Origin of the sequence: Amycolatopsis sp. cmx-11-51 (assembly GCF_047608665.1) — a bacterium.
GTDB lineage: Bacteria > Actinomycetota > Actinomycetes > Mycobacteriales > Pseudonocardiaceae > Amycolatopsis.
In genome coordinates, this window is the sequence record NZ_JADNQO010000005.1 from 57,672 (window position 1) to 169,151 (window position 111,480).

At 68.1% G+C, this 111,480-nt stretch carries 112 protein-coding genes, 1 tRNA gene and 4 pseudogenes (1 of these 117 cut by a window edge); 52 read left to right on the plus strand and 65 right to left on the minus strand.

Annotation, left to right across the window (positions count from 1 at the left end):
• The first annotated feature begins 319 nt into the window (after window positions 1–319).
• The 3 genes from ACM6LU_RS19780 (at window position 320) to ACM6LU_RS19790 (ending at window position 2,784) form a co-directional block, all read left to right on the plus strand.
• The gene (locus ACM6LU_RS19780; protein ID WP_414939197.1) at window positions 320–1,267 is read left to right on the plus strand and encodes an esterase/lipase family protein; all 948 of its coding nucleotides are present in this window, start codon (window positions 320–322) and stop codon (window positions 1,265–1,267) included.
• Window positions 1,268–1,330: 63 nt separating this feature from the next.
• Complete coding sequence (locus tag ACM6LU_RS19785; RefSeq protein WP_414939198.1) at window positions 1,331–2,098, plus strand: CoA transferase subunit A; 768 nt, start codon at window positions 1,331–1,333, stop codon at window positions 2,096–2,098.
• On the plus strand, window positions 2,098–2,784 hold the full coding sequence (locus ACM6LU_RS19790; RefSeq protein ID WP_414939199.1) for a 3-oxoacid CoA-transferase subunit B: 687 nt from the start codon (window positions 2,098–2,100) through the stop codon (window positions 2,782–2,784). Before ACM6LU_RS19785 ends, ACM6LU_RS19790 begins: the two co-directional genes overlap by 1 nt.
• A 481-nt stretch (window positions 2,785–3,265) precedes the next feature.
• Here ACM6LU_RS19790 and ACM6LU_RS19795 read toward each other — a convergent pair.
• From ACM6LU_RS19795 to ACM6LU_RS19820, 6 genes and pseudogenes are all read right to left on the minus strand, one after another.
• Window positions 3,266–3,661: pseudogene (locus ACM6LU_RS19795) on the minus strand (DUF5994 family protein); the annotation flags it as partial.
• A gap of 508 nt (window positions 3,662–4,169) precedes the next feature.
• The gene (locus ACM6LU_RS19800; RefSeq protein ID WP_414939200.1) at window positions 4,170–5,225 is read right to left on the minus strand and encodes a fatty acid desaturase family protein; all 1,056 of its coding nucleotides are present in this window, start codon (window positions 5,223–5,225) and stop codon (window positions 4,170–4,172) included.
• A 697-nt stretch (window positions 5,226–5,922) separates the two neighbouring features.
• A complete protein-coding gene (locus ACM6LU_RS19805; RefSeq protein ID WP_414939201.1) occupies window positions 5,923–6,180 on the minus strand; it encodes a hypothetical protein in 258 nt (85 codons plus the stop codon).
• A 19-nt stretch (window positions 6,181–6,199) separates the two neighbouring features.
• A complete protein-coding gene (locus ACM6LU_RS19810; RefSeq protein WP_414939202.1) occupies window positions 6,200–7,090 on the minus strand; it encodes an AurF N-oxygenase family protein in 891 nt (296 codons plus the stop codon).
• Complete coding sequence (locus tag ACM6LU_RS19815) at window positions 7,087–7,968, minus strand: crotonase/enoyl-CoA hydratase family protein (RefSeq protein ID WP_414939203.1); 882 nt, start codon at window positions 7,966–7,968, stop codon at window positions 7,087–7,089. The genes ACM6LU_RS19810 and ACM6LU_RS19815 overlap by 4 nt, the downstream gene beginning before the upstream one ends.
• A complete protein-coding gene (locus tag ACM6LU_RS19820) occupies window positions 7,958–8,557 on the minus strand; it encodes a TetR/AcrR family transcriptional regulator (protein ID WP_414939204.1) in 600 nt (199 codons plus the stop codon). The genes ACM6LU_RS19815 and ACM6LU_RS19820 overlap by 11 nt, the downstream gene beginning before the upstream one ends.
• A gap of 222 nt (window positions 8,558–8,779) precedes the next feature.
• Between ACM6LU_RS19820 and ACM6LU_RS19825 the strand changes: the two genes are divergently transcribed.
• Window positions 8,780–9,520, plus strand: a complete 741-nt coding sequence (locus ACM6LU_RS19825) for a GAF and ANTAR domain-containing protein (RefSeq protein WP_414939205.1) — start codon at window positions 8,780–8,782, stop codon at window positions 9,518–9,520.
• 166 nt (window positions 9,521–9,686) lie between these two features.
• Here the strand turns inward: ACM6LU_RS19825 and ACM6LU_RS19830 are convergent, their stop codons facing one another.
• Window positions 9,687–10,826 carry a Gfo/Idh/MocA family protein gene (locus ACM6LU_RS19830; protein ID WP_414939206.1) on the minus strand — a complete coding sequence of 380 codons (1,140 nt, stop codon included), beginning with the start codon at window positions 10,824–10,826 and terminating at the stop codon, window positions 9,687–9,689.
• Window positions 10,827–10,977: 151 nt separating this feature from the next.
• The gene (locus ACM6LU_RS19835) at window positions 10,978–11,340 is read right to left on the minus strand and encodes a MerR family transcriptional regulator (protein WP_414939207.1); all 363 of its coding nucleotides are present in this window, start codon (window positions 11,338–11,340) and stop codon (window positions 10,978–10,980) included.
• A 64-nt stretch (window positions 11,341–11,404) separates the two neighbouring features.
• Here ACM6LU_RS19835 and ACM6LU_RS19840 point away from each other — a divergent pair, with 64 nt between their 5' ends.
• Entirely contained in the window at window positions 11,405–12,631 is a 1,227-nt protein-coding gene (locus ACM6LU_RS19840) for an MFS transporter (protein ID WP_414939208.1), read from the plus strand.
• Here the strand turns inward: ACM6LU_RS19840 and ACM6LU_RS19845 are convergent.
• Complete coding sequence (locus ACM6LU_RS19845) at window positions 12,552–13,448, minus strand: LysR family transcriptional regulator (protein ID WP_414939209.1); 897 nt, start codon at window positions 13,446–13,448, stop codon at window positions 12,552–12,554. The genes ACM6LU_RS19840 and ACM6LU_RS19845 overlap by 80 nt on opposite strands.
• 86 nt (window positions 13,449–13,534) lie before the next feature.
• Between ACM6LU_RS19845 and ACM6LU_RS19850 the strand changes: the two genes are divergently transcribed.
• The 3 genes from ACM6LU_RS19850 to ACM6LU_RS19860 all read left to right on the plus strand — a co-directional run bounded on the left by ACM6LU_RS19850 (window position 13,535) and on the right by ACM6LU_RS19860 (window position 18,567).
• A complete protein-coding gene (locus ACM6LU_RS19850) occupies window positions 13,535–14,875 on the plus strand; it encodes an aspartate aminotransferase family protein (RefSeq protein ID WP_414939210.1) in 1,341 nt (446 codons plus the stop codon).
• Between the two features lie 222 nt (window positions 14,876–15,097).
• Window positions 15,098–17,089 carry a hypothetical protein gene (locus tag ACM6LU_RS19855; RefSeq protein ID WP_414939211.1) on the plus strand — a complete coding sequence of 664 codons (1,992 nt, stop codon included), beginning with the start codon at window positions 15,098–15,100 and terminating at the stop codon, window positions 17,087–17,089.
• The gene (locus ACM6LU_RS19860) at window positions 17,086–18,567 is read left to right on the plus strand and encodes a hypothetical protein (RefSeq protein WP_414939212.1); all 1,482 of its coding nucleotides are present in this window, start codon (window positions 17,086–17,088) and stop codon (window positions 18,565–18,567) included. The genes ACM6LU_RS19855 and ACM6LU_RS19860 overlap by 4 nt, the downstream gene beginning before the upstream one ends.
• 236 nt (window positions 18,568–18,803) lie before the next feature.
• Here the strand turns inward: ACM6LU_RS19860 and ACM6LU_RS19865 are convergent, their stop codons facing one another.
• Window positions 18,804–19,670 carry a bile acid:sodium symporter family protein gene (locus ACM6LU_RS19865; protein ID WP_414939213.1) on the minus strand — a complete coding sequence of 289 codons (867 nt, stop codon included), beginning with the start codon at window positions 19,668–19,670 and terminating at the stop codon, window positions 18,804–18,806.
• Window positions 19,671–19,839: 169 nt separating this feature from the next.
• Between ACM6LU_RS19865 and ACM6LU_RS19870 the strand changes: the two genes are divergently transcribed.
• A complete protein-coding gene (locus ACM6LU_RS19870; protein WP_414939214.1) occupies window positions 19,840–20,865 on the plus strand; it encodes a medium chain dehydrogenase/reductase family protein in 1,026 nt (341 codons plus the stop codon).
• 46 nt (window positions 20,866–20,911) lie between these two features.
• Window positions 20,912–21,430, plus strand: coding sequence for a DM13 domain-containing protein (locus ACM6LU_RS19875; RefSeq protein ID WP_414939215.1), 519 nt, complete (start codon window positions 20,912–20,914; stop codon window positions 21,428–21,430).
• Here ACM6LU_RS19875 and ACM6LU_RS19880 read toward each other — a convergent pair.
• Window positions 21,427–22,056, minus strand: coding sequence for a TetR/AcrR family transcriptional regulator (locus tag ACM6LU_RS19880; RefSeq protein ID WP_414939216.1), 630 nt, complete (start codon window positions 22,054–22,056; stop codon window positions 21,427–21,429). The two genes, ACM6LU_RS19875 and ACM6LU_RS19880, sit on opposite strands and share 4 nt — an antisense overlap.
• Window positions 22,057–22,115: 59 nt before the next feature.
• On the opposite strand from ACM6LU_RS19880, the gene ACM6LU_RS19885 reads away from it, so the two are divergent.
• The 3 genes from ACM6LU_RS19885 to ACM6LU_RS19895 all read left to right on the plus strand — a co-directional run bounded on the left by ACM6LU_RS19885 (window position 22,116) and on the right by ACM6LU_RS19895 (window position 25,855).
• Entirely contained in the window at window positions 22,116–22,547 is a 432-nt protein-coding gene (locus ACM6LU_RS19885; protein WP_414939217.1) for an RpiB/LacA/LacB family sugar-phosphate isomerase, read from the plus strand.
• A 261-nt stretch (window positions 22,548–22,808) separates the two neighbouring features.
• Complete coding sequence (locus tag ACM6LU_RS19890) at window positions 22,809–24,461, plus strand: glycosyl hydrolase family 18 protein (RefSeq protein ID WP_414939218.1); 1,653 nt, start codon at window positions 22,809–22,811, stop codon at window positions 24,459–24,461.
• Between the two features lie 38 nt (window positions 24,462–24,499).
• Complete coding sequence (locus ACM6LU_RS19895) at window positions 24,500–25,855, plus strand: cellulose binding domain-containing protein (protein WP_414939546.1); 1,356 nt, start codon at window positions 24,500–24,502, stop codon at window positions 25,853–25,855.
• Window positions 25,856–26,289: 434 nt separating this feature from the next.
• Here ACM6LU_RS19895 and ACM6LU_RS19900 read toward each other — a convergent pair whose 3' ends face one another.
• Window positions 26,290–28,059, minus strand: a complete 1,770-nt coding sequence (locus ACM6LU_RS19900; protein ID WP_414939219.1) for a chitinase — start codon at window positions 28,057–28,059, stop codon at window positions 26,290–26,292.
• A gap of 244 nt (window positions 28,060–28,303) precedes the next feature.
• Between ACM6LU_RS19900 and ACM6LU_RS19905 the strand changes: the two genes are divergently transcribed.
• Entirely contained in the window at window positions 28,304–28,936 is a 633-nt protein-coding gene (locus tag ACM6LU_RS19905) for a sigma-70 family RNA polymerase sigma factor (protein ID WP_414939220.1), read from the plus strand.
• Here the strand turns inward: ACM6LU_RS19905 and ACM6LU_RS19910 are convergent.
• The 5 genes from ACM6LU_RS19910 to ACM6LU_RS19930 form a co-directional block, all read right to left on the minus strand.
• Window positions 28,933–29,583 (minus strand): response regulator, encoded by a 651-nt coding sequence (locus ACM6LU_RS19910; RefSeq protein ID WP_414939221.1) that lies wholly within the window; start codon window positions 29,581–29,583, stop codon window positions 28,933–28,935. The genes ACM6LU_RS19905 and ACM6LU_RS19910 overlap by 4 nt on opposite strands.
• Entirely contained in the window at window positions 29,580–31,127 is a 1,548-nt protein-coding gene (locus ACM6LU_RS19915; RefSeq protein WP_414939222.1) for a GAF domain-containing protein, read from the minus strand. The genes ACM6LU_RS19910 and ACM6LU_RS19915 overlap by 4 nt, the downstream gene beginning before the upstream one ends.
• 30 nt (window positions 31,128–31,157) lie before the next feature.
• Window positions 31,158–31,637: a pyridoxamine 5'-phosphate oxidase family protein gene (locus tag ACM6LU_RS19920; RefSeq protein WP_414939223.1), complete on the minus strand. Its 480-nt coding sequence runs from the start codon at window positions 31,635–31,637 to the stop codon at window positions 31,158–31,160.
• 130 nt (window positions 31,638–31,767) lie between these two features.
• Window positions 31,768–32,199 carry a nitroreductase family deazaflavin-dependent oxidoreductase gene (locus tag ACM6LU_RS19925; RefSeq protein ID WP_414939224.1) on the minus strand — a complete coding sequence of 144 codons (432 nt, stop codon included), beginning with the start codon at window positions 32,197–32,199 and terminating at the stop codon, window positions 31,768–31,770.
• Window positions 32,200–32,209: 10 nt separating this feature from the next.
• Complete coding sequence (locus ACM6LU_RS19930) at window positions 32,210–32,992, minus strand: TetR/AcrR family transcriptional regulator (RefSeq protein ID WP_414939225.1); 783 nt, start codon at window positions 32,990–32,992, stop codon at window positions 32,210–32,212.
• A 78-nt stretch (window positions 32,993–33,070) separates the two neighbouring features.
• On the opposite strand from ACM6LU_RS19930, the gene ACM6LU_RS19935 reads away from it, so the two are divergent.
• The 5 genes from ACM6LU_RS19935 to ACM6LU_RS19955 all read left to right on the plus strand — a co-directional run bounded on the left by ACM6LU_RS19935 (window position 33,071) and on the right by ACM6LU_RS19955 (window position 38,978).
• A complete protein-coding gene (locus ACM6LU_RS19935; RefSeq protein WP_414939226.1) occupies window positions 33,071–35,332 on the plus strand; it encodes an ATP-binding cassette domain-containing protein in 2,262 nt (753 codons plus the stop codon).
• Between the two features lie 348 nt (window positions 35,333–35,680).
• Window positions 35,681–36,814, plus strand: a complete 1,134-nt coding sequence (locus ACM6LU_RS19940) for a metallophosphoesterase (RefSeq protein ID WP_414939227.1) — start codon at window positions 35,681–35,683, stop codon at window positions 36,812–36,814.
• A gap of 124 nt (window positions 36,815–36,938) precedes the next feature.
• Entirely contained in the window at window positions 36,939–37,598 is a 660-nt protein-coding gene (locus tag ACM6LU_RS19945) for a DUF998 domain-containing protein (protein WP_414939228.1), read from the plus strand.
• A gap of 23 nt (window positions 37,599–37,621) precedes the next feature.
• Window positions 37,622–38,428 carry an alpha/beta fold hydrolase gene (locus tag ACM6LU_RS19950; RefSeq protein WP_414939229.1) on the plus strand — a complete coding sequence of 269 codons (807 nt, stop codon included), beginning with the start codon at window positions 37,622–37,624 and terminating at the stop codon, window positions 38,426–38,428.
• Between the two features lie 10 nt (window positions 38,429–38,438).
• Window positions 38,439–38,978: an O-acetyl-ADP-ribose deacetylase gene (locus tag ACM6LU_RS19955; protein ID WP_414939230.1), complete on the plus strand. Its 540-nt coding sequence runs from the start codon at window positions 38,439–38,441 to the stop codon at window positions 38,976–38,978.
• A 294-nt stretch (window positions 38,979–39,272) separates the two neighbouring features.
• Here the strand turns inward: ACM6LU_RS19955 and ACM6LU_RS19960 are convergent, their stop codons facing one another.
• The 3 genes from ACM6LU_RS19960 to ACM6LU_RS19970 form a co-directional block, all read right to left on the minus strand.
• Window positions 39,273–40,253 carry a TolB family protein gene (locus ACM6LU_RS19960; protein ID WP_414939231.1) on the minus strand — a complete coding sequence of 327 codons (981 nt, stop codon included), beginning with the start codon at window positions 40,251–40,253 and terminating at the stop codon, window positions 39,273–39,275.
• On the minus strand, window positions 40,250–41,485 hold the full coding sequence (locus tag ACM6LU_RS19965) for an MFS transporter (RefSeq protein WP_414939232.1): 1,236 nt from the start codon (window positions 41,483–41,485) through the stop codon (window positions 40,250–40,252). Before ACM6LU_RS19965 ends, ACM6LU_RS19960 begins: the two co-directional genes overlap by 4 nt.
• A gap of 75 nt (window positions 41,486–41,560) precedes the next feature.
• Window positions 41,561–43,150, minus strand: coding sequence for a discoidin domain-containing protein (locus ACM6LU_RS19970; protein WP_414939233.1), 1,590 nt, complete (start codon window positions 43,148–43,150; stop codon window positions 41,561–41,563).
• Between the two features lie 133 nt (window positions 43,151–43,283).
• On the opposite strand from ACM6LU_RS19970, the gene ACM6LU_RS19975 reads away from it, so the two are divergent.
• Complete coding sequence (locus ACM6LU_RS19975) at window positions 43,284–43,928, plus strand: HAD-IA family hydrolase (protein WP_414939234.1); 645 nt, start codon at window positions 43,284–43,286, stop codon at window positions 43,926–43,928.
• A 4-nt stretch (window positions 43,929–43,932) separates the two neighbouring features.
• Here ACM6LU_RS19975 and ACM6LU_RS19980 read toward each other — a convergent pair whose 3' ends face one another.
• Window positions 43,933–44,400: an NUDIX domain-containing protein gene (locus ACM6LU_RS19980; RefSeq protein ID WP_414939235.1), complete on the minus strand. Its 468-nt coding sequence runs from the start codon at window positions 44,398–44,400 to the stop codon at window positions 43,933–43,935.
• 142 nt (window positions 44,401–44,542) lie between these two features.
• On the opposite strand from ACM6LU_RS19980, the gene ACM6LU_RS19985 reads away from it, so the two are divergent.
• Complete coding sequence (locus tag ACM6LU_RS19985; protein WP_414939236.1) at window positions 44,543–44,977, plus strand: DoxX family protein; 435 nt, start codon at window positions 44,543–44,545, stop codon at window positions 44,975–44,977.
• A gap of 195 nt (window positions 44,978–45,172) precedes the next feature.
• Entirely contained in the window at window positions 45,173–45,598 is a 426-nt protein-coding gene (locus ACM6LU_RS19990) for a DoxX family protein (protein ID WP_414939237.1), read from the plus strand.
• Window positions 45,599–45,785: 187 nt separating this feature from the next.
• Here the strand turns inward: ACM6LU_RS19990 and ACM6LU_RS19995 are convergent, their stop codons facing one another.
• The 5 genes from ACM6LU_RS19995 to ACM6LU_RS20015 all read right to left on the minus strand — a co-directional run bounded on the left by ACM6LU_RS19995 (window position 45,786) and on the right by ACM6LU_RS20015 (window position 50,349).
• Window positions 45,786–46,391: a GTP-binding protein gene (locus ACM6LU_RS19995; RefSeq protein WP_414939238.1), complete on the minus strand. Its 606-nt coding sequence runs from the start codon at window positions 46,389–46,391 to the stop codon at window positions 45,786–45,788.
• On the minus strand, window positions 46,372–46,743 hold the full coding sequence (locus ACM6LU_RS20000; protein WP_037306798.1) for a DUF742 domain-containing protein: 372 nt from the start codon (window positions 46,741–46,743) through the stop codon (window positions 46,372–46,374). Before ACM6LU_RS20000 ends, ACM6LU_RS19995 begins: the two co-directional genes overlap by 20 nt.
• Window positions 46,740–47,150 (minus strand): roadblock/LC7 domain-containing protein, encoded by a 411-nt coding sequence (locus tag ACM6LU_RS20005; protein ID WP_076162557.1) that lies wholly within the window; start codon window positions 47,148–47,150, stop codon window positions 46,740–46,742. Before ACM6LU_RS20005 ends, ACM6LU_RS20000 begins: the two co-directional genes overlap by 4 nt.
• A complete protein-coding gene (locus tag ACM6LU_RS20010) occupies window positions 47,151–49,655 on the minus strand; it encodes a nitrate- and nitrite sensing domain-containing protein (RefSeq protein WP_414939239.1) in 2,505 nt (834 codons plus the stop codon).
• Window positions 49,656–50,049: 394 nt separating this feature from the next.
• Complete coding sequence (locus ACM6LU_RS20015; protein WP_414939240.1) at window positions 50,050–50,349, minus strand: hypothetical protein; 300 nt, start codon at window positions 50,347–50,349, stop codon at window positions 50,050–50,052.
• A gap of 475 nt (window positions 50,350–50,824) precedes the next feature.
• Between ACM6LU_RS20015 and ACM6LU_RS20020 the strand changes: the two genes are divergently transcribed.
• The 3 genes and pseudogenes from ACM6LU_RS20020 to ACM6LU_RS20030 all read left to right on the plus strand — a co-directional run.
• Window positions 50,825–51,121, plus strand: coding sequence for a TetR family transcriptional regulator C-terminal domain-containing protein (locus ACM6LU_RS20020; protein WP_414939547.1), 297 nt, complete (start codon window positions 50,825–50,827; stop codon window positions 51,119–51,121).
• Between the two features lie 247 nt (window positions 51,122–51,368).
• The gene (locus ACM6LU_RS20025; RefSeq protein ID WP_414939241.1) at window positions 51,369–53,222 is read left to right on the plus strand and encodes an AMP-dependent synthetase/ligase; all 1,854 of its coding nucleotides are present in this window, start codon (window positions 51,369–51,371) and stop codon (window positions 53,220–53,222) included.
• A 124-nt stretch (window positions 53,223–53,346) separates the two neighbouring features.
• A pseudogene (locus tag ACM6LU_RS20030) lies at window positions 53,347–53,746 on the plus strand (maleylpyruvate isomerase); the annotation flags it as partial.
• On the opposite strand, the gene ACM6LU_RS20035 reads toward ACM6LU_RS20030, so the two are convergent.
• On the minus strand, window positions 53,743–54,636 hold the full coding sequence (locus ACM6LU_RS20035) for an SDR family NAD(P)-dependent oxidoreductase (RefSeq protein WP_414939242.1): 894 nt from the start codon (window positions 54,634–54,636) through the stop codon (window positions 53,743–53,745). The pseudogene ACM6LU_RS20030 and the gene ACM6LU_RS20035 overlap by 4 nt on opposite strands.
• A gap of 371 nt (window positions 54,637–55,007) precedes the next feature.
• On the opposite strand from ACM6LU_RS20035, the gene ACM6LU_RS20040 reads away from it, so the two are divergent.
• Window positions 55,008–56,222, plus strand: coding sequence for an MFS transporter (locus tag ACM6LU_RS20040; RefSeq protein ID WP_414939243.1), 1,215 nt, complete (start codon window positions 55,008–55,010; stop codon window positions 56,220–56,222).
• A 400-nt stretch (window positions 56,223–56,622) separates the two neighbouring features.
• Here ACM6LU_RS20040 and ACM6LU_RS20045 read toward each other — a convergent pair whose 3' ends face one another.
• Window positions 56,623–56,829 carry a hypothetical protein gene (locus ACM6LU_RS20045; RefSeq protein ID WP_414939244.1) on the minus strand — a complete coding sequence of 69 codons (207 nt, stop codon included), beginning with the start codon at window positions 56,827–56,829 and terminating at the stop codon, window positions 56,623–56,625.
• 66 nt (window positions 56,830–56,895) lie between these two features.
• Between ACM6LU_RS20045 and ACM6LU_RS20050 the strand changes: the two genes are divergently transcribed.
• The 4 genes from ACM6LU_RS20050 (at window position 56,896) to ACM6LU_RS20065 (ending at window position 63,094) form a co-directional block, all read left to right on the plus strand.
• Complete coding sequence (locus ACM6LU_RS20050) at window positions 56,896–58,119, plus strand: GGDEF domain-containing protein (protein WP_414939245.1); 1,224 nt, start codon at window positions 56,896–56,898, stop codon at window positions 58,117–58,119.
• A gap of 207 nt (window positions 58,120–58,326) precedes the next feature.
• A complete protein-coding gene (locus ACM6LU_RS20055; RefSeq protein WP_414939246.1) occupies window positions 58,327–60,504 on the plus strand; it encodes a phospholipase A2 in 2,178 nt (725 codons plus the stop codon).
• Window positions 60,505–60,890: 386 nt separating this feature from the next.
• Window positions 60,891–62,294 carry an LCP family protein gene (locus ACM6LU_RS20060; protein WP_414939548.1) on the plus strand — a complete coding sequence of 468 codons (1,404 nt, stop codon included), beginning with the start codon at window positions 60,891–60,893 and terminating at the stop codon, window positions 62,292–62,294.
• A 329-nt stretch (window positions 62,295–62,623) separates the two neighbouring features.
• Complete coding sequence (locus ACM6LU_RS20065; protein WP_414939247.1) at window positions 62,624–63,094, plus strand: helix-turn-helix transcriptional regulator; 471 nt, start codon at window positions 62,624–62,626, stop codon at window positions 63,092–63,094.
• A gap of 71 nt (window positions 63,095–63,165) precedes the next feature.
• Here the strand turns inward: ACM6LU_RS20065 and ACM6LU_RS20070 are convergent.
• Window positions 63,166–64,627: pseudogene (locus ACM6LU_RS20070) on the minus strand (flavin-containing monooxygenase).
• Window positions 64,628–64,749: 122 nt separating this feature from the next.
• On the opposite strand from ACM6LU_RS20070, the gene ACM6LU_RS20075 reads away from it, so the two are divergent.
• Both ACM6LU_RS20075 and ACM6LU_RS20080 read left to right on the plus strand, forming a co-directional pair.
• Window positions 64,750–65,307 carry a TetR/AcrR family transcriptional regulator gene (locus ACM6LU_RS20075; protein ID WP_414939549.1) on the plus strand — a complete coding sequence of 186 codons (558 nt, stop codon included), beginning with the start codon at window positions 64,750–64,752 and terminating at the stop codon, window positions 65,305–65,307.
• Window positions 65,308–65,539: 232 nt separating this feature from the next.
• Window positions 65,540–65,953, plus strand: coding sequence for a hypothetical protein (locus ACM6LU_RS20080; RefSeq protein ID WP_414939248.1), 414 nt, complete (start codon window positions 65,540–65,542; stop codon window positions 65,951–65,953).
• A 3-nt stretch (window positions 65,954–65,956) separates the two neighbouring features.
• Here ACM6LU_RS20080 and ACM6LU_RS20085 read toward each other — a convergent pair whose 3' ends face one another.
• A complete protein-coding gene (locus ACM6LU_RS20085; protein WP_076162544.1) occupies window positions 65,957–66,178 on the minus strand; it encodes a DUF3618 domain-containing protein in 222 nt (73 codons plus the stop codon).
• 124 nt (window positions 66,179–66,302) lie between these two features.
• Here ACM6LU_RS20085 and ACM6LU_RS20090 point away from each other — a divergent pair.
• A tRNA-Leu gene (locus ACM6LU_RS20090) sits at window positions 66,303–66,376 on the plus strand.
• A gap of 21 nt (window positions 66,377–66,397) precedes the next feature.
• Here ACM6LU_RS20090 and ACM6LU_RS20095 read toward each other — a convergent pair.
• From ACM6LU_RS20095 to ACM6LU_RS20130, 8 genes and pseudogenes are all read right to left on the minus strand, one after another.
• Window positions 66,398–66,661: a hypothetical protein gene (locus tag ACM6LU_RS20095; protein WP_414939249.1), complete on the minus strand. Its 264-nt coding sequence runs from the start codon at window positions 66,659–66,661 to the stop codon at window positions 66,398–66,400.
• Between the two features lie 43 nt (window positions 66,662–66,704).
• Window positions 66,705–67,328, minus strand: coding sequence for a nucleotidyltransferase domain-containing protein (locus ACM6LU_RS20100; protein WP_414939250.1), 624 nt, complete (start codon window positions 67,326–67,328; stop codon window positions 66,705–66,707).
• Between the two features lie 253 nt (window positions 67,329–67,581).
• Window positions 67,582–68,181, minus strand: coding sequence for a dihydrofolate reductase family protein (locus tag ACM6LU_RS20105; RefSeq protein WP_414939251.1), 600 nt, complete (start codon window positions 68,179–68,181; stop codon window positions 67,582–67,584).
• Between the two features lie 5 nt (window positions 68,182–68,186).
• A complete protein-coding gene (locus ACM6LU_RS20110; RefSeq protein WP_414939252.1) occupies window positions 68,187–68,990 on the minus strand; it encodes a metalloregulator ArsR/SmtB family transcription factor in 804 nt (267 codons plus the stop codon).
• A 33-nt stretch (window positions 68,991–69,023) separates the two neighbouring features.
• Window positions 69,024–70,031 carry a methyltransferase gene (locus tag ACM6LU_RS20115; protein ID WP_414939253.1) on the minus strand — a complete coding sequence of 336 codons (1,008 nt, stop codon included), beginning with the start codon at window positions 70,029–70,031 and terminating at the stop codon, window positions 69,024–69,026.
• Window positions 70,032–70,125: 94 nt separating this feature from the next.
• On the minus strand, window positions 70,126–70,713 hold the full coding sequence (locus ACM6LU_RS20120) for an SDR family oxidoreductase (RefSeq protein ID WP_414939254.1): 588 nt from the start codon (window positions 70,711–70,713) through the stop codon (window positions 70,126–70,128).
• A 13-nt stretch (window positions 70,714–70,726) separates the two neighbouring features.
• Window positions 70,727–71,491 (minus strand): aminotransferase class IV family protein, encoded by a 765-nt coding sequence (locus ACM6LU_RS20125; RefSeq protein WP_414939255.1) that lies wholly within the window; start codon window positions 71,489–71,491, stop codon window positions 70,727–70,729.
• Window positions 71,492–71,644: 153 nt separating this feature from the next.
• Window positions 71,645–72,074: pseudogene (locus ACM6LU_RS20130) on the minus strand (PHP domain-containing protein); the annotation flags it as partial.
• A gap of 60 nt (window positions 72,075–72,134) precedes the next feature.
• Between ACM6LU_RS20130 and ACM6LU_RS20135 the strand changes: the two are divergent.
• The 3 genes from ACM6LU_RS20135 to ACM6LU_RS20145 all read left to right on the plus strand — a co-directional run bounded on the left by ACM6LU_RS20135 (window position 72,135) and on the right by ACM6LU_RS20145 (window position 74,115).
• Window positions 72,135–73,079: a LysR family transcriptional regulator gene (locus tag ACM6LU_RS20135; RefSeq protein ID WP_414939256.1), complete on the plus strand. Its 945-nt coding sequence runs from the start codon at window positions 72,135–72,137 to the stop codon at window positions 73,077–73,079.
• Window positions 73,080–73,210: 131 nt separating this feature from the next.
• Window positions 73,211–73,642, plus strand: coding sequence for an ester cyclase (locus tag ACM6LU_RS20140; RefSeq protein ID WP_414939257.1), 432 nt, complete (start codon window positions 73,211–73,213; stop codon window positions 73,640–73,642).
• The gene (locus tag ACM6LU_RS20145) at window positions 73,639–74,115 is read left to right on the plus strand and encodes a DUF3237 domain-containing protein (protein WP_414939258.1); all 477 of its coding nucleotides are present in this window, start codon (window positions 73,639–73,641) and stop codon (window positions 74,113–74,115) included. The genes ACM6LU_RS20140 and ACM6LU_RS20145 overlap by 4 nt, the downstream gene beginning before the upstream one ends.
• 113 nt (window positions 74,116–74,228) lie before the next feature.
• Here the strand turns inward: ACM6LU_RS20145 and ACM6LU_RS20150 are convergent, their stop codons facing one another.
• The gene (locus tag ACM6LU_RS20150) at window positions 74,229–74,429 is read right to left on the minus strand and encodes a hypothetical protein (RefSeq protein ID WP_414939259.1); all 201 of its coding nucleotides are present in this window, start codon (window positions 74,427–74,429) and stop codon (window positions 74,229–74,231) included.
• A gap of 87 nt (window positions 74,430–74,516) precedes the next feature.
• On the opposite strand from ACM6LU_RS20150, the gene ACM6LU_RS20155 reads away from it, so the two are divergent.
• Genes ACM6LU_RS20155 through ACM6LU_RS20165 form a run of 3 tightly spaced genes read left to right on the plus strand, consistent with a single transcriptional unit; the run spans window position 74,517 to window position 78,156 of the window.
• Window positions 74,517–76,853, plus strand: coding sequence for a xanthine dehydrogenase family protein molybdopterin-binding subunit (locus ACM6LU_RS20155; protein ID WP_414939260.1), 2,337 nt, complete (start codon window positions 74,517–74,519; stop codon window positions 76,851–76,853).
• Window positions 76,850–77,698, plus strand: a complete 849-nt coding sequence (locus tag ACM6LU_RS20160) for an FAD binding domain-containing protein (protein WP_414939261.1) — start codon at window positions 76,850–76,852, stop codon at window positions 77,696–77,698. The genes ACM6LU_RS20155 and ACM6LU_RS20160 overlap by 4 nt, the downstream gene beginning before the upstream one ends.
• The gene (locus ACM6LU_RS20165; RefSeq protein WP_414939262.1) at window positions 77,695–78,156 is read left to right on the plus strand and encodes a (2Fe-2S)-binding protein; all 462 of its coding nucleotides are present in this window, start codon (window positions 77,695–77,697) and stop codon (window positions 78,154–78,156) included. Before ACM6LU_RS20160 ends, ACM6LU_RS20165 begins: the two co-directional genes overlap by 4 nt.
• Before the next feature lie 549 nt (window positions 78,157–78,705).
• Here ACM6LU_RS20165 and ACM6LU_RS20170 read toward each other — a convergent pair.
• Window positions 78,706–79,665 carry a glycoside hydrolase family 25 protein gene (locus ACM6LU_RS20170; RefSeq protein WP_414939263.1) on the minus strand — a complete coding sequence of 320 codons (960 nt, stop codon included), beginning with the start codon at window positions 79,663–79,665 and terminating at the stop codon, window positions 78,706–78,708.
• 128 nt (window positions 79,666–79,793) lie between these two features.
• Between ACM6LU_RS20170 and ACM6LU_RS20175 the strand changes: the two genes are divergently transcribed.
• From ACM6LU_RS20175 to bcp, 3 genes are all read left to right on the plus strand, one after another.
• Window positions 79,794–79,976, plus strand: a complete 183-nt coding sequence (locus ACM6LU_RS20175; RefSeq protein ID WP_414939264.1) for a hypothetical protein — start codon at window positions 79,794–79,796, stop codon at window positions 79,974–79,976.
• 201 nt (window positions 79,977–80,177) lie between these two features.
• Window positions 80,178–80,723 carry a hypothetical protein gene (locus ACM6LU_RS20180; protein ID WP_414939265.1) on the plus strand — a complete coding sequence of 182 codons (546 nt, stop codon included), beginning with the start codon at window positions 80,178–80,180 and terminating at the stop codon, window positions 80,721–80,723.
• Between the two features lie 27 nt (window positions 80,724–80,750).
• Entirely contained in the window at window positions 80,751–81,224 is a 474-nt protein-coding gene (gene bcp, locus ACM6LU_RS20185) for a thioredoxin-dependent thiol peroxidase (RefSeq protein WP_414939266.1), read from the plus strand.
• Window positions 81,225–81,649: 425 nt separating this feature from the next.
• Here the strand turns inward: bcp and rdgB are convergent, their stop codons facing one another.
• From rdgB to ACM6LU_RS20210, 5 genes are read right to left on the minus strand one after another with little or no spacing between them, the layout of a single operon-like run.
• Entirely contained in the window at window positions 81,650–82,255 is a 606-nt protein-coding gene (gene rdgB / locus ACM6LU_RS20190) for an RdgB/HAM1 family non-canonical purine NTP pyrophosphatase (protein WP_414939267.1), read from the minus strand.
• Window positions 82,252–83,028, minus strand: a complete 777-nt coding sequence (gene rph, locus ACM6LU_RS20195; protein ID WP_414939268.1) for a ribonuclease PH — start codon at window positions 83,026–83,028, stop codon at window positions 82,252–82,254. The genes rdgB and rph overlap by 4 nt, the downstream gene beginning before the upstream one ends.
• 23 nt (window positions 83,029–83,051) lie before the next feature.
• The gene (locus tag ACM6LU_RS20200) at window positions 83,052–83,819 is read right to left on the minus strand and encodes an MBL fold metallo-hydrolase (protein ID WP_414939269.1); all 768 of its coding nucleotides are present in this window, start codon (window positions 83,817–83,819) and stop codon (window positions 83,052–83,054) included.
• Between the two features lie 29 nt (window positions 83,820–83,848).
• Window positions 83,849–84,655: a glutamate racemase gene (murI, locus tag ACM6LU_RS20205; RefSeq protein WP_414939270.1), complete on the minus strand. Its 807-nt coding sequence runs from the start codon at window positions 84,653–84,655 to the stop codon at window positions 83,849–83,851.
• Window positions 84,652–85,326: a rhomboid family intramembrane serine protease gene (locus tag ACM6LU_RS20210; RefSeq protein WP_414939550.1), complete on the minus strand. Its 675-nt coding sequence runs from the start codon at window positions 85,324–85,326 to the stop codon at window positions 84,652–84,654. The genes murI and ACM6LU_RS20210 overlap by 4 nt, the downstream gene beginning before the upstream one ends.
• A gap of 91 nt (window positions 85,327–85,417) precedes the next feature.
• Between ACM6LU_RS20210 and ACM6LU_RS20215 the strand changes: the two genes are divergently transcribed.
• Window positions 85,418–86,290 (plus strand): arylamine N-acetyltransferase family protein, encoded by an 873-nt coding sequence (locus ACM6LU_RS20215; protein ID WP_414939271.1) that lies wholly within the window; start codon window positions 85,418–85,420, stop codon window positions 86,288–86,290.
• On the opposite strand, the gene ACM6LU_RS20220 is transcribed toward ACM6LU_RS20215, so the two are convergent.
• The 9 genes from ACM6LU_RS20220 to clpS form a co-directional block, all read right to left on the minus strand.
• Window positions 86,251–86,964, minus strand: a complete 714-nt coding sequence (locus tag ACM6LU_RS20220; protein ID WP_414939551.1) for an aspartate/glutamate racemase family protein — start codon at window positions 86,962–86,964, stop codon at window positions 86,251–86,253. The two genes, ACM6LU_RS20215 and ACM6LU_RS20220, sit on opposite strands and share 40 nt — an antisense overlap.
• A gap of 259 nt (window positions 86,965–87,223) precedes the next feature.
• Window positions 87,224–88,174 (minus strand): PLP-dependent cysteine synthase family protein, encoded by a 951-nt coding sequence (locus tag ACM6LU_RS20225; protein WP_414939272.1) that lies wholly within the window; start codon window positions 88,172–88,174, stop codon window positions 87,224–87,226.
• Window positions 88,175–88,177: 3 nt separating this feature from the next.
• Window positions 88,178–88,450, minus strand: coding sequence for a MoaD/ThiS family protein (locus ACM6LU_RS20230; RefSeq protein ID WP_005165659.1), 273 nt, complete (start codon window positions 88,448–88,450; stop codon window positions 88,178–88,180).
• A 71-nt stretch (window positions 88,451–88,521) separates the two neighbouring features.
• Complete coding sequence (locus ACM6LU_RS20235; protein WP_343072057.1) at window positions 88,522–88,929, minus strand: M67 family metallopeptidase; 408 nt, start codon at window positions 88,927–88,929, stop codon at window positions 88,522–88,524.
• A 55-nt stretch (window positions 88,930–88,984) separates the two neighbouring features.
• Entirely contained in the window at window positions 88,985–89,485 is a 501-nt protein-coding gene (locus tag ACM6LU_RS20240; protein WP_414939273.1) for a hypothetical protein, read from the minus strand.
• Window positions 89,478–89,711: an ATP-dependent Clp protease adaptor ClpS gene (locus ACM6LU_RS20245; protein ID WP_414939274.1), complete on the minus strand. Its 234-nt coding sequence runs from the start codon at window positions 89,709–89,711 to the stop codon at window positions 89,478–89,480. Before ACM6LU_RS20245 ends, ACM6LU_RS20240 begins: the two co-directional genes overlap by 8 nt.
• Window positions 89,712–89,770: 59 nt before the next feature.
• The gene (locus ACM6LU_RS20250; RefSeq protein ID WP_414939275.1) at window positions 89,771–90,763 is read right to left on the minus strand and encodes a P1 family peptidase; all 993 of its coding nucleotides are present in this window, start codon (window positions 90,761–90,763) and stop codon (window positions 89,771–89,773) included.
• Window positions 90,760–91,317, minus strand: a complete 558-nt coding sequence (locus ACM6LU_RS20255; protein ID WP_414939276.1) for a DUF2017 domain-containing protein — start codon at window positions 91,315–91,317, stop codon at window positions 90,760–90,762. Before ACM6LU_RS20255 ends, ACM6LU_RS20250 begins: the two co-directional genes overlap by 4 nt.
• Entirely contained in the window at window positions 91,314–91,613 is a 300-nt protein-coding gene (clpS, locus tag ACM6LU_RS20260; RefSeq protein ID WP_414939277.1) for an ATP-dependent Clp protease adapter ClpS, read from the minus strand. The genes ACM6LU_RS20255 and clpS overlap by 4 nt, the downstream gene beginning before the upstream one ends.
• Window positions 91,614–91,687: 74 nt before the next feature.
• Between clpS and ACM6LU_RS20265 the strand changes: the two genes are divergently transcribed.
• The 6 genes from ACM6LU_RS20265 (at window position 91,688) to ACM6LU_RS20290 (ending at window position 97,629) form a co-directional block, all read left to right on the plus strand.
• Entirely contained in the window at window positions 91,688–92,992 is a 1,305-nt protein-coding gene (locus ACM6LU_RS20265; RefSeq protein WP_414939278.1) for a nicotinate phosphoribosyltransferase, read from the plus strand.
• A 20-nt stretch (window positions 92,993–93,012) separates the two neighbouring features.
• Window positions 93,013–93,588, plus strand: a complete 576-nt coding sequence (locus ACM6LU_RS20270; protein WP_414939279.1) for an isochorismatase family protein — start codon at window positions 93,013–93,015, stop codon at window positions 93,586–93,588.
• Window positions 93,585–94,238 carry a bifunctional 4-hydroxy-2-oxoglutarate aldolase/2-dehydro-3-deoxy-phosphogluconate aldolase gene (locus ACM6LU_RS20275; RefSeq protein ID WP_414939280.1) on the plus strand — a complete coding sequence of 218 codons (654 nt, stop codon included), beginning with the start codon at window positions 93,585–93,587 and terminating at the stop codon, window positions 94,236–94,238. The genes ACM6LU_RS20270 and ACM6LU_RS20275 overlap by 4 nt, the downstream gene beginning before the upstream one ends.
• A 189-nt stretch (window positions 94,239–94,427) precedes the next feature.
• The gene (locus ACM6LU_RS20280; RefSeq protein ID WP_414939281.1) at window positions 94,428–95,036 is read left to right on the plus strand and encodes a biotin transporter BioY; all 609 of its coding nucleotides are present in this window, start codon (window positions 94,428–94,430) and stop codon (window positions 95,034–95,036) included.
• Between the two features lie 124 nt (window positions 95,037–95,160).
• On the plus strand, window positions 95,161–97,218 hold the full coding sequence (locus tag ACM6LU_RS20285; RefSeq protein ID WP_414939282.1) for an ATP-dependent DNA helicase: 2,058 nt from the start codon (window positions 95,161–95,163) through the stop codon (window positions 97,216–97,218).
• 57 nt (window positions 97,219–97,275) lie between these two features.
• A complete protein-coding gene (locus ACM6LU_RS20290; RefSeq protein ID WP_414939283.1) occupies window positions 97,276–97,629 on the plus strand; it encodes a hypothetical protein in 354 nt (117 codons plus the stop codon).
• 39 nt (window positions 97,630–97,668) lie between these two features.
• Here the strand turns inward: ACM6LU_RS20290 and ACM6LU_RS20295 are convergent, their stop codons facing one another.
• The 7 genes from ACM6LU_RS20295 to ACM6LU_RS20325 all read right to left on the minus strand — a co-directional run bounded on the left by ACM6LU_RS20295 (window position 97,669) and on the right by ACM6LU_RS20325 (window position 106,907).
• The gene (locus ACM6LU_RS20295; RefSeq protein WP_414939284.1) at window positions 97,669–98,073 is read right to left on the minus strand and encodes an OsmC family protein; all 405 of its coding nucleotides are present in this window, start codon (window positions 98,071–98,073) and stop codon (window positions 97,669–97,671) included.
• A gap of 11 nt (window positions 98,074–98,084) precedes the next feature.
• On the minus strand, window positions 98,085–99,836 hold the full coding sequence (locus ACM6LU_RS20300) for a serine/threonine-protein kinase (protein ID WP_414939285.1): 1,752 nt from the start codon (window positions 99,834–99,836) through the stop codon (window positions 98,085–98,087).
• 17 nt (window positions 99,837–99,853) lie between these two features.
• Window positions 99,854–100,612, minus strand: coding sequence for a peptidyl-tRNA hydrolase (locus ACM6LU_RS20305; RefSeq protein ID WP_414939286.1), 759 nt, complete (start codon window positions 100,610–100,612; stop codon window positions 99,854–99,856).
• Entirely contained in the window at window positions 100,609–101,838 is a 1,230-nt protein-coding gene (serB, locus tag ACM6LU_RS20310) for a phosphoserine phosphatase SerB (RefSeq protein WP_414939287.1), read from the minus strand. Before serB ends, ACM6LU_RS20305 begins: the two co-directional genes overlap by 4 nt.
• 87 nt (window positions 101,839–101,925) lie before the next feature.
• Window positions 101,926–103,704, minus strand: coding sequence for a cytochrome c oxidase subunit I (gene ctaD / locus ACM6LU_RS20315; RefSeq protein WP_414939288.1), 1,779 nt, complete (start codon window positions 103,702–103,704; stop codon window positions 101,926–101,928).
• 1,147 nt (window positions 103,705–104,851) lie between these two features.
• Window positions 104,852–106,060, minus strand: coding sequence for a glycosyltransferase (locus tag ACM6LU_RS20320; RefSeq protein WP_414939289.1), 1,209 nt, complete (start codon window positions 106,058–106,060; stop codon window positions 104,852–104,854).
• A gap of 109 nt (window positions 106,061–106,169) precedes the next feature.
• Window positions 106,170–106,907 carry an alpha/beta fold hydrolase gene (locus ACM6LU_RS20325; protein WP_414939290.1) on the minus strand — a complete coding sequence of 246 codons (738 nt, stop codon included), beginning with the start codon at window positions 106,905–106,907 and terminating at the stop codon, window positions 106,170–106,172.
• Window positions 106,908–106,947: 40 nt separating this feature from the next.
• Between ACM6LU_RS20325 and ACM6LU_RS20330 the strand changes: the two genes are divergently transcribed.
• Window positions 106,948–107,448, plus strand: coding sequence for a GNAT family N-acetyltransferase (locus ACM6LU_RS20330; RefSeq protein ID WP_414939291.1), 501 nt, complete (start codon window positions 106,948–106,950; stop codon window positions 107,446–107,448).
• Window positions 107,449–107,462: 14 nt separating this feature from the next.
• On the opposite strand, the gene ACM6LU_RS20335 is transcribed toward ACM6LU_RS20330, so the two are convergent.
• Window positions 107,463–107,750 carry a hypothetical protein gene (locus ACM6LU_RS20335; protein WP_414939292.1) on the minus strand — a complete coding sequence of 96 codons (288 nt, stop codon included), beginning with the start codon at window positions 107,748–107,750 and terminating at the stop codon, window positions 107,463–107,465.
• A gap of 190 nt (window positions 107,751–107,940) precedes the next feature.
• Window positions 107,941–109,065: an alkaline phosphatase family protein gene (locus tag ACM6LU_RS20340; protein WP_414939293.1), complete on the minus strand. Its 1,125-nt coding sequence runs from the start codon at window positions 109,063–109,065 to the stop codon at window positions 107,941–107,943.
• 50 nt (window positions 109,066–109,115) lie between these two features.
• On the opposite strand from ACM6LU_RS20340, the gene ACM6LU_RS20345 reads away from it, so the two are divergent.
• Both ACM6LU_RS20345 and ACM6LU_RS20350 read left to right on the plus strand, forming a co-directional pair.
• Window positions 109,116–109,331, plus strand: a complete 216-nt coding sequence (locus tag ACM6LU_RS20345; RefSeq protein ID WP_414939294.1) for an FmdB family zinc ribbon protein — start codon at window positions 109,116–109,118, stop codon at window positions 109,329–109,331.
• Window positions 109,332–109,429: 98 nt separating this feature from the next.
• The gene (locus ACM6LU_RS20350) at window positions 109,430–110,356 is read left to right on the plus strand and encodes a mechanosensitive ion channel family protein (RefSeq protein WP_414939295.1); all 927 of its coding nucleotides are present in this window, start codon (window positions 109,430–109,432) and stop codon (window positions 110,354–110,356) included.
• A 34-nt stretch (window positions 110,357–110,390) separates the two neighbouring features.
• On the opposite strand, the gene ACM6LU_RS20355 is transcribed toward ACM6LU_RS20350, so the two are convergent.
• Window positions 110,391–110,774, minus strand: coding sequence for a DUF6401 family natural product biosynthesis protein (locus ACM6LU_RS20355; protein ID WP_414939296.1), 384 nt, complete (start codon window positions 110,772–110,774; stop codon window positions 110,391–110,393).
• Between the two features lie 61 nt (window positions 110,775–110,835).
• Window positions 110,836–111,480 carry the 3' portion of a trans-sulfuration enzyme family protein gene (locus ACM6LU_RS20360; protein WP_414939297.1) on the minus strand. It continues 474 nt past the right edge of the window, so only the last 645 of its 1,119 coding nucleotides appear in the window; the start codon falls outside the window, past its right edge; its stop codon occupies window positions 110,836–110,838.

Genomic DNA, 111,480 nt, shown 5'->3' on the forward strand with positions numbered 1-111,480 from the left:
CACCGAACATATGGGCGGGAAACACACTTCCGGGCCCTCGTCGATGTTCACGTGTCACTCCCTGGGTACGAGGTCCAAGGCGTGGCAGCGGGTAACACATGCGTACCCACGCAAGAGTGTGTCCTCTGCACATATCGCTACCGGGGTGCCTTGTACCTACAGTGTTGCCACCTCGGATCAAACGGCCCTTCAGGCACCGAGAGCACGAAACGCTTCAAGCGATTTCGCGTGAGTACCGTAGCTCAAGGAGGCAACGATGCCTGCGAATACCCAGCCGTCTTTCACCTCGCGAAACCGCCCGAACCGACGGACGCGACTGTTGGCTGCCACGTCCGCCGCGCTGGTCGCGGTGGTCACGACGGTAGTCGCGTTGACGTCGTACTCGGCCAACGCCGAGACGACCGCCGCGACACACGACCCGGTGATCCTGGTGCCCGGCATGACCGGCACGCCGTCCAATATGGACGCGATGAAGTCGAACCTGCAGTCCAACGGCTGGGCGGCGAACCGGCTGTTCACCTGGACCGACAGCAGCAGCATGACCCAGGACCTCGCCAAGGCCGCCCAGGAACTCGGCACCAAGGTCGATCAGGTGCGCTCGCAGACCGGCGCGTCCAAGGTCGTGCTCGCGACTTGGTCCGCGTCCACGCTGGCGGCCCGCTACTACATCAAGAACCTCGGTGGCGCCGACAAGGTTTCGCAGTACATCGGCTACGCGGGCCCGCAGCACGGCACCACGAACAACGGCTGTCAGTTCTATGTGTCCTGTCAGCAGTTCGGCTCGGCGAATTCCCCGTTCCTGCGTGAGCTGAACTCCGGCACCGAAGTGCCGGGCCACCCGCAGGTCGCGTACCTGACCGTCCGGTCGGTCAAAGACACCAACGCGGCACCTTACGACACCGCCAAACTCGCGGGCGCCGACGACAACTACCTGCTCTCCGGGCCGATGGCGCCGACGCACTTCACCATCGTCAAAGACGCTACCGCGTTCGCCGCGATGCGCGCGTTCATCGTCGCCCACGAGAACCCGCCGACCGGCACGGCGACGCCGACCAGCACGACGGCACCGCCCACCAGCACTCCGTCCGGTCAGTGCTTCTCCGGATCCAACTACAGCCACGTGGTCGCCGGCCGGGCGCACAACAGCTATGGCTACGCCTTGGCCAACGGTTCCGACCAGAACCTCGGCCTCAACAACCTTTACACAGCAACGAAACTGCGTCAGACCGGCACGAACTACTACGTCAAAGACAGCACCTGCGCGTAGCGGCATCCACCGGCCCGGCCCCCCGGCCGGGAACACCATGACCCCACCAGGAGCGGTTTCTCCATGAACAAACTCGTCGCCACTGCCGCCGAGGCGGTGGCAGATATCCACGACGGAGCGTCCCTGGCCGTCGGCGGCTTCGGACTCTGCGGCATACCCCAGACCCTCATCCACGCCGTGCACGGAACCGAAGCGTCCAGGCTGAGCCTCGTGTCGAACAACTGCGGCACGGACGGACGAGGACTCGGAGTCCTGTTGGAATCCGGCCGAGTCGCGCGGGTCGTCGCGTCCTATGTCGGCGAGAACAAGGAGTTCGCCCGCCAATACCTGGCGGGCGAACTCGAGGTCGAACTCATCCCCCAAGGCACACTCGCCGAGCGGTTACGCGCCGGAGGCGCCGGTATCCCCGCGTTCTTCACCCCCGCCGGAGTCGGCACGCAGATCGCCGACGGCGGTCTGCCCTGGCGCTACGCCGAGGACGGCACGGTCGCGGTCGCGTCCCCGCCGCGCGAGACCCGCGAGTTCGATGGCCGCGACCATGTCCTCGAACAAGCCATCACCTGCGATTTCGCCTTGGTACACGCCTATCGCGGGGATCGGCACGGAAACCTGGTCTTCCGCCGGTCGGCGGCCAACTTCAACCCGCTGGCCGCGGCCGCCGGGCGCATCACCATCGCGGAAGTCGAAGAACTCGTCGAACCCGGCACCCTCGACCCCGCCCAGGTCCATGTACCGGGTATCCATGTCCAGCGCGTCGTGGAACTCACGCCCGAGCAGGCCGCGGACAAACCCATCGAACGCCGCACCACCAGTGAAAGGACCACCGACTGATGCCGTGGACACGCGACCAGATGGCCGCCCGCGCCGCCGCCGAACTCGCCGACGGCAGCTACGTCAACCTCGGCATCGGCCTGCCCACCCTCGTTCCCGACCACATTCCAGCGGGAATCCACGTCGTCCTGCACTCCGAGAACGGCATCCTCGGCACCGGCCCCTACCCCCGTGACTCACAGGTCGACCCCGACCTCATCAACGCCGGAAAAGAAACCGTCACCACACTCCCCGGAGCCAGCTTCTTCGACTCCGCGCAATCCTTCGCCATGATCCGCGGCGGCCACATCGACACCGCGATCCTCGGCGCCATGCAGATCTCCGCCAAGGGTGACCTCGCGAACTGGATGATCCCCGGGAAAATGATCAAAGGCATGGGCGGCGCGATGGACCTCGTCCACGGCGCACGCCACGTCGTCGCCCTCACCGAACACACCGCCCGCGACGGCAGCCGCAAAATCGTGGAGGAATGCACCCTGCCGCTCACCGGCCGCAGGTGCATCAACCGCATCATCACCGACCTCGGCGTCCTCGACGTCACCGACGACGGGCTCCAGCTCGCCGAAACCGCACCCGGCGTCACCCCCGACGACATCCTCGCCGCCACCGGCGCGCCCGTCCTCACCGCAGCCCCTTCTGCTCGAGCGAAGCACTTCAGCTCAGACAAACCCGGAGCGCACCTATGACAGTTCGGTTGGCGATAGAAGTCCTCGTACACGTGGACGTGGTGGACCACGAGCGGGACCAAACCATGGCTATGCCCGCACCGGAAATGGCTGAGAGCGCCGAGTCTTGGTGAGCAGCATCAGACCGCCGTTCAAGTACACGGCGCAAGACACGGTTGAGTCTTGCGTAGCGAAGGTCAGGTCGCTCAAGGCTCTCAAGCACGCCCCCCGTTCACTACCTCGGTAGATCGCGGTATGCCTGGGAGCACTTCTGGCCCTGGCCCATCTCAAACCATTCCCCTGGGCTCGGCGGCGAGGGTGGTGTCTTGACGCCACACGGGGCCGCAGCCGGTGCACCGCACGACCGTGCCCACCACCGACCGGCACACCGCGCTGATCGCGGTCAAGAACGCGGTTTACGCGTGGCGGCAGGGGATCTTCTTCCTCAGTGTTTGCGACACCGAAACCCAGTGGGCCACGGTCGATTCACTGCGCCCGCAGCTCACGCGCCTGTCACGGCAGTGTCGCCATGTCCGCCTTCGGACTCCCAACGGGCGAGGGCGTTTTCCGGGGCGGGCCGCGCGCCGAACTCGTCGAGGAGCGCCTCCGGGCCGGCCACGTTGTTCTGCCCGGAGGCCGCGAGCAGCACGCGCTCGGCGGCCACCGGACCCGCCTCCGGCGGGATGACCAGGAGCGTGACCCGGTCCATGTTCCCGCCGGTCACATGCACGAGATGGACGCTCTGCGAGTCGATTCCCTCCAGTTTGACCAACCGGCCCTGACAGATCAGCTCGCGGACCGTGACCGCCCAGACCGTCGGCTGGAACGCCACCCGCCACACCGGGCCGATCCGGCCATTGAGCGCCGTGGCGAGCTCGGGCACCTCGCTCGTCAAATCACGGGACCGGGGTCACCAGGCGCCGTCGACGAAACCGCTCTCGGAGTTGCGGGGCTTGATTTTCAGCCGATCGGCGGCGCACAAGTTCGGCTCCGGTCTCCGGCCACGCAGGCCGGCGTCGATGAAGAACCGAAGGTGACATCGGTCGTTCTCCGACGTGCGGAATACTCTCGGTGTTTTCCATTGTACAGTCGAAATCCGTGTCGCACGAAAACGTGCGTACAGAGGGCTCCAGTCCCGCCGTCCTCGTAAGAAGGAACGAGACACAGTCCACTAAGGACTGTCTATGGTGACCAAGGGGAGGAGGTCGTGACCCCCGAATGCCGGATCCATCGCCTTCCCGGCCCGCACCTGGTGGCCGGTTCTTCCGCACCGGACCTGCCGGTCGCGCTCAACCGCGCAGGGCGGCGAAGGCGTGTTCCCTGCCCGGATCATGGCCGCGCGCGGAAGGACGCCCTTCGCCTGCTCGATGATCAACCGGCTGTCGAATCACCGAGAAGCCGTTCGGTCATGGCAAAGCGAGACGGAAGATCTTGCGAATGACCGAGCCGAGTTGTTTCGACAGGGAACCGGTGTTGTAGGGCAGATCGTGCTTCTCGCAGATCTCCCGCACCTCGGCCGCGATCTGCGGATAGCGGCGGGACGGGATGTCCGGGAACAGGTGGTGCTCGATCTGGTGACTGAGGTTCCCTGACAACAGGTGGAACAGCGGGCTTCCGGTGATGTTCGCGGAGCCGAGCATCTGGCGCAGGTACCACTGCCCCTTGCTCTCGGCCTCACTCTCCTCTTCGGTGAACACCTCGGCGCCGTCGGGGAAGTGGCCGCAGAAGATGATGGAGAAGGCCCAGAGATTGCGGATCAGGTTCGCGCTGACGTTCGCCGCCAGGGTCACCGGGAACAGCAGCCCGGTCAGCGCGGGGAACAGCACGTAGTCCTTGCCCGCCTGCCGCCCCACCTTGCGCAGCATCGGGCCGAGCAGCGGGCGGACGTCCGCCCATGACCGGCGGCCTTGCACGATCCTGTCCGCTTCGAGGTCGTGCAGCATGATCCCGTACTCGAAGAACAGTGCCTGCGCGGCCGCGTAGAGCGGATTGCCGAGGTAGTACGGATTCCACTTCTGGTCTTCGGTGATCCGGATGATGCCGTAACCGACGTCGCGATCCTTGTCGAGGATGTTGGTGTAGGTGTGGTGCATGAAGTTGTGCGAGCGGCGCCACTGTTCGCCCGGGCAGACCATGTCCCATTCGAAGGTCCGCGAATTCAGCGTCGGGTCCTTCATCCAGTCGTACTGACCGTGCAGGACGTTGTGGCCGATCTCCATGTTGTCCAAGATCTTCGACAACGACAGTGCGCCGACGCCCGCGATCCACGCCGGCGGGAACCAGCCCGCGAACAGGAGCACCCGGCCTGACACCTCACTGAGCCGTTGCACCGCGACGACGCGGCGGATGTAGTCGGCGTCTTCCGCGCCGAGATCCGCCACCACCCGTTGGCGCAGCGAATCCAGTTCCTCGCCGATGAGTTCCACCTGGGCCTGATCGAGTTCTCGGGTCGTCGTGGTCATGGGGATCTCCTTGACGTAGTTCGGGTTCCCGGTCGAGGCCGGCTTCGGGCGGGCCGGATTCCGCGGGCCTGCTCGCGTGGACGTCTGCCATCCTCGCGCGCACGTGGCTGACGCGAGCTGGAAGATCAGCATCTGCGCCGGCACCCCGCCGACGGTCGCCGCCGTGCTCGGCGCGGCACTGAGGTGGGGGGTCCGGTGGTGAGCCAGTTCGCCGCGGCGTCGACGCTCTTCGTGAGCTGGACCCGCGAGACCGACGGCGGGAAACCCCGCGACGGACGAGGAAGGCCACCGCGGGAGCCAGCATCGCGGCTGCCCGCACCAGGCGCGGCACCGCTCGCCGGACGTCGTCGTGGCCACACGGCTCACGCCGGAGGTCGGCCATGATCGGAGCCTCTCGCTGCGGACGGCTCGCCGGCTCGTGCGTGGTCGCCGTCGCGACACAACGAGCGCCGCCGGGTCCAGAGCGGTCCCTCAACGCTACGAGCGGGGATCGGGCTCGTGCGGTGAAGGGCAACGAAGTGCTGAGCTCGACGATAGCCCGGTATCCCTGGCGAGGCCGTCTGGTGGCGCCATTCATCACAGTCGCGAACGGGTGAAACCCCAGTCTCAGACGACCGAGCGCGCCTCGTGCGCCCGCGTCCCGAGCCCCACGGCAGCTTCACCGCCGCCTTCGTCGGCGCGCGAGTCCTCGAAGCTCTCAGCGCCGTGAAAGAACCCGGCGTGCCAGCCATCCCGCGTAGACGGCCAGCCCCGCGACCCCTGCCTTCCGGGTGGGGGCCGCCGCGATCGCGAGCCCAATGGCGAGTTCGGTGGCTCCGTTGCGATACGTCCAGCTGCGGACGTCGTCGGCGAAGGCCATCTTCGTCACGGGTTCGAACGCCGCCGGGGCGGCGAAGTGGGCGAGACCGGTCGCGGCGATGGTGAGGCCGAGGACCTGGCCGGTGCGTGCGGACATGGGTTCCTTTCGTCGTCGTTCAGTCGAGGACGCCGGCGCGGCGCCACAGACGGCGGCTCGGGCCGCCGATGAGACCGATCTCGGTGAAGTACTCGACGGCCTTTGCCGCCCACGACGCCTTCGTCCGGCGCCAGTGCGGGTTCGAGGCGGCGACTTGGCCTGCTTCGCGGGGGTCGAGGCCGACGGAGGTGTATGCCTTGGGGTGCAACAACTCCGACGTCGCCACATAGGCCATGGCGGCGATCGCCCAGCGGATCAGTTCGCGGCCGACGCGACCGTGGCGGGCCCACGCCCGGCCCAGTTCGTCCTTGGCGAAGCTGATGTGGCGCGCTTCCTCGATAACGTGGATACGCGAGATCATCCGGATCATCGGCTGCAGGCTGGGGTCGCGCATCATCTCGCGTTGCATGCCGTCGGCGAGTTCTTCGACATAGATGGCTCCGGCGAACAGCAGCGCCGGACCGCAGACGGCGCCGAACACCTTGCCCGCCCGGTGCGCCGAGCGGCTGGGGCGACGGACGACGCCGCCGGTCTTCGCGATCGAGCGGGCGAACATGGTGCTGTGACGGCATTCGTCGGCGATCTCGGTGAGCGCGTACTGGGCGTTGTGCGTCGTCGGATCGCTGTTGTAGACGTGGCGCACCAGGCCCTGCATCAGGATCAGCTCGAACCAGATCCCCGACGCCGCCGCGGCCGCGGCCTCCTGACGGCTCAGTTCGGCACGCTGGTCCTCGTCGAGCCGTTCCCACAATGCGGTGCCGTACAGGGAACATCGTTCCGGTGCCTTGCCGTAGGCGCCGTCGACCAACGGTGCCAGCCAATCGACGTCGACGTCCGGGTCGTAGGAAAGCCGCGCGGAAGAACGTTGCAGGCGCTCGGCGACCCGTTCGCTTTCGGTGTTCGCGGTCATGACGACCTCCTTGGATCCGTGCTCTCCGGCAGCGGTCCGCCGCCGTCCGGGATGACCTGTCCGGAGTCGCGATAGGCCACCGCCTCGTGAAAACCGTCGCGTTCGGCGAACTCGCGGAACCAGCGGCCTTCCGGGGTGTGCCGGGTGATGCCGTCGAAGAGCGTCGCGAGCGTCTGGGTGCCGGACAGGCCCATGTTGTCGTAGGCCTGGTTGATCATCAGCTTCTGCATCACCAGCTGGTTCGTCGGCACCCCGGCCATCCGGCCGGCCAGTTCCTCGGTGGCGGCTTCCAGTTTCCCTGGTTCCACCGCGTCGAGCGCGAGCCCCCAGTCCGCCGCGGTGGTGCCGTCGATGGTGTCGCCGGTGAGCAGCATCCGTTTCGCGCGCTGGGCCCCGACGCGATAGACCCACATCGCGGTCGTCGGGCAGCCCCACACCCGTGCGGGCGGATAGCCGATGCGCGCGTCGGTCGCCATGAGCAGTACGTCGCACGACAGCGCGATGTCGCTGCCACCCGCGACAGCGTGTCCCTGTACCTGGCAGATCGTGGGTTTCAGCGACCGCCAAAGGGTGAAGAAGTCGTCGGTGTTGCGCTTCATCACCCGGTAGTCCTTGACCGGATCCCACACCGGGCCCTGGTTCCAGTGGCCTTCGGAGTCCTGCTCGGCGAACTGCTTGAGGTCGTACCCGGCGCAGAACGACCGGCCCTCGCCCCGCACCACGATCACCCGGACCGCGTCGTCCTCGTTCGCCCGTTCCACGGCCTGCCGGATCTCGCCGGGCATGACGTCGTTGATCGCGTTGAGCCGTTCGGGACGGTTCAACGTCAGGTAGGCCTTCCGATCCGCGACGCGGTAGGAGAGCGTCTCAAACGTCATCGGAGCCCCCCAGCGCGCGGAGGGTGAACGTGACCAGGTGCGGAATCGTGTCCGGACCGCCATCCCCGGCCAGGGGACCGACCAGCATTTCCGCGCCGGCGCCGACCAGCGCGGCGGCGGTCGCTTCCGCGTCCTGCGGGGGCAGCAGTCCCCTCGCGACCCCGTCGGCGATGTTCCTGGCGATGACCTCGCGGAACGCGCGGCGGAACACCAGCCGCTCGGCCTCCACCACGGCGTCGACCGGTTCGGCCAGGAGGGCGTACGCCAGCCTCGGCGCCTTCAACGCCCGGCCCGCGAAGGTCTCGATCACCGCGACTACCCGCTCCCGGACGTCGCCTTGGGCAGCGGCGGCTTCGACGGCCTTGACCTCGCGGGAAACCACCTCGCGGAAGACCTCGACGACCAGATCGGCCTTGGACGGGAACTGGCGGTACAAGCTCCCGGTGCCGACGCCCGCCTGCGCGGCGACCGCGGCCATCGAGCAGCCCGCGTAGCCGGTTTCCGCCAGCAGTGCGATGGCGGCGGCCAGGATCTCCCCGCGCTGGGAGTCCAGTCTGGCCTGTGTCTTCGGGGTACGTCGGTACGGCACGCAAGGAGTGAAGCACGGATTCCGCACTTCAGCAACGACCGGACCAGGACCGAAAGGTCCTTCGGCCGGAAATGGGCTCACACGCGGTGAGGGCTTGTTCACCGCCGAACCGGGCGGTCCACCGTTCGAGGGTTACCCCGAATCGGCCAATGCCCGGACAGCCGGAACGAGTACGTTTTGGGGAGGCCGGCGTGGCCGGGCCGGTCATGGGAAAGGGACACGATGGATCAGTTTCGCGACACCGCGTCGGCGTTGCGGGAACTCACGGAGTCGATGAGGCTCGACGAGCCCCGTGACGATTTGCTGGAGCGGGCGGCGAAGAAGGTGGTCGGCCTGCTGCCGGGCGCGGACGCGGCCACGGTCACGCTGTACTCCGACAACGAACCGAGCACCGTCGCCACCACCGACGAGTCCCTGCTCCCCCTGGACAAGGCGCAGTACAGCGCGGACGAGGGCCCCTGCCTGGAGGCAGCCGAAAGCGGGACGATCGTCCGGACCCGGCTGGAGACCGCGGCCGAACGCTGGCCGGATTTCGCGGCCGCCGCCGAACAGCTCGGCGTGCGGACCGCGTTGGCCTGCCCGCTGTTCGTCCCCGACGAATCGCATGTCAACCGGCGTGAAGCCGAGCCGCTGACGGGCGCGCTCAACGTCTGGAGCTTCGAGCAGAACGCCTTCGACCCGGTCGAGGCGGCACTGGTCGCGATGTTCACTTCGGCGATCTCGGCGATCATCCTGACCGCGTCCCGCTGGGCCGCCGCCGAAAAACAGGCGGAGACCCTGGTCGCCGCATTGGAGACCAGGGACGCCATCGCCACCGCGAAGGGCATCGTGATGGCACGTCTGGAACTGAACGCCGAAGAAGCCTTCCGCTGGCTCACCGACGCATCGCAGCACACGAACCGCAAGATCCGGGAGATCTCGGTGCTGATCGCCGAGGACCCGGGAACGGTCTTCGGCCGCTAGTGTCGCGTGATCCTGCAGGTCTTACCCGTCATCAGACGGCGATCTCCGGAGATCGCCGTCCAATCACGCGTAACCGCCGTCTGATCACGCGTAACCGCCGTCTGATCACGCGAGATCGCCGTCCGAGGAACGAAACCCAACATCAAGCAAGCAGGATCACGCGACACTAGGCGAGCGAAATCCGGCGGTTCTCCCGCGAAGACTCGAGGCCCGCTTCCGCGAGCCGGATGCCGCGCACGCCTGCCATGAAGTCGTACGGATGCGGCGCGTCCTCGACGACGTGGCGGATGAACTGCTCCCACTGGGCGCGGAAACCGTTGCCGAAGTCCTCGTTGTCCGGCACTTCCTGCCACTGCGCGCGGTACGACCGGGTCTCGGCCAGATCCGGGTTCCACACCGGCTTCGGCGTGGCCTCACGTGGCTGGATGACGCATTTGTGCAGACCCGCGACGGCGCTGCCGCGCGTGCCGTCGACCTGGAACTCCACCAGTTCGTCGCGGTGGACCCGCACGCACCAGGACGAGTTGAGCTGGGCGATGACCCCGCCTTCGAGCTCGAAGATCGCGTACGCGGCGTCGTCAGCCGTGGCGGCGTACCAGTCCCCCTTCTCGTCGACGCGCTCAGGGATGTGGGTGACGGCTTTCGCGGTCACGGCGTTGACGGCGCCGAAAAGGTTCTCCAGTACGTAGTTCCAGTGGCAGAACATGTCGACGACGATGCCGCCACCGTCTTCGGCGCGGTAGTTCCAGCTCGGACGCTGCGCCGCCTGCCAGTCGCCTTCGAAGACCCAGTACCCGAACTCGCCGCGCACGGAAAGCACCTGGCCGAAGAAGCCGCTGTCGATCAGCCGCTTCAGCTTGAGCAGGCCGGGGAGGTACAGCTTGTCGTGGACGACACCGTTCTTGACTCCGGCCGCCTCCGCGTGCCGCGCCAGGGCGAGCGCGCCTTCGACCGACTCCGCCACCGGCTTTTCGGTGTAGATGTGCTTGCCGGCGTCGATGGCGCGGACGATCGACTTCTCCCGGACGGCGGTCAGCTGCGCGTCGAAGTACAGCGGGAGGTCGTCGTCGCCGAGCGCGGCGTCGAGGTCGGTGGTCCAGCGGGACAGCCCGTGCCGCTTGGCGATCTCTTCGAGCTTGTCGGCGTTACGCCCCACCAGGACCGGCTCCAGCTGGACCCGCGACCCGTCGGCCAGCTCGACCCCGCCCGCCTCCCTGATCGCCAGCACCGAGCGCACCAGGTGCTGCCGGTAGCCCATCCGCCCGGTGACGCCGTTCATCACGACGCCGAGTTTCCGCGTGGTCATCCGTTCTCCTTTGAAAGCGCTTTCCCACGAACATCCTGAAAGCGCTTTCACGCGGTGTCAAGGCCAAGGAGAGCTGAAGGGGACTTTCCCCACATGCGACGCGGTGAAGGGAGCTTTCCCCTCATCGGACGCGGGGAAGGTCCCCTTCGGCTCAACGGCGAGCGCGGACGGCGTCGAGGTACTCGGTGATGGCATCCCGGTTGCGGAGCAGGCATTCGGCCCGCCGGGTCATCCGGTCGCGTTCGGATTCCAGGGTTTCGAGCATCTCCGTGGTCGCGTCCGGGAAGTAGATCTGCCGGGACTTGTCCAGGCACGGCAGGATCTGCTTGATGATCCGGGTCGGCAGCCCGGCGTCGAGCAGGCCGCGGACCTGGATGACCCTGTCGACCGAAGGCTCGCCGTAGTCGCGGTAGCCGTTGGCCTGCCGTTCCGAGATGATGAGACCCTGTTCCTCGTAGTACCGCAGCAGACGGCGCGACGTCCCCGTCCGCTCCGACAGCTCTCCGATCCGCATGTGCGCCACCTCACCCCGGCCGACTTGACCTTCACATCTATGTGATGGTCCGAGCATACGGACCATGACTCCGAAACTCCCACTCGGCGCGTTGCTCGCGCTGACGACGGCGGCGTTCGTCACCGTCCTCACCGAAGCCCTTCCCGCGGGTGTGCTGCCCGCGATGAGCGCCGGTCTCGGCGTCGGCGAGGCGGCGACCGGCCAGCTGGTGACGGTGTACGCGATCGGCACCGCGCTCACCGCGATCCCCTTGTCCACCGCGACGGCCGGCTGGCGCCGCAAACGTTTGCTCCTGGCCGGAGTGGCCGGTTTCGCGGTCGCCAACACGGTCACGGCGCTGTCCACGAGCTACCCCTTGACCCTCGGTGCGCGGTTCGTCGCCGGGATCGCGGCGGGCGTGGTCTGGGCGCTGCTGGCCGGGTACGCCCGGCGGATGGCGCCGGAACCGGTGCGGGGCAAGGCGATCGCCATCGTGATGACCGGCATCCCGCTCGCGCTCTCGCTCGGCATCCCCGCCGGCACGTTCCTGGGCAACCTCTTCGGCTGGCAGGTGACGTTCTCGCTCATGTCGGCGATCGCGCTCGGCCTCCTCGGCTGGATCGCGCTGGCCGTCCCCGATTTCCCGGGACAGGACAAGGGCGGCAGGCTCCCGGTGCGCAGGACCCTCGCCGTGCCAGGAGTGGCCGCGGTCCTGTTCGTCACGCTGGCCTTCGTGCTGGCGCACAACATCCTCTACACCTACATCGCCACGTTCCTCGAACACGTGTCGATGGGCGGCGCGGTCGACCGAATCCTGCTCGTGTTCGGCCTGGCGTCGATGGTCAGCATCTGGGTCGTCGGCGTCCGCATCGACCGGCGACTGCGCTCACTGACCGTCGCCTGCACTCTTCTTGTCGCCCTCGGCGCGACGATTCTGGCTCTGCTGGGCGAAAGTCCGGTGCTGGTCTACGTCGCGGTGACGCTGTGGGGGCTCGGCTGGGGTGGCGTCCCGACCCTGCTGCAGACCGCCGCCGCGCAGGCGGGCGACAAAGGCGGCGTGGCGGACATCGCGCAGGCCATGCTGGTCACCCTGTGGAACGCCGCGATGGCGGGCGGCGGGATCGCCGGCGGCGTCCTCCTCGCGGGCTTCGGCGCCGAGTCGTTTCCCTGGACCGTCCTGGTGCTGCTCGTGCCGACGCTGGCCGTGGTGCTGCTGGCGCGACGGCACGGGTTCACAGCGGCAGTTCCGGATGACTCCGGATCGCCTCGAGAACCAGGTCGACAGCGGCGCGAGGCGCGGACCCGCGCCTGATCGCGGCGGTGATGGAGCGGGTGACCGGCGTCGCGAGTTCGCGGGTGGCGACGCGGTAACGCTTGTCGACGGCGAGGCCGGGCAGGAGCGCGATCGCGTGCCCGGCCTCGACGTGCTGCAAGGTCATCATGTAGTTGCTGAACCGGGCGACCACGCGCGGCTCGAAGCCGGCCTCACGGCAGAGCCGGGTGGCGAGGTTCGCCATGTACGACTGGGGGATGTCGAACGCCCAGGGCTCGCTCGCGTAGGCGGCGAGGTCGGCGGGACCCCGGCCCGCGGCCGGATGGCCGGGCGGGACGACGAGCACGACCGGGTCGGTGGCGAGCGGCACCAGGTCGATGTCCGGGCCCAGCGGCTGCTCGACGAAATCCGTGGTGGTGATGATGATGTCGGCGTCGCCGACGCGGAGCGCGGGCATGCTCACGTGCGGTTCGAGTTCGAGCAGTTCGAGGTGCAGCTGCGGATACGAACGGGCAAGCCTGGTCATCGTGGGGACCGCGATGGTGTGGATCGCGCTCTGGAAGGCGCCGAGGCGCACGAGCCCCGTCGGCGCCTCGCCGAGGCCGCGCAACTCGGCCTCGACGGTGTCCATGTGGTCGAGGATGGCTCTCGCGCGGCGGGCCAGCAACAGCCCTGCCGGGGTGAGCCGGACCCGGCGGCCGGTGCGTTCCAGCAGGTGCGTACGCGTCTCGGCCTCGAGGACCGCGAGCTGCTGGGACACGCTCGACGCGCTCAGGTTGGCCGCCTTCGCGACCGCGCGGACCGTGCCGAGGGTGTCCAGCCGGCTCAGCAGGCTGAGCCTCCAGGGGTTGAGCATCCGGCCATTGTTGTACGGATCAGGCGAACAGCATAGCCGGAATTGCGAGATGGACGTGTCGCTCGGCTCCGTTTTACCGTCGAGGCATGGCTGCTCCGATCACCGACCTGTCCACCGTCGACCGCTTCTGGGCCGACGCCGACCGGCACCTCGTGCGCTACGCCGGGGCCGGCGACTTCACCCGCGAGATCATCGACCACGCCGCCGGGAGCTATCTGTTCACCGAATCCGGGCGGCGGATCCTCGACTTCACGTCCGGGCAGATGAGCGCGATCCTCGGGCATTCGCATCCCGAGATCGTCGGCACCGTGCGGCGGCAGATCGGCTCGCTCGACCACCTGTTCAGCGGGATGCTGAGCCGGCCCGTCGTCGACCTCGCGCGGCGGCTGGCCGAGACTTTGCCGTCACCGCTGGAAAAGGCGTTGCTGCTGACCACCGGGGCGGAGTCGAACGAGGCCGCGATCCGGATGGCGAAACTGGTGACGGGCAAGCACGAGATCGTGTCGTTCGCCCGATCGTGGCACGGGATGACGCAGGCGGCGGCGAGCGCCACCTACAGCGCGGGCCGCAAGGGTTACGGCCCGTCCGCGCCGGGCAACTTCGCCATCCCCGCGCCGAATTCCTATCGGCCGGACTTCCTCACCGCCGAAGGGGAACTGGACTGGAGGCGCCAGCTCGACTTCGGGTTCGAGATGATCGACGCCCAGTCCGTCGGCAGTCTCGCGGCGTGCGTCGTCGAACCGATCCTCAGCTCGGGCGGGATCATCGAACCGCCGCCCGGGTATTTCGCGGCCCTGCGAGAGAAGTGCCGCGAACGCGGAATGCTGCTGATCCTCGACGAGGCACAGACCGGCTTGTGCCGCACGGGGAACTGGTACGCCTTCGAACGCGACGGCGTCGTCCCCGACATCCTGACGCTGTCCAAGACGCTGGGTGCCGGTCTGCCGCTGGCGGCGGTGATCACGAGCGCGGAGATCGAGCAGGAGGCGCACGACCGCGGCTACCTGTTCTTCACCACACACGTCGCCGACCCGCTGGTGGCGGCCGTCGGGAACACCGTGCTCGACGTCCTCACCCGCGAACGCCTCGACGAACGCGCCACCGAACTGGGGGCGTTCCTCCGCCGCGGTCTCGACGACCTCGCCGTCCGCCATCCCGTCGTCGGCGACATCCGCGGGCGTGGCCTGCTGGTCGGCGTGGAACTCGTCGTGGACCGTTCCACCAAGCAGAGCTCCGACGAACTGGGCGCGCTGGTCACCCGGCGTTGTCTCGAGCTGGGGCTGCACATGAACATCGTTCAGCTGCCGGGGATGGGCGGGGTCTTCCGGATCGCTCCCCCGCTGACCGCGACGGAGGACGAACTGGCGGAAGGACTGGGGATACTGGACGAGGCGATCACGGACGCCTGCGCGCGGTTCGGCGGATAATTTCTCGTCACATTCGTAACGTCTTCATATCCGTGCGCGAATTACCGTTTCACGCTTCCCATCCCGAAGCTAACCGTGACCTGATCTTAGGCCAAATCGGTTAACACGAATCGGCGATGTCTTTGTCCCCGCGGGATTCCCTGCGGCTACGCCATCGGCTGTCTATAGTCGACGCTCACAGCGGGCGCGGTCGAATCGGGAGCCGCGCGGGGAGGGGGGCCGATGCCTGCCGGCATACCCCGCATTTCCGGTCTCGGTTCGATTACCGGTGGACTGGTCGAGGAATTGCTCACTCGCCCGAAAGGGCACAGCCGCGCATTGCCCGTCGTGGTCGCGCTCGGCGCTCGAGGTGCCGGGAAGTCGGCGTTACTGGACTCGATCGCCGAGCGCTGCGAGGAAATTCCGCACGCCTACCTTGATTTCGAACGGCACGAACGCGAGAACATCCAGCCACGGGAGCTGCTGGCGAATCTCGCGTTCGACCTCGGCAGGCACCGGAAACAGTTCGGCCGGTTGGCGTTTCCCCGGTTGTGGCTGTGCATGCTCGTGCTGAGCGCGCCGGTGGAACTGCGTGACCGCCGTGCCGCGTTGCGCAAGATCCGCGAACTGCTGCTGGAGAACCAGCCGCTCGAACAGAACCGGGAGACGATCGTCGATGTGGTGCGCCTCGTCGGCGGCGTCGCTCCGGCGGGCGGGCTCAAAGGCTGGTCCGAAGCCACCGACCTGCTGCTGCGCGGACTCGGCTGGTACAACAGGCGGCGGCTGCTGGGAAAGATCAAGGCACTGCCCGCCAACACCGGCAACCACGAGGACTTCCTCATCGAGATCGCCAAGCACTCGCGGGGTGACGACGAGGACCGTGCCGCCGTCGACAGCATCTTCTGCGACGCCTTCCTCACCGATCTGCGCCTGGCCTATCAGGGCGTCAACCGGTCACGCCGCACCCTCAACAGCGTGGTCCTGCTGGACAACGCGCATACGCCGGGCGGTCAGGTCTTCCTGCGGACCTTGACGGAGGCGCGGCATCGCTCCGGCGGAGAGCCGGACCCGCTGGTGGTGATCGCCACCAGCCGCCGATGGAATCCGGACTGGAACGAGAGCTGGTCGCTGCTGACGCCGCAGCGGGGCACCCCGCGACGAAGACGGCCGAGCGGTCACCGGACGGACGGGCTTCCGGCGCCGTCGCCGCGGCGACCGTCCGATGTGGAATCGGACTGGACGGCGGGCCAGGATCCACGGTGGTATCCGTGGTACCTCCTCGAACTCGGCACGCTTTCCGAGGACGACGTGGTGGACATCGTGGCCCGTGGCGACATTCACCCGACCTCCAGGCTGCCGCGATTCCTGTACCGGCTCACCGATGGGCATCCCGGCGCCGTCACCACTCTTTTCGGCGCGTCGGCGCAGCTCTACGATTCCCGCGATCCCACCGCCCTGCGCGCCTCCTTGCGGACCGGTGTCACGGCCGAAGACGGCACCGAGACGACCTTGCTCGCCGCGGCGCAGTCCTATCTGCTGCAGGACCTGCCGTCGCCGAGCAGGCAGGACCTCGTCACGGCGAGCGCCGCGCGCGACGTGGAAACGCTGTTCCACAAGAACATCGTCGATCTGCGCAACGCAACCGAGGAAGGCGCGCTGTTCAAGGAGCTCGGCGATCTCCTGTGGTTGCGGGCGGAACCCGGCGAAGAACTGCAGTATGTCCTGCATCCCTGGCTGCGCCGAATCCTGTTGCAGGAACTGGCTTCTCGCGCCGAGCATCACCCACTGAACTGGGAACGGGTACACACCCGGTGCCGCGACTTCTACGAGAAGCACGGCCAGCGTGTGTCGGCGCGCTATCACGATCTGGCGCTGGAGAACGTCGCCGCGGTGGTCGCGCATCTGAGCAGGCCGTTCGCCGACGACCAGGTGGAGTTCGACGTGGCGGCCGCCGAGGCGTGGCTCGCCGAACTCGACGTCATCACCGCGGCGCCCAACCGGCTGGACCCGGCCGTCGCGCCGTACGAACAGCTGGAGGCGCACGCCGGAAACGCCGACGGCGAGCTGGAGACCACCTTGTCCTGGCTGGTGGTCGCGTTGTGGATCGCGGCGGACCCGCTCGGTGATCCGGGCGAGACGGTGAATTCGACCATCGAAGGCGGTTTCCACCAGCTGGCGCACGGCCGAGGACGGGGATCCATCCTGTTGCACGAGAGGGCGGAGAGATACCGATGACCGCACGGAGCGAGCGGATCAGACCACCACGGCCGACGTGGTCGAAGTGGCTGACGGCCGTCGGAGGTCTGCTCCTGCTCGTCGTCGCACTCGTGTTCGTGTTCGTCGTCGTCCCGGCGATCGACGAAGCCGGGCGCAGCTGCGCCGACGGGGTGGAGAAACGCGGTGAGCACGCCGAATGCGTCGGTGTCACGGATGGAAGCTACGTGTTCTCCCCGGAACTGTCCGGCGTGGAGGACCACATCCGCAAGGAGAACGAAGCGGTCGCCGCCTCGGGCAAACCCTCGGTGACGATCGCGGTCCTGCTGCCGATGACCCTGGTGGAGAACGACATCCTGTCCGCCGAGTGGGTACGGCACCAGATCCAAGGCGCCTACATCGCGCAGCGCCGGGCGAACACCACCGGATCCTGGGGCAGTCTTCCGCTGATCCGGTTGCTGCTGGCCAATCCCGGCAGCCGGCTGACCCACTGGGAACCCGTGGTGGACGACCTCGTCGGCCGCGTGGAACGCGAACGCCTCGTCGCCGTCACCGGGATCGGGCTGAGCCTCGGCTCGGCACGTGACGCCATCGAACGGTTGTCACAGCACAAGATCCCGGTCGTCGCCTCGCCCGTGGCCGCCGACGAGTTCTCCGAGATCCCCGGTTTCATGCGGGTGTCCCCGACGAGCTCCACCTACGGGATGGCCGCGGCGGGCTACGTCCGCCCGACCGCGCATACGGCGACCCTGGTGCAGGACGTCAACCCTGGTGATCTGTACCCGAAGACGCTCGCGAAGGCGTTCACCGAGAAGTTCGCGGACGCCACCCACCGGATGGTCGGGCGCACCGAGGTCTACGACTCCAGCCTGCCGGGAATCGAGAACACGTTCCTGCAGATGATGCCGAACATCTGTGGCAACGAAGCGGAAGTCGTGTACTTCGCGGGTCGCGAAAACCACCTCTCGTCTTTCGTGGCCGAGCTGGCGCAACGCCCGTGCCTCGACCGGCCCATCACGGTACTGACCGGTGACCTGGCGCTGGTCGGGCCGCCGAGCCCGGAGATGCGCCGGGGGCTGGAGTCCAAGGTGACCGTGCTGGGTCCAGGGCTGGCCCATCCCAGCGCGTGGACCACCGAACCGTCGGTGTTCAACCCCGCTGCGGTGGCGAGTTTCCAGGAGGACGGCTGCACCGAATGCTTTCGCGCGGTGTTCCCGAAGGAACGGCTGGACGACGGCATCGCGATCCTCTCCCACGACGCCGTCCTCACCGTGGTGTGGGCGATCCGCGGCATCCCGAGGACCGCGCCCGCCCAGGTGACCGCGCAGGACGTGCTCCAGTCCAAGAACCGCTTGCACGGCAAGCTCGCGGTCCCCGGCGCGAGCGGCATGATCTCGTTCGACGACAAAGGTGACCCGGTGAACAAGACCGTTCCGATCCTGCGGGTGCGGGTGGACGACACCCCCGAGTACGTCCAGCTTTTCGCGCCGGCCGGTTGAGCGGGTCGGGTGTCGTGAGTGGCGATCCGGGTTGAGCCAAGGGTGTCTTGAGTACCTACCGCGGTGCGCCAGTGGCGATGTCGCGTGACCAGCGGGACAACTCACGTGATGGAATGGACGACACGCGTGTCCCGGCCGCGCGCGTGTCGTCCATTCCATCACGCGTGTCGTCCGTCTGCTCACACGTGCCGTCCAACCAATCACGCGACACGACCAGCCCGCCATAAGGGCCGCCCTCAGGCTGGGACGCGTTCCCGGCTGCGGGACAACAGGAAGGCCGCGATCCCGGCGGGGAAGAACATGAGCACGCCGTAGATCCCGGCGGGAACGGCCATCTTCTCGTCACCGAGCACCGAGATCGCCACGGCGATCGCGAGGGTGGCGTTGTGGATGCCGATCTCCATCGAGGACGCGATCGACTGCCCGCGGTCCACTCGGAACAACCGCGGCACGTAGTAGCCGATCGTGAGACTGAACACGGACAGCAGCAGCGCTACCGGCCCCAGCGTCCCGATGTTGTCCATCAGGGTCTGGAACTCCTGGGCGGTCGCGGCGACGATCACCAGCACGAGCACCACCGCCGAAGCGATCTTGACCGGTTTGCGCATCCGCTCGGCCCAGTCGGTGAACCGGTGCCGCACCGCCATCCCGATCACGACCGGGATCAGCACGATCGCGAACACCTGCACGAACTTCGCGGGCTGGAGCCCGACCGTGGCACCGCCGTCGAGGAACTCGGCCATCGACAGGCCGACCACCAGCGGCAGGGTGAACACGGCCAGCACGGAGTTGATCGCCGTGAGCGTGACGTTGAGGGCGACGTCGCCGCCGGCGAGGTGACTGAACAGGTTCGCCGACGTCCCGCCGGGCGAGGCGACAAGCAGCATCATCCCGACCGCGAGCACACCTTCGAGGCCGAACAGCAGGATGAGGCCGACGCAGATGGCCGGCAGCACGATCATCTGGCACACCAGCGCGATGACGGCCGCTTTGGGGTATTTCAGCACCCGGGTGAAGTCACCGATGGTCAGGGTCAGCCCCAACCCGAACATGACCAGTGCCAGTGCTATCGGCAGGAGAATCGAGAACATCGCCGAACCCATCGAGGGGCCTCCGTCCGATATGCCGTTTTCAGATCGGCAATCGTGTCAAGCGGCGGCGACCCGGTCAAGGCGCCGAAACCCAGACGTGACCCCGCTTGACTTTTTCGAGAGCAATGCTCACTATAGTTACAAGCTCTAACGAACACGAGAGTTAATCAGGGAGATCGAAATGAGCACGCTGACCGAGGTCGTACTGCCGGGCAAGGTCGAGCCGGAAGGCCTGGAGCTGCGGGAACGCCCACTACCCTCGCCCGGCCCCGGCCAGGTCGTGATAGCGATGGAGGCGACCGGGGTCTCGTTCGCCGAACAGCAGATGCGCCGCGGCAAGTACTACGACCAGCCACCCTTCCCTTTCGTCCCCGGCTACGACCTGGTCGGCACCGTGCTGACGACCGGTGACGGGGTCGACCGCTCGCTCGGCGGCCGCCGGATCGCCGCGCTGACGAAGGTCGGCGGCTGGGCCAGCCACGTGGTCCTCGACGCCGCCGACGTTGTCGAGGTCCCGGACGGCCTCGGCGCCGAGGAGGCCGAGACCGCGGTGGTCAACGGCATCACCGCCTGGCAGATGCTGCACCGCAAGGCCAAGGTGCGCGCCGGGCAGACGATCCTGGTCCACGGCGCGAACGGCGGCGTCGGCTCGCTGCTGGTGCAACTCGCCGCACAGGCGGGCGCACAGGTGATCGGCACGGCGTCGAAACGGCACCACGAAGCGTTGCGGCGCCTGGGAGTCGTGCCGATCGACTACCGCACCGAGGACATCTCCGCCCGCGTCCGCGAACTCGCGCCCGAAGGTGTCGACGCCGTCTTCGACCACGTCGGCGGTGCCAGCGTGCCCGCGTCGTGGAAGCTGCTCGCCCGCGGCGGCACCCTCGTCTCCTACGGCAGCGCCGCGACCCGCGACGACGAGGGCTCCAAGCAGTTTCCCGTGCTCAAGATCCTCGCCCGCGTGCTGCTGTGGAACAGCCTTCCCAACGGCCGCAACGCGTACTTCTTCAACGTCTGGGCCGGGCGGGCCTTCGCGAAGAACCGCTTCCGCGCCCGCCTGCGCACCGATCTCACCCAGGTGTTCGCGGCCTTGAAAGACGGCTCGATCACGGCACAGGTCGCGGCGCGGCTGCCGCTGAGCCGGGTCGCGGAAGCGATGCGGCTGGCCGAATCCGGAACGGTCGCGGGCAAGGTGGTGCTCACGCCGTAAGAGTTCGGTAACGCGTTTCGGGCGCCGCACGCGGTTGAATGACGCCATGAAACGCAAGCGGGTGCTCGCCGTCGTGGCGGCCGGACTGGTGGTGGCGGTGGCCGCGGGCCTCTACTGGTTCCAGCCGTGGAAGCTCTGGGTGAACGAGACGGTCCAGGAGGCACTGCCCGTCGCCCCGGTTTCGGAAAGTGCGGCTCCCGCGCCGAAAGAGCCCGCGATCGTGGCGACCGGCGAACTGATCAGTCACGAGCACGCGACCAGCGGCGGCGTCCGGATCCTGCGCGCGGCCGACGGATCGCTGGTGCTGCGACTGGAGAACCTGGACACGAGCAACGGCCCGGACCTGCGGGTCTGGCTCACCGACGCGCCGGTCGTCCCCGGCAAGGACGGCTGGTTCGTGTTCGACGACGGCACGCATGTGAGCGCCGGGAAGCTCAAGGGCAACAAGGGAAGTCAGAACTACACCCTGCCCGCCGGCACCGATCTGGCGCGGTATTCGAGCGTGACCATCTGGTGCGACCGGTTCGACGTCTCCTTCGGTGCGGCCGAACTGGCCAAGGTTTAGGCGAGTCTGCCCACGGCGTACTCCATCTCCGCCCGGACGGCACGCAGATCGATGCCGCCAGGATCGATGATCGCGGCCACGGCGATCCCCCGCAGCTGCCCGACCAGTGCCGCCGCGTACGCGTCGGGATCACGGACACCGGCGATGGAGCCGTCCGTGATCCCGGCGGCGACGGTCTGCGCGATGGCGAACCGGTACCGGCGATCGGCCTCGGTCATCGCCGACCGCACCGCCGGATCGCCGACGGTCGCGTCCGTCCACAGCACCACGAACGCCCGGTTCAGCGGCGGCATGTCGGTGAGCAATGCGAAGAAGACGTCCAGCAGCGCCCGCAGCATGTCCATCGGGCTGGGGGTCAGCCCGCCGGTCCTGGTGGCGACGGCGGCGCTGAAGACGTCGGCGAACTTCTCCGCCGCGAACTCGACGAGCCGCTGCACCAGGGTCTCCTTCGAGCCGAACAGCTGGTAGACGACGCCGCTGGGATAGCCGGTCCGGGCGCAGACCATGCCGATCTTGAGCCGGGCGAAGCCGGTCTCGCCGACGAGGCGGGCGGCGGCGTCGAGAATCCGCGTCCTGGCGACCTCCTGGTCGCGCTGGAGCCGACGCTCCTCCGCAGACGGGTCCACGCCGCGATCCTCCCACGACTTCCGGTTCGTCACCTGGTGAGACGGCGTACGATCCGGGTATGAAGATCGCCTTCGCGGCCGACGACCGGAACGCCACCACGGACGCCGTCCGGGCCTTCCTCGCCGAGGCCGGGCACGAGGTGATCCTTCCGGCGACGTCGGAAGACTGGCCGGAGCTCGGCGCGGCGGTTGGCAAAGCGGTCACCGACGGCGAAGCCGACTTCGGCGTGGTGATGTGCTGGACCGGGACAGGCACGGCCATCGCGGCCAACAAGGTCCCCGGCGTCCGCGCGGCACTGGCCTGGGACACCTGGATCGCCGCGGGCGCGCGCAAGTGGAACGACGCCAATGTGCTGGCATTGAGCCTCAAACGGCTCGCCCCCGACGTGGCCGTCGAAATCACCGAGGTGTTCCTTTCCGGTATCGCACCGGACCCCGATGAATCGGCGAATATCGCCCGGCTCGGCGAAATGGACGAGCCTCGTCGGTGAGCGGCACCGAACCAGTGAACGATTAACGCTGTCGAACGTATTAGGCCGTTAGCAGTAAAATCGCCACTCTGCGTAGTGACGCTTCCCATATTGGTCCAGACCACGTACCGTCTCCCGCAACAAAGCGTTCCGCATGGAGGTGGTCGATGAAGACGCATCCCCGCCTGCCCGGCTTCGGCCGCGGTAACGCGATGTCGCCGATTTCCCATTGACGAAATCGTCTCCAAGATCATTTCCCTGCACCGGGTTGTAAGGAGTGAAATGTCGAGAAAAAGATGGCATCTGATCGGTCTGTTCACGGCCGTCGCGGCGCTGGCGGTCGGTCTGGTGACCGTCCCGGCGAGCGCGGCGGGCGGGGTCGGAGCCTCGCTCACCAAGGGGTCGGACTGGGGCTCCGGCTGGGAAGGCAAGTACACGATCAGCAATAAGTCGGGTTCGAGCCTCAGTTCCTGGACGCTCGAGTTCGACCTGGCGGCCGGGCATTCGGTCGCTTCCTTGTGGGACGGCAGCTACACCGTCTCCGGCCAGCACGTGACCGTCAAGAACACCTGGAACGGCAACGTTCCCAACGGCGGCACCGTCAGCTTCGGCTTCAACGTCAAGTACTCCGGTGCCTACACCGCGCCCGCCAACTGCAAGATCAACGGCGGTTCCTGCGACCCGGGTGGCGGCACGCCGACGACGAGCAACCCGCCGACGAGCACGACGACCACCGGGACGAGCACGTCGAACCCGCCGACGACGACCACCACGAGCAACCCGCCGACCACGACGACCACGAACCCGAACCCGGGCGCCAAGAAGAACCTCGGCTACTTCGTGCAGTGGGGCGTCTACGGCCGTAACTACCACGTGAAGAACATTCACACTTCCGGTTCCGCGGCCAAGCTGACGCATATCAACTACGCGTTCGGCAACGTCACCAACGGTTCCTGCACCGCGAACGACGACACCTACGCCGACTACGACAAGTTCTACGACGCCGGGTCCAGTGTGGACGGTGTCTCGGACAGCTGGGACGCGGGCTCGCTGCGCGGTAACTTCAACCAGCTGCGCAAGCTGAAGAAGATGTACCCTGGCCTGAAGGTGCTGTGGTCGTTCGGTGGCTGGACCTGGTCCGGCGGCTTCGGCCAGGCGTCGAAGAACCCGGCCGCGTTCGCGGAGTCCTGCTACAAGCTGATCAAGGACCCGCGGTGGGCCGACGTCTTCGACGGCATCGACATCGACTGGGAGTACCCGAACGCCTGCGGTCTCACCTGTGACACCAGCGGCCCCGCCGCGATCAAGAACGTGGCACAGGCGCTGCGCACCAAATTCGGTTCCTCGTTCCTGGTCACCGCCGCGATCACCGCGGACGCCAGCAGCGGCGGCAAGCTCGACGTCGCCGACTACGGCCCCGCGTCGGCGTACTTCGACTGGTACAACGTCATGACGTACGACTTCTTCGGCGCGTGGGCGGCGAAGGGTCCGACGGCCCCGCACTCGCCGCTGACCGCGTACCCGGGTATCCCGCAGCAGGGATTCAACTCCGACGACGCCATCCAGAAGCTCAAGGCCAAGGGCGTCCCGGCGAGCAAACTGTTGCTGGGTATCGGTTTCTACGGTCGCGGCTGGACCGGCGTCACGCAGGACACCCCGGGCGGCACCGCGACCGGCGCGGCACCGGGCACCTACGAGGCGGGCATCGAGGACTACAAGATCCTGAAGAGCAGCTGCCCGTCGACCGGCACGATCGCGGGCACCGCTTACGCGAAGTGCGGCAACAACTGGTGGAGCTACGACACTCCCGCGACCATCAACGGAAAGATGGGCTGGACCAAGAACCAGGGTCTCGGCGGCGCGTTCTTCTGGGAGCTCAGTGGTGACACCGGCAACGGTGAACTCGTCACGGCCATGCGCAACGGCCTGAACTGAGAGGTTTGACAGTGGCCAAGCGGACTTGGATACAGGCCATCGGCCTGACCGCCGCTGCCGCAACGGTCGGCGCGATCCTCGTGATCGCGCCGGCCTCCGCGGCCGGCGGCGTCGGTGCCGCCTTCAGCAAGGGCTCCGATTGGGGCTCCGGCTGGGAAGGCAAGTACACGATCAGCAACAAGTCGGGATCGAGCCTTCCCACCTGGACGGTCGAATTCGATCTCCCCGCAGGACATTCGATCGCTTCGCTGTGGGACGGCGGTTACTCCGTCTCCGGCCAGCATGTGACGGTGAAGAACACCTGGAACGGCAACCTTCCCAACGGTGGCAGCACCAGTTTCGGGTTCAACGTCAAGTACTCCGGGGGCTACGTCGCCCCGGCGAACTGCAAGATCAACGGTGGTTCCTGCGATCCGGGCGGCGGCACGCCGACCACGACGCCGACCACCCCCACCACACCGACCACCACCACGTCGACGTCCAACCCGCCCACGACGACCACGAGCAACCCGCCGCTGCCCGGCGGGCGTGGAGCGCCGTACCTGTACCTGGGCTGGGGCAGCCCGCCGAACCCGCAGACGGTCATGAACGCGACCGGCGTCAAGTGGTTCACGATGGCGTTCATCCTGTCCTCGGGCGGCTGCAACCCCGCGTGGGACGGCAGCAGGCCGCTGCAGGGCGGTGTCGACGCGAACGCGATCGCGCAGATCAAGGCCGCGGGCGGCCAGATCGTGCCTTCCTTCGGTGGGTGGAGCGGCAACAAGCTCGGCCCGAACTGCTCGACGCCGGAAGCCCTCGCCGGGGCCTACCAGAAGGTGATCGACGCCTACGGTCTCAAGGCGATCGACATCGACATCGAGAACACCGACGAGTTCGAGAACGCGGTCGTGCAGGACCGGATCCTGAACGCGCTGAAGATCGTGAAGGCGAACAACCCCGGTATCCAGACCATTCTCACCTTCGGCACGACGACCACCGGCCCGAACTCCTGGGGCCAGCGGCTCATCGACCAGTCGAAGGCGCTGAACGCCGGGATCGACGTCTACACGATCATGCCGTTCGACTTCGGTGGTGGCGCGGACATGTACGGGAACACCATCAACGCCGCGAACGGACTGCGGGACAAGCTGAAGTCGACGTTCGGCTGGAACGACGCCACGGCGTACAGCCACCTGGGCATCAGCGGGATGAACGGCCTTTCGGATCAGCGGGAACTGACGAGTCTCGACACCTGGAGCAGGATCACCGACTGGTCCAAAACCAACAAGACCGCCAGGCTCGCGTTCTGGTCGACCAACCGTGACCGGGGCTGCGCAGGCGGCGGGGTCGCCGAGAACTGCAGTGGTATCGCGCAGAACGACTGGGACTTCACGCGGATCACCGCGCGCTTCTGACGTCCCTTTCCCCTGAAACTGCGGGCCCGCGCCGATGCTGCACGGTGCGGGCCCGCTCCATACCCGCCTCCCCCTCCCCCCGGCGCAATTAGTCCTCTAGTTGCGGTCCTTGCGTACGCATCGATCGCAACTAGAGGACTACTTGCGTGGGGGTGGGGACACTCAACGTCCCAATTCCTCCATCGTCAGCTCGCGCAGCGACGAAGAGCCGCCTGACCCGCAAGACCTCGACTTCGCCGGGACCCTGACTTTGAGAGTAGGGAAGCAGGCCTTCACGGCGTCACCCGCAAGAGGCGCCGAAAAGTCACCGCCCACCGCCCGCACTTCTGGCCCAAGCACCCCAGCAGCGCGCGGCGCGGCGCACCGGCGCAAGTAGTCCTCTGGTTGCGATGTATGCACGCGCAAGGACCGCAACCAGAGGACTAATTGCGGGATCAGGGGAGGGCGTTCAGGAACGGCTCATGGCTGTTCTGGAATTCCCAGCCGTAGTACCGGTCCCAGTTGATCGACCACGTCATCAGCCCGCGTAACGCCGGTGAAGCACCGCCGCGCAAGGTGTACGACCCGCAACCGGAGTTCTTCACCAGGCAGTTCAACGCCGAATGCACCGCCGCCGGCGCGGTGTGCCCGTTGCCCGCGCTCACCGCCGCGGGCAGCCCGAACGCGATCTGATCCGCGCGTAGCCCCGGGAAGCGGAACCCGGTCGAAGCCACGGTGAACCCGGCCTTGACCATGTCCGTCATCGCGATGTGGAAATCCGCGCCACCCATGAAGTGGTACTGGTTGTCCAGGCCCATCACCGGCCCGGAGTTGTAGTCCTGGACGTGCAGCACGGTCAGCGCGTCCCGCATCGCGTGGATCACCGGCAGGTACGAGCCCGTCCGGTTGTCGGCGCCGCCGAGACCGCCGTAGTACTGGTACCCGGTCTGCACGAAGAACGTCTCCGGCGCCATCGTGAGCACGAATCCCGCGCCATACTTGGCTTTCAGTGTCTTCAGCGCCGAGATGAGATTGACGATCACCGGTGTGGTCGGGTTGCGGAAGTCGTTGTCACCGGAGTTGAGGTACAGCGAGTGTCCCTCGAAGTCGATGTCGAGCCCGTTCAACCCATAGCGGTCGATGATCGCGGAGACCGAACTGACGAACGCGTCACGCGCCGCGGTAGTGGTCAGCTGGACCTGACCGTTCTGCCCTCCGATGGAGATCAGGACCTTCTTGCCCTGCGCCTGCTTCGCCCGGATAGCGGCGATGAAGTCCGCGTCGCTTTCCACGGTCGGGCATTCCGCCACGGGGCAGCGGGTGAAGCGGATGTCGCCGGAGGTCACCGAAGTCGGCTCACCGAACGCGAGATTGACGATGTCCCACGCCGCCGGGACGTCCGCCATCCGTGTGTAGCCGGAACCGTTGGCGAAACTCGCGTGCAGGTAACCGATCAGCGCGTGCTTCGGCAGGCCGGTGTCGACGCAACCGCCGGTCGTGGCACCCGCCTCCGTGGTCTTCGGCGATTCACCGGCGCTGTTGTACGCGGCCACCGAGTAACTGTGCGACGAACAGGCTGTCAGCCCCGAAACGGTGGCCGACGTCCCGGTCACCGTCGCGACCACCTTCCCGCCTTCGTACACGCGATACCCGGTCACCGTGCCGGCCGAGGCTCCCCACGTGAGCGCGATCGACGAGTTCGTCACCGTGCCCACGGCCGGATTTCCCGGCGCCGGAGGCGCTCCCGGGGTCCCGCCACCCGGCCCGTCGAGGGTGATGTCATCCGCGTAGAAGGTGCCGGACCCGTACCAGCCGTGGACGTACACCTCCGCCGTCGTCTGCGTGGCCGACGTCGTGAACGAAAGCGAAAGCTGTGTGTAGGAGGTCGCGGCGGTCCAGGTCGATGGACCGCCCGTGACCCCGAGGTACACCGGGTTCCCGTTCACCCAGGCGGATACCACGTAGGTCGTGTTCGGCTGGACGGACACTGTCTGTGCGCATTTCCCGGTCGTCGAGCCGGGCGTGACCGAAACGGCGTAACCGCCCGAACGGACCGGCGTGGTCACGGCCGCGCCCGCCGCACAGGACCAGCCGGACGTCGAGCCCGCCTCGAAGCCGGGGTTGAGGAGCAGGTTGGCCGCGCTCGCGGTGCCGCCACCGGTTATCAAACCGGCGAAGGTGAGCACCACAACGGCCAGAAAGGCCAGGGATCTGGAACGCCTCATCGCGATTCCTCCGTACCAGGGGCGGCCTGCCGCCGCGCTGGGTTAATTGTCTAGACCAATTCGGCGAAAGTCCATAGCCAAGACACACCAGGGCCTAAAGACCCGACTACTCCGGGCTGCTGTACCGGTGTGACTCGCGAACGCGCTCCGTAACGTCGGAAGGGCCAAACAGAGCTGGGGGCTTTCGGGAGGTGGGGACGATGGGAACGCACAGGTACACACCGAGAACGGCCCATCCGGCGTGATGACCGTGTCCGAAGCGATACGCCCGACGTACGTGCCCCGTCCGGGAGAGCCGGACGGCGAAATGATCAGCGCGGCGATCAGTGGTGACCGGCGGGCCATCGGCAGCCTGCTGACGCTTCTCCGGCCGATCGTGTTCCGGTACTGCCTCGGCAGGCTGGGCGGACCGACGCGCGGCATCTCCAACGCCGAAGATTGCGCACAGGAGGTCCTGATGGCCGTCCTTGTCGCGTTGCCGCGCTACAGCCACCAGAACAACAGCTTCCTGCCGTACGTCTTCGGGATCGCCTCGCACAAGGTCTCCGACGTCCGCCGGAACCTCGCCCGCGATCCTTCCGCGCCGGTGTCGGATCCGGAACCCGAACAGGACGGTCCGTGGAACCCGACGTTCGATGAGGTCGAGAAGGCCGAGCGCGGCCGCGAGCTGTCACGGTTGTTCAAGGTGCTTTCGGCGAAGCAGCGGGATGTGCTGGTGCTCCGGGTGATCCTCGGGTTCAGTGCCGAAGAGACCGCCCGCACGCTGGGCATGGCGAGCGCGGGCGCGGTGCGCGTCACCCAGCATCGGGCGCTCAACGAACTTCGCCGGGTGCTGCGTGAGGATCCCGGTTTCGCCGACGGGATCACGCTCTTCTAAGAGGACGGCTTGCGGCGTTGGGTGGCGTAGACGGCGGCGGCGGTGCGGCGTTCGAAGCCGAGCTTGTGCAGCAAGGACGACACGTAGTTCTTAACCGTTTTCTCCGCCAGGAACAGCTTTTCCGCGATCTGGCGGTTGGTCAGCCCATCGGCGATGTGATCGAGCACGCGCCGCTCCTGCGGGCTCAGCTGTTCGTATCGCGGATCCGGTTGATCGTCGGTCTCGCCGCGCAACCGGTTCATCACCGACGCCGTCAGCGTGCTGTCCAGCAGCGATCCGCCCGCCGCGACCGTGCGGACGGCCTTGACGAGCGCGCCGCCGGAGACCTGCTTGAGCATGTACCCGGCCGCACCGGCCATGATCGCGCCGAACAACGCGTCGTCATCCGAGTACGACGTCAGCATCAGGCAGGCGGGCGGCGGCTCGACGGCCGCCCTGATCTCACGGCAGACACTGATCCCACCGCCGTCCGGAAGCCGGACGTCGAGCACCGCGACCTGCGGTTTGACAGCGGGGATCCGGACGAGCGCCTCGGCGGCCGTGGACGCCTCGCCGACCACCGTGAGATCGTCTTCGGCTTCGAAGACGGTCTTCAGGCCGGTGCGGACGAGTTCGTGATCGTCCAGCAGGAACACCGAAATCGTCATCCCACACTCCCCTGTCGGGCCGGCAGGCGCACCGACCAGTCGAGCTTCGTCCCGCCCTCCGGCCTCGCTTCGACGCTGAACGACCCGTTCCAGCGGGCCGCGCGTTCGGCGAGGTTCGCCACGCCGCTGCGATGGCCGGGTTCGGCAGGCATACCGACGCCGTCGTCCACCACCGAAAGCTCCAGCCATCGCCCGTCGCGGTCGACCGAGACATCGACCGAAACCGCCGTCGCCTCCGCGTGTCTGACCACATTGGACAGTGCCTCGCGCAGGGTCGCGACGAGGTCCGAGCGAACCGTGTCCGGCACGACCGAATCGAGTGGCCCGTCGAACCCGACCCGGGGTTCGGACGCACAGCCCGCGTCGAGCGCGACGCGCAGCAGCTCCGACCGCAGGCTGCCCTGCGCCTCGGCCGGCTCCTGCAACGAAAAGATACTGTTGCGGATCTCGCGGATAGTGCGGTCGATCTCGTGCGCGAAATCGCCAACGCGGTCGGCGACGGCGGGTTCGACCGTGAGCCTGCTGAGTCCCTCCAGGCCGAGCCCGATCGCGAACAGTCGCTGGATCACCAGGTCGTGCAGGTCGCGGGCGATCCGGTCACGGTCCTCGAAGACGGCGAGCCGCTGCCTGTCCTGTTGCGCGCGGGCGAATTCGACCGCGAGCGCTGCGTGCGCGGCGAAGGTCTCGGCGAGCTGGACGTCGTAGGCGGAGAACGGGGTCTTGTCGCGGAACTTCGCCACCAGCAGGACGCCGAGTTTCTCCTCGCCGACGATCAGCGGGACGGCGACCGCGGAGTCGAGGTCCTTGACCACCGCGGGCATCACGGCACCACGTTCACCCTGGTACTCGACCACTTTTTCGCCGTAGTCCCGGACCATGACGGGTTTGCCGGTGGTGAACGCCATCCCGGTCGCGGTGCCCTCCGTCGGTACGGCGATCCCGGCGAGCCGGTTCGCGTCGGGCCCCGGCGGCTCGACGATCTCGAAGACCAGCTGACCGTCGCCGCGTGGACGGGCCACCGCGCCGGTGGTGCCACCGGCGACGACGCGGGCGCGTTCGGCGATCAGGTGCAGGGTCGCGGTCAGGTCCTGGTCGGTCAGGAGCGCGCCGGTGACGTGATAGGACGCCTCGAGCCAGCGTTCGCGCCGCTGCACCTGGTCGAACAGCGCGGCGTTCTCGATCACCACACCGGCCGCCGCGGTGAGCGCGACGAGCAGGTCTTCCTCGGCTTCGGTGAACTCCTCGCCGTCCGGCTTGCGGGCGAGGTACAGCATCCCGAAGATGCGGCCACGCATCCGGATGGGCATCACACGGGACTCGTCCTCGGACGGCGGGGTGTTCCACGCGTCGCCGAAACGGATGAACTCATCCGAATCGAGCACGCTCAGCGCGCCGAACGGCGCACCGGTCAGCTCGCAGGCGGATTCGACCATGCGCCGCAGGACGTCGGAGAGGCTGAGATCGTGGGCGATCCCAGCCACCGCGTCCAGAATCCTCGGCGCCTTGGCGTCACTCGCCGCACTCACCCGCCGCACTGGCGTCACCGTCCCGGACTAACTCCCCGGGCAGTGGGGTCAGGAATGACAGACGCGCCCGGATCGCTCATCTGGTGCGTCGATCACGGACAGTGCTTCGTTACCGCATGCGCCGAGGATCCTTCGTCCGGTGACCGACTCGATCGGGATCCGGAGATAGCGGGCGTCCGTTTGCCCAGTCCAGCAGCCGAGCGGCAAGGTCGCGAGCTCGGCGATCACGATCGGGTCACGCACCTCGGAGGCGCGGCCGAGGACGGTGACGAACCAGCCGGTCCCCAGGTCCGCGGCGAACTCGTCGACGGCGAACGCGACCACACTGTCGAGCACTCCGGCGAACAACGCGCTCTGTGCCGGCGTCCGGACCACGATCGCACCGTGGTGCAGCGCGAACCGGGCGGGCTGGATCGCCGGCAGGGCGCGGGAGGTGAACACCACCCGGCCGAGCCCGGCACCCGCGAGCAGTGACAGGCACTGCTCGCGGTCGAGCAGCTCGAGACCCAAGGAGTCGGACATCGGCATCCTCGCGCTCTCGTCGTGTACTTCGTCGAGGACAACGGTCCCCGGCTTACCAACTCGCCGGTAGGGCCGATGGACCCGGCCTGCCGCGGGGACTCCTTCCCCAGTACATGAAGGCCACCTCGTGACGGGCTTACGCCTTCGGGGCCAGCAGCACCACGGGGATCTCCCGCTCGGTCTTGGTCTGGTACTGCGCGTAGTTCTTGTAGTCCGCGGTGATCTTGGGCCACAGGCGGGCGCGCTGCTCGGAGTCGGCGACGCTCGCGACCATCGGCCGGGCGGTCTCGCCCTTCAGCGTGACCTGGACGTCGGGGTTGTCGCGCAGGTTGAGGAACCACGCCGGGTGCTGGTCGTCGCCACCGCGGGAGGCCACGATGACGTACGCGTCGCCCTCGCGCAGCGGCGAGGTCAGCAGTACGGTGCGTGGCTGGCCGGATTTACGGCCGATGGTGGTCAGCTCCAGGACGGTCATCCCGGCGACCTCCCAGCCGGCACGGCCGCCGCTGACCTTCTGGATGACGCGGTGGACGGCGTTCATGGTCTTCAAGACGAAATCACTGGGCATGCGGAGAAGGCTACTCCGCTTTCATCGTGACTTCGATCCCGTCCAGGAGTACGGACAGGGAAAGCTCGAAGGCCTCCCTCGCCTCCTGCTCCAGATAGGACACCGTCTCGTCCTCCATCCGGAACGCGTGCTCGCCCTCCATCCAGGTCAGTGTCGGGAACCGCTCCGCGAAATCCGGCGACACCTCCCGCAGGTGCGCGGACCGCGCGTACCACCACTCGTCGTCGGACTGCCCGGTCGCCCTCTCCGCCTGCCGCGACTCCGACGCCGTCCTGGCAGGCTCGCGCACACACGAGTACAGCGCGCTGACCAGCCGTCGAAGCATCGCCGGCGGCAACCCGGTCCGGCGCAGGATCTTCACCAGCGACTCCAGGACGACGTACTCGTGCGGTCCCAGCACCGGCCGCGCCTGTGAGACCTGCAAGACCCAGGGGTGCCGCAGATAGAAGACCCAGAGATCCTCGGCCCACCGCGCGGCGTCGGCCCGCCAGTCGTCCCCGTCGTAGGTGGCCGACAGCTCCGCGAGAGCCTTGTCGTACATGAGGTCGAGAAGTTCACTCTTGCTCGGGACGTAGGTGTAGAGCGCCATGGCCGTGCGGCCGAGCCGGTCACCGACGGCCCGCATCGAAAGGCCTGCCATACCGTCGGCGTCCGCGATCTCGACGGCGGTTTCGACGATCAGTTCCACCGAAAGTCCCGGTTTGGGGCCGGGGCGCTCGACGTCCGGCGACTCCGTCCGCCAGAGCAGGGCCATCGACCGACGAGGGTCTCCCTGAGCCGCGTAGACGACCACGTGCCAACTCCTTACAGCATAAACTAACCTCTGCTACCCTCACTTTACAGGCTAAAGAGTTCCAACCAGGGGAGAGCCATGCTTTCGGCCGCCGACAGCCACGACATGATCCAGGTGCGCGGAGCCAGAGAGAACAACCTCGCCGACGTCTCGGTCGACATCCCCAAGCGCCGTCTCACCGTCTTCACCGGTGTCTCGGGTTCAGGGAAGTCGTCCTTGGTGTTCGGCACCATCGCCGCGGAGTCGCAGCGGCTGATCAACGAGACCTACACCGCGTTCATCCAGTCCTTCATGGCTCCGGTCGGGCGGCCGGACGTGGACGCGCTGCGGAACCTGAGCGCCGCGATCGTTGTCGACCAGGAGCGGATGGGGGCCAACGCCCGCTCCACGGTCGGCACCGCGACCGATGCCCACACGATGCTGCGGATCGTCTTCAGCAGGCTGGGACAGCCGCACGTCGGGACGTCGGGCGCGTTCAGTTTCAACCTTCCCGAGGGAATGTGCCCCGATTGCGAAGGGCTCGGGACGGTGTCCACGATCGACGTCGACCAGCTTGTCGACAAGGAGCTTTCGCTCAACGAAGGGGCGATCACCGTCCCGAACTTCGCCCCGGAGACCTGGTACTGGAAGGGGCTGGCGGAGTCCGGTTTCGTCGATCCCGCGGTGAAGCTGAAGGACTACACCCCGCAGCAGTGGGAAGACTTCATGCACAAGCCCGCCACCAAGATGAAGCTCGGCGGGATGAACACCACGTACGAGGGCCTGCTGGTGAAGGTCCAGCGCCTGTTCCTGTCGAAGGACAAGGAAGCGGCGCAGGCGCACATCCGGACGTTCGTGGACCGGGCCGTCGCCTTCAAGAAGTGCCCGGCGTGCGAAGGGGCCCGGCTCAACCAGGCGGCGCTGTCCTCGAAGATCGACGGGGTGAACATCGCCGAGTGCTCGGCGATGCAGATCAGCGATCTTGCCGATTTCGTACGCAAACTCGACGACCCGTCGGTCGGCCCGCTGATGGAGACACTGCGCGGCACCCTCGAGTCCCTGGTCGAGATCGGCCTCGGGTACCTGAGCCTCGACCGCGAATCCGGGACGCTGTCGGGCGGTGAGGCGCAGCGCGTGAAGATGGTGCGGCACCTGGGTTCCAGTCTCACCGACGTCACGTACGTCTTCGACGAGCCGACCGTCGGGCTGCACCCGCACGACATCCAGCGGATGAACGGCCTGCTGCTCCTGTTGAAGGACAAGGGGAACACGGTGCTCGTGGTCGAGCACAAACCGGAGACGATCGAGATCGCCGACCACGTCGTCGACCTCGGTCCTGGCGCCGGGCCGAACGGCGGGCAGATCTGCTTCACCGGCGACGTCGCCGGACTGCGCACGTCCGGCACCCTGACCGGGCGGCACCTCGACCACCGCGCGCGGCTGCGTCCCGACGTCCGTACGCCCGCCGGGCAGATCCCGATCCGGAACGCGACCCGGCACAACCTCAAGGACGTCAGCGTCGACATCCCGCTCGGCGTGCTGACCGTGGTCACCGGCGTCGCCGGTTCGGGCAAAAGTTCCCTCATCCACGGCTCACTGTCCACAAGGGACGACGTGGTGGTGCTCGACCAGTCGGCCATCCGCGGCTCGCGGCGGAGCAACCCGGCGACCTACACCGGACTGCTCGACCCGATCCGCGTCGCGTTCGCCAAGGCCAACGGCGTCAAGGCCGCTTTGTTCAGCGCGAACTCCGAGGGCGCGTGCCCGAAGTGCAAGGGCATCGGGCTGATCTACACCGACCTGGCGATGATGGCCGGAGTGGCGACGGTCTGCGAGGAATGCGAGGGCAAGCGGTTCACCGCGGAGGTGCTGACCTACCGGCTGCGGGGCAAGAACATCAGCGAGGTCCTCGCGATGCCCGTGGCCGAAGCGCGCGAGTTCTTCACCTCCGGGCAGGCGCGGACGATCCTGGACCGGCTCTCCGACGTCGGCCTCGGCTACCTCGGGCTCGGGCAGCCGCTCACGACGCTGTCCGGCGGGGAACGGCAGCGGATCAAGCTGGCCATCCGGATGGCGGAGAAGTCGGCGACCTACGTCCTCGACGAGCCGACCACCGGACTGCACCTCGCCGACGTCGACCAGTTGCTGGGCCTGCTCGACCGGCTCGTCGACGACGGGAACACGGTGGTGGTCATCGAGCACCACCAGGCCGTGATGGCGCACGCCGACTGGATCGTCGACCTCGGGCCGGGCGCGGGGGTGGACGGTGGCGAGGTGGTGTTCACCGGGACGCCTTCTGAGTTGGTCACCTCCGGTGACACCCTCACGGCGCAGCATCTGCGCGCTTACGTGGGCCGGTAGCGCGTGCTATGAACGGTCCTTTCCTTGCAAATTTTGCAAGGAAAGGACCGTTCATAGCACCGTCGACCGGGCGTGAACCGCTTCACGGAGGCCAGCCGCACCGCTAAGACCCAGCACGACCAAGGCGACCCCCGAGGTCACCATCTCGACCGGTCACCGCCTTGCGCATCGACAGCGGTCCGGTCCACGACCCGCCGGACGCGATCATCACGCTCGTGTACGCCACATCGCTGAGGAGCAGAAAGCTCCACCGTGAAGTGACACCTCACGTACGTCCACTTACGTACCTGAAACACCCCTCAGCGAAGAACGCGGTAGAGACCGATGGTCTGTTAGCCTGGCGGCATCATGCCTCGCATCCTTGTCCGCGTCGCCGCCCTGATCGCCGTCCTCGCTCTCCTGTTCGGCGTGCCGTGGTGGACGATCGTCGGCTCCCCCGAACTCCCGGCCGCGCTCGAAGTGATCGGCACGATCGTGTTCGCCGCCGCGGTGCTCGCCGTACCCGCGTGCATGGTCCTCGGCCACGGCCCGTGGCAGCGCGACCTCGCGGCGAAGATCGGCGACCTCTCCCTCGGGCTGATCTGGCTGCTGTTCTCCTTGTCGGTACTCGGAAACGTGCTACGGCTCGTCCTTTCGGTGTCCGGAGTGGACGGTGCGGCCGAGATCGTGTCCGGCGTCGTCGTGGTGGCCTTCGTGGTGCTGGCGGCGTACGGGATGGCCGAAGCCCGGCGCGTCCCGCGGCTCAAGGAACTCGACGTCGTCCTCCCCCGGCTCGGCGCCGGACTCGACGGTCTCCGCTTCGCCATCATCACCGACACGCATTTCGGTCCGCTGAACCGGACGAAGTGGTCGGAGAAGGTCGTCGAGGTGGTGAACGAACTCAACGCCGACGTCGTGGCCCACGCGGGCGACCTCGCCGACGGTTCGGTCGCCAAACGCGAGGGTCAGGTCGCGCCGCTCGGGAAGGTGCGCGCGAAGCTCGGCAAGTTCTACATCACCGGCAACCACGAGTACTTTGGCGAGGCGCAGGCCTGGCTCGACCACATGCGCGACCTCGGCTGGGAACCGCTCCACAACCGGCATGTGCCGGTCCACAACGGCGGGGACACCCTCGTCTTCGCCGGGATCGACGACCCGACCGGCGCCGCCTCGGGACTTCCGGGTCACGGCCCCGACCTCCCGGCCGCGCTCGACGGTGTCGCCGCGAGCACCCCGGTCGTCCTGCTCGCCCACCAGCCGAAGCAGGTTAAGCAGGCCGCCGAGGCCGGCGTCGACCTCCAGATCTCCGGGCACACCCACGGCGGCCAGATCTGGCCGTTCCACCTTCTGGTGCGGCTCGACCAGCCCGTATTGGCCGGACTTTCGCGCCACGGCGAACGCACGCAGCTGTACACGAGCCGCGGCACCGGCTTCTGGGGACCGCCGCTGCGCGTCTTCGCGCCGAGTGAGATCACCCTCCTGACCTTGCGAAACCGCAAGTAGTCCTCTAGTTGCGACGCCTTCGGGTGCTGCGACCTGCGTCACCGACAACTTTTTTTGTCTTGACAATTTTAGAGTTCGGAGCGAGAGTTGTGCCCAACGCCCCCCGCTTCGAAAGGCCGAGACGATGACCATCGCCGCCACCCGAACCCCCGTCGCGATTCCGACCCGCGCCCTGCTCGTCTGCGGCGCCGTCTCGGGTCCGCTGTACTTCCTGACTTCGTTCACCCAGGCCGCCCTCCGCGACGGCTTCGACATGACGAAGCACCCCGCGAGCATGCTGAGCAACGGCGACGCCGGTTGGATCCAGGTCACGAACTTCCTGGTGTCCGGCGTCCTGCTGATCGCGGGAGCGATCGGGCTGAGCCGAACGCTCGAGCCCGGCAGAGGCAGCGTCTGGGGTCCACGACTCCTGGGCGTCTTCGGCGTCAGCCTGCTGTTCGCGGCGGTCTTCAAGGCCGACGCGGGTAACGGCTTCCCTATCGACTCCGGCCCTGTCGGTACCGGCTCCGCGACGCTCAGCACCGCCGGGGCGCTGCACATGGCCGCCGGGTCGGTCGGCTTCCTCTCGCTGATCGTCGCGACGTTCGTGTTCGCGAGCCGTTTCTCCCGTGAGGGGCACCGCGGCTGGGCCGTCTACTCCCGCGCCACCGGCATCGCGTTCTTCGCCTCCTTCGCCGGGATCAGTTCCGGCAACGCGAACGCCGTCGTGATGCTCGCCTTCTGGGCGACCGTGCTGCTGGCCTGGGGCTGGGTCACCGCCGTCATCGTCCGTTTCACTCGCTAAACCGATCGAGGAGAATCTCCGCCATGAGCACCGTGACCTCGCAAGACGGCACCACCATCGCCTACACCCGCACCGGCTCCGGCCCCGCCGTCATCCTCGTCGACGGCGCCATGTGCCACCGCGAGTTCGGCCCGGCCAAGCCGCTGGCCGCCGAGCTGGCACCGCATTTCACCGTCTACACCTACGACCGCCGCGGCCGCGGTGAGAGCGGTGAGAGCGGTGACACCGAGCCCTTCTCCGTCGCCCGCGAAGTCGAGGACATCGCGGCGTTGATCAAGGAAGCGGGCGGGGCCGCCCACGTCTACGGGATCTCGTCCGGCGCCGCGCTCGCCCTCGAAGCCGCGAAGGCCGGACTGCCGATCACGAAACTGGCGGTCTACGAATTCCCGCTGGTCGTCGACGACACGCGCCCGCCGGTCCCGGCCGACTACACCGCACGGCTGGAGACGGCCATCGCCACCGGACGACCCGGAACCGCGATCAAGACCTTCATGCGCGAAGGCGTCCGTGTCCCGGCGCCGGTCGTGTTCATGATGCAGTTCATGCCCGCGTGGCCGAAGCTGAAGAAGGTCGCGCCGACCCTGCGCTACGACGCCGCGTTGTTCGACGGCCTGCACGACGGCACCCCGTTGCCCGAGGGCCGCTGGGCGAGCGTCTCCGTGCCGACGCTGGTCATGGACGGCGGCAAGAGCCCCGCGTGGATCCGTAACGGTGTCGCCGCGCTGGCGAAGGCGGTTCCCGGCGCAGAGCACAAGACGATCGAAGGCCAGACGCATATGCTCAAGCCGAAAGCGGTTGCCCCGGTACTGATCGAGTACTTCAACGGCTGACGGAGCGGTCATGAGGATCGAACTGGTCGAAGGCGACATCACCCAACAGCGGGTCGACGTCGTGGTCAATGCCGCGAACTCGTCCCTGCTCGGCGGCGGCGGGGTGGACGGCGCCATCCACCGCCGCGGCGGACCGGAGATCCTCACCGAATGCCGGGCGCTGCGCGCGGGGCACTACGGCAAGGGACTGAAGACCGGAGAGGCGGTCGCCACCACGGCGGGCCGCCTTCCGGCGCGCTGGGTGGCGCACACCGTCGGGCCGGTGTGGTCCGACTCCGAAGACCGCTCCGCGCTGCTGGCGGCCTGTCATCGCAACTCGCTGCACGTGGCGGCCGACCTGGGTGCGCACACCGTGGCGTTCCCCGCGATCTCGACCGGGATCTACCGGTGGCCGATCGAGTCCGCCGCGGAAATCGCCCTCGAAACGGTGGTGAACACGCTGTCGGCCGGGGCCAGTTCGGTGGAGCTGGTGCGGTTCGTGCTGTTCGGGAAGGCGGCCTACGACGTGTTCCGAGAGCAGGCGGACGCGCTGGGCGTGGCCCGCTCGTGAGTGGTTGCCTGCCGAAGGTCCGTGAAGGCCCCCTTCCTTTGCGCTAGGCGCAGGGTCCCGGCAAAGTTGCAGAGCCGCTGGTCAGCGCTGCTGTTGGTAATCCGGACTCATTATCGCTAGTGACCCCGCGACGATGAAGGAATGGGACACTCAACGTCCCCATTCCTTCATCGTCGGCCTCATACAGCGAACGATTACCGCCTGGCCTGCAAGACCGCGCTTGCCGGGCCCCTGGCGCTAGGCGCAAGGAAGGGGGCCTTCATGTACTTGGGGACGTGTAAAGGTCGAGGCCCACTACACACCCGCCGGCGAAGCACCCCGCGTGACCAGTTCCCGCGCCGCCCCGCTCCCGTCCGCGGGAACCGCCCAGATCCCCGACTCCAGCCCGTAAGCCACGGTTCGGTCATCGAGCCAGGCGGCCTGGTCGTCCACGCTCCGCGTCTCGGCCAGCATGGTCTCCCTGCCGGACGCCAGATCGAGCACGGCCAGCCGCCACGGCGCCGCGAGATCGGCGGAGACCCGCTTCTTGAAAGCGATCCGCTTCCCGTCCGGCGAAAGTGACGGGCACTCGACGTTCTCCCGGATCATGTTCGCGCTGTACTTCTCGTAGTCCGCCTCGACCAGGTAGGTCTTCCCCTTGGTTCCGACGGTCGCGTAGAACCGCTTGCCGTCGGGGGCGAAGGTGATCCCCCAGTAGTTCACGTCGGACGAGTAATACTGCTTGCCGTCGAGGAACAGTGCCATCTCCTCGACGCTCTTCAGCAGCTGCCCGCTCGACAGGTCGAGGATTCCGGCCCTGGTCGAAAACCCTGTCTCCGCATAGGAATCACCGTTGACGAACAGCGTCCAGTAGACGAGTTCGCCGTCCGGCGAGACCCGGCCACGGCTGGGCGTGCCCGGCAGTTCGACCCGGCGGATCTCGTTCAGGTCCTTGTCCAGCACGATGACGTCGGTCATCGGCGGCAGCACGCCCGGCTGCGCGGCCAGGCAGAGTGCCGTCCCCGCCGAGGCGGCGAATCGGTCGCAGCTGAGTCCGGCCACCTTCCGTACCTCGCCGGGCCGGTCGACGGGCACCGTGGCGAGGTGGCCGAAGTCGGGACCCTCGGCGGTGTTGCGGAACAACAACTGGCCCGGAGACTGCACGGAGACCTGCCCCGACACGACGGCGACGGCGTTGACGCCCGGACCGCGATCCCGCGAAAGGATACCGTACCCGACGGCTGCCGCGACCAGGACGACGACCGCCGCCGCCACGCCAAGGATCCGCCCCTTCATGCGGATGTCCTCAGTGGACGGATCACGGCGGCCGCGACGACCACGACGGTTAGTGTGCCCGCGGCCACCATGACCGCGGCGTGCAGATCCCAAGCCGTCCAAGCGAGTCCGAAAAGGACGGACGCGAACATCCGGGTCGTCGCCTGCCCGGTCTGCACCAGTGCCAGCCCGCTCGCTCGCTGGTGTTCGGGCAGCAGTGGCCCGGCGGCGGCCATCAGGACACCGTCGGTCGCGGCGTAGAAGACACCGTGCAGGATCAGCGCCAGCACCGCGAGCACGCCGCCGTCCACCGGTCCGAGCAGCGCCAGCAGGGCGGCGACCAGCGCGAGGTGCCCGCCGAGGAAGACCTTCCAGCGGCCGACGCGGTCCGAAAGCCTGCCCAGGGGAACGGCGAGCAGCAGGTACACACCGGCGGTTCCCAAGGGCAGCAAGGGAAAGAAGACGGCGCCGAGTTCCCACCGCCGCTGCAGGACGAGGTACAGGAACGAGTCGCTGAGGGTGACCAGGCCCAGCAACGCGGCCCAGACACAGATGCGGCGGAACGGCGCCTGCCGGATCAACCCCGCGGTCTCCCGCAAGGAGACCTTGTGCCGCTCGGCTCGCGACGTCGGCTGATGGTCCTTGACCAGCACCACCAGGATGATCACGCCGATCGCGGCGATGCAGAAGCTGGTGAAGAACACCGAGTCGTAGCTGCCGAGGCTGAGCCACAGCACGGCCATCGCGACCAGCGGGCCGAGGAACGCGCCGAAGGTGTCCATCGCCCGGTGTACGCCGAACGCGCGCCCGAGGTGCTCGGGGTCACTGCTCAAGGTGATCAGCGCGTCCCGGGGCGCGGTCCGGACGCCCTTCCCGGTGCGGTCGGCCGCGAGCACCGCCCCGATCGCGACGGTGGACGAACCGGCCAGCATCAGGCCGATCTTGCCCAGCGCGGAAAGCCCGTAACCGAAGCAGGCGACCGCCTTCAGCCGCTGCCACCGGTCGGCGAGGTGCCCGCCGAGGAGCCGGACCACGGCGGTGACGCCGGAATAAAGGCCGTCGAGCACGCCGAACTGCAGCGGGCTCAGGCCGAGACCGAGGACGAGATAGAGCGGGAGGACCGCGGTCACCATCTCCGATGAGATGTCGGTGACCAGGCTGACCAGGCCCAGCGCGACGACGTTCCCGGTGACGGCCCGTTTGATGCCCCCTTTCGGCACGTCTGGCGCAGCCCTGGCGGTGGCGATGTACATGGGAGACCTCCTACGCCGCGAGGAGGTGCCGGGACGCCGCGCACACGCCCGCGCCCCGGCACCCGATCGCGTGGATCAGTGGCAGGTGTAGGTGGGCGAGGAGTCGATGGTCTTGCCGTCGAGGCCGATCAACTGCGTCGAGAAAGCGTTGTCCGACATGTTCAGCTTGAGCACACCGAAGGTCGAGATCGCCTTCGCCGTCGCCGGATGCTCGGTCTTGACCGGGTACAGCGTCATCCCGCCGCCACCGCCGATGATCTGCACCGGGCCGTTCGGATCCTTGGCCCCACTGGCGTTCTGCGGGAAGAACCGCTCGTAGTGGTGGTCGTGCCCGTTGAGCACCAGGTCGACCTTGCTCTTGACCATGGTCTCCCAGAGCGTGGCCATCTTCGGGTTGTCACCGTGGTCACCCGAGGTATAGCGCGGGTGGTGGTAGTACGCGGCGACGCAGGGCTTGGTGTTCTTCGCCAGGTCCTGCTTGATCCAGTTCAGCTGCTCGTCGCTGACGGCGTTCGCGGCCAGCCCCGGCGAGAACTCCGTGCTGTCGATGGCCACGAAGTGCCAGTTGCCCATTTCCCAGCTGTAGTAGGTCTTCCCGTTCGGCGTCGCGATCTTGCCGAAGTACTTCTTGTAGGCGCCCAGCGGGGTGTGGTCGTAGGTCTCGTGGTTGCCGGGGACCGGGTGCATGATGTTCTTGTACTTGCCCCAGGTCTTGTCGAAGTAGTTCGTGAAGTCCTCGATGTGGGCGTCGTCGTACTGGTTGTCGCCCATGGTGATCACCGCGGCCGGGTTCATCTGCCCGACCAGGTTGGCGGTCTTCGGGTGGATGCACGAGGACGAGGACGCGGTGCACTGGTCCGCGATGTCACCCGCGGCGGCCAGCACGAACGACGAACCGCCGCCCGCTTGCGTGGTCGCCTGGATCTGGTTGCTGGCACCCGAAGTGTTGCCCGCGGCGTCCTTCGCGCGGACGGTGTAGGTGTACGCGGTCGCCGCGCTCAGGCCACTGTCGGTGTAGGACGCCGTTTCCGATGTGCCGACGACCTGACCGTTCCGGAGCACCTCGTACGCGCTGACGCCGACGTTGTCCGTCGACGCCGTCCACGTCAGGTCCACTGTGGACGAAGTGACGGAACCGGCTTTCAGGTTCGTGGGCGCGGTGGGCGCCTGGGTGTCACCGGAGGAGTCCGAGGTCCCGTAAACCTGCATCTCCCAAAGGGAGTAGCCGTAACTGGTGGCGCGCTTCGTCGCGACGAGACGCAGGTAGCGGCCGCGGGCGGACAGACCGGTGAGGTCGTCGGTGCCGCCGTTGCCGTTGGTGACGGACTTGACCGAGGTCCACGCCGAGCCGTCGTTGGAGACTTCCAGCTTGTACGCGGTGGCGTACGCCGCTTCCCAGTTCAGCTTGACCCGGTTGACGGCGGAAGGGCCGCCGAGGTCGACGCGGATGAACTGCGGGTCCGCGCCTTCGACGCTCGCCCAGCGAGTATTGGTCTTCCCGTCGACGGCCAGCGGGCCGCCGTACTCGGCGGACTCCACCGAGGAGACCAGGACGGGTTTACCCTGGGACAAAAGGACATCGGCGGCCTGCGCGTTGCCGCTGAGCAGCGTCGGCAACAGGATGATCGCCGCGCCGAGTGGTAGTAGTCGGGTTCGGGCCTTCACATCGATCTCCCCGGGAATCCGTGGCGGCGGGTTGAGAGGGACGGGTGCGCGGCGCTTGTTCGTTTGGTAACTTTCCTAACGAACGCGTACGGTAATCCGTCCCCCTCAGTGCGTCAAGACGTAGACTCGTCCCATGACCGGCGCTCTGATCTTCGACTTCGACGGAACGCTGGTCGACACGGAAGCCGCCGTCCTCGCGGCCTGGCAAGAGACCTTCCGGCAGCGCGGCGGCGAACTCCCCCTGGCGGTCTGGCACACCGTCATCGGCACACAGCACACCGCCACCGCGATGTTCGAGCTGCTCGAGAAGGACGGCGAGGAACTCGACACGCTCGCGATCCGCACCGGCGTCCGCGCCCGGGTCACCGAACTGCTGGAATCCGAGGGACCGCGTCCCGGCGTCCAGGAGTACCTCGACGACGCGAAAGAGCGAGGCCTCCGGCTGGCCATCGCGTCGAGTTCGACCGGTGACTGGGTCACCACGCAGCTGAACCGGCTCGGCCTGGCGGACTCGTTCGAGGCCGTCCTCACCGGAGACCTCCACGAGGCGAAGCCGAGCCCGGACCTCTATCTGGCCGCGCTCGCGGCACTGGACCTGCCGTCGTCCGAGGCGATCGCGTTCGAGGACTCACCGCACGGCGTCACCGCGGCGAAGGCCGCGGGACTCACGTGCGTCGCGGTACCGAACGCGATCACCGCGGTGCTGAACTTCGACCACGCCGATCTCGTACTGGGATCACTCGCCGACAAACCACTCAGCGCGTTGCTTGAGGGGTAAGGCCTCAGCCGTTGAGCAGCTCACCCAGCCGGGCGAGGAATGGGCGCTGGCCCTTGAGGAGCTTCTCCTCCGCTTCGGCGAGCCCGAACCAGGCGGCCCTGTCGACCTCCGGGAACTCCTGCGTCCGGCCCGACCTCGGCGGCCACTCCATCTCGAAGGTGCCCGGCACGACCTGAGCCGGGTCGAGGTCGCCTTCCACCGCCCAGACGGTGACGACCTTGCCGCCGGACTGCTTCACCTCGCCCAGCGGGAAGTACTCCCCCTCCGGCGCCGGGAGCCCCAGCTCCTCGGCGAACTCGCGGCGCGCGGCCGCCTCCGGCGCCTCGTCCGGCTCGTACTCGCCCTTGGGCATCGACCAGCCGCCCGCGTCCTTCTTCGCCCAGAACGGCCCGCCCATATGCCCGAGCAGCACCTCGGTCACCACACCCGACCTGCGGAAGAGCAGGATCCCGGCACTCGTCTTACCCGCCATGGCATCCAGTCTGACGCTGCTCCGAACGAGTGATGTGACCGGCCCGCGAAAAAAGTCTCCGCCCGGGTGTCGATTCGCGTCGGGCCCGTCCGACGCGTTGTCAGAAGCCGCCCGACAGACTTTCCCGGAAGGACCGGAAACCATGACGCAGACCATCACCCCCGCCCAGGCCACCACCACCCCGCGTGCCACGAAGCTCCAGGGTGCGATCCAGTCGGCCGTGCGGATCGTCGTCTCGTTCCTGTTCCTCTGCCACGGCTTGCAAGGATTCGGATTCTTCGGCGGTGTCGACGGTGCCGGTGGCGCTGTCGAACTCGGCTCCTGGCCCGGTTGGTACGGCAGCGTGATCGAGGTCGTCGGCGCCGCGCTGGTGCTGGCGGGCCTGTTCACCCGCCCGGTCGCGGTGCTCCTCTCCGGCGTCATGGCCTTCGCCTACTTCACCGTCCACGCACCGGAAGGCCTGCTGCCGCTGCTGAACATGGGCGAGCTGTCCGCCCTCTACTGCTGGATCTTCCTGCTGATCGCCGCGATCGGCCCCGGCACCTTCGCCCTCGACACCCTGCGCCGCCGTCGCTGATCGAAATCGCCGAGGCCTCTTTCCTGGAATGATTCCAGGAAAGAGGCCGATTTCGCGTTCTCGTTCATTGCGGCGTTGTTAAATCAGGGCATACCACGGAATTACCCCCCGAAAGAAAGTTCCCTGCCGATGGGGGTATCCGGCATCCTCATTCCCATCAATGGTTTAGACCACCTTGAGCCGGAAGGATGCGTCATGACCCAGACAGCCACCGCCACGACCACCGAGATCGGCCAGACCCCCGCCAAATGGCAAGGCCTGGCCCTCTCCGTCGTCCGCGTAGTGGTCGCGTTCCTGTTCCTCTGCCACGGCCTGCAGAAGATGGGCTTCTTCGACAAGGCGGCCGTCCCGGTCGGCACCTGGCCGAGCTGGTACGCCGGAGTGATCGAGGTGGTCGGCTCGCTGCTGATCCTGGTGGGCCTGTTCACCCGCCCGGTCGCGGTCCTGCTTTCGGGCACGATGGCCTACGCGTACTTCGTCGTCCATCAGCCCGACGCGCTGCTGCCACTGCAGAACAAGGGTGAGATGGCGGCTTTGTACTCCTGGATCTTCCTGCTGTTCGCGGTGGTGGGTCCGGGCACCTACGCGCTCGACACACTGCGCCGCCGTCGTCGCGGCTGAGCCTCAATGCCGCGGTGGGCTTCAGGTCCAGATCGGGGCCAGGTCCGTGAAGGCCACTTTCACGGACCCAGGGTCCCTCAAGGAGCCCTTCACGGACTTCTCGCTACAGGCCCCGCCGATGCCATGAACGGTCCGTTACTTGCAAATTTTGCAAGTAACGGACCGTTCATGGCACTTCAAAGAGGCGTCAGCGGCCCTGCGGCAGCCCGGCCGCCAGGTCGGACAGCGCGAGCACGTGCTCCATCAGCACGGTCAGCACCTGCTTCGTCGAATCGCGTTCCCGCGCGTCGCACAGCAGCAGGGGGACGTCCATGCTGACGTCGAGCGCCTGCCGGACCTCCTCGGTGCCATAGCGATACGCGTCGTCGAAGCAGTTCACGGCGACGACGAACGGCAGTCCGCGGCGCTCGAAGAAGTCGACGGCCGCGAAGCAACTGTCGAGCCGTCGGGTGTCGGCCAGCACGACGGCGCCGAGAGCGCCTTCGGCCAGTTCGTCCCACATGAACCAGAACCGGTCCTGTCCCGGCGTACCGAACAGGTACAGAATCAGCTCGGGGTTGATGGTGATCCGGCCGAAGTCGAGGGCGACCGTGGTGGTCGTCTTCTTCTCGACACCGGTGAGGTCGTCGACGCCCTCGGACGCCGCGGTGATGACCTCCTCGGTGCGCAGCGGGGGGACCTCGCTGACCGAACCGACCATCGTGGTCTTACCGACCCCGAACCCGCCGGCGATGAGGACCTTGACCGCGTTCGCGGTCAAGGATCGCCGGGGCTCAGAGTTTCCGGATGCCATCAAGAACCGCCTGGAGTACGTGTTTGTTGGGGGTGTCGGTGACCGGTGTCGCGGTGCGGAAGAGCACGAGGTTCTGTTCGATCAAATCGCTCAGCAGCACCTTCACCACCGGCAGCGGCAGATCGATGCGCGCGGCGACCTCCGCGACGGAGGTCGGTCTCTGGCACAGGTTGAGGATCCGCCCGTACTCCGGCTCGAAGCCGGCGACCTCGTGCGCGGTGCGCATGGCGACCACCAGGGTGATCAGGTCGAGGCCGATCGTGTCCGAGCGGGTGCGCCCGCCCGTGACCGCGTACGACCGGACCAGCGGACCGGCCTCGTCCTCGAACCACGACTCGTGCCGCCCGCTCATGGCGACAGGGGAGTCGCGGCGCGGGGCGCCGAAGTGAGCACCGCGCCGACCCGCTTGACCATCAGGTTCATCTCGTAGGCCACGAGGCCCATGTCCGCGTCTTCCTTGGCCAGCAGCGCCAGGCAAGCGCCCCGGCCCGCCGCGGTGACGAACAGGAAGGCGTGGTCCATCTCGACCATGGTCTGGCGGACGTTGCCGCCGCCGAAGTGCCGTCCCGTGCCCCGCGCGAGGCTCTGGAACGCCGACGCCACCGCGGACAGGTGCTCACCGTCCTGCTCCGACAGGTTGCCGGACTTTCCGATGAGCAGGCCGTCGGCCGAGAGGACCACCGCCCGGTCGGCACCGCTGACCCGCTTGACCAGGTCATCCAGCAACCAGTCGAGTTCACTGACTCCTGCGTTGGCCATCTAGTCACGATCTCCGTACATGTCGAGGTCGGTGTAGTCGTCGGTGGGTTCGGTGTCCCGGCCGCGGCGCGTCCCCTGCTGGAACGCGGCGAGGCGGTTCCTGGCCAGCTCGGGGGTGTCCTCGCGGACCTCCTCGCGCTGGGCGGCAGGCCGGTCCTCCATCAGCTGGGGAACCAGGTTCGTCTGACGGCGGCGCTGCGGCAGCGGTGGCCTGCCGGGCGCCTCGGGGCCGGGTCGCCGGGTCTGCGGCGGACGGCCGTCCTGCGGTCGGGAATCGGCGGCCGGTGGCCAGGCCGGCGGCTGCACCGGCTGCGGCCGGGCCTCGGCACGCGCGGGCTCCGAGCGCATCGGCTCAGGCCGGGGCGTCTCAGGCCGCGGCACGCGCGGACGGCGCGGGGGCAGCGGCGGCAACGCGGCGCCGGGCTGCTCCGCCCTCGGCTGCGGCTGCTCCAGGGGAGCCACCGGCATCGGCACCGGGAGTTCCGGCCGCTCGGCGGGGAACTCGGTGCGGTGACGGGCACGACGGCCCGGGAGCAGCGGCGCGGCGTCCGGCACCTCGGTGCTCTCGGGGTCCACCTCGTCCTCCGGCTGATCAGACGGGACCGGCGCGAGCAGGTCGGTGCGGACGAGCACGATGGCCCTGGTGCCGCCGTATGCGGACTCGCGCAAGTGCACGGAGATCCCGTGGCGTGCGGCGAGCCGCGCGACCACGAACAGGCCCAGCCGTGGCTCGGTCGACAACGCCATGATGCCGAAGTCCGGCGGATCGGCCAACATCGCGTTCAGCTCGGCGGCCTGCTCCGGCTCGATCCCGAGGCCCTGGTCCTCGACCTCGATCACGACACCCTTGCCGACCACGTTGCCGCGCAGTTCGACCCGCGACTGCGGCGGGGAGAACGAGGTGGCGTTGTCGATCAGCTCCGCGAGCAGGTGCACGAGGTCGCCGACGACCGGGCCCTGCACCGCGATCGCGGGCATCTTCGCCGTCTTCACCCTGGCGAAGTCCTCGGTCTCGGCCGAGGCACCACGGGTCAGCTCGGCCAGCGTGACCGGCTTGCGCCACTGACGGCCTGGCTGGCCGCCGCCGAGAATGATCAGGTTTTCCGCGTTGCGGCGGGCACGGGTGGAGAGGTGGTCCAGCTGGAAGAGCGTCTCCAGCTGCTCCGGGTCTTCCTGCTTGCGCTCGGCCTGTTCGAGCACCTTGAGCTGGCGGTGCACGATGACCTGGCTGCGGTGCGCGATGTTGAGGAACACCTTCTTGGTGCCCTCACGGGTCCTGGCCTCTTCGACGGCGGCCGCGATGGCGGTCTGCTGCGCCTTGTTGAAGGCCTCGGCGACCTGGCCGATCTCGTCGTCGCCGTGGTCGAGGAAGTGCCCCTTGTCGTCGAGGTCGACGGGTTCGCCCGCGCGGACCCGGTCCACCAGTTCGGGCAGCCGGGTCTCGGCGACGTCGAGGGTGTCCTCGCGCAGCCGGGCCAGCCTGCCGATGAGCCGGTTGGACAGCCGCAGGGCGATGATGAACACGCCGATGGCCACGAGCAGCGCGATGGCGGCGGCGATGGCCGAGGTGATCAGCGTCCGGTCGGCCTCGTCGATGGCCTCGGTGGTGGCGGCACCACTCTGCTCGACGAAGCCGCGCATCATGGCGTCGCCGACGCCGCGGGACGACTGCAGCCAGAGCTGCTCGGGCACCGGGAGGGTGGCCTTGCTGTTCTGCAGGAACGTGTTCTCGACCGTGTTGACGGCCTTCCACGGATCGCTCGCGACGAGCTGGTCGAACTTCGCCTTCACGTCCGGGCGCATCCGCGAAACGGACGACTCGAGCAGCGAGCGGTACGAACCGACCTGGCTGACGTAGGCGCGGTAGGTCTCGTCGGTGAACCCGCCACCGGCGACTGCCGCGGCGGCGAGGGAGTTCGCGCGCTGCAACTGGTCGATCGCGGTGAACAGCGGCACCGCGGTGATGCGCTGGTAGGCGTTCTCCGCGTTCGGCGCGTCCTGCGCGAGCCCCGTCAGCCCTTCGACGAACTGGTCGAGGATCTGGTTGTAGAAGGTGAAGGCGTCCAGCAGGGGCAGCTGGCCGGAGTCTGCCGACTGCCGGATCTGCGGCATCTTCTGGAACAGCCCGTTCACCGTGGCGATGGTGCGCTGCACGCTGTCGGGCGAGTCGCCGATGAACTTCTGGAGGTGCGTGACGACGCCCTGGGTCGCGGCGTCGGTCTTGGCGCGCTGCTCCACGAGGGTCGCGTGCTGCGAACGGTCGCCGGCGAGTTCGCGCAGCGTCAGTCGGCGCTCCTCCTGGATCTGGGCGAAGAACGGGACGGAAGGGGCTTCCGAGTCACGGATCCGCTGCGCGTAGTCACGGCCATTGACCGCGTCGGAGATCAGGTACCCGCCGATCGCGAGACCGACGAGCATCAGCGCGATGCTGGGAATGAGCGCGATCGTCAGAACGCGCGAACGAATCGAAGAGCCGCGGCCTCGTCGAAGGGAATTCTGCTTCACCGTGGTCCGTTTTCCTTCCGGCAGTTATTGGTGTCGGGTCGCCGGGGATCTCATACCCGCGGGATCCGATAGCCGGATCAACACAGCGTGGTCCGCTCCGCCCGCGAAGACGCTAGGAGACCCAAACGGGTGAGTCAAGTCCGAACGCGAAGGGTAGTCACATATCGCCGTGACCAGCTGACGAAGGGTCGCCGGACCTCGAAAGTCCACCACATGGACAGAAACACCCCGACAAGTGACCCGCCAGTAGATCACCTGCCGGTTTACCGCAGTCAGCGGCTTGACCGGCACTCATCGGACTCGATCAAGTAACAGCCTGTCGCACTCCTGTCTCGGCTGAAAAGTCGACGAAAACTACGCGCCGTGACCTCGCTCACGATTTCGGGGGAGGGCTTCACATACCGTTCGGTTTGCGAACGACTTCACCCCGGAGGAAGGCGGCCGTAAGGCCGTTCGATCCGCGAAATCGAGAATTGCCGGCGTTTATCGCCGGTGCATCGAAATGATCTTCACCGGCGGGGCCGAGCTCGTCCTCGAGGAGCACGTCGACCCTCCTGGACGCGGCCCGGAGCGTCCGGACGCCCACCCAGCACAACGTCACCACCCCGCAGACCAGGATCACGACGAGCGCCGTCTCGACCGGATAACGCGAGCCGAATTCGTTGAGCAGGAAACCGGAAGCGACACCGAACACGGCGACGGCGGTATAGGCGATCAACACAATCCCCTCTTTCTCCAGGCGCCGTTGCCCGCGTCTCGCCGCTGAGCCGAGCGACGCGGGTTTCCCTTACGCCACAGGGGAAAGGTCTACGTCACACTCGCGGCGAGAGCGAACATCGAGACTAACAGCGGATTCGCGAAAGACCGTCTCGTCTCCCCCGACGGGGCGAGGTGATCACCTTTTTGCCACCGGTTCCTGAATCAGCTTCACCATTCGCGCGGTTGCGCCTCGGCCATGGCAGCCGCGCCCGCCCGCCGCTCCGCGGCCAAAGACCGCCTTTGAAGACGGCGGCGAGGATCGTCGCGGCCGAGGTCGGCCGGGCGCCCTTCTACCACACTTCCCCGGCAAGGAGGACCTGGTCCGCGCCTACCTCGGGTTCTTCGCCGCCGCGGGGGACGAGAAGTCAGAACCTTCGAAAATACTCGAAATCCTCGGGGTCGTCGAGGAGATCTGCGCGCCGGGCTTCCGTGGCTGCCCGTTCACCAACGCGGCCGCCGAGTACCCGGATCCGGAGCACCCCGTGCGGAAGGTCGTGCGCGAACACCGGACGTGGCTCCGCGACTCGATCGCGGAGATCGTCGGCGCGACAGGGCACCCGGCCCCCGAAGCCGCCGCGCGGGAGCTGACCCTGCTGCGCGACGGCGCCATGGCCGGCGGCTATCTCGAAGACGCCGCCGAGGTGCGCGATAGCCTCGCGCACGCCGCCCGCTCGGTGCTCAGCTCCGGAGTTCCCGAAGCGTCGTGACGGCGCGAAGCCGTCTGCCCGATCGAACGCGTTTCGCTTGTGCGCCAAGGGATCGGCCGCGCCGAGGTGGTCGAAGCCGGTCACGGTGGTCATCGTCGGCGAGAGCGCTCCGGAAGTCCGCGACTGACGTGATGGAACCGGAAAAGGTGGACATTTCGCGTAGCGCAACCGTGGCCGCGATTCTCTATCCACCACTGACCAGAGCCCTTACAGTGGGCCTGATCAGGCAGCATCGAGGAGGCCAGCGTTGACCAACCAGCCGACCGTCGCCGAGCAGATCGAAGGCCAGACCATCCCCGCCCTGCTTCACCGCAACGCCCAGGAGTTCGGTGACCTGCCCGCGGTGACGTCACTCGACATCGAGGGCAAGCCGACCTTGAACTGGCGTGAATTCCGCACCGCCATCGCCGAGGTGTCGCGCGGGCTCGCCGGGCTCGGGCTCGGCTCCGGCGACCGGATGCTGATCATGGCGCCGAGCAGTCCCGAACACCTGATCGCCGACCTCGCCGCGGCCCATCTCGGCGCGATCCCGTGCACCGCGTACGCGACGCTCAGCCCGGAGCAGATCGGGTTCGTCGCCCGGCACAGCGCCGCCGGCGTCGTCGTACTCGCCGGTGCCGACGAACTCGGCCGCTGGTCCCAGGTTCTCGACGACCTGCCCGCGCTGCGGCACATCGTCCTGCTCGACGCGTCCGTGATTCCCCATGGCGACAAGCGTTTCCTGTCGTTCGCCGACCTGCGAGCGGCGGGCGCGGAAGCACACGCCGCCGATCCGGAGGCGTTCGAGACGGCATGGTCCGCGATCGGCCAGGACGACCCGTTGTCGATGATCTACACCTCCGGCACCACGGGCGACCCCAAGGGTGTCGTGCTGTCCCACCGCAACGCGATCTACCAGGCCGCCGCCGTCATGAGGCTGCACGAGTCGCCGATGCACGCCACGAACATCGCCTACCTGCCGCTCGCGCACATCGCCGAACGCGAACTGTCGATCTACATGCCGATCGTGTGGGCCGGGCACGTGCACACCGTCGGCGACCCGACCGCCGTCGTCGGCGCGCTGGGCCAGGTGCACCCGAAAAGCTTCTTCGGTGTCCCGCGGGTGTGGGAAAAGATGGTCGCGGGCCTGAAGAACCTGCTCGGATCGCTGCCGGAAGACAAGCGGAACGGGCTGATCGGCGCCAACGAACTGCTGCAGCAGGGCTACAAACTGCGCAGCGACGGCAAGGAGGTCCCGCCGGAACTGGCGGAGAAGATCGCGCAGACCGACGCGGCCGCGCTCGCGCCGATACGGGCCATGCTGGGCCTGGACCAGGTCGAAGTCGCCTCCAGTGGTGCCGCCGCGCTGCCGGTGGAGATCCTCTACTTCATCGCCGGGCTCGGCGTCGAAATCCAGGAGGTCTGGGGCCTGTCCGAGACCACTGGCGCGGTCACGTCCAACACACTGTCGGCGTTCAAGGCGGGCTCGGTCGGGAAGCCGCTGGAAGGCATCGAGGTGAAGGTCGCCGAGGACGGCGAACTCCTCGTCCGCGGCGCGATCGTGTTCCTCGGTTACCTGCAGGAAGACGGCTCGATCAAACCGGACGTCGACGCCGACGGCTGGCTCGCCACCGGCGACATCGGGACGATCGACGAACGCGGCTTCGTCACGATCACCGACCGCAAGAAGGAACTGATCATCACCTCGAGCGGCAAGAACATCGCCCCGACGAAGATCGAAGGACTACTCAAGGAGCACCCGCTGATCGGCCAGGCCGTCGCGATCGGCGAGAAGCGGCCCTACGTCACCGCGCTGATCATCGTCGACGAGGAGATCGCCCCCGGCTGGGCCACCGCGAACGGCATCCAACTCACCGAAGGCGAATCGCTCGCCGACAACGCGCAGGTGCGCGCGGAGATCCAGAAGGCCGTCGAGGCCGCGAACGCGCGGCTGGCGCGGATCGAGCAGATCAAGCGGTACCACGTGATCCCGAAGGCGTGGACGCCGGAGAGCGGCGAGGTGACCCCGACGCTGAAGCTGAAGCGGCGGATCATCAACGACCGGTACGCGCCCGCGATCGCGGACCTCTACGTGGCCGGCGCTCCCGCCGCCGGTTCCTGAGCGAGCGGCCCCCACCCCCCAAGTCCGTGAAGGACTCCTTGAGGGACCCAGAGTCCCTCAAGGAGTCCTTCACGGACCCGCCACCCGACGGCACGTGGCCTCCGCCGGGACCGGTTCCGGAAAGGTGATCGTGCGTCTCGCCGCCGCGTACCAGGAACCCCGGCTCCTCAAGTTCCACCTCGACGACGTCGGTTCCGCCGCGGGCCGACCTCGCCGACCCCGGGATGCGGGTCACCACCCGCGACGTCGTGCTCAGCGCGGGTGACTTCCTGTCCGCGTACGTCCTGGAATGGACGCTGCACCACCTCGACCTCGTCGCGCACCTGCCGCACCTCAAGGGCCCGGCCGAAGACAGCCTCGCGAAGACAAGGCGGATCCTGGAGCAGCGCACCGGGGAGCAGTTCCCGGCGTCGTTCTCCGACACGGACGCGCCGCTGGTCGGCACCGGACGCCGCGAGCCGGCCGGTGCGGAGAAGGCCGAGTTGGGCGAACTGGCCGCGAAGCTGCCGTTCGTTGTCGGCTAAGCGGTCCGGGTCGACTCCGTCCACTTGCGCAGCCGGGGTGGGACACGCTTCTCGAGACCGTAGTTCTCCAGGTGCGCGCTGAAGACCTCGTCGAAGGCGCGCTGCACGGTCTCGGTGTCCCACACCGGCCGCTCGAGGATGGGTTGTTTCAGGTACGGCTGTCCCATGACGTGCAGTTGCGGCCCGTTGCAGCGGATCATCTGCCCGGTGATCCCGTCGGAACCGGCACCGAGCAGGAAGAGCACGACCGGCGCGATCCGCGACGGGGTCCGGTCCGGCGGGCAGGCTCGCAGCGACCGTTCGGACTTCCACACCATCCGGGTATGCGCGAGCGGGCAGACCGCGTTCACCCGGATCCCGCTCTCCTCCAGGTCGAGCGCCCAGGAGTAGGTCAACGAAGCGACGGCGCCCTTGCTGGCGGCGTACACCCCCAGTTTGCGCTGCCCGAGCGACGCCCCGGACGAGATGTTGACGATCGAACCCGGCTTGCCGCGCGCGACCATCGCCTTGATCGCGGCGAGACCGGTGTACATGACACCGAGGACGTTCACCTCGACCAGTTCGCGGGCCTGCTCGACGTCGTCCTCCCACGGAAACGCCTCGTAGTTCAGCCCCGCGTTGTTGACCAGCCCGTCGATCGCGCCGAACTCGGTGAGACAGAGGTCGACGATCTCCTGCGCCTGCTTCGGATCCGCGACGCTGTGCCCGCTGGCGACCGCCCGTCCACCGAACCGGCGGATGTTCTCCGCCGTCCGGTCGGCCAACGCGACATCGATGTCGTTGACCACGACGGCCCCGCCCGCCCTCGCCACGTGCACCGCGAACGCCTCACCGAGACCCTGACCCGCCCCGGTCACGACGACGGCCTTGTCGTCGAGCAAACCGTTCATCGCCTTCACCCCTTTTGCCCGGCCGGCCTCCACCTCCAGACCGGTCTCCCCTCAGTGTTGACCCATTCGGCCCAGCCGCAGCTCCGGCGGCGGCGAACGGCGGGCGGGCTGCGCCGAGCGAGTGCGGAGCGATCGGCGCGCAGATACTCGCGGACGAGTCGAACCGGCGTCACTCACCGCTCAGAAGGCGTAGCTCGATCGGCCTAACAGGCGAAGGATCGGCCGGTCTTCTGTTCGTCTCCCTGTAGCCGGAGGCATACTGAACGTTGAACGGCGGGGTATGAACTGTGACTCCCTCGACGGCCTCGTAACAGAGCAGGCAAGAATGCGAGAGAGCTAAGTTCACCCGATCGGGGGGAGGTGGTCACCCAGTGAAGACGAACGCGGCGCCGCGGATGACCGCCGCCCTCGCGAACCGCGAGTTCCGCGCCCTCTGGCTCGCCGAGGTGCAGTCCCTGATCGGGGACCAGCTCACCATCGTCGCGCTGGCGATCCTCGTCTACGACCGCACCGGTTCCGCGCTGCTCTCGGCGGTGGTCTATTCGCTGACCTTTTTGCCTGCCTTGGCCGGCGGCCTCGGCCTCTCCCAGCTGGCCGACCGCTACCCGAGGCGCACCGTCCTCGTCTTCTCGTCGCTGATCCAGGCGGTGCTGATCGCGATCATGGCGATCCCCGGCACCCCGCTCGCCCTGTTGTGCGGGCTGGTGGTGCTGGCGCGGCTCGCGAACGCGCCCGGCAACGCGGCACAGAACGCGCTGGCCCGCGAGGTGTTCACCGACGACGACCTCTATCTCAAGAGCCAGGACCTCCGCGGCATCTCCACCAACACCGCCATGCTGCTCGGCCTGGCGGGCGGCGGCCTGCTGGTGTCACAGGTCGGGGCGAGCTGGGCGCTGGCGCTGGACGCGGCGACGTTCCTGCTGAGCGCGGCCGTGGTCCGCTTCTCCGTTTCCCGGCGGGCGGCGGCGTCCGACGGCGGCGACAGCTGGTTCGGCGCGGTGAAGCAGGTGTTCGGCAACCGTCACCTGCGGGTACTGGTCTGGTTCTCGTGGCTGGTCGGCCTGGCCGTGATCCCCGAGGGGCTCGCCGCGCCGCTCGCCGCGGAGATGGGTGTCGGGAAACAAGCCGTTGGCTGGCTGTTGGCGGCCGATCCGCTGGGATTCGTGATCGGCGCGTTCCTGCTGTCCCGGTTCGTCTCCGCGGAACAACGGAGGAAGCTGCTGGGTGTGCTCGCGGCCCTGCCGATGGTCGCCCTGATCGCCTTCGCGCTCAAACCGGGTCTGATTCCGGCGTTGCTCCTGCTGGCGGCGGCGGGTGCCGCGGGGGCGTACCTGATCACGGTGAGCGCCACGTTCATCACCTGGGTCCCGAACGAGCTACGGGGCGGTGCGGGTGGGGTGTACCGCACGGGATTGCGGGTGGCTCAAGGAATAGGGGCGGGACTCGGCGGGCTCGCCGCCGATCGGCTCGGAGCCGCGACCTCGGCCATCGCGCTGGCAGGCGTGGTCGGCCTGCTGCTGGCCGTACTGGTCGCGCTCAGCTGGGGGCACCTCAACGGATCCAGCCCGGAACCGCTGCTGTCATGACGAATCCACACTGGACGACCCCCGGGGCGGCGTGGCCGCCCGGCGGGTTCGTACTCGGAATTCTCGACGGGACACTGCTTCGACGCTCCGATCATCAACACCGGGTCCTTCGACGCCGGGGTAAAAAGAAACGACTCTCGATCAGAAGTCACGGCTCGACACTGTCACACACCTCCTGGCCACCTCGTCGCTGCGAACTAATACCTTGCCCGGGCTCAGAAGTCACGACTGGACACTATCCGTCACCCCTTCCGCGTCGCGTCTCGAAAAACATTCAGCTGTCAAGATCAGAAATCACGGGACACGATTGCCACCTCCGGTCCTCGTTCGGGGGCACCCTTGCCGGTGTCGAACAACTTATGCGATGGGATGATACCGGCCGTGGAATACGAACGGTGTCTCAGTCGGTACCGGTGAGATTACTCAGCCGTGCCGTCCGCGCGGAAAGAGGTAGCAATTGCCAGCCGAGTCCGGTGACCGCCGCCAGCGCGGCGACGGCACCGGCGACCTTGACGAGCGAGCGGCGGCGGCCGAGAGCGGTGCACCGGTGACCGAAGGCGGGCGATCGAGCCCGGAAGGTGACCAGGCCGACCCGCCGCAGCGCCATCCCTACGATCCCAGGGCCTGGGCGCTGTGGCAGCGGCCGAAGCGTTTCATCGCGTTCCTTTTCGCCATGGAGGCGATCGGAATCGCGATCATGGTCGTCGCGACAACGCATTCCGCTACCCCAGAAAGAATCGACTGGGTTCGTTTCGCGATTCTCGCCGTCGGCGCCACGGCGCATATTCAGTTCACCCAGCGGCAAGAAGAAAGACGGCGCGATCGCAGCCGCACCGTTCTCATCGACCTCACCGCCGTGTGGACATTTCCGGCCGCGGTCATCCTGCCGCTTTCGCTGACGCTTTCCATCATCGCGCTCGTCCGAATCCAGCATTGGTTCATCGCCCGGCGGCCCGCGCACAACTTCGTGTTCTCGTCGGTCACCCACGGCGTTTCGGTGACGTTGGCGTCGCTCACTTTCGCCGCGTTCGGCCCACATGAATGGGGGCGGATTTCCGACTGGGGCACCCTCGGCGAGTTCGGTGTTCTGATCATCACCGGACTGGTCTTCGAGGCGGTACAGATCGCCTACATCGGCGGCATCCTCGCGATCGGTTCACCAAAGCGGCCGTCGATGTCGACCGTGCTCGGCAATAGGGCGGACAACCTGCTGGAGGCCATCACGATCGGCCTCGGCGCGGTCACCGCGGTGCTGCTGTTGATCATGCCACCGATGGTGATCGTGATGGCCGTGGTGACGGTGGTGTTCAACCGTCTCGCCGAGATCGACCAACTGCAAAACGACGCGCGGACGGACCCGAAAACCGGCGTTCTCAACATGCGCGGATGGTCGGAGTCGGCCGATCGGGCGCTCGGCAGGACTGCCCGATCGGACGACAACCTGGCCCTTCTGATGATTGATCTCGATCACTTCAAGTGGATTAACGACACATATGGACACCCCGCGGGCGACGACGTCCTCCGCGATGTGGCACGGAAATTGGACGAGGTCACCCGGCCCGCCGACGTCATCGGCAGGTTCGGGGGCGAGGAATTCCTCGTACTTCTGCCGGATATCGACGAAACTTCGGCGAAACTGGCCGCCGAGCGAGTGCGCAGCGCTATCGCCGAACTGCATATAGTGACTACCGACAAAAGGGGCAGCCGCGTCACCATCTCGGGCCGTACCACCTCCATCGGGGCGGCCCTATTACCTCGTCACGGTGAATCACTGGAGGAACTCCTGCACGCCGCCGACGCCGCCGTCTACGTGGCCAAGGAGAACGGCAGGAACCAGGTGCGGTTCGCCCAGGACAGGGACCGGCCCGTTCCTCCGCCGCCCACCGCCGAGGACTGAACGCGACCATTCCCTCCCCGAGTACGTGAATCGTCACCGAGTCCGTGAAGGACTCCTTGAGGGACCCAGAGTCCCTCAAGGAGTCCTTCACGGACTTTCACTCGCGCCTCAGTGACCCCACTGGTCACCGCCATCAGGGCACCCGGTGGGTGTTCCCGGGGGTTGTCCGGATGTCGGCATCGATCGGCGGATGGCACCCTGGACGCCATGCCAGCGACAGCCGACCTCGACCGACCGCCTGCCCGGATCCGGCGGCCATGGTCGACTTCGGGCTGGTTACTGCTGGTCACGGTGCTGGTGTTCGGTTTCGGCCTGATCGCGTCGCGGCCCGCGTCGCCGCCGGACCATGGGCCGCCGGCGGGTGACCTCCTCGCCGCCCAGAACGCGGTCGACGCGCTGGTGCGGCCTGGCCCGGTCGAGAACGTCATCGCCGAACTGCCCGCCGACTTCACCGCGGTCAGCGGGATCACCCCTGGAGTGATGACCGCGCGGGACGGCACCGTGCGCGCCGTCCACACCGACGGTGGCTGCTCGGCGCCCTGGGGCGACGACAACACCAAATGGGACTACGCCGTCCCCTGCAGGGCCCACGACCTCGGTTACGACATCCTCCGCTACGCCGAGCGCAAGGGGCACCCGCTCGGCCAGGAGGCGAGGTCCGCGCTCGACGACCGGCTCTCGGCCGACATGCACCACGCCTGCGTCATCAACCCGATGGACTCGCGCGGCACCTGTGAGGTCGTCGCCTCCCTCTACACCGCCGGTCTCGTGCTCAACTCCTGGCATCAGCGCTGGGGTCCGCCGGTCGGCGATCCGCTCGGCCCGATGATCGTCGGGGTGCTGGTGGTCGGCGCGCTGCTGGTGTTCCGCCTCCGCGGCTGGGTCCGCATCCGCCGGACCGTCGTCACCCTCCCCCGCGAGCCGCGTCCGGTGGTCCCGGTCGGCCGATGGGCGTTGCTCGGGGTCGCCGGTGTCGTACTGATGTTGCTCGGCGAATCCGCCGTCGCGCTCGCGCACTGGGCGGGGGCGCCGGAGCGGTCGCTGTGGCCGTTCACCTGGCTCGCCCAGCTCTGTCCGCTGATCTTCTTCGCGGTGGGCCGGATCAACGAGGCGGGCTGGCGATCGATCCGCGCGACCGGCGGCCGCTATCCGCAGTACCTCGCCGACCGCGCGAGCCCGCTCCTGCGCCCGGCGCTGATCTTCGCCGTCGTCGCGCTGGGGGTCCCGCTCGCGCTGGAGGTGCTGGGGATCCCGACCGGCACGAACGCCACGGTCATGCGGATCGCGCTGCACCCGCTCTGGCTGCTCGGCGTCTTCCTGCTGGCCGTCGTGCTCGCGCCGACGCTGCTGATGCTGTACCGCCGGACGCGGACCGCGTCGGTCGCCGGGCTGCTGACACTGATTTTGGCGAGCGAGGCGGCGGCGCAGTGGTCGGGCTCGGCCATCCCGCGCATCGCGGAGACGTTGTTCCTCGCCCTGTTCGTCCAGCAACTGGCGTTCGCCCACGCCGACGGCGTCCGCCTGCCGCGTGGCGCGCTCGTGGCGACGGCGTTCACCGGCGTCACCGGGCTGGGCATCGCGGTCGCCGTCCGCGGTGAAGGACCCATGCTGCTCGGCGGTCCCGGCGCCCCGGCGGCGCTGTCGGGGCCGCCGTGGGGCGTGCTCCTGCTCGGCCTGGTCCAGCTCGCGGTCCTCGGCCTGCTCGCCCGGCCGCTGGCCAGGCTCGGTGAACGTCCCGCGATCGCCGCCACCGCTCACCTCGTCCTCCGCGCCCCGATGAGCCTCTACCTCGGCTTCCTGTCCGCGATGCTGCTGCTCGTGGCGGTCGTCTACCTGCCGGGCCCGTTCGTGGACGGTCTCAGCTGGCTGGCCCGGCCGAGGGTCCTGCTCGCGCTCGCTCTGCTGGGCGTCCCCGCCGTCCTCGTCTTCTGGTGGTTCGAACGCCACCGGAACACTCAACCGCGTGGACCGCAGCAACGGGTGGTCGACGAACCGGGCCCGCGCGCCGCGCTGTTCTGCCGCGCCGCGGCGACGGTCGGGATGGCGTACGCGATGCTCGGGGTGTTCGGTTTCGCGCTGGCCCGCTTCGGCGGCGCCTCGGCCGACGCGGACCTCCTCGGGCTCCGGCTCGGGCCGGTCCAGAGCCTGGCCAATCTGCTGCTCGGCGTGTACCTGCTCCACACCGTGCGGAACGGCACCAGCCGGATGACCGGGACCTGGCTGGTCTGTGCGGTCGCGTGCGCGCCGCCGCTGATGGGCGCTCTGGACGGTAAACAGGTGAGCACCGCCTCCATCGCGCTGCCCATCGCGACGATCGTCGTCGCGATGCTCGCGGCGGCCGCCACGCTGGTCCCGGCCCGCGCGGCCCGACGCGTTCTTCCCTGAGCCGCGCGGCGCTGACCTGGCCTTATCCGTACCATTGACCGAGAACCGGTGGTGCTCGCCACATCTCCAGGGGGATGTGTAATCCTGCGACAACCCTCGACAGGCACCATGCGTCCCTTGAGGAGACCGTCAACCGGTAACGAAGAGAAGGAGCAGACCGCGTGGAGTACCCGCCTCGGAATGGGTATGGGGATCGACGTCCCGCCCGGCCAGGGCAGGACGCGCCCGGACGCATTCCTTCCCGCCCGGCCCCGCCGCGTGGGGCCAGGACGGCACCCGCCCGCCATGCCGCGGGCCCGCCGCCCCGGCGCCCGGAACCCCGGCGCACCCCGAGGCGATCGTTCCGCGGACCCAAGATCGCGCTGGGCCTCGTCTCGCTGCTGGTGGTGGGCCTGACCGGCTACGCGTGGGCGGCGATGGACGGCCTGACCTTCGCGAACGTCGGCATCGGCGCCGATGAGGGCGACAAACCCGCCGACGGCGCCCGCGACATCCTGCTCGTCGGCCTCGACAGCCGCACGGACGCGCAGGGCAACCCGCTGTCCAAGGAAGTCCTCGCCCAGCTGCGCGCGGGACAGGCCGACGGCGAACTGAACACCGACTCGCTGATCTTCGTGCACATCCCGAACGACGGCTCCAAGGCCGTCGCGATCTCCCTGCCCCGCGACTCCTACGTCGACATTCCCGGTGGCTTCGGCAAACACAAGATCAACTCCGCCTATGCCCGCGCGATGCTCGACGAGCGCAAGACGCAGCAGGAGAACGGCGTCTCCGACCCGAAAGAACTCGACCAGAAGGCCAACGAGGCCGGGGCGAAGACCCTGATCAAGACGGTCGAGCAGCTGACCGGTTCGACCATCGACAACTACGCCGCCATCAACCTGCTCGGCTTCAGCGAGATCACCCAGGCCATCGGCGGGGTCGACGTCTGCCTCAACGACGACGTCAACGACCAGTTCTCCGGCGCGAAGTTCACCAAGGGCCCGCACACCATCTCCGGTGTCGAAGCGCTCGGCTTCGTCCGGCAGCGCCACGGGCTACCGCGCGGCGACCTCGACCGGGTCGTCCGCCAGCAGGTGTTCATGGCCGGGATGGCGCGCAAGGTGCTCTCGGCGGGCACGCTCGCGAACCCTGGCAAGCTCAACGACCTGATCGCGGCCATCAAGAAGTCGGTCGTGCTCAACCAGAACTGGGACATCTTCGGCTTCGCGCAGCAGATGAAGAACCTGACCGGCGGCCAGCTCGAGTTCCGGACGATCCCGATCGTCAACATCGAGTACAAAACCCCGAACGACGGCGTCGCCATCCAGGTCGACCCGAAGCAGGTCAAGAACTTCGTGCAGGGGCTCGCGGGCCAACAGCCCGGCGAGCAGCCGCCGCCGTCCTCCGAATCGCCCAACAAGGCGACCACGGTCGACGTCCGCAACTCCACGAACCGGGACGGACTGGCCTCGACGGTGCTGAAGCAGCTCGTCGACAAGGGCTTCACCGCGGGCGACACGGCGACCGCCAGTGCGCGCAGGAAGACGGTGGTCTGGGTCGCCAAGGGCCAGAAGGCGGCGGGCCAGGCGGTCGCCGACGAACTCGGCGGCAATCCGACCGTCCAGGAGGACAAGAGCGTCGAGGCCGGGCACGTGATGGTCTTCCTCGGCTCGGACTTCAAGTCGGCGAGCGGCACCGGGGGCTCCGGGTCCTCACAGAACGCCGCCGGTTCGTCGGCCGCGGCGCCGCCGCCCGAGCAGTCCGGCGGGAAGCCGATCACCGCCGAAGGTGTCCCCTGCGTCAACTGACGCCCTCGCCGCACGGCGCCACCTCGGCACAGCACCTCCTCCGGCGCGTGTCGCGAAAGCCACTTTCGCGACCTCAGGCGTCCCGAAAGTGGCTTTCGCGACACGGCCGCACCGAGGGTGAGCGGCGTCGGTGTTCCACGACACCCACCCGAACACCTCTCAGAACAAGCATTCCTTCACCCATTCGGCCCAACAGGTCGAAAACGGTATGAAAAGCACCCCCGAAACCGCGTAAGAGCGGGCGTCCTGCCGACTTTCATACACGTGAGGGCGCTCGTCCCGCTTTTAGTCGAATGGGATGAGCGGTGGAGAAGGGCAGGGGATGGGGAGTGCTGATCGACGCTGAGAGCTATCAGCGGATACTCGGAGACGAGCTCCGCAAGCTCCGCCGCGAACGTGGCTGGACACGCAAGGAACTGAACCAGCATCTGCAGAGTGAGATCTCGCTCCAGACGCTGGCGACCTACGAGTTGGGCACCCGGCACTGTTCCGTGGTGCGCCTGGTCGAATTGTGCGTCGCGATGGACGAGCTGCCACAGGATCTGCTGGCCAAGGTGCATCGCCGGGTGTTCGTGGACGAACCGGGCCGCGTCCGGATCGACCTGCGCCTGGTGCTCAAGGACGACCAGGAAGAACTGTTCCCCCTGCGACGGTGGGCGGACGACCGGCTCAGGCGGTCGGGCGACGCCGGGAGCGCCGAAGTCGACCTCGACTTCGCGGCGCTGGAACGGATGGCCGAACTGTGCGGCATCCCCACCGTCGATCTCATCGGAAGGCTTCGCCGGCTCAACCCCTCATGAGCGCGGCATCCCCGGGTCCGTGAAGGCCATGCCCCCCATCTTGGCTTTCACGGACCCTCCCTCGTTCGTACTCAGCCGAGGAGTTCGTAGTCCTCGCGACGCACCTTGCGGGTGTCGAGCCAGTACCGCCAGGTGAAGCCCGGCCAGATCGTCCGGTTGACGCCCTTCGCGTCCAGGTACCAGCTCTTGCAGCCGCCCTGGGTCCAGATGCCCTTGGCGAGCTTGCGCTGGATCTCGGTGTTGAACCGCTCCTGTGCCTCCGGACGCGGGTCGAGCGCCTTGCCACGCCCGAGCCGCAGCGCTTGTGCGACGTAGGAGATCTGCGCCTCGATCATGAACACCACGGAGTTGTGCCCCAGCCCGGTGTTCGGGCCGAGCAGGAAGAACAGGTTCGGGAAGCCGGACACGGTGATGCCCTGATAGGTCCGCATCCCCTCGGCCGACCACTCCTTGCCGAGGTTGCGCCCGTCCCGGCCGATGATCTCCAGGTCGTCGAAGGCGTCGGTGACGTGGAACCCGGTGCCGTAGATGATCGCGTCGACCTCGTGCTCCACCCCGGAGCCGTCGACGACGCTGTGCTCGCGCACCTCGGTGACCCCCGGTGGTGACGACGTCGACGTTGTCCCGCGCGAGTGCCGGGTAGTAGTCGTTGGAGACCAGGACCCGCTTGCAGCCCATGGTGTAGTCCGGCGTCAGCTTCCGGCGCAGTTCCGGATCCTTCACGCTCTTGAAGATGTTGCGCTTCGCGATGCGCTCACCGATCTTCATCACCCACGGCTGCCCGTTGAAACCGATCGCGCGGGCTTCGAGGCCCCAGTAGAGGACGTTGCGGAAGACGCGCTGCAGCAGGGGCACCGAGCCGAAGGCCTTCTTGAGCGCCGGCGGCATCTCGCGGTCCGGCTTCGGCATGATCCACGGCGGCGTCCGCTGGAAGAGCGTCAGCTCGGCGACGTCCGCCGCGATCCGCGGGACGAACTGGATCGCGCTCGCACCGGTGCCGACCACGGCCACCCGCTTGCCGTCGAAGTCGTAGTCGTGCTCCCACCGCGCGGAGTGGAACGCCCGGCCTTTGAAGTTCTCGATGCCCGGCAGCGCCGGGATCTGCGGCAGGTGCAGCGCACCGACTCCGGCGACCAGTGCCGGCGCGACGAACTCTTCGCCCGACTTCGACGCGACGTGCCAGCGGTTCTCGTCGGCGTCCCAGCGGGCGCCGGTCATCTCCTGGCCGAAGCGGATGTAGCGGTGCAGGTCGTACTTCGCGGCGACGTCGCGCATATAGCGCCAGATTTCCGGCTGCGGCGAGTACGCGCGAGACCAGCCGGGGTTCTGCTCGAACGAGAACGAGTACATGTGCGAGGGGATGTCACAGGCGCAGCCGGGGTAGGTGTTGTCCCGCCACGTGCCGCCGACGTCGTCGGCCTTCTCCAGGATGACGAAGTCTTCGCGCCCCTCTTTCCGCAGCTGGATGGCCATGCCCAGACCGGAGAAGCCGGTCCCGACGATGACGACACCGGTCTCGGTGCGGTTGCCCATGACCCCGACCCCTCCTTCGTATTACCTGTTACCGAGAGTTCACCTTACTTGAAGTAGGTTACCTTCGGTAGAGTGTTGTGGTGACGACGGCGAAGCGCAAACGCATGCCCCGTGCGGAGCGGATGCGGCAGATGATCGAGATCGCCGAGGAGGTCTTCTCCGAACGCGGCTACGGCGCGGCGTCGATGGACGAGATCGCCGAACGCGTCGGCGTCTCGAAGCCGATGTTGTACGAGTACTTCAACTCGAAAGAGGGGCTGCTGCTGGCCTGCATCCAGCAGTCGAGGGCAGCGCTGCGCGAGGTCACCGAACGGGCGACCGTCGGCGCCACCACCGCCGAGGAGGCCTTGCGGCGGGGACTGCTCGCCTTCTTCGTCTTCATCCGGGAACGACGGCAGGCCTGGTCGCTGCTCAGGCACGAAATGGCGCTCATCGGCACCCCGGCCGCCGACGAGATCGAGCAGACCCGGCGCCAGCAGACCGACCTGATCGCCGCACTGATGAGCGGCTACTTCGAATCGGGCGACGACCTCCGCGCCGAGGCATCGGCGGAGTTCGTCGTCGGCGCGTGCGAACGGCTCGCGATCTGGTGCGAGCGACACGAGGACGTCAGCCCCGAAATGGCCACCGAATACGCGATGGACGTCCTCTGGTCAGGCCTGTCCGCGCGGGCCCACTGAAGCGACTGTGAAGATGCGCGTGCATTAGGCCATTCGGTCGTCACTCAGAGCACATTGCCCCCAGTGTCTTGTGACACAGAGTTGTCCTACTGTATCGATGACACTGTAGAAACCCTAATGGACCTCCACGACCTCCGCCAAGAGGGGGCGCCACCACCGAAAGTGGCGTCATGGCGGTGGCGTGGCTCAGTCCACAGAGTGACGCATGCTCGCGAGGAGAGGGGTGAGGCGGATGACCGAACCGATCACCGCGTCGTATTTCCAAGAGGACGACGACTGGAAGGTCACGGTCAGCGGCTCCGGCAAGGAACTGACCGGTCGCGCGCCGGGCATCATCGCGGCGAGGGACCGGGCCGACCAGCTGGTCGAGGAACTGTCCCCGCCGGAACGGTCGACCGTGGTGCACCTGCTCAACGGCAGTGCCCTCGAGTTCACCGCCGCCTACATGACGGCGCGGCTGACGCTCCCGGAGATCGAACCTCTCGAGGTTCCTCCCCCGGCGAACGGCAAGGCGAAAGAGAAGATCGCCGCCAAGCCGCCGATACCCCAGGGCAAGGAACTCCCGAAGGCCGTCGATGAGGCGAAGGTGCCCGAGGAGAAGGCCGAGCCCGCCAAGACACCCGCCAAGGCGGCCCAGACCTCCTGAGAACTACTTCAGGAGCTTGCGGATCAGCAGCACGCCGATCAGCACCGCCCCGCCGATGAGCGGGTACTTCACCTTGGGCTCATCCAGCTTCGCGCGCAGGCCGGTCTTCGCGGAATCCACCAGCTTCGCGGGGTTCGCCTTCGTGCCCAGTTGGTCGAGCGTGGCGACCAGTGCGTTCCTGGCCTGCTTGATCTCACGCTCGATGGTCTCGGGATCGCGAGCCACGTGTCCTCCTCGCCGCGACGAACTTGCAGGGGGCCCACGTTAGAGGACGCCACCCCCTTCGGCGGCACCGGCCACGCCGAGAAACGCCGATCGTGTCGCACGCTACGATTTCAGGGCGGTACTGGGGCCCGTAGCCCAATTGGCAGAGGCACACGGTTTAGGTCCGTGCCAGTGAGAGTTCGAGTCTCTCCGGGCCCACCCCACCTGCTCGCGGCTCGCTCAGCGGGCAGCAGCCACCCGGCGAGCCGTCTCGACCAGGGTCTGAGCCGCCCGGCCCGCGCGCTTGAACTCATCCGCCGTAGCCGGCGCTTCATCATGGTTCTCACCCCGCGCATGTTCGCCCAACCTGGCACAGCAGATGACGTCGGACGCGATTCCGGCGTGGACACACAAGGTCACGTATGCGTCGGCCGCGTCCTCGTGCTCGTCGGCGAGTTCACGGATCGTGTCCGCGGCCTCGATGAACTGGCTCGCCTTGTGCATGCGCCCTCGCCGGACACCCCCGCCGCACTCCCTGGTTCGCACGTCAGCCTTTTCTCTTTCGCAAGTGGCCTGCCAGCCATGCCCTGCTCCCGGCCACGGTGAGCCCGTCTCGTGCCACATCACGCAGAACGGCCTCGTCGTACGCCCGGTCGGCGAGTTCGGCTTCCGTGAACTCCAAAGGACGAGTGTCGTTTCCGACCCAGCGGGTCACCTCGATCGCCAATGCGTGAATTTGCGTTTCCCACCGGTCGTCGTCGGCGTCATCCGGCCGGATCAGCAGGAGGTCCACATCGCTGTCCTCCGTCATCCCGCCGCGCGCCGCCGAGCCGAACACCGCGGCATAGACCGGCGGGATCTCCCAAGACTCCAGGCGGTCTTCGATGCGTTCCAGGAGCGTCTTCTGAATCTGGGAGAGCCCGATGATGTGCTCCGCCGCGAGATGCTCACGGTTGAGCCGGTACGCGAAGGCGTTCCCGACCCGGTCGGACAGCACGACACCCTGCTTCGCCAGGCGCCGAAGCACCTTGCGAATCCCCTCCTCCGAATGCCTTGCCAGAAGACGATGCAACTGCCCGGTCGTGAAGATGCCGTCATGATTGGCGAGCACGGCGAGGACGTCGCCGTCGAGCGTGGGGGTGACCGTCATCAACGGTCGGCTCAAGTCCACGATCCAACTCCCTGAAGCAGTCTTCGGCAACGCCAAGTATAGTACTGAATACCCAACTATAGTACATATACCAGTCTTATAGTTGGCTCAAAGACTCCATCGGTGGCCATACCCGACGCGACGGCGCTCGAACGCGGAATCTCCGCCTGGTCAGCGCCCCTGGTACCGGGGATTTCGTTTCACGTGTCATGCCACCACGATCGCGCGGGAACACCCGGCGTCGCGTCGGTGACGTTCACCTTGTTCGGAGTGATCAGCGCACGCGGTCGTAGACCAAGGCCAGCTCGCCAAGCTCGCCGGCTTCCTGGTACGTCAGCTTCCACTTCGAAGCCGGCAGGCCGTCGACGAACAGCCGCTGCCCGCCGCCGGTGATCTCGGGGCAGATCATCAGGTACAGCCGGTCGATCAGGTCGTCCGCGAGCAGGGCCTTGATGACGCTCGCGCTGCTGTTGACCAGGATGTCGCCTTCACCGTCGGCCTTGAGATCGGCGACGACCTCGGCGGCGGGGGCGTTCACGACACGGGCGCGGTCCCACGGGGCCTCGGTCAGCGTCGTGGAGAAGACCACCTTTTCCGCGTCCACCAGCCACTTCGCGTAGGCGCGGTCGCGCGGGTCGGCGTTCTCGTCGCCGGCGACCATCGGCCAGAAGCCAAGGAAGCCCTCCGCGTTCAGTCTGCCGAGCAGCGCGGTCGTCGCGTTCTCGTGGATGCGGGCGAGGTGTCCGCGGGCGACGTCGGTGGTGGCGTACGAGACGATCGCTCCCATGTCACCGGGGCCACCGGGGCCGCTGTAGTGGCCGTCGAGAGTGAGGCCGATGTTCGCGGTGACGCGGCGGCCGGTCGAGTTCGTCATGTCGTTCAGTCCTTTTCCTGGGTGAGCCGGGCTGTGAGCTTGTCGAGCACCTGACCCCAGCCGGTTTCGATCCCGGCGATGAAGGGGACGGCCTCGACGGTGGTTTCGGTGATGCGCAGGTCCAGCCGGAGCCGGGTTCCGCCCGGCGCCTCGGTGAACTTCAGGTCGTAATGACCGGTGAAGAAGGTCTTTCCCTTGGCGTCCAGCACCGAGAGTTCGAACTCGAGTCGCTCGAGTTCCTTCGCGGCGTGGACTCTTCCGGTCGAGCGATACCGCCCCTCGGCGTCGCGATAGTCGAGAACGGCACGGCCGCCCGCCCACGGTTCGATGACGCAGTCGGTGACGGTCATCGACGGCGGAGCCCACCAGGACGCGAGCAGATCCGGCTCGGTCCAGTGCCGCCAGGCGACGTCCCGCGGCGCGGCCAGCAGGCGGTCGAACGAGAACGCGCGTCCGTCCGCCCACCTATCGCGGTCCGCGGCGGCGGAGTCCGCGCCGATCTTGGCTTGGTAGCGCGTGAGGACATCTCGCTCGCCCTCGTTCGCTCCGATGGTCGCGATCAGCTCGCCCAGCCGGTTTTCGAGATCCTTCAGCGGAACCGTCTCGACCGCGTAGACGCGACGCTGCCCGAGCGGGAAGACCGTCACGAGACCGACGCGAGCGAGGGTCTGGAGGTGCTTGGTGGTCTGTGGTTGCCGGAGGCCGGTCAGCTCGGCGAGCTCACCGACGGAACGAGGCCGTTCGGCGAGGAGTTCGACGATGCGCCACCTCGCTCCGTCTCCCAGCGCCGCTGCGATCTGCTGTTCCATGCCCCGAAGTATTCACTCAAGAGAATATTCTTGTCAAGGAATATCTTGGATACGGAACTCCAGGAGGCTCCGCTCGTCGGTCAACGTCGTGACGGAGTCGAAGACCAGGTCGTGGGCGGCGGCGAGTTCACGAAGTTCGACGAGGCGCCGCTCGCGGCCGCCGTAGAGCACGAGCATGACCAGGTCCCACTCCGTTTGGGCCCCCAGCCCGCCGACCGCCTCGATGACGAGGACCCGGCCTCCGGGACGAGCCGCTTCGGCGCAGCGGGCCAGGATTCGGTGCGCGCGCTCGTCGTCCCAGTCGTGGAGGATGTCGGAGAGCAGATAGGCGTCCGCGCCGGCCGGGAGCGGGTCGAAGAAGCTGCCAGCGGTCACCTCGGTCCGGTCTTCGAGTCCCTGCGCACGCAGCTCCTTCTCGGCGCCTGCCGCGGTGGGCGCGAGATCGACGAGATGGCCGCGTACCGAGGGGTTGGCCGTCAGGATCGCGGCGAGCAGACTGCCGTGGCCGCCGCCGACATCGACGATCGTGCCGAAACGGGACCAGTCGAAACCACCGACGAGCCCCGGGATCTGCGCACTGAACCGCTGGGTCATCTGGTGGTCGAACGTCTCCCGGAGGCGCGGGTGCTCGGCGAGATCGGTCCAGAAGTCCTGGCCGTAGCGACGGAGGTAGCCCGCCTGGCCGGTGGCGATGCTGTGCGCGAGTTCGACGAACGCCAGCTCACCTCGCCCTCCGGCGGCCTTGATGTCCAGCAGACCGGCCAGGCCGTTTCCCGCGGCGGCGCGGAGATTCGCGCCGTATTCGGTGGTCCGGTAGCCGTTCGACGTCCGTTCGAGGACGCCCAGGGTGACGAGGTGACCCAGCAGCAGATCGAGCGCGAGCGGGGACTGGCCGAGTTCCGCCGCCAGTTCACCGGCGGCCGCACCGTCGCCGGACAGCCGGTCCGGCAGGCCGAGGGTGACCGCGACCCGCAGCGCCATCGGCGTCGCCAGCCCGGCCAGTCGAAGGAGTTCGTTTCTGTCGTCGTCTTGGTTCGCCACGAAGATCCACGATGGCAGCCCCGTCAAACGGGAATCCGGCCACGATCTCCCGCACACTGGCGGGCAATGTCTCCAGCCCGGCCCCGGCGGCCTTTCAGGGTGTCAGCGTCCGCCCGGTGAGGTCCGCGGTCTCCACGGCCTCGACGTAGCTCCGCGCGACCTCCGCCGCCGGGGTGCCGCCGTCCGGTTCGCCGAGCGCGGCCAGCGTTTCGCTCACCCAGCCGGGACTGACGGCGTTGACGCGGAGACCGCGTGGCAGTTCGCGCGCCGCCGCCGCGACGAACGCTTCGAGGCCGGTGTTCGTCAGGACGCCGAACGCGCTGCCGCGCAACGTCTCCGGGATCCGGCCAGCGGTCAGCGTCACCGACCCGCCGTCCGGCAGGTGCGGGATCGCGTGCCGCAGCAGGAACACCTGGCCGAGCAGTTTTCCTTGCAGGCCTTGGACGAACTCCTCGTCGCTGCCGCCGTCGACCGGGACGAGCGAGCCGCTCCCCGCACAGCACACGACGTGCTCGATCCCCGGTTCGGCGGCGAACACCGAGTCGAGCGTGCCGGGCCGCTCGACGTCCACCTTGAATTCGCCGGAGCGTGAGGCGGGGAGCACGGTGTGCCCGCGCGCGGTGAGGGCTTCGGAGACCGCGGCCCCGATCGTTCCGGTGGCACCGACCACGAGGATCTTCATCGGCGTCTTCCTTTCAGGGCTGGATAAGGGGTTCTGCCTGGTAAGCCTGGTGCAGCGAGGCCACGAAGGACGGAGCGTCCGGCATCGGCGTGGCGCCGATCCGGCGCACCGCGATCCCCGGCGTCCACGAGTTCATGACCACCGCGCCCGCGAGTTCCGGCAGAGCGGCGAGGGTGATCTCCTGGACCCGTTGCGGCACTTCCAGCCGCCGTCGCAAGATGTCCATCGTGGTACCCCGCAACAGACCGGCGTCGGGCCACACCACCGTATCGCCGTCCCAGAACGCCAGGTTCCAGATCGTCGCCTCACTGAGCCTGCCCTGGCTGTCGACGAACGCGGCGTCGTCGAACCCTTCGGCCACGGCCTGACGCCCGAAGTAGGTCTTCGCCATCTCGCCGGTGTGCTTGATCGAGGGCAGGACGCGTTCGTGCTCGACGGCCGCCAGCGTCAGCGGACCTTCCGGACCGGACGCCGGTGGCCGGGTTCGGATGAGGACTTCGAGTTCGCCCGGCAGGTGGATCGTCACGGTCAGGGAGACGTCGGCCGGACCGGACTCCAACGCCGTCCGCAGGTACGAGCGGATCCGGTCGTCAGGCACCGCACCGCCGAACAACTCCATGGACGCGGTCCGCAGCCGGTCCAGATGCAGGTCGAGACCGCGGACCCGGCCGTCACGCACCTGCATGGCCGTGAAGTGGGCGAACCCAGCGAAAGCCAGCGGCGCCAGGTCTTCCGCGGACGCCGTCCGCCCGTTTCGCTGTGCGACGAAGGAACTCATGCCCACAACATAATCCGGTCGCCTCGGCTCAGCGCGGCGTGCTGCCGGGAATAAACTTCGGCTCTCCCAAGGGCATCGAGGTGACCGCGACCGGGGTTTCCCCCTTGTGCGCCAGCAAGGCCTGTTTCAGTTCGAGAACCGCGTCCTCGTCGTCTCGTCCGACTTACTCAGCCGGAGCCTGGTCCGCACCTCACCGGACGGGCACCCGATGGTCGCGATGATGGGGTTCCCGGTCCATCCGCGGTTTGCGGTAGCAGCCCTCCAGACTGGCCAAAGAGGACAGTCGGAAAAGATTCCGCAGACCGGCCGCGTTCTCCGCGACCATGGTCGTACGCGTGTAGGCGCCGCCACCGGAGACGTCACCGCCGCGACGGTCCCAGAACACCGGCTTATCGTGGAAACGCGACTCGGGCGCGAGGGAAACCTCGATGCCGATCACCGGTTTGAGCCCGGCCTGGGTGGACTGCCGGTAGAACTCGTCGGCGCCCCACATGTTCCCGTGGTCGGTCATGCCCACCGCCGGCGTGCCGAACCGCTGGGCCTCGGTGAACAGCGGCGCTATCTTGGCCGCGCCGTCGGGCATCGAGTTGTCCGACAAGCGACACGCGGCGAGCGACAACCACGAGTGGTAAGAGGAGGACACATGGAACTCGACCTCGGCGCGGTGCGCGCTTTCGTCGCGGTGGCCGACGACCGGTACTTCGGCGAGGCCGCGATCCGGCTGGAGGTGAGCCAGCAGGCCATCTCCAAGCGGGTCGCGAAACTCGAAGCCGATCTAGGCGTGCGACTGCTGTCGCGGACGCGCGGAGGGGCCGAGCCGACCGAGGACGGCGAGGAGTTCCTCGCGCACGCTCGCGCGCTGATCAGCCTCGCGGACCACGCCGTCGAGCGTCTTCACGACAGGCGCCGTCCACTGCGCGTCGACGTCCTCGGCACACGATTGGCGACCATGGAAGTGATCCGGGCCTTCCACGCCGATCACGACGACGAACTGGAACTCGTCACGCCCGGACTGGGCGCGGTGCGCCGTCCGATGCTGCCCGAGTCGGTCGATGCCGCCTTCGCCCGTGTCAGCGCCGTGAAGGACCCCGCGATCGCCCGCACACCCGCCTACCTGGAGCCGGCGAACCTGCTGGTCGGGCGGCGGCATCCGCTCGCACGGCGACGGCGGGTGGAGATGGCGGAACTCGACGGCCTCACGGCCTGGATGCCGTACAACGCGCGGGCCAGCGAATGGGCGGAGTTCTGGCAGGAACTGTGCCCGGCGTTCGGCGTCCTCGTCGACACCGACGGCCCGAACTTCGGACTCGAACACCACATCGAGGTGCTCAGCGAGTCGAAGGACCGCCTGGGTTTCGTCGGCGCGAAGATGCACGTGCCCCGGCATCCGGACGTCGTCCAAATCCCGCTCGTCGACCCGACGCCGGTATATCCGTTCTCCCTGCTGTGGCGGCACGAGAACCGGCACCCGACGCTGCCGCTGCTGATCGAGCACGTGCGGTCCGGTTATCAGCCGTTCGACGCGGAGCGGCAGTGGCTCCCAGTGGCGGACCGGGCGGCCATGAGCGCCGCGGCCTGGAGTACATGAAGGCCCCCTTCAGGTACTTGGGCTTGCCTCGCAGGACGCCCCGTGGCTGTGTCTCGCAAATCGGGCGCCGGCGACCCTCCCCAGGTCTCCACCCCTTGACTAAACTATACGAACGGTCGTACGTTTAGTTTGTGACCTTCGCACTCGCCCAAGCCTTGGCCGTCGCCAAGAGCAAGCAGGACATCCCCGCCGCCCTGGACCTGCTCCATCCGGACATGACTCTCGAAACCCCCGCCTTCGGCACGACCGCGAAAGGCCGAGCCGAGAACGAAAAGGCGCTCAAGCGCTTCTTCGCCACCTTTCCCGACTACGACGTCACCCTCGACGGCCACGCGAGCGACGGCGCAACACTCGTCTGCTGGGGTACCGCGCGGATGACCATGACCGGCGACCGGTTCGGCGTCGTGCCCAACGGCGATCGCGCCGAACTCCCTGTCTTCATCCAGTTCACGTTCGCGGACGGCCTCATCGCGTCCGAACGGTTCTTCTTCGACCTCTCGGCGCTCTGCGCCCAGTCCGGCGTCTCGACCGACGCCGTCCGGCGGAAGGTTTTCAGCTCATGATCACGCGCGTGAAGGACGTCGGCGAACTCCGCACGGAACTGCTCTTCGACATCGTCGTCGACCTGCACCCGCGGCTGGACATCGGCGGTGGACGGGTGTTCTTCGGCGCCGCGGGCGGCACGTTCGAGGGCCCGGATCTACGCGGCGAGGTGCTGCCCACCGGCGGCGACTGGGCCGTGTTCCGACCCGACGGCACGATGACGCTCGACGTCCGGCTGACCCTCCGCACCCACGACGACGCACTGCTGCACATGACCTACGGCGGCCGCTGGCGGATCCCGGCCGAACTCCGCGCCGAAGTCGCCGATCCCGCGACCCGGCATCTGGTCGATCCGGCCCGGTACTACTTCCGGACGAACCCGCTGTTCGAGACCGGCTCCGAGCACTACTCCTGGCTGAACGACGTCGTCTGCGCCGGCTCGGGTTACCTGGTCGAGGGCGGGATCGCCTACCGGGTCGCCAGGATCCGCTGACTTTCCAACTCGGAAACGGCGTCCCACCGCCGTGGCGGTACTTCCTCGCCATGGCCGCGGCGGACTCGCGGTCTGGGCCGCGCGATTCGGGATCACGATCGGACGTTCATCCGTCAGCCGGGTGTCGTGTGGCGGCTCGTGCTGATCGGCGCGAGGGCGGTGGCCAACGTCCTGGACCAGGTCCGGATCTGGTTCGCCGGGTCTGGTCCTCGAACCGGCTGCGGATTTGTGCCCTGCTCGACACCGTGGAACGCGCCGAGTTCGGCGTGGTCCAGGAACGGCTCGAAGTCAGCGCTTCCGTGCTCGGCAACCACGTCAGCGCGAGATCCTCGCCCAGGATTCCGCACCGGTGACCCATGTGCACGATGCGCGAAGGCCCGCCGGTACGGAAAAGTGACAGCATGGGCGAGGGACTGATCGGCGCGAGGGTGACCCGGCGGGAGGACGTCCGCCTGCTCACCGGCCGGGCGCGGTACATCGACGACGTCCGGTCGCCGGGGATGCTCGAGGCCGCGATCCTCCGCAGTCCCCTGCCGCACGCGCGGATCGTGCGCGTCGACGTCACGGCCGCGAACGCCCACCCCGGCGTGTTCGCCGTGGTCACCGGCGAAGACGTGCTGGCGAGCACGAAGACACCGCAACCGGTGATCTGGTCGAACCTGCCGGACATGCGGGTGCCCGAGAACCACGCGCTGGCCGTCGGCAAGGTGCGGTATCCCGGTCAAGGCGTCGCGGCTGTCGCGGCGAAGGACCGGGCGACCGCCGAAGACGCGCTGGAGCTGATCGAGGTCGAGTACGAGGAACTCCCGGCCGTCAGCACGCTCGAACAGGCACTGGCGGACGGCGCGCCGAAGCTCTACGAAGACTGGCCGGACAACATCGCCGGCACCGGAACGATCCCGATGGGTGACGTGAGCGCCGCGTTCGCCGAGGCCGACGTCGTACTCACCGAATCGTTCCGCTTCGCACGCCAGATGGGCACGCCGATCGAAACGCGTGGCGTGGTGGCGACCTGGGACCCGTTCACCGACCGGCTCGACGTCTGGCTTTCGACACAGGCGCCGAATCTCGCGCGGGAACTGTTCGGCGAGGTCTTCGGGCTCTCCATGGACCGGATCCGCGTGCGCACTCCCGACGTCGGCGGCGGCTTCGGGAACAAATTCGACTTCTACGCCGAGGAGGTCGTCGCGGCGATCCTCTCTCGACGCACTGGGAAACCGGTCAAGCTCATCGAGGACCGGAGAGAAAGCTTCGTCGCCAACGCGCACTCGCGCGAGCAGAAGATCGACGTCGAACTCGCGGCCAAGGACGACGGCACGATCACCGGTCTGCGCGCCACGGTGTACGGCGTCCTCGGCGGCACGCTCGGGACCGTCGGCCCCAGCCCGTGCTGGACGACGACCGCGCTGCTGACCGGGCCGTACGCCATCCCGAACGTGGAACTGAGCCTCGTCGCCGTGATGACGAATCGCTCGCCGTACGGGTCGTTCCGCGGTTACGGGCTGCCGAAGGCGAACTTCGTGCACGAACATCTGGTGGAACAACTAGCGAAACGCCTCGGCATGGACGCGCACGCGGTGCGGCGCAAGAACTTTATCCCGCCTGAGGCGTTTCCGTACCAGAGCCCGGTGTTCGTCTACGACAGCGGCCGGTACGAAGACTGCCTAAATCTCTGCCTGAAAGCGGTCGAAGACGCGGGCTGGGCGAAGCGCCGTGGAAACGGTGTCGGCATCGGATATTCGTTTCACAACGAACTGACCGGGTTCGGACCGAGCCGGATCATCAACCTTTCCGGCTTGGGGCATTCCGGCTTCGACGAGGAGGTCGTGCGAGTCGACTCGACCGGTCATGTGACCGTCTACACGGGACTGTCCGCGATCGGCCAGGGCATTCACACGACACTGGCACAGGTGGCCGCGCACACGCTCGGCGTCCCGCTCGACCACGTCACCGTGCTGTCCGGCGACACCGACAGCTGCCCGTACACCGGTTACGGCACGGCGGCGAGCCGAGGGGCGGCCGTCGGCGGCGCCGCCGTGCTGAACGCGTCGACCCGGCTGCGGGCGAAGATCCTGCGGGTGGCCGGGCACATCCTGGAGGCCTCCCCTGACGATCTGTCCCTCGAGGACGGAGTCGTTTCGGTGAAGGGCGTACCGGGCAAGGAGGTCACCCTGGCCGCGATCGGCGACGCGGCGTACCGGCGGCTGAACGGTATCTGGCCGGAAGACGAGACGCCGACGCTGGAGGAGCGCGAGGTCTACGACCCGGTCAACGTCGCGACCTCGTTCGGCTGCACCGCCGTGCTCGCCGAAGTAGACCGGGAGACCGGCGTGGTGACGTTGCTGGACTACCTGATCGCGCACGACTGCGGCACGGTGATCAACCCGACGATCGTGGACGGGCAGTTGCACGGCGGTGCGGCACAAGCGATCGGCGGCGCGCTGTACGAAGAGCTGGTCTACGGCGCCGACGGACGGATGGAGACCACTTCGTTCACCGGCTACCTGCTGCCGACCGCGACCGAGATCCCGCCGTTCTCCGTGTCCCATATGGCGACCCCCGCCGATCACGTTCCCGGCGGGTTCAAGGGCATGGGAGAAGCTGGCGTGATCGGCGGTGGCGCGGCGATCGCACACGCTGTCGAGGACGCGCTGCGCGAGTACGGCGTCGACATCACTTCGCTGCCGATCACGCCGCCACGGCTGCTGGCCGCGCTGAAGCGGGGAGCCCGCCGGTGAAGGCCGCGCCGTTCGACTATCTCCAGGTGTCGTCGCTCGACGAGGCCGCCCAAGCTCTGGGCACACCGGACTCACGAGTGCTGGCAGGCGGGCAGAGCCTGGTGCCGTCGCTGAACCTGCGTCAGGCACGGCCGTCGCTGGTGGTCGACATCAACCGCGTCGACGAGCTTTCCTTCCTGCGCCGGGAGAACGGGCGCCTGGAGATCGGCGCGCTCACCCGGCACCGGGTCGTCGAGACGTCCGAAGTCGTCCGGTCGGAAGTTCCGCTGCTCGCCGAAGCCCTCGGTTACGTGGGGCACGTGGCGATCCGGAACCGGGGCACGATCGGCGGCAGCCTCGCCCACGCCGACCCGGCCGCGGAACTGCCCGCGGTGATGGTCGCGCTCGACGCCGAATTCACCGTCCGAGGCCTGGACGGTGAGCGCACGATCGCCGCGCGGGACTTCTTCCTCGGCCCGCACCGGACCGCTCTGGGGACCGGCGAACTGCTGACCCGGATTTCGGTGCCGGTGCTTCCCGGCGGCTGCGCCGTCGAGGAACTGAGCCGGCGCAGCCGCGACCTCGCGCTGGTCGCCGTCTTCGCCACCGTGACGACGTCCGGCGACGTCTGCGAAACCGCCCGGATCGCCGTCGCGGGCGCGGGCCCCACGCCGATCCGGGCCACCGCGGCCGAAGCGTCGCTCGTCGGGCACCCTCTGACGGAGGGCGTGATCGCCGCCGCGGCCGATCTCGCCGTCACCGCGACCGACCCGCCCGGCGACCTCCACGCCCCGGCGGGCTACCGACGCGAGATGGCCGCGGTCCTCACCCGTCGGGCGATCACCCGAGCGAAGGAGGGCGCATGATCACGGTCACCCTGACGGTGAACGGACGGACCTACAGCGCCGACTGCGAGCCGCGGCGGACGCTGGCCGACTTCCTGCGCCACGACCTGGGTTTCACCGGGGTGCACGTCGGCTGCGAACACGGCGTCTGCGGCTCGTGCACGATCACCCTCGACGGCGCGAGCGCGCGTTCGTGCTGTCTGCTGGCGGTCCAGGTGGACGGCGCGGAGATCGTCACCGTCGAGGGCCTCGCTTCGGATGGCGAGCTGCACCCGCTGCAGGAGTCGTTCCGGAAACATCACGGCCTGCAGTGCGGTTTCTGCACGCCGGGGATGCTGGCGACGGCACTCGAGTTATTGAAGGAGAACCCCGCCCCGACGGACGACGAGATCCGGCAGGGGATCTCGGGGAACCTGTGCCGGTGCACGGGTTACCAGTTCATCGTGGACGCCATCCGGGACGCGGCGCCGGGCCGCTGAAGGGTCACCAGCGCTCGTCGATCCGCTCGACCTGATTCCGCGGTTCCTTGGCGACCCGCTTGGGGAGGGCGAGAAGCACGCCTTCGAGTATTTCCCTGCCTCGAAAGGATCGCCGCAACACTCCCAGATGCCACAGCCCTCGGTCTCGACCCGAAGCCGCCGGTACGGATCAGCGGCGGCTTCTCGCCAGAGAGGCAGCGCGGCCTGGACCGATCCGGCGTTCCGGGATCGTTCGAGGCGAGCGATCTCAGCGTCGAGCGGGGGCGCTCTACGCGGCATCGCCCTTCAGAAAGTTCGTCACGCGCACATCGTGCCACAACTCGAAGTACAAGAAGGTCCCCTTCCTGTACCTAAGCGCAGGGTCTCGGCAAAGTCGAGGTCTTGCAGGTCAGGCGGTTCTCCGTCGCGGGATCACACTGATCGCGAAGCTTGACCAACAGAGGTTCAGGGACATACCCCCCGGCATCCGCCCGAGCAGTGCCGACCGGCAGCTCTGCGACTTTGCCTGGACCCTGTACCTAGGCGCGAGGAAGGGGGCCTTCATGTACTTCAACCGACAATGTCGATCTCGAACTCCATGTTCGAGCTGTACTCGAAGTCGGCCCACACCGCGCCCGGCAGGGCGTACCGCCGGTGCGAAACCGTCTTCGGGTTGAATCCGGGCGTCTGCAAGGGATTCCCGCCGACACCGACCTTGTCGCTGCCCCAGGCGTAGATGTTGCCCTGCCAGACGGGTGCCTCGGTGACGCCGTCGCCGTCGACACGCGGGCGGACGATGATCGCGGCCGTCTCGCTGCCGGAGAGCAGCAGCCGCACGGACCTGGTGGACGGGCTGGCCGGAATGGTCTTGCGTTCCATGAGTTCTGTCGTCGCCTTCCGGTTCGGGGCGGCGCCGCCGCCGGTCAAGTGGGCGTTCGTGTAGGACTCGTTGAGGTCGACGCTGCTCGCGCGGATGCCGGGGATCTGACCGGCGTCGGAGTACTGGTGCACGTCGTAGCGGCCCGCGGCGGCGTCGGGTCTGGCGCCGTAACGCGCGATCCAGATCACCAGGTCCGGTACGCCGAACTGGTCGGGGCGCAGCATCTTCGCGAGTGAGTTGTTCATGTACACGCCCGGCCGGAACCCGTGTCCCGCGACGCGGTTGCAGAACCTGATCGAGAAGTCCCGCTTGCGCCCGTCGGGGATGTTCGGCGCGCCCGAACCCGGCGGGTTGTCCTCGAGGTCGAGCATCGGGACGCAGCCGGTCGCCCCGAGCCGACGGACCTCCGCGATGAGCACGCCCGCCTGCGCCTCGGGCGACGGACTCTCCTGAGCGAAGTGGTAGCCGCCCACCGGAATTCCGACGGATCTCGCTCCGGCCACCAAGGCGTCACCGGTGTTGCGGCCGCCGTTCGGCAGGCCACCACCGTCGGTGAGCTTGACGAAAACGTACGAAACACCGTGATTCTTGACGGCTTGCCAGTCAGTAACGGATTGGAAGCGGCTGTAGACATCTATTCCCAGCGCCATCGTTACAGCCTGGCGGGTGGACTAGTCGGACAAAAGGGCCTAGTGGGCGATAACCCGGACATCCGATTCGCCCTTTCGAGCGGCCCTCCCTGGCCGACGCGGCTCATCCGTACCCGTACTGTGACGACATGGCGTCTCGAAGCCCCTTTCGCTGGATGACCCGGTGGGTGGACTGGTTCGAAGAGCGCGGCGTCTACGTCCCGGGCGAGGAGAGCCGCGCGGTCGACCCGATGCGTGATTTCGGCTGGTTGATCGTGGCCTGGGTGTCCGGTCTGGCGATCTTCATCCTGTTCTTCGCCATCGCCTTTTGACCCCTGACCGGTGTGCCACCGAGGTGACGACTGTCACTAGCCGTACCCTTCCGATCACGGAACGGCCACGGCTGTACACCAGGTGCGCCTCAACCCGGCCTCGCCGCTCCTCTCAGCTGAAGAAGACCGTCACCCTGGACTCTTCGGCACTAATGACTACCTCGAACGGCCCACCCGCACCGCCGACTGGAGTAACCGCACATGGCGCCCCCGCGCACCCCGAAGCTCTTGATCGCCGCCTGCTCACTGATGCTGGCGGCCGCGTGCGGGGTTCCGGCACCGGAAAAGGGGGCCGCCGTTCTCGGCGCGGACGTCCCGGCGCAGGGGCTGGCGGCGACGCACGCGGAAGGCGACCTCGCGTTCGGCGCCCCGCACCGGTTCGCGACCGGGGTCACGATCTCCGTCTCCGCGCCGAAGTCGTTCCGTCCCAGCGCGTCGGCGTACCCGCAGAGCCCGCGCGCGGTGGCCTTCGGCATCGAGGTGACCAACGCGGGCGACGGGACCTACCGGCTTTCCGGACTGTCCGTGACGGGCGAGGTCGACGGCGAAAGCTCGTCGGTCAAACAGGTCGTCGACGCCGTGCAGGGTTACAACGGCATCGCGGACGCGGGCAAGGACGTGGCACCCGGCCGGTCGGTCCAGCTGAACCTGGCGTTCGCCGTTCCGGACAAGCCGGTGAAGCTGCGCCTGCAGGTGCGGCCGAACCCCGCGGAGCCCGTCGCCGCGAAGTACTGCGGGAAGGTCTGACGCCGCCGGTTCGCTACCGTGTGCGTCATGACCGACCAGCGACTCTCCCCTGGCGACAAAGCGCCCGACTTCACCCTCCCCGACAGCGAGGGCAACGACGTCAAGCTCAGCGACTTCCGCGGCAAGTCGGTCGTCGTCTACTTCTACCCGAGCGCCGGCACGCCGGGCTGCACGAAGCAGGCGTGCGACTTCCGGGACAGCCTCGCGCAGCTCAACGACGCCGGCTACCAGGTGCTCGGCATTTCCCCGGACAAGCCCGCGAAGCTCGCGAAGTTCGCCGAGGCGGAAGGGCTGACCTTCCCGCTGCTCTCCGACACGGAGAAGACCGTCCTCAAGGCGTACAGCGCCTTCGGGGAGAAGAAGAATTACGGCAAGGTCTACGAAGGCGTCATCCGCTCGACTTTCGTCGTCGACGCGGAGGGCAAGATCGCCGTGACACAGTACAACGTGCGCGCTACCGGGCACGTCGCGAAGCTGCTGCGGGACCTCTCCCTGACGTGAGTGGTAGGACCACGGTGAGTCGCGGTCGTGGGTCCGTGAAGGACTCCTTGAGGGACCCAGGGTCCCTCAAAGTTCCCCTCATCCGCCCGGGAACTCCACCTCCGGCCTCAGCAACACACCAGCCACAACGATGGCGCGTGAAGGTCTTTTCCCAGTACAGGAAAGTCCCTTCCTTGCGCCTAGTGTCGCGTGATCCTGCTTGCTTGACGTTGGGTTTCGTTCCTTGGACGGCGATCTCGCGTGATCAGACGGCGGTTACCCGTGATTGGACGGCGATCTCCGGAGATCGCCGGCTGATCACGGGTAAGACCTGCAGGATCACGCGACACTAGCGCAAGCAAGGGGCCTTCCTGTACTTCCAAAGCACTGGGCATGAGCCTCGTGAGTGGTAGTCGCGTCAGGACACGACTCACCACTCACGAGACCTAACCCGCCAGTTTCCCGAGTTCCCCTACCAACGCCCGCAACGCCTTCCCCCGATGCGACGCCGCGTCCTTTTCGGACGGTTCCAGCTCGGCGGACGACCGCGTCTCCCCTTCGGGCACGAAGATCGGGTCGTAGCCGAATCCGTTGGCACCACGGCGTTCCCGGCTGAGCGAGCCCCGCCATTCCCCGCGCACCACGGTCTCGCCGCCGCCGGGGACGACCAGCGCCGCCGCGCAGACGAAAGCCGCGCCCATGCGCTCGTCGGGAGTGTCGGACAGCTGTGCCAGTACGAGGTCCAAGTTCGCCTCGTCGTCGCCGTGCTTGCCCGACCAGCGGGCCGAGAGCACGCCCGGCATGCCGTTGAGCGCGTCGATGGCGATGCCGGAGTCGTCGGCGATGGCCGGGAGGCCGGTCGCGGCGGCCGCGTCCTGCGCCTTCGCGAGCGCGTTGCCCTCGAAGTCCGGAGCGGTTTCGGGCGCTTCGGGGAACTCGGGGACGTCGGCGAGGCCGATGACCTCGACGCCCTCGATCCCTTCCGCCACCAGGATGCGCCGGAGTTCGCCGAGCTTCTTCGCGTTGCGGGTGGCCAAAAGCAGTTTGGTCACTTCGCACCCTTCTTCTTGTCCGTGCGCGGCTCGGGCAGTTCGCCGGGGTACGGCAGCGCGAGCGCCTCGGTCTGCAGGCGGGTCAGCTCCGCGCAGCCTTCGAGCGCCATGTCCAGCATGGTGTCCAAAGTGGACCGCGCGAAGGTGGCGCCCTCACCGGTGCCCTGCACCTCGATCATGGTGCCCGCGTCGGTGGCGACGACGTTCATGTCGACCTCCGCGCGCGAGTCCTCCTCGTAGGGCAGGTCGAGACGTACGCGGCCGTCGACGACACCCACGCTCACGGCGGCCACCGAGGACGAAAGCGGCTGCGGGTCGGCGAGCCTGCCGGCCGCGCCGAGCCAGGTGATGGCGTCGGCGAGCGCGACGTAGCCGCCGGTCACCGCGGCCGTGCGGGTGCCGCCGTCGGCCTGGATGACGTCACAGTCGATGACGATCGTGTTCTCCCCCAGCGCCGCGAGGTCGATGCAGGCGCGCAGGGACCGGCCGATCAGCCGGGAGATCTCGTGCGTGCGGCCGCCGACGCGGCCCTTGATGGATTCGCGGTCGCTGCGGGTGTTGGTCGCCGACGGCAGCATCGCGTATTCGGCGGTGACCCAGCCGAGGCCGGAACCGGCCCGCCAGCGGGGGACGCCTTCGGTGACGCTCGCCGCGCACAGCACCCGCGTGTCGCCGAACTCGATCAACACCGAGCCCGCGGGCCACCGCTGGAAGCCGCGGGTGATCTTGATGTCGCGAAGCTGGTCGTCGTTCCTGCCGTCTTTTCTCGCCACGGCCGTCACTCTAGAACCCCGGGTCAGAGGTCGTAGACGGCGCCCTGCTCGACCAGCTCGGCGTCGGGGAACGCGACGGCCGCCTCGGCGAGCACGGCGTCGCGATCGGTCCAGGGCGCGACATGGGTGAGCAGCAGCCGCCCCGCCCCGGCTTTGCGCCCCAGTTCCCCCGCTTCCTTGCCGGACAGGTGGACACCGATCGGGCGGTCGGGCGAGTCGGTCCACGACGCTTCGGACAGCAGGACGTCGACGCCGGCGGCGAGGTCGGTCAAGGTGTCGCAGACGCCGGTGTCTCCGGTGTAGGCGAGCGTCTTGCCGCCGTGCGTGATCCGCAGGCCGAACGCCGGCGTCGGGTGGTCGACCGGGACCGCGGTGACCTCGAACGGCCCGATCTTCATGGGCTCCGTGCGCAGGACGTCGAAGGCGAAGACGTCGGAGAGATCGGTGGTCGCCCGCTCCGCCTCGTTCGCGGCGTAGGCGTAGGCGAGCCGCTCGTGCACGTCAGACGGCCCGTACACCGGCAGCCGTCGCGGCCTCGCCGGATACGGCAGCGCGGGGTGGTAGCGCCGCAGCACGGTCAGCGCGCTGACGTCGGCACAGTGATCCGGGTGGAGGTGCGAAAGGATCAGCGCGTCCAGGTCGAACGGGTCGCGCAGGGCCTGCAGCCTGGCGAGCGTTCCGTTGCCGAGTTCGAGCCCCAGCACGAACCCGTCCGCCTCGATCAGGTAGCCGGAGGTGGCGGCGTTGGGCCCGGGGATGCTGCCGGAGCAGCCGAGGATCGTGAGACGCACTGTGACACCTTAAGCGCGGATTCGGCGATTTACGCTCGGGTGGGAGCCAGCACACCCGGAGCGAAACCCATGAACCGCTGAGCGAGTCTGGTGAACGGCTCGGCGGATCCGGTGGCGACGAACTCGTGCCGCGGCGGGGTGTCGCGCTCGGCGAGGAGATCGTTCTCGGTGAGGACGCGCACGAGGTCACGCGCGGTCTCCTCGGCGCTGGACACCAGCGTGACGTCCTGGCCCATGACGATCTGCAGCACGCCGGACAGCAACGGGTAGTGCGTGCAGCCCATGACCAGCGTGTCGACCTGCGCGTCCAGCAGTGGCTCCAGATATCCCTGTGCGAGCCCGAGCACCTGGCGCCCGGTGGTGATCCCGCGTTCGACGAAGTCCACGAACCGCGGGCACGCGACGCTGGTGATCTCGACTTGCTGGGCGGCGTTGAAGGCGTCGTCGTAGGCGCGGGACCGGACGGTGCCCTCGGTGCCGATCACGCCGATCCGGCCGGAGCGTGTGGCGGAGACCGCTCGGCGCGCGGCCGGGAGGACGACCTCGATCACGGGGACGTCGTAGCGCTCCCTGGCGTCGCGAAGACAAGCGGCGGAGGCGGTGTTGCAGGCGATGACCAGCGCCTTCACCCCACCCTCGACGATGTCGTCCAACGCCGCGAGCGCGTACTCGCGCGCCGTCGCGATGGGAAGCGGACCGTAGGGGTTGCGGGCGGTGTCGCCGACGTAGCGCAACTGCTCGCCGGGCAACTGCTCCAGGATCGCCCTGGCGACGGTGAGCCCGCCCACTCCGGAATCGAAGACGCCGATCGGGGCGTCGGCGCTCGGCGTGGTCACCCGGCGAGGCTACCCGGACCGGTGGAGGTCCCTTTTGAAGAGGGCTGCCTGGCTCGGGACTTGTCCATCCGTGCCACCACCCAGGCCGCGAAGACCCCGGACAGCGCGCCGAACAGATGCCCCTGCCACGAGACGCTCGGATCACCCGGAAGCAGTCCCCAGAGCATCCCGCTCCAGATTCCCAGCAGCAGCACGGCCACCAGGATCTGCCCGACGGCCCGGTTGAAAATGCCTCTGACCAGCAGGAACGCAAGCCATCCGAAGGCGACGGACGAGGCTCCCACGGTCACCGTGTTGTCCGGCGCGATCAGCCAGACACCGAGACCGGAGAGCACCCAGATGATGCCGGTGACCAGTGCCCACCGGCCGATGCCCGCGGCCATCGCGAGGAAGGCGAACACCAGGACCGGGACGGTGTTGGCGAACAGGTGACCCCAGCCCGCGTGCAGCAACGGCGCCCAGAGCACGCCGTCGAGGCCGGAGACGTCACGGGCGACGATGCCGCCCTGGTCGAGGTCGGCGGGCAGCACGACGTCGACCAGCTCGACCAGGTAGAGCAGCACGGTGAAGGCCAGCGCCACGATCGCGGCGGCCTTCGGGTTCGGCGGCAGGACGCGTTTGGCCGGATCCGTACCGGACGACTCATTCGCCGGTACCGGCTGGGAAGGCATTGTGGTCACGCCCCCAGGCTACGACGGGGACCGCCGAGATCGCCTCCGTGAGAACCCTGAATTGTCGGTGGGCGGCGCTACGGTCGTCGGCATGGGGACTTCTTCTTCCGAGCACGTGGACGTGCCGGCCTATCTCGCGCGACTCGGCCTCGAGCACGAGCCGCCGTCCCTCGGCGCGCTCTTCCGGCTGCACGCGGCACACGTCGAACGGGTGCCGTACGAAGACTTCGAAATCCAGCTGGGCCGGGTGACCTCGCTGGATCCGGCGGTGTCGTTCGGCCGGATCGCCGCCGGCCGCGGCGGCTACTGCTATCACCTCAACGGCGCGTTCTCCGCGCTGCTTCGGGAGCTGGGCTACCGGGTCACGAGGCATCCGGGTGGGGCGCAGATGCCGGGCGACCCGGCCGGGATCCACCTCAACCACCTGCCGCTGACCGTGTCCGGGCTGGCGGAGACACCGGAATCGAGCTGGTTCGTCGACGTGGGGCTCGGCGACGGCATCCACGAGCCGCTTCCGTTGCTCGAAGGCGAGTACAAACAAGGGCCGCTGGTGTTCGGCATGCGGGCCTCGGAGGTCACGCCGGGCGGCTGGCGGTTCGACCACGATCCGCAGGGCAGTTTCGTCGGGATGGATTTCGCGCCGGAGACGGCCGTGATGCCGGACTTCGCCGAGAAGCACGTCGAACTGTCCACGTCCGCGAACTCCGGGTTCGTCCGCACGCTCGTGCTACAGCGCCGGGACGCCGAGGGCGTCGACTCTCTGCGCGCGCTGACTTTGAGCAGGCTGCCGGGCGACAAAACGGTGCTGGAGTCACCTGCCGTCTGGTGGACGGCGATCGAGGACGTCTTCGGCGTGCCGCGCGGCGGCTTCACCGGTGAAGAACAGGACAGGCTGTGGCGGCAGGCCTTCGAGCAGCACGAACATCACAGTGCGGGAGGGAGTGAGATCTCGCCGAGCGCGTAGTCCACGGCCGCTTCGGCGTGCAGCCTGGTGGTGGGGAACGTCGGCACCGGGCTGTCTTCGGGGCCGACGAGCAGTTCGATCTCGGTACAGCCGTAGATCACGCCGTCGGCTCCCGCCTCGACGAGCCTCGTGATGACCTCGCGGTACCGCTCGCGAGAGTCCTCGGTGACGACGCCGTGGACGAGTTCGCCGTAGATGACCTGGTGCACCGTCTCGCGATCGGCTTCGTCCGGCACGAGCACGTCGAGCCCGTGCGCGACGAGGCGTTCGCGGTAGAACGGCTGGGCCATGGTGAAACCGGTACCCAGGAGCCCGACGCGCTCGATCTTCGCCGCCTTGATCGCGGCGGCCGTGGTGTCGGCGAGGTGCAGTAACGGAATGCCGAGGCCGTCGATGAGCAGAGCGGCGACCTTGTGCATCGTGTTGGTGCACAAGACGATGAAGTCCGCTCCGGCCGCTTCGAGGCCGCGGGCGGCACGGTTCAGTTCCCGACCGGCGTCGTCCCAGCGCCCTTCGGTCTGCATCGCTTCGATATCGGCGAAGTCCACGGAGTAGAGCACGGTACGCGCGGAGTGGTACCCGCCGCGCAGCTCACGAACGCGCTCGTTGACCAGCCGGTAGTACTCGGCCGACGATTCCCAGCTCATCCCGCCGAGCAGCCCGATGACCTTCATGCCCGCCATCCTGCCAGCGTCCGTGCTATGAACGGACCTTTCCCAACAAATCCTGTCAGGGTCCCGGCGAAGTCGCAGAGCTGCTGGTCCGCGCTGCTGGCGGTAGTCCGAGTTGGACATTTCCGGTGCCTGCCAAATCCTCCCCACTCGGGCGTGTGCCGGGGTTCCTTAGGGGACGAATAAACCGCCTGACCTGCAAGACCTCGACTTTGTCGGACCCGGACAAATCCTGTTAGGAAAGGTCCGTTCTTACACGTGGTCAGGCCCAGAGCTGCCCGTCAAGCCTTTCGGCCGCTTCGTCGAGCGAACCGGAGTAAGCGCCCGTAGAGAGGTACTTCCACCCAGCGTCCGCGACCACGAAGGCCACGTCGGCGGGCTTCCCCGAAGCAGCGGCCTTCTCGGCGACGGCCAGCGCCGCGTGCAGCACGGCACCGGTCGAGATCCCCGCGAAGATGCCTTCGTGCTCCAGCAGCTCCCGTGTCCGGCGAAGCGCGTCGTAGGCGCCGACGGAGAAGCGGCCGTTGAGCACGCTCGCGTCGTAAAGCTCCGGGACAAAGCCCTCGTCCAGGTTCCGCAGGCCGTACACCAGCTCGCCGTAGCGCGGCTCGGCCGCGATGATCTGCACGTCCGGCTTCGCCTCGTGCAGGTAGCGCCCGACACCGACCAGTGTGCCGGTGGTGCCGAGGCCGCCGACGAAATGCGTCAGCGTCGGCAGGTCCTTGAGCAGTTCGGGCCCCGTGCCTCGGTAGTGCGCTTCGGCGTTGGCCGGGTTGCCGTACTGGTAGAGCATCACCCACTCCGGGTTCGCCTCGGCCAGTTCCTTCGCCCGGCGCACGGCCTCGTTGGACCCGCCGGCCGCCGGGGAGAAGACGATCCGCGCGCCGTACGCCTGCAGCAGTTGCTTGCGTTCGATGGAGGTGTTCTCCGGCATGACGCACACCAGGCCGTAGCCCTTGAGCTTCGCCGCCATGGCGAGCGCGATCCCGGTGTTGCCCGACGTCGGCTCCAGGATCGTGGAGCCGCGACGGAGGATGCCCTCCCGCTCGGCGGCCTCGATCATCGCCAGCGCGGGGCGATCCTTGATCGAACCGGTCGGATTGCGATCCTCCAGCTTCGCCCACAACCGCACGTCGTGAGTGGGCGAAAGCCGGGGCAGGCCGACCAGCGGGGTGCCGCCGAGCGTGTCGAGCAGCGACTCGAAGCGAGCCATGGATCAGCCTCCGGCCACGGCGGGCAGGATGGTCAGCGTGTCGCCGTCCTTGACCTCGGCCTCGAGGCCACCGGAGAAGCGGACGTCCTCGTCGTTGACGTAGACGTTGACGAAGCGGTGCAGCTTCTCTTCCTTGACCAGGCGGGCCTTGAGGCCGCCGTGGCGGGACTCGATGTCGTCGATCACCTCGAGCACGGTCTTGCCGGTCGCCTCGACGGACTTCTCGCCGCCGGTGTGCGTACGCAGGATGGTCGGGATGGACACGGTCACGGCCATGGTTTCTACCTCCGGTGGTGTTCTCTATTACGCAGACGTTCGGGTCGGCCCGCTTGTTCCGGGGCCGGGGTTCAGCCGGTGATCTCGACGGGCTCCTCGGTGATCTCCCCGTCCACGATCCGGTAAGACCGGAATTGGTGCGAATCGGGGTCCTTCGTGGACACGAGCACGTAGTGCGCGTCCGGTTCCGAGGCGTACGAGACATCGGTGCGCGACGGGTAGGCGTCCGTCGCGGTGTGCGAGTGGTAGATGACCACCGGGACCTCGTCGTTGGCGTCCATCTCGCGGTAGAGCTTGAGCAGATCGCCCGAGTCGAATTCGTAGAACGTGGGCGAGCGGGCCGCGTTCAGCATCGGGATGTACCGCTCGGGGCTGTCCGACCCTTGCGGACCGGCGATCACCCCGCACGCCTCATCGGGATGGTCACGACGGGCGTGGGCGACGATCTCGTCGACGAGTTCACGGCGGATCCGGAGCACATCGCACATCTTAGGTGCTGGACAGGCGCCTTCCACACTCTGAGATTGCCGCCACTCAGAGCGTGTAGATGACCGGCTCGGCCGGATCGACGTAGAGCGCCGCGGTGATCATGAGCTCGAGCTTCTGAAGCCACAGGGACTTCACCTCGCGGTCTTTTTTCGCATAGCGTTCGTCCGGCGGGTCGGACTTCCACCGCGGCTTGCGCAGGTACCGGACCTGGGCGTGGACGAGCGTGAGACGCAGGTCCTGCACCCCGCCCCGGTCGAGGGTCAGGACCTGCCCGCCCGGCCAGGCCGCGAGAACGCGGGCCACCGCGGCGACGACCTCACCCCGCATGGCCCGGCCGTGCCTCGCCCGGAAATCGGCGCTGGCGGCCTTTCGGGGGTAGGCGTCCGGGAACAGCAGATCGTCGGGCACCCCGTCCGGGCCCACGGGGTCGGCGGCCAGCGCGCCCGCGAAGTCGGTCAGGATGAACCGCAGCACCTCGGCCACGTTCTCCGCCATGTCGATCCGGGCGCCGTCGCCCTCGGGTGCCACCCGCGCCGCGTCACGCACGCCGGGCTTTCCGCAGCTTCGCGTTGAGGCCGCGGACCTGGAACGCGGCGACCAGTCGCTCCGCCTCGGCCTGAGCCACGGGCGTGAAGTCGCCCTGGCCGTGTTGATGGATGTCCTCGGCCATCTGGCGCGCGTCATCGGTGGACAGGCCGATCAGCTCCTCGATCACCAGCGAGACGCCCGTGTCGGTGTTGATGTGGTCATTGTGGATCTCGACGATCCACAAGCCCCCTTGTCGCATGCCGACTTGATCGTCCGCACCCGTTCCGCGTTACGCGCGTCGAGTTACGCGAAGGCCTCAGGCCACACGTCGCGGTACGCGCGCATGCCGCCTGCCGAAGTGGCGTTCAGCACACCGTGCACCATCGTCCGCCCGAACACCCGCGCGGCGGCCGAGCACAGCGTGTCCAGCACCGCCGCCCGTCGCGTCGCCGCGACCGGGCCCGCGCCGCCGGGTAGTTCCCGCTCGCCGGTCGCCAGCGCGAAGACCGTGTCGCCGTCGAACATCGTGTGCGCGGGCCGCACGGCCCTGGCGAGACCGTCCTGCGCGGCCACGGCGAGCCGTCGCGCCTCCGCCTTGGACAACGCCGCGTCGACCGCGACCACGCCGATGGTCGTGTTGAGCCCGGCGGTCTTCGCCTCGACCTCACCTGGCCGGTCAGGCCAGCGGACGCCGAACTCGCCGTCGACCTCGTGATCCGCCGCGAAGGCACGGCCGGTCGAGAGGTCGACGGCCTCACCGGCGGCGTTCACGGCGGCCACGACGCCGACGGTGAACTCACCGACCCGTTCCGAGGCCGTCCCGATCCCACCTTTGAGTGATCCCGCCTTCGCCCCGGCACCCGCGCCGACGGTCCCCAGCGGCACAGGACCGGCAACGGCCGACTCACAGGCCGCGTAGCCGAAAGAAGCGTCCGGACGGTTTCCCCAGTCACTGCGCGGCAGGTCGAACAGCACCGCGGCTGGCACGATCGGCACCACCTCGTGCGGCTCGGCACCGACCGGGATGCCCAGGTTCCGTTCGGCGAGCCAGCGCATGACGCCGTCCGCCGCGGCCAGGCCGTACGCGCTCCCACCCGACAGGCAGATCGCGTTGACGTGCTGGACCAGGTTCTCCGGCTCCAGCAGATTGGTCTCCCGCGTGCCGGGCGCGCCGCCGCGCTGGTCGACTGCCCCGACGGCACCGCCGGGGACCAGCACGACCGTCGTCCCGGTCGCCCAGCCGCCACCGACCCGCTCGTGGTGCCCGACCAGCACCCCTGGCACGTCGGTGATCATGAGGTCAGCGACTGGATGAGGGTCTCCTGCACCCAGGTCAACCAGTGGTAGACGCCGAGATGCGGCGCGCGGGGATCGTCCTCGGGCAGTTCGTCGGGCATGTCGTCGGTGACGTCGAGCGCGGTGCCCAGCGCCAGCCGGACGTCGTTGAGCGCGCCAAGCCACGCGTCGGCCTGCTCGAAGGTCAGCCGCACGTCACCGCCGTCACGCGGCAGCGTGTCCAGCACGATTTTGGCGACGCCGACCTTCTTGTCCAGCAGATCGGGCTCGTGGATCGACCGCATCGCGGCGGCCGAATCGATGTCCTCGCGGGTCGGGTTGTCCGGGTCCAGCTTGTGGAAGTCCGGCAACAGCCGCGAAAGCACCGGATCGTCGGGTGACTCGGTCGGGCCCGTGCGGATCCCGGTCAGCTCCGCCAGCTCGTCCTGCGGCGCCTCCTCGGCGCGCGCGGTGAGCATGTCCTCCAGCTGGCTGACCAGACCGCGAAGAACCGCGGCCTCCTGCTGCTCGAACCCGGCGACGATGGTTTCGCCTTTGCGGCGCCATCCGTTCATGACGGCTGCTCCATCGTCGCCCAGAGACCGGCCGCGTGCAGTTTCGCGACGTCGGTCTCGACCTTCTCCTTCGAACCGGAGGACACGATCGCCTTGCCCTTCTGGTGCACGTCGAGCATCAGTTTCGTCGCGTGGTCCCGGCTGTAACCGAACAGCTTCTGGAACACGTACGTCACGTACGACATGAGGTTCACCGGATCGTTCCAGACGACCGTCCGCCAGGGGCTGTCCTCAGAGGCGACTTCTACTCCCTGTGGATCAACCTGCGTCTGCTCGGATGCGACAGGCGTGGACATGCACTCCATGGTGTCACGGGCCCAACCCGGTACGGGCTGGCAGGTCCGGCCATGTGAGTGAATAGGCTGGCCGCATGGGTTTCCCCGAGGCGGCCACTAGCGCCGGCACCGCGTTGCTCACCGACCACTACGAGCTGACCATGCTGGCCAGCGCCCTGGCCGACGGGACAGCGGATCGGCCGTGCGTCTTCGAGGTCTTCGCCCGTCGCCTGCCCGACGGCCGTCGCTACGGCGTCGTCGCGGGCACCGGCCGGGTCCTCGACTCGATCGCGGACTTCCGGTTCACCGACGCCGAGCTGAGCCAGCTGGAAGCGACCGCTGTCGTCGACGACGCCACCCTTTCGTGGCTCGCGGACTACTCCTTCTCGGGGAACATCGACGGTTACCCCGAGGGCGAGCTGTACTTCCCCGGCTCCCCGATCCTGACCGTCACCGGTTCCTTCGGCGAGGCCGTCGTGCTGGAGACGCTGATCCTGTCGATCCTGAACCACGACAGCGCGATCGCGTCCGCGGCGGCGCGCATGTCGGGCGCCGCGCACGGCAGGCCGATCATCGAGATGGGCGGGCGCCGCACCCACGAGTGGGCAGCCGTCGCCGCCGCGCGGGCCGCGTACCTCGCCGGTTTCGCCACGACGTCCAACCTCGAAGCCGGACGCCGCTACGGGATCCCGACGCGGGGCACCGTCGCGCACGCCTTCATGTTGCTGCACGACAGCGAAGAGGAGGCGTTCCGCGCGCAGGTGGACAAGATGGGCGCCGACACCACACTCCTGGTGGACACCTACGACATCACCCAGGGCATCGAAACAGCCGTCCGGGTGGCCGGGACCGAGCTCGGCGCGATCCGCATCGACTCCGGTGACGTGGGCCCGCTGGCCCGCAGGGCCCGCGAACAACTGGATGCCCTCGGCGCCAAGGACACCCGCATCGTGGTGTCCGGTGACCTCGACGAACACGCCATCGCGGCGCTCCGGGCGGAACCCGTCGACGCGTACGGCGTCGGCACCTCGGTCGTCACCGGCTCCGGCGCGCCGACCGCCGGGATGGTCTACAAACTCGTCGATGTCGACGGCAAACCGGTCGCCAAGCGCAGCGCGCACAAGGAGTCCCGCGGCGGCCGGAAGTCCGCGCTGCGACGGCACCGCGACACCGGCACCGCCGTCGAAGAGGTGATCTGGACGGCCGCCTCAGAGGTCCCGGAACAGGGACCGAACGACCACGAATTACAGATTCCGCTGGTCCGGGACGGCCGGACGGTGGATGATTTGCCCACGCTGGACGACGCGCGCCAGCGGCTTCGCCGGGCCTTGGTGAGCCTGCCGTGGGAGGGCCTCAAGCTCTCGCACGGGGAGCCCGCCATCCCGACCGTATTCGTCTGAAGAGAACTCAGGAGCAACACATGGGGACCGCCCTGATCGTGGTCGATGTGCAGAACGACTTCTGCGAAGGCGGGTCGCTCGGCCTGCCCGGTGGCGCCGCCGCCGCCGAAGCGATCTCCAAGCAGGCCGCCGAGGGTGGCTACGCGCACGTCGTCGCCACCCGTGACTACCACATCGACCCGGGCGACCACTTCAGCGAGACGCCGGACTTCAAGGACAGCTGGCCGCGGCACTGCGTCGCGGGTACTTCCGGCGCTTCGTTCCATCCGGCGCTCGACGTGGTCCCGATCAGCGAGGTCTTCTCCAAGGGCGAGTACACCGCCGCATACTCGGGCTTCGAGGGCAACGCGCGCGACGGCAAGACGCTCGAGGCCTGGCTGAAGGAACACGACGTCACCGAGGTCGACGTCGTCGGCATCGCGACCGACTTCTGCGTACGCGCCACGGCGCTCGACGCGGCGAAGGCGGGCTTCACCGTGCGAGTGCTGCTGGACCTCACCGTCGGCGGTTCGCAGCCGACGGTCGACGCCTCGCTCAAGGACTTCGACGAGGCCGGCGTGACCTACACCGGGAAGGCGCCGGTCCCGGCCGCATGATCCAGCACCACCTCCAGGACACCCTGATCGAAAACCGGCTCATCGCGATCCTGCGAGCCGACAACGCGAACCGCTTCGCCGACGCCGCGACGGTGCTTCACGCGGCAGGCGTCCGGGTGCTCGAAGCGGCGTTGACCACGCCGGGCGCACCGGAAGCCATCGCGGCCATCCGCAAGAAGCTCGGCGACGACGCGCACGTCGGCGCCGGGAGCGTCCGTGAACCGTCCGATGTGGACATCGCGGCGGACGCGGGCGCGATGTTCCTGGTCACGCCCACGGTGAATCCGCTGGTCTTGGAGCGCGCGCACGAACGCGGGCTGCCGGTGGTCTGCGGCGCGCTGACCCCGACCGAGATCGACCAGGCCTGGCGCCTCGGCGCGGCCGCGGTGAAGGTGTTCCCGGTCGCCGCCGTCGGCGGGGTCGCCTACCTGCGGGCGATCCGGGCGCCGATGCCGGACATCCCGCTGGTGCCGACCGGCGGCGTCCACCTCGCCGACGTCGCGAAGTACCTCGAGTCGGGTTCGATCGCCGTCGCCGCCGCGACGCCGCTGCTGGGTGACTCACTCACCTCCAGCGGGTCGCTGACGGATCTCGCGACCAGGGCGAGCGAGTTCGTCGCCGCGGCCGCGAAGTACGTCTCGCGCACTTAAGCCCTTTCCGCAATTAGTCCTCTAGTTGCGGTACTTGCGTGTGCAAGGACCGCAACTAGAGGACGAAACGCGGGGCTTGCCACCCGGACGAGGGGATCGGCAAGGACCGTGAGGTGGCCGACATTCGGACCGCGACCAGTCGCCTGGCGTTAACCTCGGTTCACATTCGTGTACTCACAGGAGGTCTGAGTGTCTTCGCTGTCTGTGGCCGACCGTCGTGTCGTCCTCGCCGACCTCGTTCCCGGCGCACTGGTCCGTGACGCGATCCTGGTCGCCGGTGGTGCCGCGCTGACCGGTGCGGCCGCGCAGATCATGATCCCGGTGCCCGGCTCGCCGGTGCCGATGACCGGCCAGACGTTCGCCGCCCTGCTGGTCGGCACGGCGCTCGACTGGAAGCGCGGCGCGCTGTCGATGGCGCTGTACCTCGCCGTCGGCGCGGCCGGCTTCGGCTGGTTCCAGAACGGCTCGTCGGGACTGTTCGGCCTCAGCGCCGGCTACATCGTCGGGTTCGTTTTCGCCGGCGCCCTGGTGGGCGCGCTCGCCGGCCGCGGCGGGGACCGCACGCCGCTGCGCACCGCGGGCACGATGGTGCTCGGCAACCTCGTCATCTACTCGTTCGGCGTGTCGTGGCTGATGGCCTCGGCCGGGTACAGCCTGTCGACCGGGCTGGAGAGGGGCGTCGTGCCGTTCCTGATCGGTGACGCGCTGAAGATCGCCATCGCGGCGGCGCTGCTTCCGGGCACCTGGGCGCTGGTCTCGCCTCTCCTTGAAGACAAGCACAGCCGCAAGGACGCGTGACCGGCCCTTTCACCGCTGTCCGGCGTGTGATGAACGGGACTTTCCTTGCAGAATTCGCAAGGAAGTCCCGTTCATCACACGGGCCGCAGAATCCTGACGGTGGGCCCGGCTATCGTCTTGTCCCGTGCCAACCCGTGCTGACTTCCCCGGTGTCCTCGAACTCCTGACCCACGCGGTCGAGTCCGTGGGTGGTGCCGAGCGCGAGGGCCAGGTGCGGATGGCGGACGCCGTCGGCCGCGCCATCCGGACCGGCGAGCACCTCGCCGTGCAGGCGGGCACCGGCACCGGGAAATCGTTGGCCTACCTCGTTCCCGCGATCCGGCACGCGGTCGAGAAGGAGGCCACGGTCGTGGTCTCCACGGCCACCATCGCCCTGCAACGCCAACTGGTCGACCGAGACCTCCCCCGGCTCGCGAAGGCGCTGAAGAAGCCCCTCGGCCGTGAGCCCACCTTTGCGATCCTCAAGGGACGCCGTAACTACCTCTGTCTCCACCGACTCGATTCCGGCGCCCCGGACGAGCCGGAGGATCAGCAGCTGTTCGACCCGTTCGCCGTCTCCCGGCTGGGCAAGGAGGTCACGCGGCTGCGGGAGTGGTCGTCCGACACCGAGACCGGCGACCGCGACGAACTGGTTCCCGGTGTCTCGGATCAGGCGTGGCGCCAGGTTTCCGTCACGGCAAGGGAATGCCTTGGTGCCTCTCGTTGCCCCATCGGCACCGACTGCTTCGCGGAACGGTCCCGCGCCGAGGCCGGCAAGGCCGACGTCGTCGTCACCAACCACGCGCTGCTGGCGATCGACGCGCTGCAGGGCTATCAGGTGCTCCCCGATCACGACCTGGTGATCGTCGACGAGGCGCACGACCTGGTCGACCGCGTGACGTCCGTGGCCACCGGCGAGCTGACCAGCGGCATGGTCTCCGCCGCCGCCCGGCGCTGCGGGAAACTGGTCGACGACGAAGTGGCCGACCAGCTGCTGGAGGCGAGCGACGGGCTGGCCCTGATCCTCGACGACCTGCCGTCGGGCCGCATGGACTCGCTGCCGCAGGCCCTCACCGGCGCGGTCCCCGCCGTCCGCGACGCCGCGCACCGCTGCCTCACCGCGCTCGGCAAGGACCGGAAGGAGGAGGTCGACGAGGCCACGGCTCGTAAACTGGCCCGGTCGCTGCTCGAAGAGGTCCACGACACCGCGGTCCGGCTGCTCGAAGCCTTCGACGACGACAACGCGCATCAGCGCGACGTCGTCTGGTTGACCGGGGACCGCTTTTCCACCAACCCGCGTCCGCCCGCGCTGAAGGTCGCTCCGCTGGGTGTCGCAGGCCTGCTGCGCGAACGCGTCTTCAACCAGCACACGACCGTCCTCACATCGGCGACGCTGACGCTGGGCGGCACTTTCGACACCATGGCCCGGCAATGGGGTCTGCCGCCCGGCGGGGCCAGGGTCGAGAAGGCACCGGGCGCGGCGACCGACAAGGCCGCACCCGCCGACGGCGAAGACAAGGACGGCCCGAAGTGGACCGGGCTCGACGTCGGCTCCCCGTTCGACCACAAGCGCAACGGCATCCTCTACCTGGCCAAGCATCTGCCGCCGCCGGGCCGGGACGGGTTGCAGCCCTCGACCATGGACGAACTGGCCGAGCTGATCGAGGCCGCGGGCGGGCGCACGCTCGGCCTGTTCTCCTCGATGCGCGCGGCGAAACAGGCCACCGAGGAGATGCGGGAGCGGCTCGACGTGCCGATCCTCTGTCAGGGCGACGACTCCACCGGCCTGCTGGTACAGAAATTCTCCGAAGACGCGCGCACCTGCCTGTTCGGCACACTGTCGCTGTGGCAGGGCGTCGATGTGCCCGGCCCGTCGCTCCAGCTCGTGGTGGTCGACCGCATTCCGTTCCCGCGTCCGGACGACCCGGTCTCGTCGGCGCGGCAGCGAGCCGTGGAAGCCAGGGGTGGCAACGGTTTCCTCACCGTCGCGGCCACGCACGCCGCGCTGCTGCTCGCACAGGGCACCGGACGGCTGCACCGCTCGGTCAGCGATCGAGGCGTCGTGGCGATCCTGGATTCGCGGCTGGCCACGGCCCGCTACGGAGGATTCCTGCGGGCCTCACTGCCGCCGTTCTGGCCCACCATGGACCCGAAGGTCGCCCGCGACGCGCTACGCCGCCTCGACGCCGCCGCCCCGGCCTGAGTGGCCTGGAACACGGCCGAGTACCGTTAACAGAACGCCGAAGACAGGGAGAACCGGTTGTCCCACGAGTCGCCCAATGCACAATCCCGGACCGTCAGCGTCGATGACACCGGAGTGCGGCGCCAGCTCGCGGACGGAAGCGAGGAAGCCGTCAAGTGGTCCGAGCTGTCCGCGGTGGTGGTCCGAGTGATCCCTGAAGGCCCGTGGAAAGAAGACGTCTTCTTCATGCTCGCCGGCGCCAATGGGCAGGGCACGGCGATCCCCAGCGGCGACCCGGCCGCTGACGCGTTGATCGAACGGCTGCAGACGCTGCCCGGCTTCGACAACGAGAAGTTCATCGAGGCCATGACCACCGACGCCGACGAGGCGTACGTGGTCTGGAGCTCCGAAGGCCACGCCGCCAAGCACTAGAGAAGTGCTATGAACGGACCGTTCATAACATCCCGGGGGCTACTCGGCCGGGAAGCTCTCCGTGACCGGGACACCCTTCTTCAACGTCCGGCTCACCGTGCACAGCCGCTCGATGGCGCGATCCACCGCCGCCGCGAGCGCCTCCCGCTCCGAAGCGGGCAGTGACGACACGTCGACGTCGAAGGCCACATGGACGGCGTCGAGTTCCGAAGCGCCTTCGCGCCTGTCCGCGGTCACGCCGACCCGAAACTTCGAATCTTCCCCGATCCGCCGGGTGATGAGGTTCTCGGCGGTGACGGCCGAGCAGCCCGCCGCCGCGATCTGAAGCAGTTCGGCGGGTGAGAAGGCGCCCTCGGCGCCCTTGCGGCCGATCACGACCTCGGCACCGCGTTCGTTGCGGCCGACGAAGCGGTGCTCGCCGTCGCGCTGGACTTCCAGAGACACGGTCTTCCCTTTCAGAGTGGTGGCAGCCTTGGCGCGATCTCCCCGGCGAGCCGCTCCGCCGCCGGGCACATCTCCGGCGGTTTCTTGACCTTGTCCGAGACGTAGATCTCCACCGTCTCGATCATGGCACGGCCATTCCCGGTGAAGGTCCGGTGCGGGATCTCAGCTTGGCAAGCCTCCCACTCGGGCGCGACCTCGACGAAGGCCTCCCGCGGTCCGAGAGCGACACGCGTGCCGTCCGCCTCGAACGGCGCCCACTCCCGCTCGAACCGGATCGTCACCTCCGTCTCACGATGGTTCCAGTAGCACTCCCAGTTGCCGAAGATCGGATCCGGCGCGGCCGGGCCGCCGACGATCGCCTGCGGTGCCTCCCCGCCCAGCGCGCAGGCGTCGAGACTCCCGAGCGTCCCGGCGGGGAAGGGAACGGGACGCCGCTTGAGCGGTTCCCGGTTCAGCACCTCGGCCGCGTGCACGGCCACTGGATCGACGTAGTCGCACAGGTGGGCATGCCAGTCCTGGATGTGCCGGGCGTGCACCCAAACCTGGTTGCCGTCCGGCAGCGGGATGACCCGGCCACACTTCTCTTCGGGTTCGCCCGGTATTTCGCGCACACTCAAGTGCCCCGGAACCGGCTTCTCCAGCAACGGCGATTTCGGAAACGTCAATTCGAGCCGGACGTCGACGATGTCACCGTCGTCGCGGCTCATGCGCAGCAGGATCCCGCAGGCGTTGAAGTTGCCGTTGGCGGTGTCCAGCTCGGGGGTACCGAACCGCTTCAGCACGGAGGGGTCGACCAGCGCACAGGGATCCGCCGTGCGCGGGTCGCCGACCGAATCGGCGGGGAGCGCGGCAGCCGCGATCGACGCCGGTTCCTTCGTGACGTGGACAAGGCCTCCCACCAGCACCAGCACCGCGGCGACGGCGCCGATCGCGACGGCGCGCCTGGTCACCCGGAAACGTCGCGACCGCACCGGAACGTCGACATCCGCGACTTCGGCCAGCAGCTCGGCGGCGCGGACGGCGTCCGGCCTGCCGGCGGGTCTGCGCCGCAGCAACTCGGTCAGCACCGGCGCCAGCCGTCCCGCCTGACGGATCGGCTCCAGGGTGTACGACGTCGCCCGCCGGAGCTGGACGAACGGTCCCGCGTTCCCGTCCCCCCACACCGAGGTGCCCTCGACGGCGGCGAACAGCGTCGCACCGAGCGAGAACACATCCGCCGCGGCCCCCGCCTGCTGCCCTTCGGCCATCTCAGGCGCGACGTAGCCGGGAGTCCCGACGTCGAGACCACCCCCGGTGCGGGTCACCTCCGCCCACTGCGCGATGCCGAGGTCGGTGAGTTTGGCGGTGCCGTCCTCGGCCATCAGGACATTGCCCGGTTTGAGGTCGCGGTGGACCATGCCCTTCTCGTGCATCGCCGCGAGCGCGGCGGCGAGCTGGACACCGATCTTCGCCACCTTGCCGGGCGGCAGTGGGCCGTCGGTTTCGAGGATGTCCGCGAGACTGCGCGAAGGCAGGTACTCCATGACGAGCCAGCGCTCGTCACCGTCCATCACCGCGTCGAAGACGGTGACCACGTTCGGATGATGCAGACCAGCGCCGATCCGCGCCTCGCGCCGGATCTGCCCACTGTCCCCTGCCTGCGAGCGCTTGAGCGCGACGACCCGGCCGAGGTCCTGGTCGGTGGCACGCCAGACCACACCCATACCTCCGGCGCCGATCCGCTCCTCCAAGCGGTAGCGCCCGGCGATCAGCCGGTCACCCATGCGGGGAGTATAGGAGGTTAAGCCCTTTGGGCCAGGACAGTGACCGTTCCGGGATCGACCTCGGTGAATCCCGCGTCGCGGACCGCCACGACACCGTCACGGCGCCACGAGCCCTCGGGGTCCTCGATCGGGCACAGCGCCTTCCAGGTCGCGACCGGCGGGGTCCGCACCGAGCAGCGGAAACCGGTCTCGGCCCAAGCGGTCAGTTCGGCCTCGTCCAGCAGCGAGGCCAGGATCATCGTCGCGTGCCCGACCTGGGCGGAGCCCTTGCCGACGGTCATCGGGACCTCGGGGTTCAGCAGCAACCGCGGGACACCGTCCGGTGCGGGCCCCGGCTCGTCGGCCGGGAGTTCGCTCCCGGAGATCTGCAGCCGCGAGACCTCTTTCGGCGTCTCGACGACGCGGCCGGGAAGCAAGGCCCGCGCCTCGGCGCCGTCGACCTCGACCGTGACGCCGGGCAGCTCCTGGACCGCTCGCCAGTGCGCGCCCCGCGCACGCCGGGCGACCTTGCGGATCCGGCCGTCGACCCAGGCCTTGAGCGGCTCGTGCCACTCACCCTCGGGTCCGGCGCGTTCGTCGAGGCAGACCGCGACGGCCGCCGCCGCGACGGCTTCCAGCAAAGCGGTCCGTGACGGCGGTTCGGCGCGTTCCATCCGCAGGATCACCGGCATGGCGCGGACCTCGGCGGAATCCTCGTCCGAGGTGTCCTCCGTGGCCTCGGCCGGCAGGCCCAGCCAGTACGCGTAGCGCGCGGCCAACGGCTCCAACACGCTCATGGCCGGGACAGTTCGAGACCGTCTGCCGCGTCGGCGGCCTCGATCTCGCCCCGCGTGACACCGAGCAGGAACAGCACGGCGTCGAGGTACGGGTGCGAAAGCGCGGTGTCGGCCACCTCGCGCAGCGCGGGCTTCGCGTTGAAGGCGACCCCCATCCCGGCGACCGACAGCATGTCGATGTCGTTCGCCCCGTCGCCGACCGCGACGCACTGCTGCAGCGAGATCTCGTACTCCTCGGCGAACCGGCGCAGCGCCGTCGCCTTGCCCGCGCGGTCGACGATCTCCCCGACCACCCGGCCGGTGAGCTTGCCGTCGACCACTTCGAGTTCGTTCGCGGCGGCGAAGTCGAGGCCGAGGTCGTCCACCAGAGACTGGATGATCTTGGTGAACCCGCCCGAAACGACCCCGCAGCGGAAGCCCATCCGCTTCAGCGTGCGGATGGTCGTGCGGGCGCCGGGGGTGAGTTCGATCGAGGCGGCGACCTCGTCGAGCACCGTCTCGGGGAGCCCTTCCAGCAGCGCGACACGGCGCTCCAGCGACTCACTGAAGTTCAGTTCGCCGCGCATCGCGGCTTCGGTGATCTCGCGGACCTGGGGTTCGACGCCGGCGTGCGCGCCGAGCATCTCGATGACCTCACCCTGGATGAGCGTGGAGTCGACGTCGAAGACGACCAGCCGCTTCGCCCGGCGGGCGAGCCCGGCCCGCTCGACCGAGATGTCGATCCCGGCCGCGACGGCGGCGTCGGCCAGCGCGGCCCGCAAGGCGGCGTCGGCCTCCGGCGTGTCCTGGGCGAGCGAGGTGTACAGCTCCAGCCCGGTGACCGGGTAGTCGGCGACGCTGCGGATCGAGTCGATGTTGACGTCCAGCGCGGCGAGGCGGCGCGCGACGTCGGAGAACGCCCGCGCGGTCACGGGGCGGCCGAGCATCAGCAGGACGTGTGTCGAGTCCTTCTGGCCGATGGCGAACGGGTCGGCGCCGATGGCCGAGCCGATCTTCACCTCGACCTGCATCCCGACCGAGGCCATCGCCTGCTCGACGTACTCCTGCAGGCCTTCGGGGTCGCGGTACACCCCGGCGAGCACACCGAGCACCAGCTGGCCGCGGATGACCACCTGTTCCACGTCGAGGACGTCGACGTCGTGCCGGGACAACACGGCGAACAGGACCGAGGACACACCCGGCTTGTCTGGACCGGTGGTGGTGATGAGAACTGGTGTCTGCGTCACGGGCTCAGTCTTCCTTAGCCGGGCACAAGAATGGCGCGTGCCTTACCTCGGTGTGAGGCAGGGCACGCGCCATTTCCGCTTATCGGGTCACTTTTCGCTGGAGTTGTCCTTGGAGTGATCACCCGGCATGGCCGCCTCGGTGAGCACCTGGGAGGGCGCCCGGTGGGAGTTGACCTTCTGCTTCCCGAAGAAGCCGATCTCACCCTCCTTGTGGATGCGCTCCACCATATGCGGGTAGTGCAGCTCGAACGCCGGCCGCTCGGAACGGATCCGCGGCAGCTCGGTGAAGTTGTGCCGCGGCGGCGGGCAGGACGTCGCCCATTCGAGCGAGTTGCCGTAGCCCCACGGGTCGTCCACCGTGACGATCTCGCCGTACCGGTAACTCTTGAAGACGTTCCAGATGAACGGCAGCGTCGAGGCGCCGAGGATGTACGCGCCGATCGTGGAGATCGTGTTCAGCGTGGTGAAGCCGTCTGACTGCAGGTAGTCCGCGTACCGCCGCGGCATACCTTCGGCGCCCAGCCAGTGCTGCACCAGGAACGTGGCGTGGAAGCCGATGAACGTGGTCCAGAAGTGCCACTTGCCGAGCTTCTCGTCCATCATGCGGCCGGTGATCTTCGGGAACCAGAAGTAGATCCCGGCGAACGTAGCGAACACGATCGTGCCGTAAAGCACGTAGTGGAAGTGCGCGACGACGAAGTAACTGTCGGACACGTGGAAGTCGATCGCCGGCGCGGCCAGCATGATGCCGGTCAGCCCGCCGAAGAGGAACGTGACGATGAAGCCCATCGAGAAGATCATCGGCGTCTCGAAGGACAGCTGGCCCTTCCACATCGTGCCGATCCAGTTGAAGAACTTCACGCCCGTCGGGACCGCGATCAGGAAGGTCATGAAGGAGAAGAACGGCAGCAGCACGGCGCCGGTCGCGTACATGTGGTGTGCCCACACGGCCACCGACAGCGCGGCGATCGCCAGCGTCGCCCAGACCAGGCCCTTGTATCCGAAAATCGGTTTGCGGCTGAAGACCGGGAAGATCTCCGACACGATCCCGAAGAACGGCAGGGCCACGATATAGACCTCTGGATGGCCGAAGAACCAGAACAGGTGCTGCCAGAGGATCACGCCGCCGTTCGCGGGGTCGAACACATGCGCCCCGAGATGCCGGTCCGCCAGCAGGCCCATCAGGGCCGCGGTCAGGATCGGGAAGGCCAGCAGGATCAGGATGCTGGTGACCAGGATGTTCCAGGTGAAGATCGGCATCCGGTACATCGTCATACCGGGGGCGCGCAAGCAGACCACCGTGGTGATCATGTTGACGCCACCGAGGATGGTGCCGAGACCGGACACGACCAGACCGGAGATCCACAGGTCGGCGCCGACGCCGGGCGAGTGGATGGCGTCCGACAGCGGGGTGTAGGCGAACCAGCCGAAGTCGGCGGCGCCACCCGGGGTCAGGAAGCCGGACATCACGATCAGGCCGCCGAAGAGGTACAGCCAGTACGAGAACGCGTTCAACCGCGGGAACGCGACGTCGGGCGAACCGATCTGCAGCGGCAGGATGAAGTTCGCGAATCCGAAGAGGATCGGCGTCGCGTACAGCAGCAGCATGATCGTGCCGTGCATCGTGAACAGCTGGTTGTACTGCTCCTGCGAAAGGAACTGCTGCCCGGGACGCGCCAGCTCGGAGCGGATCAGCATCGCCATCGCGCCGCCCACCATGAAGAAGGCGAACGACGTGACCAGGTACATGATGCCGATTTGCTTGTGGTCCGTCGTGCGGAACAACCGCAGCAGGTACGAACCCTTAACCGACTCGCGCGCGGGGTATGGGCGCGTGGCGATCGGCTTGGGGGCTACGGCCGTCACTCCTGCCTCCAACACTCAAACCTTGTGGTGGTCAATGTTCTGCCGTCGGCCGGGGTGGGGACCCGTTTCGGCGGCTAGTGGGGATCGTAGCCCTCACTACCGACCGTCGCGCGCACCGGCTGGCAAGATCGCGCCGTGACCGACGAACACACCCGGGCGGGAGTGGCCGCGGCGATCGCTGTCGGTGACCGGTACGGGCTGCCGACCGGGCATCCCGAGGTCTTGCAGTTCCAGTCGAACGTGCTGGTGAGGCTGGGTCCGGTAGTGGCGCGGGTACCGGGAACGACGCGCTTCGCCCGGCCGTCCCCTGTGGACTGGCTCGCGCGCGACGTCGAACTGTCGAAGCACCTCACTGAACGTGATGTGCTCGTCGTCTCACCACCCACGGATCCCCCGGCCGGACCGCATTTCGCCAACGGCCTGCCGGTCACTCTCTGGCACTACACGCCCCATGAGCCCGGAGGCACTCTGCCACCGCGGGAGGTGGCGTCTTCACTCGCGCGAGTGAAGGCGGCGCTCATGGATCACCCCGGTGAACTGCCCGAACTCGGACCGATCCGGGAACTCCGGACGCTGCTCGACCGGAACGGGTCCTTCATGGCCGGTGCGGCGCCGCGACTGTACGAAGAACTCGAACGGGTCGCGGCGGCGCTGCCTGACCCTGCCTGTGCGGCCGCTGCACGGGGACGCCCAACTCGGGAAACGTCTTCGCGACGGCGGCCGGGCCGTGCTGGCTCGACTTCGAGGACACCCGACGCGGATCGCTCGGCCGGGACCTCGGTGCCCTCTACGCGGACCTCGGCCCTTCGGTCCTTTCCGCGTACCCGGCGGATGTGGCGCCTTCGTCGCTGCAGCCGTTCAGCGCACTTCGACGGTTGTCGAGTTTCCTGGCGGGTTCGTGATCCCGCGGCGGTTCCCTTCGCGACTCGGGGAAGCCGAGGCGGCCTTGGAGCACTACTTCTCCCGCGAGTAGTCGACTACTTGCGGTCGAGGTGAGCCCGGCCGAGCCGTGGGCGCCCTCCCCCCTCGCGCAATTAGTCCTCTAGTTGCGCGGCGGGGACGCGACACTCAGCGTCTCCAATGCCACATTGGGGACAGGGACTCGACCGGGCCCGGATCGCAAGTAGAGGACTACTTGCGATCCGGGCTAGACCGACGTCATCAGCAGCTTCGCCGCCACATCGGTCCCGTCGACCCGCACCTCACCACCGACCTGACGCGCCCGCTCCGCGACCTCCGGCCGCAACACCTCGGAAAGCGCCGAGGTCAGCGATGCCGCCGTCGGTTCCCCGGTGATCGAGGTCCCCATCCCGAGGTCCCGGACGCGCTGCGCGAAGTAGGGCTGGTCGAACATCCGCGGAACGAGTACCTGCGGGACCCCGGCCCTGGTCGCCGCCGTGGTCGTACCGGCACCGCCGTGGTGCACGGCCGCCGCGACCCGCGGGAAGAGCGCCTGCTGGTTGACGTCCCCGATCGCGATGCAGTCGGGTTCGTCGTCGATCAGCGCCAGTTCGGTCCAGCCGCGGGACACGATCGCCCGCCGCCCGTTCGCCCTCGCCGCCTCGATCATCGCCTTCGCGATCTCCTCCGGAGCGCGGATGCTCCCGAATCCGAAGTAGACCGGCGGCTCCCCGGCGTCGAGGAACGCCTCCAGTTCCGGGGCCAACGGGCTGTGGTCCGGCAGGATCCAGGCGCCGGTCTGGTACACGTCCAGCGCCGACGGTTCCCGCCACGGCGCCAGCACCGGATCGGCGGCCAGCCACGGCCGCTCGGTGAAGATGTGCCCGCGAACGTCTTCGACCGGCGGAAGGCCCAGCAGTTTCCGCCGCGCTTGGAGCACACCTCCCCATTGCCCGTTCCACCGTTCCGCGTCGTCGGCCCACAAGGCCGGGATGGCGGCGTCGGGGTTCTTCGGCGCCCATCCCGGGAAAACGGGCGGACGATGGTGCAGTGAAGGCAGCGTTATCGGGCAGTGAGCGGTAAAGAAATAAGGAATTCCTTTCAGCTCGGCGACCGAATGGGCGGCGATGTTCAAGGCCATTCCCGCGACGACGGCGTCGCAGTCCTCGGCCGCCTCCGGCATCGCCTCGAACTGGTTCACCACCATGGCCTCGGCCATCTCGCGCCGTCCTTCCGGCGTGGCCATCGCTTTGGTCAGCTCGGAGCCCGGCCTCGCGGTCGACCTGAGCTCAGGCCCCAGCGGGGCGAAGGAGATCCCGAGACCTTCGGCCCATTCACGGAATTCCGGCGGCGCGCAAAGCCGGACTTCTTGGCCGAGTTCCCGCAACCGCACCGCCAGTGCCACCAGCGGCTGTACCTCACCCCTTGTCCCGACAGTGGACAGGAGTACACGCATGGAAATCCCCCTTCGGCAAAACGTGAAGGCACGAATTGTGGACCGGCAATGGGGGCTTGCCGCAAGTCCCCCTGTCCGCTATACCTTTGAAGGGGCGAGGGAGACGTTTCTACGCGGGGTACCAGCCCAAGATCGCTTCGACGACTCCGGCCGGATCCTCCAGCGGCGTCAGATGTCCCGCCTCCGGCAGCACGACCAGTGTCGCGTCCGGCAGCGTCTCCACCAGGGTGTTCGCCGCGTCGAGCGGGGTCAGGCGGTCCTCTTCGCCGACCACGACCAGCGCCGGCACGTCCACCGATCGCAGTGTCGCGAGCGAATCGGGCCGTGCCGCCATCGCGCGCGCCGCCCACGCGATCCCCGACGACGGCTGCGTCGTGATCAACTCATGAAGCCGTTCGGCCACCTCGGGGCGGGCTTCCTCGGCGAGCAATCCGGGTGTGAGGACTTCGGACAGCCATCCGGCGCCTTCCGCTTCGACCCTGGCCGCGAGGTCATGCCGAGCCTGCGCGGCTTCGGAAGTGTCGGCCGTCGCCTTGGTGTCGATGAACACGAGACCGCCCACGCGTTCCGGTGCGGCGCGCAGCACCGCCATCGTCAGGTAGCCGCCCATCGAGCAGCCGCCGAGGACGACCTTGTCGAGTTCGAGCCGGTCGAGCAGCGCCACGACGTCGCGGGCGGCGTCGTCCAGGTTCGGCTCCCTGTCGGTTTCCGGCAGCGGGCTGCGGCCGAGTCCTCGCTGGTCGGGGGTGATCAGCCGAAGGCGTTCCGACAGCGGCGCGCGCACCGGGTCCCACATGCGGGCGTCGACGGGGAAAGCGTGCAGCAGTACCAGCGGCAGATCCTTCATGGCGATAATTCTGTCGCACCCTGGGTCTACCGTCAGAACCGTGCTGACAGAGATCAAGACGGAGAGGCTGCTGCTGCGGCGGCTGCGCGAGGCGGATCGCGAGAACATCGTCGCACTGCAGGCCGATCCCGAAACGAACAAGTTCAACCAGGTGCCGCACACCATCGAAGGTGCGCGCGAACTCTTCGACGCCTGGATGAAGCAATGGGCCGAGCATGGTTTCGGCTACATGACGGTGTCCGCTTTGGACGATCCGGACGTGATCGCCGGCTTCGGCGGGGTCCGATATCACGAGTGGAACGGCGAGCGCGTGCTGAACCTCGCGTACCGCTTCTGGCCGTTCACCTGGGGCAAGGGCTACGCGACGGAGATGGCGGCCGCCGTCGTCGAATGGGCGGATCGGGAGATCCCGGACGTCCCGGTGATCGCGAACATCATGGAGTCCAACAAACCGTCGATCCGGGTCGCCGAGCGGCTCGGCTTCGAGATCCACACGAAGGAGGAGTTCGAGGGAGCGCCTTCACTACACCTGCGGCGCTGAATCAGGCACCAGGATCACCAGCGGCCGGGGCGGCGCCGGGACCGCGCGTCCCAGCACGCCCTGTGCCAATGGCGGCGGTCGGCGACCCCGCCGGTGTCGTCGGCGGGCCAGACGACCAGATGCGGGGTCCCCGACCGGATCTCGTGGTCACAGCCGGGGCAGCGGTAGTCCTTAATGGCCTGCGCACCGGGCACGGTCCGGACGAGCCACTCCCCGTCCGTGGCCGATTCGGAGCGCGCCCAGCCGGTCGACGCGCCGAGGTCTGGGCGTCCACCGCGTTCGGGCCGGTTACGTCGAGGCACGCCGAGACGGTATATCGAGCCCGTGCCAGTCGCCGACAGGTGCCCGCGGACAGATCCACCTCGCCGAGCACCATCGCCGTGGCCATCGGGGGAAGTCTGGCCAGGCTCCAGGACGCCGAATTGACGCGTCTAGTCCTCTAGTTGCGGTAGTTGCGCATGCAAGGACCGCAACTAGAGGACTAAACGCGGGCTAGCCGCGCGCGAGTACCAGCGGGACGAGTTGTTCCGCCGGGGTCAGCGAGCCGTGCTGACCGACCATCGAGGACTCGACGGCCTCGGCCAGTTCCCGCACGAGCCCGAAACGCTCCTTCGACGCCACTACGACGTCGCCGATCCGTGGCCGGACCCGGTCGGCGACCGGCCCGAACCAGCCCGCCTCGACGGCCTCGTCGCGAGAGAGGATCCACGCCCGGTCGCCGATCACCTCGCGCCAGGCCGCCAGCACGTCGGCCTCCGCCCCCGGCTCGCTGTAGACGTGCCGTGCCCGGACCTCGCCCCCGATGGCCCGGACGCCGCCGAGCAGCGCGGGCGTCTCGTCGATGTCGAGCGCGCCCTCGACGGTCACCATGCCGTGGTCGGCCACCACCGCGAGGAGCGCGCCGGACGGCAGTCCGTCCACAAGGGACTCGACCAGTTTGTCGACGTGCCGCAGTTGCATCCGCCATGGCGCCGAACCCGGTCCGTAGATGTGGCCGAGCATATCGAGTTCGCTGTGATAGCCCCAGCAGAACGCCGGCCGCACCTCGAGACAGCGCAGGACGCACGCTGCCAGGTCGCCGAGCGCGTGGACGCCCACATAGCGTGCGCCGGATTGCGTCGCGCGGGTGAGCGCGGTGTCCGCGAACTTCGCCGACGAGACCACGCTGGTCGTGATCCCGGCGGCCGCCGCGCGCTCGAACGTCGTCGGCAGGGGTTGGACCTCGCGCGGCGGAAGCGCGCCGCGGAGATCGCCGCCGTCCTCGTGACTGGCCCAGCGCAACGCGTTCAGGACGCCCGCCCCGGGGACTTCGAAGCTGTAACCGACCAGGCCGTGCTCGCCCGAGGCCAGCCCGGTGCCGATCGCGCCGAGGCCCGCCGCCGTCGTGGCCGGGAAACCGACCCGCAGCGGCGACTTCGCCAGTTGCGTGAGCACGGGCGCGTCGGCCGTGTGCTCGGCCAGCAGTTCCCAGCCGAGACCGTCGATCAGCAGGACGCAGGCACTGGACGCCTCGGCGAGGCTCAACGAGTTCGCGAACTCGGCGGCACCGAGGGCGGAAAGGACGGACGGGACGACTTGGCCGAGGTGCGGCACGTGCGCCGCGACAGGCAGTTCCACCCGGCCAGCTTCTCATTCCGGAGCGGCTTCCGGGATGAGAAGATGAGCGCATGCCGACTTACGCCTACCGCTGCCGCGAATGCACCGAGACCTTCGAACTGCTCCGGCCGATGAGCGAGTCCGGCGCGCCCGCGCCGTGCCCCGAGGGCCACCGGGACACCGTCAAGCTGCTGACGACCGTGGCGCTGACCGGATCGGCGTCCGGTCCGGCCCCTGTTCCCGCAGGTGGGGGCGGCGGCTGCTGCGGAGGCGGCTGCTGTAGTTGAACCACTCGTTCGGGTGGCACCACGTGTGACCGTTTGACCACCGGGTATCTCGTTCCCACCAGTCTGGATCCTCCAGTTCGTGGGAAGGGAGAAACCCAGTGGCCACATCAGCACTGGCGGCCGTCGATTTCGGTCAAGGCGTGTCCAGCGCCTGGAGTTCGGTCGCCACGTTCGTCCCTAAGCTGCTCGCGTTCCTGGTCATCCTGTTCATCGGCTGGCTGATCGCCAAGGCGATCGCGAAGGCCGTGAGCATGGTGCTCGAGAAAGTCGGGTTCAACCGGCTCATCGAACGCGGGGGCTTCAAACAGATGCTCGCGCGAGGCCAGTTCGACGCGTCGAACATCATCAGCAAGATCATCTACTACGCGATCCTGCTGATCGCCCTGCAGATCGCGTTCGGCGTGTTCGGCCCGAACCCGGTGAGCTCGCTGCTCAACGACATCGTCGCCTGGCTGCCGCGCGCCATCGTCGCGATCGTCATCGTGGTGATCGCGGGCGCGATCGCCAAGGCGGTCAAGGATCTGGTGGGCAACGCCCTCGGCGGCGTCTCCTACGGCAAGGTGCTCGCCACCATCGCTTCGGTGTTCATCTGGGGTCTCGGCGTGATCGCCGCGCTGAACCAGATCGGGGTGGCCACCGCGGTCACGCTGCCGGTGCTGATCACCGTGCTCGCCACGGTCGGCGGGATCGCCGTCGTCGGTGTCGGTGGCGGCCTCATCAAACCGATGCAGCAGCGCTGGGAGACCTGGCTCGGCCGGGCCGAGGCGGAGATCCCGGCCGCGAAGGCGCAGGCCGAGGCCTACCAACGGGGTCGCGAGGACGCGAACCGTTCCGGTGACGTGCCGACCGAACGGACGACCGCTCACCAGCCGGTGTCCGCCGGACATCACGCGGTGAACGATCCGGACATGGCCGGTGGCCAGCACCAGCAGTTCCCGCCGAACCAGGGTCAGGTGCAGTCGCACCAGGATCCCGGCCAGCGGCCCCCCGGTGGGTCAATGCCCCCTCCGCCGGAGTACCGCTGACCCAATATGGGAACGGGTGGGGCGTCCGGCCGCCCTACCCGTTCCCGGTCTCCTGTGCCCGGTGGTCGTCCATCGTCGCGGCCAGCGAACACACGCCGACCAGGCGCGCGGTCGTCCAGTCGCTGGTGCTCCATGCGGACAGATCGGCCGGAGCGCGGAACGCCCAGCCCTTGGCCCTGGCCTCGTCCAGCAGTCCTCGCGAATAGCCGGCGAGAAGTACCACCCCGGCGACCGCCGCCGAACCCTCGACCCCCGCCGCGAGAATGTCCCGCACCGCGGCGGAGTGCTGATCGAAGACGGCCGACAGCCCGGGAAGGGCCGCCGCCGCGGCGAGTCCGGCGACGCCGATCTGCTCGTGAAGCCGCGAAAGCGTGTTACGAGCTGAAGATTCCACCCAGGACGAGACCAGATCTTTCACCCGACCAGGTTAGCCAGGTCAGGCGATTTGTCGACATCCCGGTGATCACTATCGCACTGATTCAGCACGCCTTGAGTGCCTGATCCAGGTCGTGCCAGAGGTCCTCGACGTCTTCGAGTCCCACCGACATGCGGATGAGCCGATCGGTGACACCCGCGCCGTGCCGGTCGTCCTCGGCGACGATCCGGTGGCTGATCGAGGCGGGATGCTGGATGAGTGAGTCCACGCTGCCGAGGCTGACGGCCGGGGTGATCAACCGGACCGCGCCGATGAGTGCGTGCGGATTGCCTTCCACCTCGAACGCGATCAGCGGACCGCCGATACCGGGGTAGTGCACCGCACCGACGTTCGAATGCGAGCGAAGGCGCTCGACGAGTTCGGCGGCCGTCGCGGAGGCGGCGTTGACGCGCAGCGGAAGCGTCGAAAGGCCCCGAAGCAGCATGTACCCGGCCAGCGGGTGCAGCACGCCGCCGGTGGCGAAGCGGATCTGCCGCAGCATCCCGGCGTCTTCGGCGCCGCAGGCGACCACGCCACCCATGACGTCGCCGTGGCCGCCGAGGAACTTGGTCGCACTGTGCAGGACGAAGCGGGCTCCGTCGCGTCCGGGACGCTGGAGCACGGGAGTCGCGAAGGTGTTGTCGACCAGCACGGGAACATCGCCCGCCGCACTAACGATCTCGGCGATGTCGACCTCGCGCAGGGTCGG

Bases quoted from the DNA above. Each gene is read 5' to 3' on its own strand.
- ACM6LU_RS19785 (WP_414939198.1), top strand. From the start codon at position 1,331: ATGAACAAACTCGTCGCCACTGCCGCCGAGGCGGTGGCAGATATCCAC.
- ACM6LU_RS19790 (WP_414939199.1), top strand. From the start codon at position 2,098: ATGCCGTGGACACGCGACCAGATGGCCGCCCGCGCCGCCGCCGAACTC.
- ACM6LU_RS19800 (WP_414939200.1), bottom strand. From the start codon at position 5,225: ATGACCACGACGACCCGAGAACTCGATCAGGCCCAGGTGGAACTCATC.
- ACM6LU_RS19805 (WP_414939201.1), bottom strand. From the start codon at position 6,180: ATGTCCGCACGCACCGGCCAGGTCCTCGGCCTCACCATCGCCGCGACC.
- ACM6LU_RS19810 (WP_414939202.1), bottom strand. From the start codon at position 7,090: ATGACCGCGAACACCGAAAGCGAACGGGTCGCCGAGCGCCTGCAACGT.
- ACM6LU_RS19815 (WP_414939203.1), bottom strand. From the start codon at position 7,968: ATGACGTTTGAGACGCTCTCCTACCGCGTCGCGGATCGGAAGGCCTAC.
- ACM6LU_RS19825 (WP_414939205.1), top strand. From the start codon at position 8,780: ATGGATCAGTTTCGCGACACCGCGTCGGCGTTGCGGGAACTCACGGAG.
- ACM6LU_RS19830 (WP_414939206.1), bottom strand. From the start codon at position 10,826: ATGACCACGCGGAAACTCGGCGTCGTGATGAACGGCGTCACCGGGCGG.
- ACM6LU_RS19835 (WP_414939207.1), bottom strand. From the start codon at position 11,340: ATGCGGATCGGAGAGCTGTCGGAGCGGACGGGGACGTCGCGCCGTCTG.
- ACM6LU_RS19840 (WP_414939208.1), top strand. From the start codon at position 11,405: ATGACTCCGAAACTCCCACTCGGCGCGTTGCTCGCGCTGACGACGGCG.
- ACM6LU_RS19845 (WP_414939209.1), bottom strand. From the start codon at position 13,448: ATGCTCAACCCCTGGAGGCTCAGCCTGCTGAGCCGGCTGGACACCCTC.
- ACM6LU_RS19850 (WP_414939210.1), top strand. From the start codon at position 13,535: ATGGCTGCTCCGATCACCGACCTGTCCACCGTCGACCGCTTCTGGGCC.
- ACM6LU_RS19855 (WP_414939211.1), top strand. From the start codon at position 15,098: ATGCCTGCCGGCATACCCCGCATTTCCGGTCTCGGTTCGATTACCGGT.
- ACM6LU_RS19860 (WP_414939212.1), top strand. From the start codon at position 17,086: ATGACCGCACGGAGCGAGCGGATCAGACCACCACGGCCGACGTGGTCG.
- ACM6LU_RS19865 (WP_414939213.1), bottom strand. From the start codon at position 19,670: ATGGGTTCGGCGATGTTCTCGATTCTCCTGCCGATAGCACTGGCACTG.
- ACM6LU_RS19870 (WP_414939214.1), top strand. From the start codon at position 19,840: ATGAGCACGCTGACCGAGGTCGTACTGCCGGGCAAGGTCGAGCCGGAA.
- ACM6LU_RS19875 (WP_414939215.1), top strand. From the start codon at position 20,912: ATGAAACGCAAGCGGGTGCTCGCCGTCGTGGCGGCCGGACTGGTGGTG.
- ACM6LU_RS19885 (WP_414939217.1), top strand. From the start codon at position 22,116: ATGAAGATCGCCTTCGCGGCCGACGACCGGAACGCCACCACGGACGCC.
- ACM6LU_RS19890 (WP_414939218.1), top strand. From the start codon at position 22,809: ATGTCGAGAAAAAGATGGCATCTGATCGGTCTGTTCACGGCCGTCGCG.
- ACM6LU_RS19900 (WP_414939219.1), bottom strand. From the start codon at position 28,059: ATGAGGCGTTCCAGATCCCTGGCCTTTCTGGCCGTTGTGGTGCTCACC.
- ACM6LU_RS19905 (WP_414939220.1), top strand. From the start codon at position 28,304: ATGACCGTGTCCGAAGCGATACGCCCGACGTACGTGCCCCGTCCGGGA.
- ACM6LU_RS19910 (WP_414939221.1), bottom strand. From the start codon at position 29,583: ATGACGATTTCGGTGTTCCTGCTGGACGATCACGAACTCGTCCGCACC.
- ACM6LU_RS19920 (WP_414939223.1), bottom strand. From the start codon at position 31,637: ATGCCGATGTCCGACTCCTTGGGTCTCGAGCTGCTCGACCGCGAGCAG.
- ACM6LU_RS19925 (WP_414939224.1), bottom strand. From the start codon at position 32,199: ATGCCCAGTGATTTCGTCTTGAAGACCATGAACGCCGTCCACCGCGTC.
- ACM6LU_RS19935 (WP_414939226.1), top strand. From the start codon at position 33,071: ATGCTTTCGGCCGCCGACAGCCACGACATGATCCAGGTGCGCGGAGCC.
- ACM6LU_RS19940 (WP_414939227.1), top strand. From the start codon at position 35,681: ATGCCTCGCATCCTTGTCCGCGTCGCCGCCCTGATCGCCGTCCTCGCT.
- ACM6LU_RS19945 (WP_414939228.1), top strand. From the start codon at position 36,939: ATGACCATCGCCGCCACCCGAACCCCCGTCGCGATTCCGACCCGCGCC.
- ACM6LU_RS19950 (WP_414939229.1), top strand. From the start codon at position 37,622: ATGAGCACCGTGACCTCGCAAGACGGCACCACCATCGCCTACACCCGC.
- ACM6LU_RS19955 (WP_414939230.1), top strand. From the start codon at position 38,439: ATGAGGATCGAACTGGTCGAAGGCGACATCACCCAACAGCGGGTCGAC.
- ACM6LU_RS19960 (WP_414939231.1), bottom strand. From the start codon at position 40,253: ATGAAGGGGCGGATCCTTGGCGTGGCGGCGGCGGTCGTCGTCCTGGTC.
- ACM6LU_RS19965 (WP_414939232.1), bottom strand. From the start codon at position 41,485: ATGTACATCGCCACCGCCAGGGCTGCGCCAGACGTGCCGAAAGGGGGC.
- ACM6LU_RS19975 (WP_414939234.1), top strand. From the start codon at position 43,284: ATGACCGGCGCTCTGATCTTCGACTTCGACGGAACGCTGGTCGACACG.
- ACM6LU_RS19980 (WP_414939235.1), bottom strand. From the start codon at position 44,400: ATGGCGGGTAAGACGAGTGCCGGGATCCTGCTCTTCCGCAGGTCGGGT.
- ACM6LU_RS19985 (WP_414939236.1), top strand. From the start codon at position 44,543: ATGACGCAGACCATCACCCCCGCCCAGGCCACCACCACCCCGCGTGCC.
- ACM6LU_RS19990 (WP_414939237.1), top strand. From the start codon at position 45,173: ATGACCCAGACAGCCACCGCCACGACCACCGAGATCGGCCAGACCCCC.
- ACM6LU_RS19995 (WP_414939238.1), bottom strand. From the start codon at position 46,391: ATGGCATCCGGAAACTCTGAGCCCCGGCGATCCTTGACCGCGAACGCG.
- ACM6LU_RS20000 (WP_037306798.1), bottom strand. From the start codon at position 46,743: ATGAGCGGGCGGCACGAGTCGTGGTTCGAGGACGAGGCCGGTCCGCTG.
- ACM6LU_RS20005 (WP_076162557.1), bottom strand. From the start codon at position 47,150: ATGGCCAACGCAGGAGTCAGTGAACTCGACTGGTTGCTGGATGACCTG.
- ACM6LU_RS20035 (WP_414939242.1), bottom strand. From the start codon at position 54,636: ATGAACGGTTTGCTCGACGACAAGGCCGTCGTCGTGACCGGGGCGGGT.
- ACM6LU_RS20045 (WP_414939244.1), bottom strand. From the start codon at position 56,829: ATGGCGCTGCGGCGGGTCGGCCTGGTCACCTTCCGGGCTCGATCGCCC.
- ACM6LU_RS20050 (WP_414939245.1), top strand. From the start codon at position 56,896: ATGGAGGCGATCGGAATCGCGATCATGGTCGTCGCGACAACGCATTCC.
- ACM6LU_RS20055 (WP_414939246.1), top strand. From the start codon at position 58,327: ATGCCAGCGACAGCCGACCTCGACCGACCGCCTGCCCGGATCCGGCGG.
- ACM6LU_RS20075 (WP_414939549.1), top strand. From the start codon at position 64,750: ATGCGGCAGATGATCGAGATCGCCGAGGAGGTCTTCTCCGAACGCGGC.
- ACM6LU_RS20080 (WP_414939248.1), top strand. From the start codon at position 65,540: ATGACCGAACCGATCACCGCGTCGTATTTCCAAGAGGACGACGACTGG.
- ACM6LU_RS20095 (WP_414939249.1), bottom strand. From the start codon at position 66,661: ATGCACAAGGCGAGCCAGTTCATCGAGGCCGCGGACACGATCCGTGAA.
- ACM6LU_RS20105 (WP_414939251.1), bottom strand. From the start codon at position 68,181: ATGACGAACTCGACCGGCCGCCGCGTCACCGCGAACATCGGCCTCACT.
- ACM6LU_RS20110 (WP_414939252.1), bottom strand. From the start codon at position 68,990: ATGGAACAGCAGATCGCAGCGGCGCTGGGAGACGGAGCGAGGTGGCGC.
- ACM6LU_RS20120 (WP_414939254.1), bottom strand. From the start codon at position 70,713: ATGAAGATCCTCGTGGTCGGTGCCACCGGAACGATCGGGGCCGCGGTC.
- ACM6LU_RS20125 (WP_414939255.1), bottom strand. From the start codon at position 71,491: ATGAGTTCCTTCGTCGCACAGCGAAACGGGCGGACGGCGTCCGCGGAA.
- ACM6LU_RS20135 (WP_414939256.1), top strand. From the start codon at position 72,135: ATGGAACTCGACCTCGGCGCGGTGCGCGCTTTCGTCGCGGTGGCCGAC.
- ACM6LU_RS20145 (WP_414939258.1), top strand. From the start codon at position 73,639: ATGATCACGCGCGTGAAGGACGTCGGCGAACTCCGCACGGAACTGCTC.
- ACM6LU_RS20155 (WP_414939260.1), top strand. From the start codon at position 74,517: ATGGGCGAGGGACTGATCGGCGCGAGGGTGACCCGGCGGGAGGACGTC.
- ACM6LU_RS20165 (WP_414939262.1), top strand. From the start codon at position 77,695: ATGATCACGGTCACCCTGACGGTGAACGGACGGACCTACAGCGCCGAC.
- ACM6LU_RS20170 (WP_414939263.1), bottom strand. From the start codon at position 79,665: ATGGCGCTGGGAATAGATGTCTACAGCCGCTTCCAATCCGTTACTGAC.
- ACM6LU_RS20175 (WP_414939264.1), top strand. From the start codon at position 79,794: ATGGCGTCTCGAAGCCCCTTTCGCTGGATGACCCGGTGGGTGGACTGG.
- ACM6LU_RS20180 (WP_414939265.1), top strand. From the start codon at position 80,178: ATGGCGCCCCCGCGCACCCCGAAGCTCTTGATCGCCGCCTGCTCACTG.
- bcp (WP_414939266.1), top strand. From the start codon at position 80,751: ATGACCGACCAGCGACTCTCCCCTGGCGACAAAGCGCCCGACTTCACC.
- ACM6LU_RS20210 (WP_414939550.1), bottom strand. From the start codon at position 85,326: ATGCCTTCCCAGCCGGTACCGGCGAATGAGTCGTCCGGTACGGATCCG.
- ACM6LU_RS20215 (WP_414939271.1), top strand. From the start codon at position 85,418: ATGGGGACTTCTTCTTCCGAGCACGTGGACGTGCCGGCCTATCTCGCG.
- ACM6LU_RS20220 (WP_414939551.1), bottom strand. From the start codon at position 86,964: ATGAAGGTCATCGGGCTGCTCGGCGGGATGAGCTGGGAATCGTCGGCC.
- ACM6LU_RS20225 (WP_414939272.1), bottom strand. From the start codon at position 88,174: ATGGCTCGCTTCGAGTCGCTGCTCGACACGCTCGGCGGCACCCCGCTG.
- ACM6LU_RS20230 (WP_005165659.1), bottom strand. From the start codon at position 88,450: ATGGCCGTGACCGTGTCCATCCCGACCATCCTGCGTACGCACACCGGC.
- ACM6LU_RS20250 (WP_414939275.1), bottom strand. From the start codon at position 90,763: ATGATCACCGACGTGCCAGGGGTGCTGGTCGGGCACCACGAGCGGGTC.
- ACM6LU_RS20255 (WP_414939276.1), bottom strand. From the start codon at position 91,317: ATGAACGGATGGCGCCGCAAAGGCGAAACCATCGTCGCCGGGTTCGAG.
- clpS (WP_414939277.1), bottom strand. From the start codon at position 91,613: ATGTCCACGCCTGTCGCATCCGAGCAGACGCAGGTTGATCCACAGGGA.
- ACM6LU_RS20265 (WP_414939278.1), top strand. From the start codon at position 91,688: ATGGGTTTCCCCGAGGCGGCCACTAGCGCCGGCACCGCGTTGCTCACC.
- ACM6LU_RS20270 (WP_414939279.1), top strand. From the start codon at position 93,013: ATGGGGACCGCCCTGATCGTGGTCGATGTGCAGAACGACTTCTGCGAA.
- ACM6LU_RS20275 (WP_414939280.1), top strand. From the start codon at position 93,585: ATGATCCAGCACCACCTCCAGGACACCCTGATCGAAAACCGGCTCATC.
- ACM6LU_RS20300 (WP_414939285.1), bottom strand. From the start codon at position 99,836: ATGGGTGACCGGCTGATCGCCGGGCGCTACCGCTTGGAGGAGCGGATC.
- ACM6LU_RS20305 (WP_414939286.1), bottom strand. From the start codon at position 100,612: ATGAGCGTGTTGGAGCCGTTGGCCGCGCGCTACGCGTACTGGCTGGGC.
- ACM6LU_RS20320 (WP_414939289.1), bottom strand. From the start codon at position 106,060: ATGCGTGTACTCCTGTCCACTGTCGGGACAAGGGGTGAGGTACAGCCG.
- ACM6LU_RS20325 (WP_414939290.1), bottom strand. From the start codon at position 106,907: ATGAAGGATCTGCCGCTGGTACTGCTGCACGCTTTCCCCGTCGACGCC.
- ACM6LU_RS20345 (WP_414939294.1), top strand. From the start codon at position 109,116: ATGCCGACTTACGCCTACCGCTGCCGCGAATGCACCGAGACCTTCGAA.